85 protein-coding genes, 2 tRNA genes and 3 pseudogenes (1 of these 90 running past the window's edge) are annotated in these 115,343 nt (G+C 70.9%); 47 read left to right on the top strand and 43 right to left on the bottom strand.

The genetic code is table 11. The annotated features are described in order from the left end of the window. Positions 1-792, bottom strand: partial view of a mandelate racemase/muconate lactonizing enzyme family protein gene (locus tag ABZ622_RS27650; RefSeq protein WP_360547603.1) — the 5' portion only. Its footprint begins 351 nt before the window's first position; the window shows 792 of its 1,143 coding nt (coding positions 1-792); its start codon is at positions 790-792; its stop codon lies beyond the left edge, outside the window. Positions 793-1,028: 236 nt separating this feature from the next. Between ABZ622_RS27650 and ABZ622_RS27645 the strand changes: the two genes are divergently transcribed. From ABZ622_RS27645 to ABZ622_RS27605, 9 genes are all read left to right on the top strand, one after another. Continuing rightward, positions 1,029-2,030 carry a LacI family DNA-binding transcriptional regulator gene (locus tag ABZ622_RS27645; RefSeq protein WP_360547601.1) on the top strand — a complete coding sequence of 334 codons (1,002 nt, stop codon included), beginning with the start codon at positions 1,029-1,031 and terminating at the stop codon, positions 2,028-2,030. Between the two features lie 123 nt (positions 2,031-2,153). After that, a complete protein-coding gene (locus ABZ622_RS27640) occupies positions 2,154-3,494 on the top strand; it encodes an extracellular solute-binding protein (RefSeq protein WP_360547599.1) in 1,341 nt (446 codons plus the stop codon). A 7-nt stretch (positions 3,495-3,501) separates the two neighbouring features. Next, complete coding sequence (locus tag ABZ622_RS27635; protein WP_360547597.1) at positions 3,502-4,449, top strand: sugar ABC transporter permease; 948 nt, start codon at positions 3,502-3,504, stop codon at positions 4,447-4,449. Next, complete coding sequence (locus tag ABZ622_RS27630; protein WP_360547595.1) at positions 4,446-5,324, top strand: carbohydrate ABC transporter permease; 879 nt, start codon at positions 4,446-4,448, stop codon at positions 5,322-5,324. The genes ABZ622_RS27635 and ABZ622_RS27630 overlap by 4 nt, the downstream gene beginning before the upstream one ends. A 90-nt stretch (positions 5,325-5,414) precedes the next feature. Further along, positions 5,415-7,706, top strand: coding sequence for a hypothetical protein (locus tag ABZ622_RS27625; RefSeq protein ID WP_360547593.1), 2,292 nt, complete (start codon positions 5,415-5,417; stop codon positions 7,704-7,706). Positions 7,707-7,718: 12 nt separating this feature from the next. Then, positions 7,719-9,941, top strand: a complete 2,223-nt coding sequence (locus tag ABZ622_RS27620; protein WP_360547591.1) for an FAD-dependent oxidoreductase — start codon at positions 7,719-7,721, stop codon at positions 9,939-9,941. 26 nt (positions 9,942-9,967) lie between these two features. Further along, the gene (locus ABZ622_RS27615) at positions 9,968-10,831 is read left to right on the top strand and encodes an NAD(P)-dependent oxidoreductase (protein WP_360547589.1); all 864 of its coding nucleotides are present in this window, start codon (positions 9,968-9,970) and stop codon (positions 10,829-10,831) included. A 181-nt stretch (positions 10,832-11,012) separates the two neighbouring features. Then, positions 11,013-11,759, top strand: a complete 747-nt coding sequence (locus ABZ622_RS27610; RefSeq protein ID WP_360547587.1) for a DUF4118 domain-containing protein — start codon at positions 11,013-11,015, stop codon at positions 11,757-11,759. A gap of 155 nt (positions 11,760-11,914) precedes the next feature. Continuing rightward, the gene (locus ABZ622_RS27605) at positions 11,915-13,423 is read left to right on the top strand and encodes a carotenoid oxygenase family protein (RefSeq protein WP_360547585.1); all 1,509 of its coding nucleotides are present in this window, start codon (positions 11,915-11,917) and stop codon (positions 13,421-13,423) included. A gap of 21 nt (positions 13,424-13,444) precedes the next feature. Here ABZ622_RS27605 and ABZ622_RS27600 read toward each other — a convergent pair whose 3' ends face one another. Continuing rightward, complete coding sequence (locus tag ABZ622_RS27600; RefSeq protein ID WP_360547583.1) at positions 13,445-14,047, bottom strand: dienelactone hydrolase family protein; 603 nt, start codon at positions 14,045-14,047, stop codon at positions 13,445-13,447. Between the two features lie 447 nt (positions 14,048-14,494). On the opposite strand from ABZ622_RS27600, the gene ABZ622_RS27595 reads away from it, so the two are divergent. The 3 genes from ABZ622_RS27595 to ABZ622_RS27585 all read left to right on the top strand — a co-directional run bounded on the left by ABZ622_RS27595 (position 14,495) and on the right by ABZ622_RS27585 (position 18,943). Then, positions 14,495-15,409 carry a diiron oxygenase gene (locus tag ABZ622_RS27595; protein WP_360547581.1) on the top strand — a complete coding sequence of 305 codons (915 nt, stop codon included), beginning with the start codon at positions 14,495-14,497 and terminating at the stop codon, positions 15,407-15,409. A gap of 33 nt (positions 15,410-15,442) precedes the next feature. Beyond that, complete coding sequence (locus ABZ622_RS27590; RefSeq protein WP_360547579.1) at positions 15,443-17,092, top strand: FAD-dependent oxidoreductase; 1,650 nt, start codon at positions 15,443-15,445, stop codon at positions 17,090-17,092. 234 nt (positions 17,093-17,326) lie between these two features. Continuing rightward, positions 17,327-18,943 (top strand): chitobiase/beta-hexosaminidase C-terminal domain-containing protein, encoded by a 1,617-nt coding sequence (locus ABZ622_RS27585; RefSeq protein WP_360547577.1) that lies wholly within the window; start codon positions 17,327-17,329, stop codon positions 18,941-18,943. 66 nt (positions 18,944-19,009) lie between these two features. Here the strand turns inward: ABZ622_RS27585 and ABZ622_RS27580 are convergent, their stop codons facing one another. Next, the gene (locus ABZ622_RS27580; RefSeq protein ID WP_360547575.1) at positions 19,010-19,537 is read right to left on the bottom strand and encodes a DoxX family membrane protein; all 528 of its coding nucleotides are present in this window, start codon (positions 19,535-19,537) and stop codon (positions 19,010-19,012) included. Positions 19,538-19,787: 250 nt separating this feature from the next. Here ABZ622_RS27580 and ABZ622_RS27575 point away from each other — a divergent pair, with 250 nt between their 5' ends. Next, on the top strand, positions 19,788-21,803 hold the full coding sequence (locus tag ABZ622_RS27575) for an NADPH-dependent 2,4-dienoyl-CoA reductase (RefSeq protein ID WP_360547573.1): 2,016 nt from the start codon (positions 19,788-19,790) through the stop codon (positions 21,801-21,803). A gap of 107 nt (positions 21,804-21,910) precedes the next feature. Continuing rightward, complete coding sequence (locus tag ABZ622_RS27570) at positions 21,911-22,459, top strand: PadR family transcriptional regulator (protein WP_360547571.1); 549 nt, start codon at positions 21,911-21,913, stop codon at positions 22,457-22,459. A 105-nt stretch (positions 22,460-22,564) separates the two neighbouring features. Here ABZ622_RS27570 and ABZ622_RS27565 read toward each other — a convergent pair whose 3' ends face one another. Both ABZ622_RS27565 and ABZ622_RS27560 read right to left on the bottom strand, forming a co-directional pair. Continuing rightward, on the bottom strand, positions 22,565-23,527 hold the full coding sequence (locus ABZ622_RS27565) for a hypothetical protein (RefSeq protein ID WP_360547569.1): 963 nt from the start codon (positions 23,525-23,527) through the stop codon (positions 22,565-22,567). Next, entirely contained in the window at positions 23,524-24,414 is an 891-nt protein-coding gene (locus tag ABZ622_RS27560; protein ID WP_360547567.1) for a phosphatase PAP2 family protein, read from the bottom strand. The genes ABZ622_RS27565 and ABZ622_RS27560 overlap by 4 nt, the downstream gene beginning before the upstream one ends. 161 nt (positions 24,415-24,575) lie before the next feature. Between ABZ622_RS27560 and ABZ622_RS27555 the strand changes: the two genes are divergently transcribed. From ABZ622_RS27555 to ABZ622_RS27530, 6 genes are all read left to right on the top strand, one after another. Then, complete coding sequence (locus ABZ622_RS27555; protein ID WP_360547565.1) at positions 24,576-25,199, top strand: TetR/AcrR family transcriptional regulator; 624 nt, start codon at positions 24,576-24,578, stop codon at positions 25,197-25,199. Positions 25,200-25,466: 267 nt separating this feature from the next. Further along, entirely contained in the window at positions 25,467-26,303 is an 837-nt protein-coding gene (locus ABZ622_RS27550; RefSeq protein ID WP_360547563.1) for an SDR family oxidoreductase, read from the top strand. A 91-nt stretch (positions 26,304-26,394) separates the two neighbouring features. Next, positions 26,395-27,408, top strand: a complete 1,014-nt coding sequence (locus tag ABZ622_RS27545) for an SPFH domain-containing protein (RefSeq protein WP_266919456.1) — start codon at positions 26,395-26,397, stop codon at positions 27,406-27,408. Continuing rightward, positions 27,405-28,304 carry a hypothetical protein gene (locus tag ABZ622_RS27540; RefSeq protein WP_360547561.1) on the top strand — a complete coding sequence of 300 codons (900 nt, stop codon included), beginning with the start codon at positions 27,405-27,407 and terminating at the stop codon, positions 28,302-28,304. The genes ABZ622_RS27545 and ABZ622_RS27540 overlap by 4 nt, the downstream gene beginning before the upstream one ends. Positions 28,305-28,497: 193 nt before the next feature. Further along, positions 28,498-29,010, top strand: coding sequence for an NUDIX domain-containing protein (locus ABZ622_RS27535; protein ID WP_360547559.1), 513 nt, complete (start codon positions 28,498-28,500; stop codon positions 29,008-29,010). 55 nt (positions 29,011-29,065) lie between these two features. After that, entirely contained in the window at positions 29,066-29,560 is a 495-nt protein-coding gene (locus ABZ622_RS27530) for an FBP domain-containing protein (RefSeq protein ID WP_360547557.1), read from the top strand. 25 nt (positions 29,561-29,585) lie between these two features. Here the strand turns inward: ABZ622_RS27530 and ABZ622_RS27525 are convergent, their stop codons facing one another. From ABZ622_RS27525 to ABZ622_RS27510, 4 genes are all read right to left on the bottom strand, one after another. Next, entirely contained in the window at positions 29,586-30,812 is a 1,227-nt protein-coding gene (locus ABZ622_RS27525) for a cytochrome P450 (RefSeq protein ID WP_360547555.1), read from the bottom strand. A gap of 113 nt (positions 30,813-30,925) precedes the next feature. Beyond that, the gene (locus ABZ622_RS27520) at positions 30,926-31,492 is read right to left on the bottom strand and encodes a GNAT family N-acetyltransferase (RefSeq protein ID WP_360547553.1); all 567 of its coding nucleotides are present in this window, start codon (positions 31,490-31,492) and stop codon (positions 30,926-30,928) included. A gap of 256 nt (positions 31,493-31,748) precedes the next feature. Beyond that, positions 31,749-31,822 (bottom strand) — tRNA-Pro (locus tag ABZ622_RS27515). A 49-nt stretch (positions 31,823-31,871) separates the two neighbouring features. Beyond that, positions 31,872-34,505, bottom strand: a complete 2,634-nt coding sequence (locus ABZ622_RS27510) for an AAA family ATPase (protein ID WP_360547551.1) — start codon at positions 34,503-34,505, stop codon at positions 31,872-31,874. Positions 34,506-34,613: 108 nt separating this feature from the next. On the opposite strand from ABZ622_RS27510, the gene ABZ622_RS27505 reads away from it, so the two are divergent. Beyond that, a complete protein-coding gene (locus ABZ622_RS27505) occupies positions 34,614-35,156 on the top strand; it encodes a DUF309 domain-containing protein (protein ID WP_360547549.1) in 543 nt (180 codons plus the stop codon). Positions 35,157-35,276: 120 nt separating this feature from the next. After that, positions 35,277-35,726 carry a hypothetical protein gene (locus tag ABZ622_RS27500; RefSeq protein ID WP_360547547.1) on the top strand — a complete coding sequence of 150 codons (450 nt, stop codon included), beginning with the start codon at positions 35,277-35,279 and terminating at the stop codon, positions 35,724-35,726. A 7-nt stretch (positions 35,727-35,733) separates the two neighbouring features. On the opposite strand, the gene ABZ622_RS27495 is transcribed toward ABZ622_RS27500, so the two are convergent. Genes ABZ622_RS27495 through ABZ622_RS27485 form a run of 3 tightly spaced genes read right to left on the bottom strand, consistent with a single transcriptional unit; the run spans position 35,734 to position 39,843 of the window. After that, a complete protein-coding gene (locus tag ABZ622_RS27495; protein WP_360547545.1) occupies positions 35,734-36,969 on the bottom strand; it encodes an FAD-dependent oxidoreductase in 1,236 nt (411 codons plus the stop codon). Further along, on the bottom strand, positions 36,966-38,390 hold the full coding sequence (locus ABZ622_RS27490; protein WP_360547613.1) for an NAD(P)/FAD-dependent oxidoreductase: 1,425 nt from the start codon (positions 38,388-38,390) through the stop codon (positions 36,966-36,968). The genes ABZ622_RS27495 and ABZ622_RS27490 overlap by 4 nt, the downstream gene beginning before the upstream one ends. A 19-nt stretch (positions 38,391-38,409) precedes the next feature. Beyond that, positions 38,410-39,843 carry an FGGY family carbohydrate kinase gene (locus tag ABZ622_RS27485; protein WP_360547543.1) on the bottom strand — a complete coding sequence of 478 codons (1,434 nt, stop codon included), beginning with the start codon at positions 39,841-39,843 and terminating at the stop codon, positions 38,410-38,412. 442 nt (positions 39,844-40,285) lie between these two features. Here ABZ622_RS27485 and ABZ622_RS27480 point away from each other — a divergent pair, with 442 nt between their 5' ends. Beyond that, the gene (locus tag ABZ622_RS27480) at positions 40,286-41,293 is read left to right on the top strand and encodes a hypothetical protein (protein ID WP_360547541.1); all 1,008 of its coding nucleotides are present in this window, start codon (positions 40,286-40,288) and stop codon (positions 41,291-41,293) included. A gap of 87 nt (positions 41,294-41,380) precedes the next feature. Then, complete coding sequence (locus tag ABZ622_RS27475; protein ID WP_360547539.1) at positions 41,381-42,910, top strand: amino acid permease; 1,530 nt, start codon at positions 41,381-41,383, stop codon at positions 42,908-42,910. A 101-nt stretch (positions 42,911-43,011) separates the two neighbouring features. Here ABZ622_RS27475 and ABZ622_RS27470 read toward each other — a convergent pair whose 3' ends face one another. From ABZ622_RS27470 to ABZ622_RS27460, 3 genes are read right to left on the bottom strand one after another with little or no spacing between them, the layout of a single operon-like run. Further along, positions 43,012-44,292 (bottom strand): MFS transporter, encoded by a 1,281-nt coding sequence (locus tag ABZ622_RS27470; RefSeq protein ID WP_360547537.1) that lies wholly within the window; start codon positions 44,290-44,292, stop codon positions 43,012-43,014. A gap of 5 nt (positions 44,293-44,297) precedes the next feature. Further along, positions 44,298-44,903 (bottom strand): DUF5825 family protein, encoded by a 606-nt coding sequence (locus tag ABZ622_RS27465; protein ID WP_360547535.1) that lies wholly within the window; start codon positions 44,901-44,903, stop codon positions 44,298-44,300. Next, positions 44,900-47,002, bottom strand: coding sequence for a RiPP maturation radical SAM C-methyltransferase (locus ABZ622_RS27460; protein WP_360547533.1), 2,103 nt, complete (start codon positions 47,000-47,002; stop codon positions 44,900-44,902). Before ABZ622_RS27460 ends, ABZ622_RS27465 begins: the two co-directional genes overlap by 4 nt. 383 nt (positions 47,003-47,385) lie before the next feature. Between ABZ622_RS27460 and ABZ622_RS27455 the strand changes: the two genes are divergently transcribed. The 6 genes from ABZ622_RS27455 to ABZ622_RS27430 all read left to right on the top strand — a co-directional run bounded on the left by ABZ622_RS27455 (position 47,386) and on the right by ABZ622_RS27430 (position 54,956). Continuing rightward, positions 47,386-48,546, top strand: coding sequence for a substrate-binding domain-containing protein (locus ABZ622_RS27455; protein WP_360547531.1), 1,161 nt, complete (start codon positions 47,386-47,388; stop codon positions 48,544-48,546). 103 nt (positions 48,547-48,649) lie between these two features. Beyond that, a complete protein-coding gene (locus ABZ622_RS27450; protein ID WP_360547529.1) occupies positions 48,650-50,008 on the top strand; it encodes a sugar ABC transporter substrate-binding protein in 1,359 nt (452 codons plus the stop codon). A 73-nt stretch (positions 50,009-50,081) separates the two neighbouring features. Beyond that, the gene (locus ABZ622_RS27445) at positions 50,082-51,098 is read left to right on the top strand and encodes a sugar ABC transporter permease (RefSeq protein WP_360547527.1); all 1,017 of its coding nucleotides are present in this window, start codon (positions 50,082-50,084) and stop codon (positions 51,096-51,098) included. Further along, positions 51,095-51,967, top strand: coding sequence for a carbohydrate ABC transporter permease (locus ABZ622_RS27440; protein ID WP_360547525.1), 873 nt, complete (start codon positions 51,095-51,097; stop codon positions 51,965-51,967). The genes ABZ622_RS27445 and ABZ622_RS27440 overlap by 4 nt, the downstream gene beginning before the upstream one ends. A 41-nt stretch (positions 51,968-52,008) precedes the next feature. Continuing rightward, positions 52,009-53,058 carry a hydroxyacid dehydrogenase gene (locus ABZ622_RS27435; RefSeq protein ID WP_360547523.1) on the top strand — a complete coding sequence of 350 codons (1,050 nt, stop codon included), beginning with the start codon at positions 52,009-52,011 and terminating at the stop codon, positions 53,056-53,058. Next, a complete protein-coding gene (locus ABZ622_RS27430; RefSeq protein WP_360547521.1) occupies positions 53,055-54,956 on the top strand; it encodes a DUF2264 domain-containing protein in 1,902 nt (633 codons plus the stop codon). Before ABZ622_RS27435 ends, ABZ622_RS27430 begins: the two co-directional genes overlap by 4 nt. Before the next feature lie 65 nt (positions 54,957-55,021). On the opposite strand, the gene ABZ622_RS27425 is transcribed toward ABZ622_RS27430, so the two are convergent. Genes ABZ622_RS27425 through ABZ622_RS27415 form a run of 3 tightly spaced genes read right to left on the bottom strand, consistent with a single transcriptional unit; the run spans position 55,022 to position 57,980 of the window. Continuing rightward, the gene (locus tag ABZ622_RS27425) at positions 55,022-55,654 is read right to left on the bottom strand and encodes an LUD domain-containing protein (protein ID WP_360547519.1); all 633 of its coding nucleotides are present in this window, start codon (positions 55,652-55,654) and stop codon (positions 55,022-55,024) included. Further along, on the bottom strand, positions 55,651-57,216 hold the full coding sequence (locus tag ABZ622_RS27420) for a lactate utilization protein B (RefSeq protein WP_360547517.1): 1,566 nt from the start codon (positions 57,214-57,216) through the stop codon (positions 55,651-55,653). The genes ABZ622_RS27425 and ABZ622_RS27420 overlap by 4 nt, the downstream gene beginning before the upstream one ends. Further along, positions 57,213-57,980 (bottom strand): (Fe-S)-binding protein, encoded by a 768-nt coding sequence (locus ABZ622_RS27415; protein WP_360547515.1) that lies wholly within the window; start codon positions 57,978-57,980, stop codon positions 57,213-57,215. The genes ABZ622_RS27420 and ABZ622_RS27415 overlap by 4 nt, the downstream gene beginning before the upstream one ends. Positions 57,981-58,182: 202 nt before the next feature. Between ABZ622_RS27415 and ABZ622_RS27410 the strand changes: the two genes are divergently transcribed. After that, a complete protein-coding gene (locus ABZ622_RS27410) occupies positions 58,183-58,674 on the top strand; it encodes a DUF2975 domain-containing protein (protein WP_360547513.1) in 492 nt (163 codons plus the stop codon). Next, positions 58,674-58,895, top strand: a complete 222-nt coding sequence (locus tag ABZ622_RS27405) for a helix-turn-helix transcriptional regulator (protein ID WP_360547511.1) — start codon at positions 58,674-58,676, stop codon at positions 58,893-58,895. The genes ABZ622_RS27410 and ABZ622_RS27405 overlap by 1 nt, the downstream gene beginning before the upstream one ends. A 34-nt stretch (positions 58,896-58,929) precedes the next feature. On the opposite strand, the gene ABZ622_RS27400 is transcribed toward ABZ622_RS27405, so the two are convergent. The 3 genes and pseudogenes from ABZ622_RS27400 to ABZ622_RS27390 form a co-directional block, all read right to left on the bottom strand. Continuing rightward, positions 58,930-59,676, bottom strand: coding sequence for an FCD domain-containing protein (locus ABZ622_RS27400; RefSeq protein WP_360547509.1), 747 nt, complete (start codon positions 59,674-59,676; stop codon positions 58,930-58,932). Positions 59,677-59,824: 148 nt separating this feature from the next. After that, a pseudogene (locus tag ABZ622_RS27395) lies at positions 59,825-60,870 on the bottom strand (S66 peptidase family protein). 129 nt (positions 60,871-60,999) lie between these two features. Beyond that, a complete protein-coding gene (locus ABZ622_RS27390; RefSeq protein ID WP_360547507.1) occupies positions 61,000-61,779 on the bottom strand; it encodes a crotonase/enoyl-CoA hydratase family protein in 780 nt (259 codons plus the stop codon). Positions 61,780-61,899: 120 nt separating this feature from the next. Between ABZ622_RS27390 and ABZ622_RS27385 the strand changes: the two genes are divergently transcribed. Both ABZ622_RS27385 and ABZ622_RS27380 read left to right on the top strand, forming a co-directional pair. Beyond that, complete coding sequence (locus ABZ622_RS27385; RefSeq protein ID WP_360547611.1) at positions 61,900-62,778, top strand: DUF2510 domain-containing protein; 879 nt, start codon at positions 61,900-61,902, stop codon at positions 62,776-62,778. A 131-nt stretch (positions 62,779-62,909) separates the two neighbouring features. Then, a complete protein-coding gene (locus tag ABZ622_RS27380) occupies positions 62,910-63,236 on the top strand; it encodes a hypothetical protein (protein ID WP_360547505.1) in 327 nt (108 codons plus the stop codon). Between the two features lie 37 nt (positions 63,237-63,273). On the opposite strand, the gene ABZ622_RS27375 is transcribed toward ABZ622_RS27380, so the two are convergent. Continuing rightward, positions 63,274-63,906, bottom strand: a complete 633-nt coding sequence (locus ABZ622_RS27375; RefSeq protein WP_360547503.1) for a methyltransferase domain-containing protein — start codon at positions 63,904-63,906, stop codon at positions 63,274-63,276. A 470-nt stretch (positions 63,907-64,376) separates the two neighbouring features. Between ABZ622_RS27375 and fusA the strand changes: the two genes are divergently transcribed. Beyond that, positions 64,377-66,473: an elongation factor G gene (gene fusA / locus ABZ622_RS27370; RefSeq protein ID WP_360547501.1), complete on the top strand. Its 2,097-nt coding sequence runs from the start codon at positions 64,377-64,379 to the stop codon at positions 66,471-66,473. 124 nt (positions 66,474-66,597) lie between these two features. Here the strand turns inward: fusA and ABZ622_RS27365 are convergent, their stop codons facing one another. The 6 genes from ABZ622_RS27365 to ABZ622_RS27340 all read right to left on the bottom strand — a co-directional run bounded on the left by ABZ622_RS27365 (position 66,598) and on the right by ABZ622_RS27340 (position 74,642). Next, positions 66,598-69,243: an ABC transporter substrate-binding protein gene (locus ABZ622_RS27365; protein ID WP_360547499.1), complete on the bottom strand. Its 2,646-nt coding sequence runs from the start codon at positions 69,241-69,243 to the stop codon at positions 66,598-66,600. 177 nt (positions 69,244-69,420) lie between these two features. After that, positions 69,421-70,203, bottom strand: coding sequence for an ATP-binding cassette domain-containing protein (locus ABZ622_RS27360; protein ID WP_360547497.1), 783 nt, complete (start codon positions 70,201-70,203; stop codon positions 69,421-69,423). Next, the gene (locus ABZ622_RS27355; RefSeq protein ID WP_360547495.1) at positions 70,200-71,183 is read right to left on the bottom strand and encodes an ABC transporter ATP-binding protein; all 984 of its coding nucleotides are present in this window, start codon (positions 71,181-71,183) and stop codon (positions 70,200-70,202) included. The genes ABZ622_RS27360 and ABZ622_RS27355 overlap by 4 nt, the downstream gene beginning before the upstream one ends. A 5-nt stretch (positions 71,184-71,188) precedes the next feature. Next, a complete protein-coding gene (locus tag ABZ622_RS27350) occupies positions 71,189-72,058 on the bottom strand; it encodes an ABC transporter permease (RefSeq protein ID WP_360547493.1) in 870 nt (289 codons plus the stop codon). Next, complete coding sequence (locus ABZ622_RS27345; RefSeq protein ID WP_360547491.1) at positions 72,055-73,008, bottom strand: ABC transporter permease; 954 nt, start codon at positions 73,006-73,008, stop codon at positions 72,055-72,057. Before ABZ622_RS27345 ends, ABZ622_RS27350 begins: the two co-directional genes overlap by 4 nt. Further along, entirely contained in the window at positions 73,005-74,642 is a 1,638-nt protein-coding gene (locus ABZ622_RS27340) for an ABC transporter substrate-binding protein (protein WP_360547489.1), read from the bottom strand. The genes ABZ622_RS27345 and ABZ622_RS27340 overlap by 4 nt, the downstream gene beginning before the upstream one ends. A gap of 141 nt (positions 74,643-74,783) precedes the next feature. On the opposite strand from ABZ622_RS27340, the gene ABZ622_RS27335 reads away from it, so the two are divergent. After that, positions 74,784-75,905: a LacI family DNA-binding transcriptional regulator gene (locus ABZ622_RS27335; RefSeq protein ID WP_360547487.1), complete on the top strand. Its 1,122-nt coding sequence runs from the start codon at positions 74,784-74,786 to the stop codon at positions 75,903-75,905. Here the strand turns inward: ABZ622_RS27335 and ABZ622_RS27330 are convergent. Next, positions 75,872-77,506, bottom strand: a complete 1,635-nt coding sequence (locus ABZ622_RS27330) for an amidohydrolase (RefSeq protein WP_360547485.1) — start codon at positions 77,504-77,506, stop codon at positions 75,872-75,874. The genes ABZ622_RS27335 and ABZ622_RS27330 overlap by 34 nt on opposite strands. A gap of 108 nt (positions 77,507-77,614) precedes the next feature. On the opposite strand from ABZ622_RS27330, the gene ABZ622_RS27325 reads away from it, so the two are divergent. Together ABZ622_RS27325 and ABZ622_RS27320 are read left to right on the top strand one after the other, a co-directional pair. Beyond that, positions 77,615-78,319 (top strand): TetR/AcrR family transcriptional regulator, encoded by a 705-nt coding sequence (locus tag ABZ622_RS27325; RefSeq protein ID WP_360547483.1) that lies wholly within the window; start codon positions 77,615-77,617, stop codon positions 78,317-78,319. 143 nt (positions 78,320-78,462) lie between these two features. Continuing rightward, entirely contained in the window at positions 78,463-79,851 is a 1,389-nt protein-coding gene (locus tag ABZ622_RS27320; RefSeq protein ID WP_360547481.1) for an FAD-dependent oxidoreductase, read from the top strand. Positions 79,852-80,034: 183 nt separating this feature from the next. Here the strand turns inward: ABZ622_RS27320 and ABZ622_RS27315 are convergent, their stop codons facing one another. Genes ABZ622_RS27315 through ABZ622_RS27300 form a run of 4 tightly spaced genes read right to left on the bottom strand, consistent with a single transcriptional unit; the run spans position 80,035 to position 86,929 of the window. Further along, entirely contained in the window at positions 80,035-83,430 is a 3,396-nt protein-coding gene (locus ABZ622_RS27315; protein WP_360547479.1) for an SAV_2336 N-terminal domain-related protein, read from the bottom strand. Between the two features lie 16 nt (positions 83,431-83,446). Beyond that, positions 83,447-84,457 carry a MoxR family ATPase gene (locus ABZ622_RS27310; RefSeq protein ID WP_360547477.1) on the bottom strand — a complete coding sequence of 337 codons (1,011 nt, stop codon included), beginning with the start codon at positions 84,455-84,457 and terminating at the stop codon, positions 83,447-83,449. After that, a complete protein-coding gene (locus tag ABZ622_RS27305) occupies positions 84,454-86,613 on the bottom strand; it encodes a trypsin-like serine protease (RefSeq protein WP_360547475.1) in 2,160 nt (719 codons plus the stop codon). The genes ABZ622_RS27310 and ABZ622_RS27305 overlap by 4 nt, the downstream gene beginning before the upstream one ends. A 1-nt stretch (position 86,614) precedes the next feature. Next, positions 86,615-86,929, bottom strand: coding sequence for a trypco2 family protein (locus tag ABZ622_RS27300; protein ID WP_360547473.1), 315 nt, complete (start codon positions 86,927-86,929; stop codon positions 86,615-86,617). Between the two features lie 122 nt (positions 86,930-87,051). Between ABZ622_RS27300 and ABZ622_RS27295 the strand changes: the two genes are divergently transcribed. The 4 genes from ABZ622_RS27295 to ABZ622_RS27280 all read left to right on the top strand — a co-directional run bounded on the left by ABZ622_RS27295 (position 87,052) and on the right by ABZ622_RS27280 (position 96,931). Continuing rightward, positions 87,052-88,617, top strand: a complete 1,566-nt coding sequence (locus tag ABZ622_RS27295; RefSeq protein ID WP_360547470.1) for an N-6 DNA methylase — start codon at positions 87,052-87,054, stop codon at positions 88,615-88,617. Positions 88,618-88,853: 236 nt separating this feature from the next. Beyond that, entirely contained in the window at positions 88,854-96,002 is a 7,149-nt protein-coding gene (locus ABZ622_RS27290) for a polymorphic toxin-type HINT domain-containing protein (RefSeq protein WP_360547468.1), read from the top strand. Next, positions 95,996-96,391, top strand: coding sequence for a hypothetical protein (locus ABZ622_RS27285; RefSeq protein WP_360547466.1), 396 nt, complete (start codon positions 95,996-95,998; stop codon positions 96,389-96,391). Before ABZ622_RS27290 ends, ABZ622_RS27285 begins: the two co-directional genes overlap by 7 nt. 261 nt (positions 96,392-96,652) lie before the next feature. After that, positions 96,653-96,931: a hypothetical protein gene (locus ABZ622_RS27280; protein WP_360547464.1), complete on the top strand. Its 279-nt coding sequence runs from the start codon at positions 96,653-96,655 to the stop codon at positions 96,929-96,931. Positions 96,932-97,408: 477 nt separating this feature from the next. Here the strand turns inward: ABZ622_RS27280 and ABZ622_RS27275 are convergent, their stop codons facing one another. The 4 genes and pseudogenes from ABZ622_RS27275 to ABZ622_RS27260 form a co-directional block, all read right to left on the bottom strand. Then, complete coding sequence (locus ABZ622_RS27275) at positions 97,409-98,494, bottom strand: Dyp-type peroxidase (protein WP_360547462.1); 1,086 nt, start codon at positions 98,492-98,494, stop codon at positions 97,409-97,411. 136 nt (positions 98,495-98,630) lie between these two features. Next, positions 98,631-99,096: pseudogene (locus ABZ622_RS27270) on the bottom strand (ArsI/CadI family heavy metal resistance metalloenzyme). A gap of 62 nt (positions 99,097-99,158) precedes the next feature. Beyond that, positions 99,159-100,136: pseudogene (locus tag ABZ622_RS27265) on the bottom strand (flavoprotein); the annotation flags it as partial. A 97-nt stretch (positions 100,137-100,233) separates the two neighbouring features. After that, on the bottom strand, positions 100,234-100,980 hold the full coding sequence (locus ABZ622_RS27260; RefSeq protein ID WP_360547460.1) for a site-specific DNA-methyltransferase: 747 nt from the start codon (positions 100,978-100,980) through the stop codon (positions 100,234-100,236). 305 nt (positions 100,981-101,285) lie between these two features. On the opposite strand from ABZ622_RS27260, the gene ABZ622_RS27255 reads away from it, so the two are divergent. Further along, positions 101,286-102,905, top strand: coding sequence for an IS1182 family transposase (locus ABZ622_RS27255; protein ID WP_360547458.1), 1,620 nt, complete (start codon positions 101,286-101,288; stop codon positions 102,903-102,905). Between the two features lie 249 nt (positions 102,906-103,154). Then, a complete protein-coding gene (locus ABZ622_RS27250) occupies positions 103,155-104,486 on the top strand; it encodes a site-specific integrase (protein ID WP_360547456.1) in 1,332 nt (443 codons plus the stop codon). Positions 104,487-104,517: 31 nt separating this feature from the next. Here the strand turns inward: ABZ622_RS27250 and ABZ622_RS27245 are convergent. Further along, positions 104,518-104,591: transfer RNA gene (locus tag ABZ622_RS27245), tRNA-Pro, on the bottom strand. Positions 104,592-104,717: 126 nt separating this feature from the next. Here ABZ622_RS27245 and ABZ622_RS27240 point away from each other — a divergent pair. Together ABZ622_RS27240 and ABZ622_RS27235 are read left to right on the top strand one after the other, a co-directional pair. Then, positions 104,718-105,419: a transketolase gene (locus ABZ622_RS27240; RefSeq protein WP_360547454.1), complete on the top strand. Its 702-nt coding sequence runs from the start codon at positions 104,718-104,720 to the stop codon at positions 105,417-105,419. 54 nt (positions 105,420-105,473) lie between these two features. Continuing rightward, entirely contained in the window at positions 105,474-106,376 is a 903-nt protein-coding gene (locus ABZ622_RS27235) for a transketolase C-terminal domain-containing protein (RefSeq protein ID WP_360547452.1), read from the top strand. A 117-nt stretch (positions 106,377-106,493) separates the two neighbouring features. Here ABZ622_RS27235 and ABZ622_RS27230 read toward each other — a convergent pair whose 3' ends face one another. From ABZ622_RS27230 to ABZ622_RS27210, 5 genes are all read right to left on the bottom strand, one after another. Continuing rightward, positions 106,494-108,710: a right-handed parallel beta-helix repeat-containing protein gene (locus ABZ622_RS27230; protein ID WP_360547450.1), complete on the bottom strand. Its 2,217-nt coding sequence runs from the start codon at positions 108,708-108,710 to the stop codon at positions 106,494-106,496. Continuing rightward, a complete protein-coding gene (locus ABZ622_RS27225; RefSeq protein ID WP_360547448.1) occupies positions 108,707-110,173 on the bottom strand; it encodes a M1 family metallopeptidase in 1,467 nt (488 codons plus the stop codon). Before ABZ622_RS27225 ends, ABZ622_RS27230 begins: the two co-directional genes overlap by 4 nt. Next, positions 110,170-111,843 (bottom strand): extracellular solute-binding protein, encoded by a 1,674-nt coding sequence (locus ABZ622_RS27220; protein WP_360547446.1) that lies wholly within the window; start codon positions 111,841-111,843, stop codon positions 110,170-110,172. Before ABZ622_RS27220 ends, ABZ622_RS27225 begins: the two co-directional genes overlap by 4 nt. Before the next feature lie 59 nt (positions 111,844-111,902). Further along, entirely contained in the window at positions 111,903-112,763 is an 861-nt protein-coding gene (locus tag ABZ622_RS27215; RefSeq protein WP_360547609.1) for a carbohydrate ABC transporter permease, read from the bottom strand. Between the two features lie 82 nt (positions 112,764-112,845). After that, complete coding sequence (locus ABZ622_RS27210; RefSeq protein ID WP_360547444.1) at positions 112,846-113,859, bottom strand: ABC transporter permease subunit; 1,014 nt, start codon at positions 113,857-113,859, stop codon at positions 112,846-112,848. Positions 113,860-114,198: 339 nt separating this feature from the next. Here ABZ622_RS27210 and ABZ622_RS27205 point away from each other — a divergent pair, with 339 nt between their 5' ends. Next, positions 114,199-115,185 carry a hydroxyacid dehydrogenase gene (locus tag ABZ622_RS27205; protein ID WP_360547442.1) on the top strand — a complete coding sequence of 329 codons (987 nt, stop codon included), beginning with the start codon at positions 114,199-114,201 and terminating at the stop codon, positions 115,183-115,185. Positions 115,186-115,343: the final 158 nt, after the last annotated feature.

The following is a 115,343-nucleotide window of genomic DNA, read 5'->3' as shown; positions in this document are numbered from 1 at the left end:
GTCCACTCGCGCATAGTCGATGAGGTCGTCCTCGATGAGTGTCCTGAACTCCCACTTGGATCCGTACTGCTCACCCGCGGCCAGCGGCACACCGGTGCGGGCCCGCAGCATGCGATAGCTGTCCGGGTTCTCACAGCGCAGTGGATCCTCGACGAAGTACGGGCGGGCCGCCTCGATCTCCCGGCACAGGGTCAGCGCCTCCGGCGGATCCAGCCGTGTATGGACGTCGAGGATCAGCTCCACCTCGTCGCCGACCGCGTCCCGGACCTCATGGAAGATGCCGACCGAGTCACGCAGGCAGCGGCGGGCGTCGAGTGTGCCGTCGGCGTCGTGCGGCGAGGCGAACCGCAGATGGCGCCAGCCCTCGGCGACCAGGCCGCGGCAGCGGTCCAGGAACCACGCGCGGTCGTGGTAGCCGTCGCCGACATGCACGTAGGCGGGTACGTGATCACGCACCCGGCCGCCGAGGAGTTCGTGCACCGGTACGCCGAGTGCCTTGCCGCGGATGTCCCAGAGAGCCACGTCCACCGCCGCGATGGCGGCCCCCAGTATGCGGTCCGCGGGGAAGAACCCGCGCCGGAACATCACCTGCCAGAGGTGCTCGATGCGTCGTGGGTCCTCGCCGACGATCAGCTCCGCGAGGTGGTCGAGACCGCCCGCGACCGCGCGTTGACGCGACCTGATGCCGACCTCACCCAGGCCGTGGATGCCCTCGTCGGTGTCGACCACGACCAGCATCATGCTGTCGCCGTGGTCCGGGAGAGTCAGCACTTCCAGGCCGGTGATCTTCATGCCACTCCTCTATGAAAACGTTCCCGCAATTTCAGTGCCGTTCTTGGGAACACATCATTGGCAGCAGATCGGGCTCAGGGCAAGACCCGTGCACCCAGAAGGTTTTTCTCGGAGAAATACTCCTGACACACGTCTTGACACGCCCCGGGAACGTTCGCAAACATCAACCGCATTCGCAGGATCCAGATGCGAGAGGACCGGGATCCCCCGGCTCAGGACAACGAGGAGGCCCACCCGTGGCAGTAACGATCCGGGAGGTGGCGAGCGCCGCGGGCGTCTCGGTGTCGACGGTGTCCCGTGCGTTCACCGCACCCGACCAGGTGCAGCCGACGACCCGGCAGCGCATCCTCGACGCCGCGGCCGAGCTCGGTTACTCCCCCAACCCGGCGGCCCGTTCACTGCGCGGCAGCGGCACCGGTACGCTCGGCCTGATCGTCCCGGACATCGCCAACCCGTTCTTCCCGCCGATCATCAAGGCGATGCAGGCCCGCGCCCGGCACCTGGGCTACACGGTTCTGGTCGCCGACAGCGACGAGCGCGAAGCCGACGAACTGGCGGCCATCGCGGCCGTGTCGAAGCGGGTCGACGGCCTGATCCTGTGGGCCTCCACCCTCACCGAGGACCGGCTTCACGAACTCGCGGACCGGATGCCACTGGTGGTGGTGAACCGTCACGTACCGGGCATTCCCGAGGTCCGGATCTCGCTGGCCGCCGGCATCGCGCAGGCCGCCGAGCAGTTGAAGGCGTACGGCCATCGGCGCTGCGTCTTCATCAACGCGTCCCGTGCCGAGCTGAGCCGCGGCAAGTCCATCCAGGAGTCCTTCGAGGCGCTCGACCTCTCCCTGTCCGAACTCGGTCCGTACGAGCCGCGGTTCGAGACGGGCGTGCACGCCGCCACCCTCGTCGCCGCCCACGAGGCGACGGCCGTGATCGCCCACAACGACCTGGTCGCGCTAGGCGTGCTGCACCAGATGGCCAACCTCGGCATAAACGTGCCGCGCGACGTCAGCGTCATCGGCATCGACGACACACTGCTCGCCTCCGTCTCCACCCCGAGCCTCACCACGATCCGGATCGACCCCGAAGAGATCGCCACGCGTGCGGGGGACCTCCTGATCGAGACGATCGCGAACTCAACAGGCCGCGCCGGACGGGGACCCGACGCAGCCTCCCCCATCGTGGAGATCGGCTCCCGCCTGATCCCCCGCGCCTCGACGGGCCCCGCACCCGCCCACTGACCGACCCGCGGCGCACACCACTACAACGAGCAAAACACCGCGCTACACCGCACCGAGCCCACTCCTGCCCTTCTTGGAGCCGTTATGCCCAGAAATTCCCGCTGTGCGGCCATACTTGGCTGTATGGCGCTGACCGCGACCCTCGCGGGCTGTTCCTCCCTCACCCCGAGCAGCGCCGGCGGGGACGGCGATCTCGTGCTGCGGGTGCAGGGCATGCCGCCGGCCACCGACAAGCCGGGGGTCGCCCTGTTCAAGAAGCAGGTGGCCGACTTCGAGAAGGCCAACCCGGGCATCAAGGTCAAGGGTTCGACCACGGTCTTCGACCCGCTGACGTTCTCCGCGAAGCTGTCCGGCGGCAATGTAGAGGACGTCATCAAGGTCCCGCTGACCGAGCCGCAGCGGCTCATCCAGCAGAAGCAGGTGCAGCCGATCACCGGGCAGCTCAAGGAGTGGAAGCACTTCAAGGAGTTCAACCCCCAGGTGCTCCAGCCACTGACCGACAGCGCCGGCGACGTGTACGGCGTACCGCAGAATCCGTACGCCCAGGGCCTGGTCTACAACCGCGAGCTCTTCGAGAAGGCCGGTCTCGACCCCGACAGGCCGCCGACGACCTGGGCGGAGGTCCGGACCGCCGCCAAGAGCATCGGCGACAGGACCGGCAAGGCGGGCTTCGTCCACGAGTCCAAGGACAACCAGGGCGGCTGGCAGCTGACGATGCTGTCGTACGCCTTCGGTGGCGAGCTGGAGAAGGAGGAGGGTGGCAAGTACACCGCCACGCTCACCGGCGAGCCGACGAAACAGGCGTTGCGCCTGCTCAAGGACATGCGCTGGAAGGACGATTCGCTCGGCAAGACCCTCCTCAACAATCAGAACGACGTGATCAAGCAGTTCGCGGCCGGGCAGGTCGGCATGTTCATGGGCAGCCCGGGAACGTACCGGCTGGCGAAGATGCAGTTCGGTATGGAGAACACCGACGCCTTCGGGGTGGCCCCGATGCCGCAGTCCGGCGGCGACGCGACACTCACCGGCGGCGACATCTACATGGTCCCGAAGTCCGCCGACAAGAAGCACGCGGCAGCGGCCGTCGAGTGGCTGACCTTCGCCTACGCCAAGCCGCAGTACAGCACCGACATCGCCGCCGAGCAGGCCAAGGCGCTCTCCGCCGACCCGAAGTCCGCGGTGGGCGTGCCGACGCTGCCGGTCTTCGACAGGAAGCGGCAGACCGAGATCGACGCCGCGATCAAGCCGTACGTCAATGTGAAACTTCAGAACTTCAAGCCGTACACCGACGGCCTGTCCGCACTGAAGCTGAAGTCGGAACCGCCGTACCAGGCGCAGAAGCTGTACACCGTGCTCGACCCGGTGGTCCAGGCAGTGCTCACCAAGCGCGACGCCGACATCGACGCCCTGCTGGCCTCGGCCGAGAAGGACGTCAATGCCAAGCTCGCCGCGGACCAGAAGTAGCCGGCCCATGGCTCTGCTCACTCCGTCCCGGCGCCCGGCCGCCGTGTCCAAGGAGCCCGTGCCGCGAACGCTGCCTCGGCGGCGTGGCACCGGCGCCCGCAAACAGTTCACCGCCTGGCTGTTCCTCGTCCCCGCGCTGCTGATCTTCGGGCTCTTCGCCTGGTGGCCGATCGCGCGCAGCCTGCTGCTCAGCTTCCAGAAGACCAACCTCGTCGAGCCCGCGGTCTGGATCGGCCTGGACAACTTCCGTGCCCTGTTCGACGATCCGCTGCTCGGGACCGCCGTCGGGAACACCCTGTTCTTCGTGGCCCTCGGCCTGCTGATCGGTTTCCCGGCGCCGCTGGTCCTGGCCGCGGTCATGTCGACGGTGCGGCGGGGCGCGGGCGTCTACCGCTTCCTGGTGTATCTGCCGGTGGTCATCCCGCCGGTCGTGGCGATCCTGCTCTGGAAGTGGTTCTACGATCCCGGGAGCGGGCTCTTCAACAACGCCCTCGGCAAGGTCGGGCTCGGCCCGTACTCGTGGCTGGAGTCCTCCGACAGCGCCATGCTCTCGCTGGTCCTGGAGGCCACCTGGGCGGGCATGGGCGGCGCCGTCCTGATCTACCTCGCGGCGATGGTCGGCATCCCCGGCGAACTCTATGAGGCCGCCGAGATGGACGGCGCCGGGATCTGGCGGCGGATCTGGCATGTGATGCTGCCTCAGCTGCGGTCCGTCATCGGGCTGTTGCTGCTCGTGCAGCTGATCAACACGGTGCAGGTCTTCACCGAGCCGTACGTCTTCACCGGCGGCGGGCCCGAGAACTCCACCCTCACGGTCCTGCTGCTGATCTTCCGGTACGCCTTCCAGGACGGCGAGTACGGCCAGGCCGCCGCGCTCTCCTTCCTGATGGTGCTCGCCCTCGCCCTGCTCTCCGCGGTGTATCTGCGGGCCACCCGCAGCTGGAGCACGTCATGACCACGCTCACCACCTTCGTCTCCACCAACGACCGCCAACGCCCCGGCGTACGCGCGGCAGTGCGCTCCGTCCAGGTGTTCACCCTGATCCTGCTGCTGCTCATCGGCATCGGACCGCTGTACTGGATGGTCAAGGGCGCGGTCTCCCCGCCCACCGAGCTCACGACTCAGCCCCTGGCCCTCTGGCCGGACCGGCCGGCCCTGGGCAATTTCTCGACGGCGTACACCGATCTGAGTGTCGGCCGCTATCTGATGAACACCTTCCTGGTGGTCGGCGGATCGTGGTTCGTGCAGCTCTTCGTCTCGGCCACGGCGGGCTTCGCCCTTTCGGTGCTCAGGCCGAAGTTCGGCAAGGTCGTCTACGGGGCGATCCTCGCCACGATGTTCGTGCCGTACACGGTGAACATGGTCAGCCTCTTCATGACCGTGATCGACCTGCCGCTCCTCCACCTCAACCTGGGCGACACCTACTGGGCAATCTGGCTGCCGGCCGGCACGAACGCGTTCACGGTGCTGCTCGCCAAGCAGTTCTTCGACGCCCTGCCGAAGGAGCTGTTCGACGCGGCGCGGGTCGACGGGGCAAGCACCCGGCAGCTGCTCACCAAGATCGTGCTGCCCATGAGCAAGCCGGTGCTCGCCGTGATCAGTCTGCTCGCGGTGATGCACTCCTGGAAGGACTTCATCTGGCCGCTGGTGGCCATCACCGACCCCGAGAGGCAGCCGATCAGTGTCGCGCTGGCCCAACTCGCCACGCAGGCTCCGCAGGACCAGCTGATCGCCACGATGGTGCTCGCCGTCGCCCCGCCGGTGCTCGTCTTCGTCGTCTGCCAGAAGTACATCGTCGCCGGGCTCGGCTTCACCGGAGTCAAGGGCTGAGTTCCACCGGAACCACGCCCCACCGCGACGCCTTCCGCTTCGAAACCTCCGGAGTATCCGGAACACCCCGACCAAGAGAAGGGCACCTCCATGTCAGTCGCCCGGCGCAGATTCATCCAGGGCACGGCCGTCGCCACCGGCGCCGCACTGTTGCCGACCGTTCCCGCGTACGCGGCGGAGCCGGTCACCATCGAGGCCGACGGCATCACCCTGGTCGGCCGTGTCGACGGCAGCGTCCTCGTGCGGGACGGTGCGGGCACCGACCGCATCCTGCTCAGCCACTTCATGATCAAGGACAGCTCGCTCGGCCAGCAGCGCACCTTCGGCGGGACCCCCGCCCGGATCACGCTCCCGGACGGGCGGCCCGCGATTCAGGTCACGTACACGATGGGGAGCGGCGCCCCCGGAGTCACGGTGCGCGGCACCTTCGACGTCACCCCCGGCAAGGCACATATGAAGTGGGAGGTCGGCGGCGCCGGCACACTCACACCGGCCGGCTTCATGTTCTCGCGCACGGTGTACGGAGCGAGCGCGGCGGAGTCGTACGAAGCACTGACCGTCTGGGAGAAGGACGCCCGGGGCGGCATTCCGTACGAGGTGAACGCGGGCGGCGCGTATGTGGAGACGTGGGCGGGATCGAAGGGTTTCTTCTGCCTTTCGTCCACCAACCCGGCGAACACAAACGCCACCTGGGTCCATTCCCCCGGCACCTCGGCCGGCGCGGGCACCGCGGTCACCGAGGCCGATCTGGTCCTGGGCGATCTGCGGCCGCGCGCGGCCGGTGCGCTCGCCGCCGAGCGCCCGCTCGGCGTGGAGGTGTGGACCGACCAGCCGTTCAACCTCTACAAGGCGGCCGGGCAGACGATGACGCTGAAGGCGCAGGTCGTCAACGGCTCCGCCACGGCCAGGAAGGTGACGCTCACCTGGTGGGCGCGGGACTTCGGCGGCAGGCGGATCGCCGGAGGAACGCTCTGCAGGAGTGTCGCGGCGGGCGGCGCCTGGAGCCCCTCCTTCTCTCTGACCGCGCCCTCGCAGAACATCGTGTTCACCGGGGTGGAGGCGGTCAGCGGCAGTGACCGGGCGCTGGCCCGCACGAATCTGAGCGTGCTCCCGGAGTTCGCGTACAAGGCGGGCAAGGAGTCGATGTTCGGCCTCGCCAACTATCCCTGGTTGCTCAAGCCCGGCAAGGACGCCGTGCTCGGGCTGGTCAGGACGCTCGGCATCAAGTGGATCCGCATCGCCTACGCGGGCGCCCCGGGCATCGACACCGCGACCCTGGACGCGAACGGCATCGGGCACAACGTGGAGCTGAGCGGCATTCCGGTGGGCGGCAGTCCGGAGCAGATCGCGGCCTGGGCCGACACGAATGTCGCGAAGGCCCTGGACGCCGAGGCCGCGTACTTCGAGGTGAGCAACGAGGTCAACCAGCCCTGGATGTCGGGCCGCGGCGCCGACGCCTACGTCCGGGACGGTCTGCGCCAGGTCACCACGCGCCTCGACGCGGCGGGCTCACGGATGAAGGTCATGAACGCCGGCCTCGGCGGCATGGACTACGTATGGACCGAGAACTTCCATGCCGCGGGCGGCTGGGACCTCATCGACGCCTTCGCCTTCCACCCCGGTCGTGGCAACTTCACGCCAGACTTCGCGCCGCCGCCCGAGGAGTGGACGCAGGGTCCGTCCGGCTCGTACTGGAACTTCCTCGGCGCGCTGCGCAAGGCGAACCAGGTCCTTCAGGAGTACGGCGGCGACAAGGAGCTGTGGCTCACCGAGGCGTACGCGCCGACCCGGCCCAACGCGTGGTGGAGCGACACCTACCGGCACGCCGCCGAGAACACACTGCTCACGCTCGCTCTCGCCAAGTCCGAGAACGTACGCGCCGTCAACTGGTACCAGCTGCACGACTCGGTGCTCTACCACCCGCAGGAGGCCGACCCGGCCAACCCCGAGTACCACTACGGCCTGATGAACCGCGACACCAGCGCCAAGCCCTCGCTCCTCGCGTTCGCAACCGCCGCCCGGGTCCTGGACGAGGCCGAGTTCGTCCGGCATCTCGCCTTCGCCGACCAGGACATCAAGGGGCTCCTCTTCACCACTCCCGACGGACCGGTGTCGGTCGTCTGGAGCCGCAAGGACGGATACGTCCTCAACCCCGAACACGGCGAGGACCCCTGGTACGCGTCGCCCGAGCCCTGGGTCGACACCTGGACGACCAGGACCCCGGTCGTGGCCCACGCGGGAACGGTCGACGGCACGGTGCGGGAGCTGAACTGCATCGGCCAGGAGCGCTCCCTGAAAGCCTCCAACGGCAAGGTCACCCTCACCCTCGACGGTGCCCCGCGCATCTACTACGGCCTCGCCGCCAATCCCGACTGGAAGTAAGTGACGTACGACATGAGGAATGAAACCGCACGGCACGACATCACCGTCGTCGGCGGCGGCCTGGCCGGGGTCTGCGCGGCGATAGCCGCCGCCCGGCTCGGCCGTACCGTGGCACTCGTCAACAACCGGCCGGTGCTCGGCGGCAACGCGAGCAGCGAGGTCCGGGTCTGGGTGTGCGGCGCGACCGGCCACGGCAAGAACCACAACGCCCGTGAGGGCGGCATCATGGGCGAGTTGCTCGTGGAGAACCAGTTCCGCAACCCGGACGGGAACCCCTACTACTGGGACGCCGTGGTCCTGGACGCGGTCCGGGCCGAACCCGGGATCACGCTCTACCTCAACACCGACGTGCGCGAGGTCGACGCCGAAGGTCCGGACGAGGCCCGGCGAGTCACCTCGGTCACCGGCTGGATGATGGGCTCGGAGCGGCGGATACGTTTCGAGAGCCCCCTCTTCCTCGACTGCACGGGAGACGGCCTGATCGGCCACCTGGCGGGTGCCCACCACCGCATCGGCCGGGAGTCGCGCGCCGAGTACGACGAGTCATGGGCGCCCGAGGAGGCCGACGGCATCACCCTGGGATCGACTCTCCTCTTCTATACGAAGGATGCCGGCCACCCGGTCAAGTTCGTGCCGCCGAACTTCGCCAAGGACATCACCCGGACCACTATCCCGCAACGCCGCATCATCAAGTCCGGTGACAACGGCTGCGCGTACTGGTGGATCGAGTTCGGCGGCGAGCTCGACACCGTCCACGACAACGAACGCATCCGCGACGAGCTCCAGTCCGTGATCATGGGCATCTGGGACCACATCAAGAACTCCGGTGAGTTCGACGCCGCGAACATGACGCTGGAGTGGGTGGGTTCGGTGCCCGGCAAGCGCGAGTACCGGCGCTTCCTCGGCGACTACGTCCTGCACCAGGGCGACATCCTCGGCCAGACCGAATTCGACGACCGGGTCGCGTTCGGCGGCTGGTCCATCGACCTGCATCCGCCCAAGGGCATGTACTCCGACGGGGACGGCGCCAAGCAGCGCTACGCGGACGGGATCTACCACATCCCCTACCGCAGCCTCTACTCGGTGAACACGACCAATCTGCTCTTCGCCGGGCGCAACATCTCCGCCAGCCACGTCGCCTTCGGCTCGACCCGCGTCATGGCGACCTGCGCCACGATCGGCCAGGCCGCCGGCACGGCGGCGGCACTCTGCGCCGCCGGGGATGTCACCCCGCGCGAACTCCCCGTGCCCGAGCTGCACAGGGCGCTGCTGCGCCAGGACGCCTCGCTCATCGGCCTCGCCTCGACGGACCCGGAGGACCTGGCCCTGCGGGCGACGGCCACCGCGTCGTCCACCTTGAGCGGCCTGGCGGTCGAGGAGTCCGACGAGCTGTGGCCGCTCGCGGCGGACGCCGGACTCGTCCTCCCCGCGGACCCGGACCTCTCCGGGGTGGAGCTGCTCGTCGACGCCGACCGCGACACCGAGATCGTGATCGAGCTGTACGACCCCGAACTCGGCCAGAACTACGTCCCGCGCCGCCTCGTCGCCTCCACCACCTTGCCCGTCGCCGCCGGTGCCCGGCAGTGGCTCAAGACGGGCCTGGACTGGTCTCCCGAAACCCCGCGCAACGCCTTCCTGGTCGTCCGCGCCAACGACGCCCTCGCCCTGCACCGCTCCGACCGTCCGACGCCCGGCGTCCTGTGCCTCACGCGCGTCCCGCTGCGCCCGTCGGACGAATCGCCGCAGCCGCTGCGCGAGTGGACGGACAAGGGTCTGCTGCGCCGCACATTCTGCTTCCGTACGGGAGAGACCGCGGCCTACTCCCCCGCCAAGGCCGTCGACGGCTATGCCCGCCCGTACGCGGGACCGCACATGTGGGTCTCCGCACCGCTGACGGACGCCCCTTCCCCCTGGCTGAAGCTGACCTGGCCCGAACCGGTCACCCTGGGCCGGATCGAGGTCATCGCCGACGACGACGTCAACGAGGACCTGATCAACCTGCACCACCACCGCACGCCCTTCGACACCCTCCCCACCCTCCTTCGCGACTACCGCGTCGAGGCACTGGATACTGACGGCACCTGGCGCGTCATCGCCCGTGCGGCGCAGAATCGGCGGCGGCGCGAGACGCACACGCCGGCGGAGCGGGTCACCACATCGGCGATCCGGGTCGTCGTCGAAGCCACCAACGGGGCGGCGTCGGCGCACATCGTCGCCGTGCGCGCCCACGAGTAGCAGCACCGACGCAGGAGAGTGACTGGATGGCCGCAAGAGCGATGGTCACCGGGGCCGCCGGACGGATCGGGCGAGCGGTCCTCGCGCTGCTCGCCGAGCGCGGGATCGAAGCGAACGCCCTGGTCCTCGACGATCCCGGTGATCTCGCGGCGCGCCTGGTCGTGACCGGGGACGCCGCCGATGCGAAGACCGTGCGGGCGGCGCTGGAGGGCGCCGACGCGGTCATCCATCTGGCGGCGATCCCGACTCCCGCACGCAACACCGCGTTCGAGGTCTTCGCGGGCAACAGCCTCTCCACCTTCACCGTCCTGGAGGAGGCCGGCCGGGCCGGGATCCGGCATGCGGCGGTGGCGAGCTCCTGGGGGGTCACGGGCCTGCCCTGGACGGACGTCGAGGATCCGCATCCGCCGTACGCACCGGTCGACGAGGCGATGACCTCCCAGGTGGCCGATCCCTACGGCCTGTCCAAACAGGTCGACGAGCTGACGGCGCAGATGATGGCGCGGCGGCACGGGATGAGCGTGGTGTGCCTGCGTTATCCGTACGTGGGCGGCTTCGAGGAACGGCTGCACGCGCACGCCGCCCGGCTCACGGCCGACCCGGCCGCGGGTGCCAGGGATCTGTGGACGTACCTGGAGGTCAATGACGCGGCGAGGGCCGCGCTGCTGGCCCTGGACGTTCCCGGCCGTGCGGCGCACACGGTGCACCTCTGCGCTCCGGAGATCATCGTGCCCCATCCGACGGAGGAACTGCTGCGCCGCTACCACCCCACCACCGTGCTGCGACGCCCGTTGCCGGGCCGCACGGCGCCGGTCGACACCTCGGCCGCGCGCAGGCTGCTCGGGTTCACGGCACGAAATCTCGTCGGTCGTACAGCCGTCACACCGTAGGGGGATCACGACGGCCGCCGAACCGTCACGGGAAGGGAGAGAGCGGGGCGTGCCCGGGGCCGGGCGACGTACCGAGCGGCATCAGCGAGTCGTCAAGTTCCCCGCCCGCCCGTGCCGCCCCGGCCGTGCCTGGCGCAAGCTGGAAGGCAGGGAGGCTCAGCCGAGCCCTGCGAGGTGCGTCATGAGGTCCGACCTGCGGGTCACCGCCGCCGCGCTGGCCGGGGTGCTGGCCCCGTTGCTCATCGCGCTGGCGCTGGTCCCCTTCCGTCCGAGCGTCACCCACACGAATGCCGCGCTGCTTCTGGTCGTCGCGGTCGTGGCCGTCGCGGCGCTCGGGAGCCGCCTCGCGGGCGCCGTCGCCGCGCTGTCCGCCGCCGCCTGGTTCGACTTCTTCCACACCGAGCCGTACCAGAGCTTCCACATCCAGGACCGGGCCGACATCGAGAGCGCCGTGCTGCTCCTGGCCGTCGGGCTGATCGTGTCCCAGCTGGCCGCACGGGCCCGGACTCTCGAATGGGTCGCGGTCACGGACGCCTCCCACCTGGAGCGGCTGCACGGTACGACGCGGATGGCCAGGTTCAGCAACTCCGCCGACGATGTCGTCCACCGCGTCAGGCAGGAACTGACAGAGGTCCTGGAGCTGCGCGAATGCCGCTTCGAGTACGGGGCACTCATCGGGCGTCCGCCGCGCCTCGACCCGGACGGCGGTGTGTACGTGCCGGGCTGGATCTGGGACGTGGACCGGCAGGGCTGGCCGGACGGCGAGATCGAACTGAGGGCCACCGCCCACGGCCACTACCAGGGACGCTTCATGATGACACCCGAGCCGGGTGCGGCCCCTCCCCCACTGGAGGCGCGTCTGGTCGCCGTGGACCTGGCGGCCCAGGCCGCCGCGGCACTGGATCTACCCGTGCCGCAGCGGTCCTGAGTCGGGCCGCATCCCTGGGGCCCCGGCCGGGGGTGTTGCCGGCAACACCCCTGGTCGGGGTCCCAGACCGACTGACCCGGCAACGACCGCGCGGCAGACTCTTTCCCGGCACCGGCGAGGACCCGCCGGGCACCGATCACGGACGGGGAAGAGCGATGAGCAGTCACACACGCCGAAGGATCCTCCAGGGAGCGGCGCTCGCGGCGGCCGGCAGCGTCGTCGGGGGCTACGGTCTCGGCCATTGCGCGACCGAGGCGCAGGCCGCCACTCGTGGTACGACGGCCGGGGGCAGCGAGTCGACCCCCTTCCTGGAAGGCGCGTTCGCGCCCGTCACCGAGGAACTCACCGCGTTCGGCCTCGAAGTCACCGGCCGGGTGCCGCACGACCTGGACGGCCGCTACCTGCGTACCGGCCCCAACGCACTGGGCCTTGAGGACCCGCGGGCCCACCACTGGATGCTCGGCGACGGCATGGTGCACGGGGTGCGGCTGCGTGGCGGGCGCGCCGAGTGGTACCGCAACCGGTGGGTGCGTTCCTCGCAGGTGGCGCGGAAGCTGGGCGAGCCGTACCCGGGCGAGGTGCCGCCGGACGACTTCCCCTGCAACACGCACGTCATCCCGTACAAGGGACGCATCCTGGCCCTCCAGGAGAGCGGGCCGCTGCCGTACGAGCTGGACGGCGAGCTGAACACAGTTCGCCCGTACGACTTCCGCTCCACGCTGGAGGGCGCGTTCACCGCGCACACCAAGTACGACGCGGCGGCGGACGAACTGCACGCGGTGGCGTACTACCCGACCTGGGACCACGTACGGCACATCATGATCGACCGGACCGGACGGGTGGCGCGGACGAGCAGGATCCCGGTGGCGGACGCGCCGATGATGCACGACTTCGCTCTCACCGGGAAGTACGTGGTGATCGTCGACGTGCCGATTACCTTCGACATGGCAGCCGCCGAGGCGGGCGCACTCGTGCCGTACGTCTGGAACCCGGAGCACCCGATGCGGGTGGGGGTGATGCCACGGGCCGGCGGCGCCACCCGCTGGTTCGAGATCGACCCGGTGTACTACTCGCACACGCTCAATGCCTACGACCAGGCCGACACCGTCGTCATGGAGCTCACCACCATGCCCGCCCCGTTCTACGCCGCGGGCCGGGGCAACGGCGGCCCCTCCACGACCGGCACCCCTGTACTCGACCGCTGGACCATCGACCTGCGCGCGGGCCGCGTCCGCAGCACCCGCGTCGACGACCTGCCGCAGGAGTTCCCCCGCGTCAACGAGTCCCTGGTGTCGCGGCGGCACCGCTTCGCGTACACGGCGAGCGCGGCGGAGATGTGGCGCGCCTACGAGACGGTCGACGGGGTGCCGCCGGACGAGAAGTTCACCAACTGCCTGGTCAAGCACGACATGTTGCGTGGCAGCCGCCAGGTGCACCGCTTCCCGAACGGCGCGGCGGCCGGCGAGCCGGTGTTCGTGCCGCGCCGCGGGGCGCGCGACGAGGACGACGGCTACCTGCTCTCCTATGTGCACAATCCCGACCGCGGCGCGAGCGACCTGGTGATCCTCTCCGCCCAGGACTTCACCGCCCGGCCCCTGGCCCGTATCCACCTGCCGGGGCGCGTGCCCCTCGGCTTCCACGGGAGCTGGGTGCCGGACGCGTGAGGGACGGGTCGTTCCCCGACGTCAGGTGTCCCTCCCGTGGCTGTCGTCGGCGTCCCGGGAGCGGAGGAACGTCAGTGTGCGGTCGAGGAGAAGTGCGGTGGCCTCGGCGTCGTAGGACGGCAGGGAGTTGTCGGCGAACAGGTGCCGGTCGCCGGGGTAGAGGTGCAGCTCGGCGTCGGCGGCCTCGTCGACGAGGGCGTGGGCCGCGTCCGCGTCGCCCTCGTCGGTGAACAGGCGGTCCGCCGCCATGGCGTGGATGCGTACCGGGAGCCGTGCCGGCCACGTCCCGAAGGCCGAGCTGGGGACGCAGGAGTGGACGAGCACGGCGCCGCGTGCGCCCGGTCGGGTCTGCGCCAGTTTCTGGGCCGGCAGCACGCCGAGGGAGAACCCGATGCAGACCAGCTCCGCGGGCGCGTCGGTCACCGTGCGGACGCCTCGGTCGAGCAGCTCGTCGAAGCCGGTCTTCTCCGCGTACGCCAGTCCCTCGTCCAGGGTGTCGAAGGTGTGGCCGTCGTACAGGTCGGGGGTGTGCACGGTGTGCCCGTCGCCGCGCAGGGCGTCGGCGAAGGCGGTCACACCGGGGGTCAGGCCCTGGGCGTGATGAAACAGGAATACTTCGGCCACCGTGATCCTCCAACAGCCTTCTGAAAATGATCGGTTCACGAATCTAGAAGGTCCGCCGGCCATTGTTCAACAGCGGCTTCCCGGGCCCACGGAGGTGCCCGTCGGGGTTGGCGCCGGTACGGATGTGGAGCCGTACCACGGGCGGCCTCCGGTGACGGGTGGGGCGGACGGTGGGAGCAGTACAGCACGGTGGCCCCGGGATGCGGGCCGGTGGCCGCATCCCGGGGCCCGGCGGCACGTAGGGCTCCGATGATCGATCGCGCGGATTCGTCACGAGGGGTAGGCCCGCACACCACTCTTGCTATACGTTCCGTCTAACAGCTTGCTAGACGTCACGTCTAACAAGCGATGGAGGCGCCCGGCAGCCAAGCACCCCATCGAGCGGGCACGGGATGGGGTCGCGGTCGGCCGGCGTCGAGTCGATCTGTCGAATCGAGGAGCCGCACCATGGCAAGCAGCACCCTTCGGCCGGAGGACCAGGACCGGCTCGACGAGCAGGACGTCGCCCGGCGGCTGCTCGACTCGTCGGCGAAGCTGTCGTACGACCCGGTCACCGAGGTGGACTGGGACACGCCGCTGGACAGGGACTTCCACGGCGCGAGCCCCGAGTGGAGCACGCTCTACGGCACGGCGTACTGGAACGAGCTGACCGACGCGCAGCGCAAGGAGCTGACGCGGCAGGAGGCCGCCTCGGTGGCCAGCACCGGCATCTGGTTCGAGATGATTCTCCAGCAGATGGTGCTGCGCGACATCTACACGACCGACGCGACCGACCCGCGCTTCCAGTGGGCCCTCACGGAGATAGCCGACGAGTGCCGGCACTCCATCATGTTCGCCCGCGGGGCGGCGAAGCTGGGCGCTCCCGCCTACCGGCCGCGCCGTGCGGTGGTCGAGCTCGGCCGGGCGTTCAAGACGCTCGCGTTCGGCGAGGCCGCGTACGCCGCGATCCTGGTCGCCGAGGAAGTCCTCGACGTCATGCAGCGGGACTGGATGCGGGACGAACGGGTCGCACCGTTCGTACGCACCATCAACAACATCCATGTCGTCGAGGAATCACGGCACATGAAGTTCGCCCGCGACGAGACCCGCAAGCGGCTGAGGCACGCGGGCCCGCTGCGCCGGCAGCTCAACGCGTTCGTGATCGCGGTCGCGTCCTACTTCATCGTCACCAGCATGGTGAACCGCGGGGTCTACGAGAACGCCGGGCTCGACACCCGGCGCGCCCTCGCCGAGGCCGGGGCGAACGAGCACCACAAGTCCCTGATGCGGTCCAGCTGTTCGGGACTCATGGAGTTCCTGGCCTCGGCGCGCCTGCTCACCAGGCCCGCGCTGGTTCTCTACCAGCGCGCCAACCTGATCTGATCCGAGCCGAACCGAGCGACCCGAGCTGACGAGATGACCTACGCCATCACCCAGACCTGCTGCAGCGACGCCACCTGCGCCGCCGTGTGCCCCGTCAACTGCATCCATCCGACACCGCAGGAGCGGGCCTTCGGCAGCACGGAGATGCTGTACGTCGACCCGAAAACCTGTATCGACTGCGGTGCCTGCGCGGACGCCTGCCCGGTCGACGCCATTTTCCCGGTGGACAGCCTGCCCGCCTCGCAGGCCGGGTACGCCGCGATCAACGAGGCGTACTTCGCCGGGCGGGAGCCCGGTCCGGACAGCACGGGACCGAACTTCCACCACTGGAACGCGCCGTCCTTCGAGCGCAGTCTGCCGTCCGGCTTCGCGCCGATCCGCGTCGCGGTCGTCGGTACCGGTCCGGCCGGGATGTACGCCGCCGAGGACCTCCTCCTGCACACCAACGCCGAGGTGACCCTGGTCGACCGGCTGCCCGTGGCCGGCGGGCTGGTCCGGTACGGCGTGGCGCCCGACCACCCCGCGACGAAGAAGGTGGGCGACACCTTCGCGCGCTTCCACGACCACCCGCGGGTACGGATGCAGCTGGGGGTAGAGATCGGCAAGAACATCACCGCGGCGGAGCTCGCCGCCCACCACGACGCGGTGATCTACGCGGTGGGCGCCTCCACCGACCGCCGCATCGGTGTCCCGGGCGAGGAATTGCCCGGCAGCATCTCGGCGACCGCGTTCGTGGCCTGGTACAACTCGCACCCCGAGGTCGCACCGGACGCCGTCAGCCTGTCCTCGCAGCGGGTGGTCGTGGCCGGCAACGGCAATGTCGCGCTCGACGTCGCCCGTATCCTCGTCGCGGATCCGGCGGCCCTGGCCGGTACGGACATCGCGGACCACGCGCTCGCGGCGCTGCGCGCCTCGAAGGTGCGCGAGGTGGTCCTGCTCGGCCGACGCGGACCGGAGCACGCGGCGTACAGCGCCTCCGAGTTGCTCGCCCTCAAGCACCTGCCGGGCGTGGAACTCGTGGTCGACGACCACGATCCGCGGACCGCCGCCACGATCGACGACGCCGCGGCGGGCGAGAAGGCCGAGCTGCTGCGCGGCGTGCCCCGCGAGACGGTGGACTGGTCGCGTGCGCCCGGATCGGGGCGGCGCATCGTCCTGCGGTTCCATTCCGCCCCCGTCCAGGTGCTCGGCGACGACGCCGTACGGGCCGTGCGCGTGACGGGTGGTCCGGGCGAGCTGGACATTCCGGCCGGCACACTGCTGCGGGCGGTCGGCTACCGAGGCGTACCCGTCGCGGGGCTGCCCTTCGACGAGGCGACCGGCACCGTCCCGCACGAGGGCGGCCGGGTGACGGGAATGACGGGGGCGTACGTCGTCGGCTGGATCAAGCGCGGGCCCTCGGGCGGCATCGGGGCCAACCGTTCCTGCGCCGCCGAGACCGTCGGCACGCTCCTGGACGACGCCGTGGCCGGCGCCCTGCCCGCACCGGCGCCCGCGCCCAAGGCGTTCCTCCGGCTGGCCCGGAGCCGCAGCCGTCATGTCGTCGACGCCAAGGGGCTGGCCGCGATCGACAGGGCCGAGCTGGCGCGTGGCCGCGACGACGGGCGCCCGCGGGTCAAGTTCTCCACGGTGCCGGAGCTGATCGCGGCGGCGAAGGGCAACCGCTGGAAGCTGTCGAACTGAGACAGGGAAGGGCGCGGGACGGGGCGGGGGCGGCGCCCGCGGGATCTCGTTCCCGCCCGGCCTCCGTCGTGCCCGGCCAGACATTCATGATCACTTCACCGGGAAGTCGACCGGGCCGCACCACCGCCTGTCTCACGACGCCTAACGTCTCTGGTTCAGACCGGTTATCCATCCGTTATGCAACCAGGCCGGGGATCCAGGACGGACTTCCCGGGCCGGAGAACAGGTACCCCCGTGAGACTCACCCCTCTCGTGATCGCCGCGACGTCCGTCGCGCTCGTCGCCCCGGCCGCCGCGCAGGCCGACTCCCCCGGTACGCACACCCCGGCCGCACCCGGCGTCAGCGTCCCGGGCGGGCGGTACGAGCACTCGGTCGAGCTGAAGTTCCGGGCCGAGCGCGGCACCACCGTCCGATACACGCTGGACGGCACCACCCCGACCCGGGACAGCCGCGCCTACTCCCCCGGCCGCCCGCTGCGGATCAAGAAGGACACCAATGTCACCGCGGCCGCCTTCCGGGGCAAGCGGAGCAGTGTCCCGGTGTCCTACGGCTACCTGATCAAGTCGCGGGAGAAGCCGCTCGCCCGGCTCGTCGTCATGTCCGACGTGCACGTCGGCAGCCACGCGACCGCCGACAAGAAGTACGAGAGCTTCTTCGACACCATCGGGTCGATCTTCCCCGAGCCCGACGCGATCCTGTCCAACGGCGACATGATCAACGACAACGGTGACGGCAAGGGCCCCGACCACAGAATCGTCTCCGAGATCTTCCAGGCCAATCTCGCCCGCAAGGGCATGACCGACACCCAACTGCTGATCTCCAACGGCAATCACGACGCGAGCCTCGCCGCGATCCGGGCCGGCTATCCCAAGGCCTGGTTCCCCGACTCCGGCGGCGGCTACTACGAGTCCGACGTGAAGGGGCTGCACGTCCTCACGGTCAACACCGAGACGTACAACTCCGACACCGCCCAGCGCACTTGGCTCAAGGGCCGGCTCGCCGCGATCACCGCCGACCCGGCCTACGCGGGCAAGCCGGTCCTGGTCCAGGGCCACCGGCCCACCACCGGGACGACGATGGACGGTCAGCAGGCCTCCAACCCGCGGCTCGCCGAGGACCTGAGCGCCTTCCCGCAGGCCATCCTCTTCTCCGGCCACTCGCATCTGAACATCAACGACGACCGGTCGATCCACCAGCGCGACTTCACCTCGGTCAACGACGGCTCGATGTCGTACATCGAGGTCGACCACGGCTACCAGATGGTCACCGACGACGGTCTCGCCGACCGCTTCGAGTCGCCCACCGCCCAGGCGCTCTTCGTCGAGATCTACAAGGACCGTACAGAGATGGCGCGGGTGAACATGGCCGCGGACAAGCACGACATCTACACCGGTGGCCAGTGGTCGGCGAACTGGCAGCCGCCGTACGCCAGCGCGGGCACCCTCGGCGGGCCCACCTGGACCGTGCGGCTCAAGGGTTCGACGAGCGGGGAGATCAAGGACAACTTCCGCTACACGGACGCCGAACGCAACACCGTGGCGCCGGAGTTCACCACCCGCAGGCCGCTGTCCCGGGTCCAGGACGCCAAGGGCGGCACCGCGCTGCGGATCGCGCAGGCCACGGACGACCAGATGGTCCACCACTACGACGTCGATGTCACCGATGCCGCGACCGGCGCCTCGGTCGTCTCGTCCAAGGTCCTCTCGGACTACTACTTCATGCCCCGCCCGAACAGCCTGGACATCCCGGTGCCGGGCACGGTCCGCGGCGGCCGGTACGTGGCCCGGGTCGTCGCCGTCGACGCGTACGGGAACGCCTCCCCGGCCGCCTCGCTGACCTTCCGCAAGTAGCCGGGCCGGGACCGGGCGGCTCCCTCCCGGGGCGCCGCCCGGTCCCCGTTCTCCGGCGTGGTCCGGTCAGGTCGTGTCGGGGTCCACCACGACGCGTCCCCTGGCACGCCTGCCGACCACGGCCGCCGCCGCGACGGCACTGCCCGCGAAGGCCAGGGCAACCATCCACGGCTGATTGAAGGCATGCCGGGTGACCTCGTCGACGGAGTAGCGGCCGGGGCCGATCAGGCCGATCGCCGCGGCGGTGAAGCCGAGGAACGCCGGGTACTCGTAGCCACCGCCCTGCGCGAAGAATCCGGCGGGTGCGTGGACGGACACGGCCCCCGCCATCGCCCCTGCCGCGGCCGCTCCGGCCGCCGGCGTGGCGAGGCCGAGTGCCAGCAGCGCTCCGCCGCCCGCCTCACCGAGCCCGGCGGCGACCGCGCTGTGCTTCGGCGGGTGGAAGCCCATCGCCTCCATCGCGGCCGTGGTTCCTTCGATGCCCCCGCCGCCGAACCACCCGGCCAGCTTCTGGGTGCCGTGCGCGGCCAGTACCGCGCCGGTGCCGACGCGCAGGACGAGCAGGCCGAGGTCACGCCGGTCGAGGCAGGCCATGAGGGTCTCCGCAGGGGTTCGGGGGCGGGTGGAGTACGGGCGGCGACCGCGCCGTGCCGGGCGGATGCCGCCATTCCACCTTCCGCGCCGCCGGGCACCGACGCGTCCCGGTGTTACGCCGTTCGAGGGATGCCCCGCCCATGCCGCCAAGGCGCACCGGGTGAGACCCATGCCATTGTGCAACTTGTTGCACAATGGCGTTCCGGTGGTCTACAACTGGCGCAGACGACACTGCGTGAGGAGCCGCCGCATGAGCCCGTACCCGAATCTGCTGAGCCCGCTCGACCTGGGGTTCACCACCCTGCCCAACCGGGTGCTGATGGGTTCGATGCACATCGGCCTCGAAGAGGTCGAGCGCGGCTTCGAGCGGATGGCCGCCTTCTACGCGGAGCGTGCCCGGGGCGGCGTCGGCCTGATGGTCACCGGCGGCATCGCCCCCAACGCCCGGGGCTGCTCCCTCCCCGGCGGGGCCAGGATGACCACCGAGGCGGAGGCCGAGCAGCACGCGCTGGTCGCCTCGGCCGTCCACGCGGCGGGCGGCCGGATCGCCATGCAGATCCTGCATTTCGGGCGGTACGCGCACCACCCCGACCTGGTGGCACCGAGCGCGATCCAGGCGCCGATCAGCGCCTTCACACCGCACGCCCTCGACGACGACGAGGTCGAGGAGACCATCGAGGACTTCGTCAGGGCGGCCGAGCTGGCGCGCCTTGCCGGGTACGACGGGGTCGAGATCATGGGCTCCGAGGGCTATCTGATCAATGAGTTCATCGCCGCCGCCACCAATCACCGGACCGACCGCTGGGGCGGCTCGTACGAGAACCGCATCCGGTTCCCCGTCGAGATCGTGCGCCGGGTCCGCGAGCGCGTCGGCAGCGACTTCATCCTGATCTACCGGCTGTCGATGCTGGACCTGGTTCCGGGGGGTTCCTCGCTGGAGGAGGTCGTGCGGCTCGGCCGCGAGATCGAGGCGGCGGGTGCGACGATCATCAACACCGGGATCGGCTGGCACGAGGCCCGTATCCCCACCATCGCCACCTCGGTGCCGCGCGGCGCCTACACCTGGGTCACCGAGAAGGTGCGCGGAGCCGTCTCCGTACCGCTGGTGACGAGCAACCGCATCAACACGCCCGAGGTCGCCGAGGAGGTCCTCGCCTCGGGGCGGGCGGACCTGGTGTCGATGGCCCGGCCGTTCCTCGCCGACCCCGACTTCGTCGCCAAGGCCGCCGCGGGCCGCGCCGACGCGATCAACACCTGCATCGGCTGCAACCAGGCCTGCCTGGACCACATCTTCAGCGGCAAGGTCACCTCCTGCCTGGTCAATCCGCGCGCCTGCCACGAGACCGAACTCACCCTGTCGCCGACCCGCACCGTGAAGCGGGTGGCGGTCGTGGGCGCCGGGCCCGCCGGGCTCGCGTGCGCCGTCTCGGCGTCCGAGCGCGGGCACGAGGTGACCCTGTTCGACGCGGCCGAGGAGATCGGCGGCCAGCTGAACGTGGCGCGCCAGGTCCCGGGCAAGGAGGAGTTCGACGAGACGCTGCGCTACTTTCGTACCCGGCTCGGGGAGGAGAAGGTCGGGCTCCGGCTCGGTACGCGGGTCACGGCCGGCACGCTCGACGGCTTCGACGAGATCGTCCTCGCCACCGGCGTCACCCCCCGCTCCCCCGCGATCCCGGGCCAGGACCACCCCAGCGTGGTCGGCTACCTCGATGTCCTGCGCGACCGGGCGCACGTCGGCGAACGGGTCGCGATCATCGGGGCGGGCGGCATCGGCTTCGACGTCGCCGAGTTCCTGACCGACCCGGGCGACGCGGCGAGCCGCGACCCCGAGGTGTTCTTCCGGCAGTGGGGCGTCGACACCGAGTACCGCGACCGGGGCGGGCTCCGCGCCCCGGAGCGTCCGAAGACGCCCCGGACCGTCCATCTGATCCAGCGCAGGAGCGGCAAGGTCGGCGCGGGGCTGGGAAAGACGACCGGCTGGATCCACCGCACCGAACTGCGGCACCGCGGCGTCACGACGATCGCGGGCGCCGCGTACGACCGGATCGACGACGAGGGCCTGCACCTCACGGTCGACGGCGAACAGCGTCTCCTGCCGGTCGACACGATCGTGCTCTGCGCCGGTCAGGAGCCGCGCCGCGACCTGTACGAGGAGCTGCTCGCCGCGGGCCGCCCGGCGCATCTCATCGGCGGCGCCGATGTGGCCGCCGAACTGGACGCCAAGCGGGCGATCCGCCAGGGCACGGAGCTCGCGGCCGCACTCTGACGCACGGACACCGTGGCCTCGTGGACCGGCCCGCACACCACGAGGTCGCGGTCTCCGTGAGGCCACTGCCGCGCCGGGTCACGGCCGGCCGTCCCTAGGATGCACCCATGTCACTCCCCCATGCGATTCTCACCGCCCTGCTGGAGAAGCCGTCGTCCGGGCTGGAGCTGACCCGCAGGTTCGACCGGTCGATCGGCTACTTCTGGTCCGCCACGCATCAGCAGATCTACCGGGAACTGGGGAAGCTGGAGCAGGCCGGCCAGATCCGGGCACTGCCCTCGGAGCAGCCCGCCCGCGGTCGGAAGAAGGAGTACGAGGTGCTGCCGGCCGGCAGCGAGGCGCTCCGTGCCTGGGTGGCCCGCCCGGAGGACCCCAAGCAGGTCCGGGATCCGCTGCTGCTGCGGATGCGGGCGGCGGCGGTCGTCGGAGCCCCCGGTCTGGACGCCGAACTCCGGCGCCACCTGGACCTGCACCGCCGGCAGCTGGCGGAGTATCTGAAGATCGAGGAACGGGACTTCCCGCCCGAACGCGACTCCGAGGAGGACCGGCTGCGGCACCTGGTGCTGCGCGGCGGCATCGACCTGGAGAACTTCTGGATCGGCTGGCTCACCCGGGCGCTGGACGAGGACGGGGAGCCGGGTCGGTCGGACGATTGAGGTGGGGAGCCGGGTCGGTCGGACGGTGGAGGACGGGGCGACGGGGCCCGGTCGACGCCGCGTACCGCTGTCCCGGGAGCCGAGCCGTCCACCACTCCCGCCCGGCTACGCCCCGCCCACCGACACCGGATCGGGTTCGAGCTCCGGCCGCAGCACCTGGCCGCCCACCGGCCCCCGGCTCCCGATCACCACGCGTGACGGTGGTCCGGCCGGCGACGCCGCGGCCCGGTCTCCGGTGGCCGGGGTCCGGGCCTGGGCACGGCTGAGCAGAATGACGCCCCGCACCGCCGCCGCCGTCCCGAGCAGTGCCAGCAGGAGGCTGGTCGCGCCGCCCTGGAGGCGTTCGCCGAGCAGGGCGAGGCCGATGGCCGCGGCGGCCACCGGGTTGGCGAGGGTGACGACCGCCAGCGGTGCGCCGAGGCCGCCCCGGTAGGCGGTCTGGGAGAGCAGCAGCCCGCTCATCGCGAACGCGGAGACCAGCAGCGCGACGACGACCAGGCGCCAGCTGAACAACGGACCGGTGTGGTCGGTGACCGAGACGGTCAGGGTCTGGGTGAGCGCGGAGGCGACCCCGGACGTGATGCCGGAGGCCGCCGCGTGCCGCAGGCCCGGACGCGTACCCGGGCGGCTGAGGCCGGCGACCACCGCCATCGTCCCGGCACCGACGGCCAGCGCCTCGGGCAGGCTGAGCGTCTCGTGCGGGGCGGTGCCGCCCGCGGTCGTCAGCAGGGCGCCGAGGCCGAGCAGGGTGAGGATCGTGCCGCGCCACTCGGTCCTGGTGACCCTGCGTCCGGCGGACCTGGCGCCCAGCGGGACCGCGGCGACCAGAGTGAGGGCGCCGAGCGGCTGGACGAGGGTGAGCGGGCCGTACTTGAGCGCCGCGACGTGCAGCAGCGCGCCCCCGGCGTTCAGCGCGACCGCCGACCACCAGGCGCCTCGCCCCAGCAGCCGCAGCAGCCCGCCACCCGGTTCGGTCCGCCCGGCGAGCCGGGCCTGCGCCACCGCGGCCGACGCGTAGGCGGCGGCGGAGACCAGGGACAGCGCGACCGCGATCACGGTGGCGTTCATCGCCGCGCTCCGGTCGGGCCCGTCGGGGCGTACGAGGACGCGGAGTACGTCCGCGAACCGGCGTACCCGGTGGAGACCGCGGGCTCGGCGGTCCCGGGCAGCGCCGACGGCACGGGTTCACCCGGCGCGGTCAGCCACGGGAGGGGTGCCGGGACCGGGTCCGTGCGCGGCAGCCGCAGCGCCGCGCACGCCACCGCGAGCAGCGCGGAGACCATGATCGAGTCGAGCCAGTAGTGGTTGGCCGTGCCGACTATCACCAGGAGGGTGACGAGCGGGTGCAGCAGCCACAGCCAGCGCCACCGCGACCGGGTCGCGACGATCAGCCCGACGGCGACCATCACCGCCCAGCCGAAGTGCAGCGAGGGCATCGCGGCGAACTGGTTCGCCATCGAGTCGGTCGCGGGCGTCGCCCCGTACACCGACGGTCCGTACACCTGGGCGGTGTCGACCAGTCCGGTGGCAGCCAGCAGTCGCGGCGGGGCGAGCGGGAAGAGCAGGTGGAGGGCGAGCGCGGCGCCGGTGAGTGCGGCGAGGATCCGGCGCGACCATATGTAGTGGCGCGGGCGGCGCCAGTAGAGCCACACCAGGAAGAGCAGCGTGGCCGGGAAGTGCACGGTCGCGTAGTAGGTGTTCGCGAGGTGGATCAGCGTCTCGTCGTGCAGCAGCAGGCTCTGCACCGCGCCCTCGCCCGGCAGGTGCACGGAACGCTCGAAGTCCCAGACGTTCCCGGCGTTTCGATAGGCCTCGTCGACGTGACCGTTCGCGGCCTGCCGGCCGATTTTGTAGATCACGAAGAGTCCCACGACCAGAAGAAGTTCGCGGACGAGGGGCGGTCGGGCAGAACTGTCCGGCTCCCGATCTGCTGGCTCGCTACCGGCGTACATCACCCGGTGCCCCTTTGCTGACGAAGCGCTGTTACGGCGGCATGGTCCAGTCCATGCCGTATCGATACGCCAGTGTACCGATACGCGAACGTATCGGTACACGCGCGTATCGGTACACTGGCGTATCGAAGGCCTCGTCGCAGATTCGCCGAGAGGGAAAACACATGTCGCCGCAGGAGACCGCACCGGGACCGGCACAGACGCCACGCCGCTCGAAGATCACACCGGAGCGGGCGCAGGAGTTCTACGCGGCGGTGCTCGACATGCTGAGAGAGTCCGGCTACGAGGCACTCACCATGGAGGGGGTCGCCTCCCGGACCCGTTGCGGCAAGTCCACGCTCTACCGGCAGTGGGGCTCCAAGCCCGAACTGGTCGTGGCCGCGCTGCACGGCACCCGGCAGGCACTGCTCCCGCACATCGACACCGGCTCGCTCGCGGGGGATCTGCACGAGGCGGCACGGGCGATCGGTGCGGGCTCGGGCCGCGACACCCCTCTCATGCACGCGCTCAGTCATGCCGCGCTGCAGAGCCCCGAGCTGCTGTGCGCGCTGCGCGAGGCGCTGATCCTGCCCGGACTCGCGACGATCGACGACATGGTTCGGCGCGGTGCGGAGCGCGGCGAGATCCCGGCGGACAATCCGGCGGCGGAGTTCGTCTCCGCGCAGCTTCTCGGTGCGATGCGCGCCCGGCCGCTGCTGGAGGGGAAGTACGCGGACGAGGCCTATCTCACCCGCTTCGTGGACAACGCGATCCTCCCCTCGCTCGGACTGGGCGCGTCCTCGGCCTGAGGACCGCCCCTACAGACGTGGGCCGTTGTCCGAGCGGATGACGACGGCCCGCCGGCGCCGCACCGTGGGGACGGGGGCGGCGCGCCATCCGGGCGGCCGGTGACCCCTCGGGGAGTCACCGGCCGCCCGCGGTCGCACCCCGCGCACCGCCATCGCACCCGGCCGGACCGACGGCTGTTCCACCAAACAAACAGTTGGTAGATTCCCTCGACCGGCCGGCGCGGGCCTCGACCGCGCACGCATTCCGGAGAACGGCGGGGCAGACCCATGGACATCGGCAATCCCATCGACTTCACAGGGCGAGCGGTGCTCGTCACCGGCGGCACGAAGGGCATCGGCGCCGCGATCGCCGAGGCGTTCCTCGCCGCCGGCGCGGAGGTACTGGTCTGCGGCCGCGGCGAACCGCCACAACTGCCCGGTCGCGGCGCACGCCGGGCGCACTTCCGGTCGGCCGACGTCCGCGACCCGGCGGCCGCCGCCGGGCTGGCCGACGCGGCGGTGCAGCGGTTCGGACGGCTGGACGTGCTCGTCAACAATGCGGGCGGCTCCCCCGACGCGGACGCGGCCACCGTGTCACCCCGCTTCGTCGAGAAGATCGTCGCGCTGAATCTGCTGGCCCCGTTCTATGTGTCACAGGCGGCCAACCGGATCATGCAGGGGCAGCCCGACGGGGGCTCGATCATCAACATAGGCAGCGTCTCCGCGCACACCCCGCAGCCGGGCACGGCCGCGTACACGGCGGCGAAGGCCGGCCTGCTGGGGCTGACCCGGGCCCTGGCCCTGGAGTGGGCACCGAAGGTGCGGGTCAACCACATCACGACCGGGCTCGTCCGCACGCAGAGCGCGGCGTCGGTCTACGGCGAGGACGACGGCGCCGCGGTGGCCGAGGTCGTCCCGATGCGGCGGATGGCGGCGCCGGACGACGTGGCGCGCGCCTGCCTGTACCTGGCGGGCGATCTGGCCGGGTACGTCAACGGCGCCGACCTGGCGGTGCACGGCGGGGGCGAGGTGCCGGCGAGGTTCCTGGCGGCGAAGGGCGGACCGGGCGACCGGGGTGGACCGGGCGAACGGTCCCGGGGACCCCGACCACAGGAGCCGCGCTGACAGCAGCAGAGAAAGAAACCTTTTCTCGTCCCCTTGACGATAATCACCACCTCCCCTTATCGTCCCCACGACGAGAAAAAGGGGTCCCGACATGGCCGACATCACCAGGCGCTTCGGCTGGCGCCATCTGCGCTCCGCACCCACCGCGCACATCCGCCACCACAAGCGCGGCCGGCTGGCCCACGACGGGCCCGGGCTGAGCTTCTGGTACCGGTCACTGAGCGCCGCACTCTCGGAAGTCCCGGTCAACGACCGGGAGTTGGCGATGGCGTTCCACGCCCGCACCTCCGACTTCCAGGACGTGACCGTGCAGGCCACCGTGACGTACCGGATCAGTGACCCGGCCGAGGCGGCCGCCCGGCTGGACTTCTCGGTCGACCCGGACACCGGGGTCTGGCGCGGTGCGCCACTGGAGCAGATCGCCACCCTGCTGACCGAGACCGCCCAGCAGCACACCCTGGACGTGCTGGCCAGGACCGCGCTGGCCGAGGCACTGGTCGACGGTGTCGCGTCGGTACGCGACCGGGTCGCGGCAGGGCTCGCCGCCGAACCGCGGCTGCCCGCCACCGGGATCGATGTGGTCGCGGTGCGGGTGGTGGCGATCCGCCCCGAGGCCGAGGTGGAGCGCGCCCTGCGCACCCCTGCCCGCGAGCAGATCCAGCAGGAGGCCGACCGGGCCACCTACGAGCGCCGTGCGGTGGCCGTGGAACGGGAACGGGCCATCGCCGAGAACGAGCTCGCCAGCCAGATCGAACTGGCCCGCAGAGAAGAGCAGTTGGTCGAACAGCGCGGTACCAACACCCGCCGCGAGGCCGAGGAGAACGCGGCGGCCGACGGGGTGCGCGCCGAGGCCGAGGCGGCACGCAGGGTGCGGCTGGCCCGCGCCGAGGCCGAGGCGGCCCGCGAGGTCGGCGCCGCACAGGCGGAGTCCCAGGCGGCCTGGCTGCGGGTGCACGGCGAAGTGGAGGCCGCGACCCTGCACGCCCTGGCGGCGACCAGGCTCGCCGAGAACCTGCCGCACATCGACAACCTCACCCTCTCCCCCGACGTGCTCACCGGACTGCTCAGCAAGCTCGGCGGCGCCGGCCCGGACACCCGGGCATGAGCCTCGCGCCGCGCGCGGTACTGGTCCACCGCACCACCGAGTACGAGGAGTTGCTGGCCCGGCACGGCACACACGGGCAGGCCGCCTTCTTCCTGTCCAGCCGCGGCCGCACCATCGACGAGGTGGCACGGCGGCACCGGCAGACCGGGCAGGCGCTGGCCGATGTGGCGGCGGCCGTACCGCTGCAGTGGCGTCAGTCGCGGGTGGAGCGCGCGGATCTCGACCGTTTCCTCTTCGGGCCGGAGGACGTGGTGGTAGTCGTCGGACAGGACGGGCTGGTCGCCAACGCGGCCAAGTACCTCTCCGGCCAGCCCGTGGTGGGCATCGACACCGACCCCGGGCGCAATCCGGGCGTGCTCGTCCGTCACCGGCCCCGCGACGCGGCCGCTCTGCTCCGGGCGGCCGTGTCCCCCGGCGGCACGGCGGAGGAACTCACCATGGTCGAGGCGGTGTCCGACGACACCCAGCGGCTCCTCGCCCTCAACGAGATCTACCTCGGTCCGCCCGGCCATCAGACCGCCCGCTACCGGCTCGGCCCGGACGCCCCCGACGCGCGCGTGGAGCCGCAGGCCTCCTCCGGCGTACTCGTCGGCACGGGCACCGGCGCCACCGGCTGGATCCGCTCGCTGTGGCAGGAACGCCACAGCGAACTCCGCCTCCCGGCACCCACCGACCCGCACCTGATCTGGTTCGTCCGCGAGGCCTGGCCGTCGCCCGCGACCGGCACCTCGCAGGTCGCCGGCGAGCTGGGGCGCGAAGAAGGACTGAGGCTCACCGTCGAGTCCGACCGGCTGGTGGTCTTCGGCGACGGGATGGAGACGGACGCCCTGGAGCTGACGTGGGGTCAGACGGTGCGGCTGGGCATCTCGGCGACCTCACTGCGCCTGACCGTCTGATCTCTCGACCGGATGATCCCTCGGCCGGCCGCTCGGCCGACTGTCCGCCGACCGTCGGCCACCCGGCCGCTGCTCCGTGGTGCGGCCCACGCGGAGGGCGGCGTCGCGGTTGTCCGTAGGCTGCCTCGTACGACGGGAGTGCCGGGCCCCGCGCCCGCGACCCTCCCCACCTGCGAGGAACACAGGGAGCACCATGACGACCACGCCCGCGGACACCTCTTCCCGCAACACCCGCCCGCCGAAGGCACAGGCGGCGCTCGGGGTGGGCGTCGTCGTGCAGGACGGCCAGGGACGGATCCTCCTCGGCAGGCACCACGGCGGAACCTGGGAGCTGCCCGGCGGCAAGGTCGACCCGACGCACGAGTCGATCGCCGAGGCGGCCGTCCGTGAGCTGCGCGAGGAGACGGGGCTTGAGGCCGACGCGGCGGGCGTACGCGTCTTCGCCATGCTCCACGACGTGGTCGGGGGCATCAACCGGGTCTCGATGGGCGCCGAGGTGACCGTACGGTCGGGAGCCCCTCGGGTGACCGAACCGCATCTGATCAGCGCCTGGCAGTGGACGGGGCTCGACGCCCTGCCCGGGCCGCTGTTCGCCCCCTCCGCGCAGGTGCTCGCGGCCTGGCGCCCGGACCTCTCGATCGAGCACCCGCCCGCGCACCGGCTGATGATCGCGGACGGCACGGACATCGCCGGGACCGACACATAACCTTGCCCCATTAATCATTTGCCTAGTGGTCGTAGGCAGGGTTAGCGTCCCTCGCATGAAGGCCCTGAATGAGCAGGACATCCGCGCATCGTTCGTCAACTGCTCCAAGGGGGAGGCCAAACGCCTGCCGCTCCCCCGCGATCTGGAGGAGCAGCCCTGGGACGATCTGGACTTCCTGGGGTGGCGGGATCTCTCCGCCCCCGGGCGCAGTTACATCGTCACCGAACGCGAGGGCGAACTCATCGGCGTGACGCTCCGCTTCCCCTCCCAGCAGCGCGGCTTCCTCCATCGGAGCATGTGCTCGCTGTGCCTCACCACGCACCCGGGGAGCGGCGTCTCGCTGATGACCGCCCGCAAGACCGGCGCGGCGGGGCGCGAGGGCAATTCGGTCGGGCTGTACATCTGCACCGACCTCGCCTGTTCGCTCTATGTCCGGGGCAGGAAGATCGCGGCGCCCGGTGCTCGCTTCAAGGAGACCCTGACAGTGGCGGAGCAGGTGGAGCGGACCAGGAGCAACCTCGACGCGTTCCTGGGCAAGCTCTTCGGCTGAGGCGGGGCAGGCCCGGTGAGCGTCTTCAGGCAGGGGCGCCGACGGTGAAGGTGACGGGCAGTCGCTCCGGGCCGCGCAGCCCTCCGGGTCGCCACCGCAGCTCGCCCGGCGGCACGGCCAGGGCGAGGCCGGGAAGGCGGCGCAGGACGGTACCGATGGCGATCCGGCCCTCCAGCCGGGCCAGCGGCGCCCCCAGGCAGTAGTGGATACCGTGCCCGAACGCGAGGTGGGCGTTGTCCTGCCGGGAGATGTCCAGGCGGTCGGGTTCGGGGAAGTGGTCCGGATCGCGGTCGGCGATCGCGGATGCCACGAGCACGGTCGCGCCGCGCGGGACGGCCACCCCCGCGATGGTGACGTCCTCGCGCGCGAACCGGGCGATGCCGGGGTTGACCGGTCCGTCGAAGCGCAGGAACTCCTCGATCGCCCCCGGCAGCAGCTCCGGGTCCTCCCGCAGCCGCCGGAGCTGGTCGGGGTGGGCGAGCAGCGCCGCGATCCCGCTGCCGATGAGGTTGACCGTGGTGATGTATCCGGCCGCCAGCAGCAGGAAGGCCATGGCGATCAGCTCGTCCTCGTCCAGCCTCCGCTCCTCGTCCCGGGCGGCCACCAGGGCGCTGAGCAGGTCGCCCCCGGGCCTGGCCCGCTTCGCCCCGATCAGCCCGGTCAGATACCCATGCATGTGCCGCCACGCCTCGTCCGTCCGGGCCGGGTCCGGCGGCTCGGCGCCCCGCAGGACCAGGTCGTCGGTCCACCGCTGGAAGTCGCCCCGGTCCGTCACGGGTACGCCGAGCAGCTCGCTGATCACGGTGACCGGGAGCGGCAGGGCGAAACTCTCCACGAGGTCGGCGCGGCCGTCGGGCGCGATCTCGTCGAGCAGCCGGTCGGCGATCTCCTGGACGCGGGGCCGCAGCTCGGCCACTCTGCGCGCGGTGAACGCCTTGGACACCAGGCGGCGCAGTCGGGTGTGGTCGGGGGGATCGGTGCGGAGCATGTTGCGCAGTACGGATCCGCGGTCCCTGGCGGGCAGCCGCTCGATGAGCCGGGGGTCCGCCGCATCGGCGACGTCACTGCTCAGCCGCGGGTCGGAGAGGGCCGCGAGGCCGTCCTCGTACCGTGTGACGAGCCATGCCTCCAGGCCGCCTGCGATGATGGCGCGCCGTACCGGGCCGTCCTCGCGCAGCTGCCGGTAGACCGGGAAGGGGTCGGCCACGAAGGCCGGATCGGTGTAGGGAAGAAGGACCGGCTGCTGACTCATCACGCCTCCCTGAGACCACTCCGCTCTGCCCCGTTCAGCCTGCTTCGTACCAGCGTAGTGGGCCCGGACGGCCCGGGGCGTCCGGGCCGCTCGGGGGGCGACGCCTTGGTGGGTCAGGGCGCCGGTTCGCCGTTCCCGTGACACCAGGTCCGCAGCAGCACGCCCCGCCCCTTCGCCTCCCGCGCAATGGGTTCGTCCGTGGCGGGCGCGAATCCCGCCGATCGTGCCACGGCGGCGCTCGGGGCGTTGTCGGCCTCTATCCGGAGCAGCACTCGCCGCGCTTCGCAGTGCTGAAGGGCGTACCCGGTGGCGACCGTGACAGCTGCGGACGCCAGCCCCCGACGCCGGAACCGGGACCCGCCGCCGTAGGCGAGTTCGATGTCCCGGTCGTCCAGGTCGTCCCACCAGATCAGCACCTCGCCCTGCGGCTGCCCGCCGTCGGCCGTGATGGCCAGTTGCACACGGCGGCCCTCGGCGCGGGCTTCACGGGCCTTCCCGAGGTACGCGCGAGCGGCGTCCGCGTCGAACGGCGAGGGTACGGGCGTCCAGCGGTCGATCTCCGGATCGTCGTACATCTCGGTCAGCGCGGGGATGTCCGCATCGTCCCACTCCCTGAGCACGATGTTCTGCCCAGCCAGGCGAACAGGGGTGGTGGGTAAGGTTCTCGACTGCTTCTCCATGCACTGATCGTGCCTTGCCCGGTGCCATCACGGCGGCTCCCTGACAGATTGTCGCCGGTCGGCCGGCGCGCGGACGGCGCGTCGAGCCGCCGGAAATCCGGCGCGGCACCGGGCAACTCGGTGCGCAGGAGCAGTGGTTGTACGCCTTCGGCACGCGGCAGGAAGTCGGGCGCCCGGTCCCCGACCGGCCCGGGAACGACCGAAGGGCCGCTCCAGATTCCTCTGGAGCGGCCCTTCGACCTGCGACTCTCACAAGTCGGGACGACAGGATTTGAACCTGCGACCCCTTGACCCCCAGTCAAGTGCGCTACCAAGCTGCGCCACGTCCCGATGCGGTTCCCCCGGTGTTCCCCGGCGGGCTCGCAGGACAAACATTACCTCACTCCGAGGACCGGATCGACGCCCGTGCCTGGTGGGCGCGGTTGGCCAGGGATTCCGCACCGCATGCGGTGGCCAGTTTGTGAGCCCGGGCGAGTTCGCGCGGTGAGCGGATCGCGATGCCGTAGTCGACGAGGGCCAACGCGTGTTCGTACGCGGACGGGGATGCCTCCAGGTGGCGGACCGCCTCGGCCAGCAGGTGGGTGGCGTCCTCGGGGGCGGCGAACAGGGCGACGCAGCGCAGGGCCTCGCCGATCGCGGTGTCCGTGCCGAAGCGCTCGGCGTGCACCCGGGCCGTGGTGGCGAGTTGGGCGGCGCGGGCCGGGTCCTCCTCGGCCAGTGCGCGGGCCAGGTCACCGGCCCAGGGTGCCCACACCCCGTTGAACCTGCCTCGGGGTTCGAGAGCCTGGCCGGCCGCTTCGAGTTCGACGACGGCCTCCTTCGTACGGCCTTCGGCCAGCAGCAGCCGACCGCGTACGCACGGGCCGTCGGGCAGCACCATCGCGCTCGGGTAGGGCGCGCCGAAGGCGTAGCGGTCGGCGATCTCGCGGGCCTCGGTGACCCGGCCGCGGGCAACCAGGGTGTCGATGAGCAGGCAGGCCGCGTCCCAGTGGACCGGAAGTCCGCTGCCGACGCGGTCGGCGAGGCGCAGTCCTTCGCGCAGGAAGCCCTCGGCCTCGGCGAGACGTCCGCGTCGGCGGTGGACCAGTCCGAGCAGGGTGTGCGCGAACGCGAGGTGCGCGCCGCTCCAGCCGGAGATCTCGAAGGCGCGGACGGCCTCGCCGAAGAGCTGCTCGGCCCGGTCGAGCTGGTCGGTGAAGGCGTAGGTGATGCCGACGAGGGTCGGCAGTTCGAAGCCCCACTCCGAGTCGGTCCAGCCGAGGCCCCGGGCGGGGTGGCCGTCGACCAGGGCGCGTTCGCAGAGGTCGACGATCAGCTGGGAGTTCTCGCCTCGCAGCATGGCGTCGAAGGCTCGGAGCGTGAGCAGGGCGCGCTCGGCGTTGTCACGGCCCTGCAGATGGTCGGCGTTCCGGGCCAGGCGGCCGGATCGGCCGGGCCCGTCCTCCTCGCCCGCCTGCATGCCCTCCCAGAGGAAGTGGGCCGCCTGGAGCCGCATCAGGCCGGGGCCCGGGGCGGTGCGGGCGACCTCCGCTGCCAGGGCGCTCGCCGCTTCCTTGAGCTGGTTGTTGTGCGAGTGCGCGGCCGCGAGCCGGTAGGTGGCGTCGACCCGCTGGTCGACGTCGAGTCCGGGCATGTCGAGGGCGTCGCGCAGGTGCTGGACGGTGGTGGCCGGGGAGCTGAGCAGGGTCGCGCAGCCCAGTTCGTACAGCAGGGTGGCCTTCACCCGTTGGCGCGGCGGTTCCTGCAGGGCGCGTTCGAGACAGCGGCGGGCGGCTTCCGGGGCACCGACGGCGAGGTGCTGTTTGGCCGCTTCGCGGAGCTGCTCGACCAGTTCCTGGTCGTCGTCCGGGTGCACTTCGAGCAGGTGCCGGGAGGCCGCAGCGGGACCGAGTCCCGCACGGGTGATCGCCCAGGCGGCGCGGCCGTGCATGGCGGTGCGGGTGGCCGGCGGGATGGAGCGGTACACCGCGCTCGCGATGAGCGGGTGGACGAACTCCAACGGGTCGAAGCCGGTGACGATACGGGCCTCGCGCAACCGCGCCGTGCAGTCGGCGGCCTCGGCGGAGCTCATGCCGGCCAGGGTGGCGGCGAGGTCCTGGGAGATGTCGGTGCCGAGGACGGCGGCAGCCCAGGCGAACCGGTTCGCGTTGGTGCCGAGTCGTTCGAGCCTGGCCACGAGGCCGCTGCCGCGGGCCGAGGCGCCGAGCTCGCGCAGCAGTCCGGCCGACTCCTCCAGCGGTGCCAGTTCGCGGTCCTGGACCTTGGCGACGAGTTCGACCGCCTCGTAGGGATTGCCGCCGGTGACGGCCCACACCTCGCGGCAGAACGGGTCGTCGGCGTGTTCGCCGAGGGCCGCGCGGACCAGCTCCGCGGTGGCGTCGGGGGTGAGTGCGCGCAGCGCGACCCGGACCTGGGAGGGGTGGGCGCTGCCCGGTCCGCTCTCCTTCTGCCGCGCGGCCAGCTCTTCCGGCCGGTGTGCCTGTACGACCAGGACGGGCAGTTCACCGAGACGGGCGGTGAACGAGGCGAGCCAGGCGAGGGATTCGCCGTCCGCCCAGTGCGCGTCGTCGATGATGAGCAGCAGCGGACGGTGGCTCAGCCGGGACGCGAGCCGGGCCACGACGAAGTCGAGTCCGTCCCGCACACCTTGCGGGTCGGGCTGCGGGCCGGTCGGCTCGGCCAGTCCGAGGGCGGGTGCGGCGATCTCGTACCAGGATCCGAACAGGGCCCGCACCTCGTCGGGCGGGAACCGGTCGAGTGCGGGCTGCAGCAGTTGGCGCACGACGTGGAACGGAACGGAGGTGACCGTTTCGCCGCCTCTCGCGGACCAGACGGTGCAGCGGTCGGCGGCGATCGTCCGGATCTCGCCGAGCAGGGCTGTCTTGCCGATGCCTGCCTCGCCGCTGAAGATCAACAGCCCGCCGACGGCCTGGGCGCCACAAAGGGCGTCCACGGCTTGTGTGGCGGCAGCGAGTTCCGGTTCGCGCTCGTACAGCGGCCGGGACGGCTTCATGCCTACCCTCCCCAGGGTGGTACGGATGGCTTTCGACACTAGTCGTGTTCGGGGGTCCACGGACAGTGGTTCGGACAGTTCGCCGCAGGTGCGGGGCACAATCGTGGCGTGGAAGAGACTGGCAGGGACCGCGACACCGAGGGCCGGGCGCGCAGCGCCCGCCCGCGCGACGGGCTGGGACGCCCCCTTCCCTACGGGGCTCCGGGGGTCGAACGGCAGCCGGAAGGGGTGGTCCGTACCCCCGAGGAGACGGTGCGCGAGGCTCAGCGGCTGCTGGACGCGGGAATGCCGTTCCATGCGCACGAGGTGTTCGAGGACGCGTGGAAGTCGGGCCCGGTGGCGGAGCGGGAGTTGTGGCGCGGTCTCGCGCAACTGGCGGTGGGGCTGACCCATGCGGCCCGGGGCAATGCGACGGGCGGGGCCCGGCTGTTGCGGCGCGGGGCGGCGGCGCTCACGGAGTTCGCCGGGGTCCGGCCGTACGGGATCGGCGTCGACGGGCTGATCGGCTGGGCCGGCGAGCTGGCGGGGCGGGTGGAGGCGACCGGCGGTGGCGGGGCGGCCGGTGGCGGGGCGGCCGGCGAAGGGGTGGTGCGTGGCGGGCCGGTCGACGCGATCGCCGAGGCGCCGTGTCTGCGGCCCCCGGCACGGTAGCCGGGTCGTGGCGTCGAGGGGCGGGATGTGGCCGGGCACACACCGGAGCCGCGTCATATTGCGCCGCCCGTCGCCCGGAGCGGTGAACGGGGCCGCCCGTACCCATTACGATCGCGCGTCATGAGCACTTCTGACCAGGACCAGGCCGTGGACACCCCGATACCCGTCCCCGAGGCCGGTCCCCAGGCCGGTCCCGAGGCCGGGACCGCGACTGAGAAAAGCGAGACCGAGACCGAGACTGTCGCGGAGGCGGAGACGGAGACGGGGGCAGTTCCGGAGCCGGAGCCGGGGGCGGACGAGGAGACCGGGGCCCGGAAGCTGACGCCGCGCCAGGCGAGACGGCTGCGGATGGTTCTCTCCTCGGTCGGCATGGCCGCGATGGCGGTGGTCCTCGCGCTGCGGATCGCCAGCCGGTCGTCCGTCCTGGTGGTCGGGGTGTACGGGCTCGCGCTGATCCTGTGCGGGATCGTGATCGAGCTGAGCCGCAACGGCCGTACCCGGCTCGGCAGTTGGCTGCTGGCCTTCGGACTGGTCGCGGCGATCGGCTCGGACTGGCTGCTGATTCCCTGACGTACGGTCAGCGCACCGAGATCCGTACGGTCCCGCCGCGCGGATCGGCCCGGTCCAGCCAGTCGCCCCGCAGGTGGAACGGACGGTCCGGTACGGCGGGCAGCAGCAGCCGCTGCCGGTGGAGCTCCCGGCCGTCCTGGCGGACGACGAGCAGCGGCACGGTGAGTCGCCGGTCCGTGCGCAGGGTGAGGCGGCCGCGGAGCGGGAGGTCGCCGGCCGGGCCGACCAGGTTCGGGGCGATCCACCGCAGCGGGGCTTCGACCGCGATGGACGGCCGTCCGGTGGGCCACTCGCCGGCCGTCAGATGACGCAGTACGGGCGCGGCGACGGCCCGGCCCTCGGCGAGGGCGACGCCCGCGCTCTCCACGCCGTGCAGCAGGTTGCCGACGGCGAAGACTCCGGTGCGGTTCGTACGGTGGGATGCGTCGTACGCCGGGCCGCGGGTGCCGGGGTCGAGGGTGATCCCGCCGCGCCGGGCCAGTTCGTGGTCGGGGATCCAGTCGCCGGTGAAGACGACGGTGTCGCAGCGCAGGGTCGCGGTCCGGCCGTCGTGGTGACGCACCAGGACTCCGGTGAGACGTTCCCGGCCGGTCAGGGCGGTGACGGTGGTGCGGCCGAGGACCGGGGTCCGGTCGCCGGTCCGGGTCGGGGCGGTGAGCCGGGAAACCGGCCGGTCGCTGACCATGGCGACGACGTCCACGCCCGCGATGCGCAGAGTGTCGGCCGCGACACGGCCGATGGGCCCGTCGCCGACGACGACGGCCCGGGTGCCGATGCGTTGCCGGTACAGGTGGACGGCCTGCTGGAGTTCGCCGGTGGTGTAGACGCCGGGCGGGCGGCTGCCGGGGACCAGTCGGGCGCTGCGGGGGCGTTCGCGGGCGCCGGTGGCGAGGACCACCGCGCGGGCGGTGATCCGTTCGAGGCCGGTGGGTGCGGTGGTGTCCAGGGTCAGCGGTCCGGCCCAGCCGGTGGCGGTGACACCGGTACGCAGGGTGGCTCCGGCGCGTTCGGCGGCGGCCACGCAGCTCCGGGCGTACGCGGGCCCTGTCGTGCCTCCCCGGCCGATGGTGTGGCCGCCGAATCCGCCGTGGTGGCAGTGGCGGGGGATGCCGCCCGTGGTCTGTTCGCGTTCCAGGATCTCGACCCGGCCCGCGCCGGACGCGGCGAGTTCGGCCCCGGCGCCGAGGCCCGCCGGGCCGCCCCCGACGATCAGCACGTCGACGGTCCGCTCGCGCCGGGTCATGACCGGGTCTCCTCGAAGAGTGCGCGGACCGCGGCCCCGCAGTAGAACCCCTGGCAGCGCCCGTTGCCGGCCCTCGTCCTGCGCCGCAGGCCGTCCGGGGAGTGCGGCGGCACCGGGCCGGCCAGGGCGTCCCTGATCTCGCCCGCGGAGACCCGTTCGCAGTGGCAGACCAGCGTGCCGTAGGCGGGGTCCGCCGCGATGCGTTCGGCGTCCTGGTAGGGGCGGGGGAATGCCTCGCCGAGGTTGGGCATGGTGACGGGCGGCAGTTCGGACGGGGTGCCGAGAGCGAGGCCCGAGTCGCCGAGCAGTTCGACGACGTGTGCGGCGATGGCCATCGAGGCGGTGAGTCCGGTGGAGCGGATGCCGCCGACGGTGATCCGGCGCCGCTCCGGCCGGGACCGGATGCGGTAGTCCTCCTGGCCGGTCGCGGCGCGGAGTCCAGCGTAGACGGCGGTGACTTCCTCGTCGAGCAGTCCGGGCAGGATGCGGCGGCCCTTCTCGCGGAGCAGGGCGATGGCGTCGGCGGTCGATCCGGTGGCGGTCTTGTCGTCGAGGTCCTCGGCGGTGGGGCCGAGCAGCACGTTGCCGAAGACGGTCGGTGCGACCAGTACGCCCTTCCCGGCGGCGGTGGGCACCGGCAGCAGGATGTGGTGGACGAGATCGCGGGCGAGCTTGTCGAAGACGATGAGCTGGCCGCGGCGCGGGGTGACGGTGAAGTCGTCGTGGCCGAGTTCCCGGTCGAGTTCGTCGGCGTGGAGTCCGGCGGCGTTGATCAGGTGGCGGGTGCGCAGCGGTCCCCGGGTGGTGGTGAGGGTGTGGACCTCGTCGTCGCTGTCGATGTGCCGCACGCGGCAGTTGAGGTGCAGATGGACTCCGGCGCGCACGGCCTGGGTGGTGTAGGCGAGCGGGGTGGTCCAGGGGCAGATGATGCTCTCGTCGGGGACTTCGAGCGCGCCGAGGGCGCCCGGTCCCAGACGGGGCTCGCGGGCCCGCAGTTCCTCCGCGTTCAGGAGGCGTGCCGCGTGGTAGTCGTTGCGCTCGGCCTTGGCCAACAGGGCCGGCAGTGCGGCCAGTTGTTCCTCGTCCCAGGCGACGAGCAGGGCTCCGACGCGTTCGACGGGGATGCCGGTCTCGGCCGCGTACGCGCGGAGGCTGTGCTGTCCCTCGCGTACGAGCCGGGCTTCCAGGGAGCCGGGTACGGCGTCGAAACCGGTGTGCAGGATGGCGGTGTTGGCCTTCGAGGTGCCGTTGCCGATGTCGTCGGAGGCGTCCAGGAGTGCGGTGCGCAGCCGGTAACGGGCGAGTTCGCGGGCGATGGCGGCGCCGACGACGCCCGCGCCGACGACGGTCACGTCGTAGGGCGGGGTGCCGGGCGGCTCGTCGGCGGTGAGTTCGCCGGCTGTGGTGATCGTGAGGGGCATCGGGTGGCTCTCGTACGTCTCAGGCATGGTCCAGCAGGGTCTGTACGGCGGTCCGGAACCCGGCGAGCCGTTCGGCCGCCTCGTCGGCGCCGATCCGGGGTTCGTACACGGCGGCGGGCTTCCAGTCGGGCAGGGCCTGCCGGACGGGGAGTCGCGGGTCGAGGCCGAGCCGGGCGACGGCTCCGACGCCGAGTGCGGTGACATCGGGCAGTGCGGACACCTCGACGGGCCGTTGCAGCAGGTCGGCCTGGGTCTGCATGAGGAGTCCGGAGCGGGTCAGGCCGCCGTCGACCCGGAGCGCGGTCAGTGGCGAGCCGAGGTCGGTGGCGACCGCCTCGGTGAGTTCGACGACCTGGGCCGCGATGCCTTCGCACAGGGCGCGCACGAGATGGCCGCGGGTGGTGCCGAGGCCGAGGCCGGTCAGCGATCCGCGCAGGTCGCTGCGCCACCAGGGGGCGGCGAGTCCGGCGAGTGCCGGTACGAAGGTGACGCCGCCGGAGTCGGAGACGGACGCGCCGACCGGGTCGAGGTCGGCCGCGCCGGAGACCACCCCGAGGCCGGTGAGCCAGTCGACGGCGGACGCGGCGGTGTAGACCTGCCCGTCGAGGCAGTAGCTCGTACGGCCGCCGAGCCGCCAGGCGACACAGCTGACCAGTCCGGTGGAACCTCGGCGCGGGACCGGCCCGGTCTGGGCGAGCAGGAAGGCACCCGTTCCGTAGGTGCATTTGGCGTTGCCCGGGTCCAGGGCGTTCTGGGCGAGCAGGGCGGCCTGCTGGTCGACGAGCAGTCCGGTCAGCGGGAGTTCGCCGCCGAAGGCGGTCGTCGTGCCGACCGTGCTGTCGCAGTCGACGACGTCGGGCAGTGCCTCGTCGCCGAGGCCGAAGACTTCCAGGGCCCGGGGCGACCAGCCGGCCCGGTCGAGGTCGAGCAGCTGGGTGCGGCCCGCTGTGGCCACGTCGGTGACGAACGCGCCGGTCAGCTGGTGGACGAGCCAGGAGTCGCTGGTGGTGACGACGCCCTCGCGGGTGAGTTCCCGGCGGATCCAGGCCATCTTCGGGGCGGCGAAGTACGGGTCGAGGGGCAGTCCGGTGAGTTGGGTCAACTCTTCGTCGTATGGGGCGAGCTCGGTGCAGATCGAGGCGGCTCGCCGGTCCTGCCAGACGATCGCGTCGGTGAGCGGTCGCCCCGTGTCCGGATCCCAGGCGAGCACCGTCTCGCCCTGGTTGGCCAGGCCGACCGCGACCACGGGTTCGGCGGCCTCCCGCAACGCCCGGCGGCCCGCTTCGACGACCGAGCCGAGCAGTTCGGCCGGGTCCTCCTCGACCGCTCCCCCGGCGCCGTGCCGGGTTCGCACCGGAACGGAAGCGGAACCGATCACGCCGCGCTCGGGACAGATCACCAGGGCCTTCGTCCCCGACGTGCCCTGGTCCACGGCGAGTACCGGGCCTGTCATCGACTCTCCAGCGGTACGGAAGCTCTGCGGCTTGAACGGAATCGTGATCACTGAACTCGTCGCCCAGAGTGGTGCAGACCACCGCGTACGTCAAGAGCAGCCCGGGACACGACCGGAACAACCGGTACATCTTTCAACGTCCTGGCGAATCAGCCGGCTTGAGTAAGATCCGCGAATCGGTCCAGGGTTCGGAGTGACTGGCCTTACACTCACCGCCGGGCAACAACCGGACGCCTTAAGGCAGTTCGTTTTTCAACAGCTGCTTCACCCCCCACGTCCTTGAGGATTGATGACACCGACACCCTGTCCCGAGCCCCCGACCGCCGATTTCCCGGCTTTCCGCAGTTGCACGGGTTCCATGCCGCCAACGGGTTGCGTGACGTGCTGAGGAGAACTCCCGACCGTCGTACGCCGGCCTGTCGTTCAGGGGCAGGTCGAGTCCATGGCCAACAGTGATTTCCGGCCGGTCTATCACCCGGCCGGCCATGACAACGATCTGCGGGTCGCATTACAGGACTTGCGCACCGGACGCTGGATGTCCATGCGTAATCTGCTGGAGAGCACCCCGGACTGGACCCTGTGGACCCAGCGCACCCAGGTGCTCGGGGCGGTTGCCGCCGGTTCGGACGCGGTGCAGGCATGGCTGGCCGAGGACCCCAGGAGCATCGCCGCCACGGTGATGCAGGCGCGCGTCGTCGTCGAGCGGGCGGTGCGCGCCCACCGCGAGGGCCACCACCGGGCGCAGGAGTTGTGGCAGGAGGCCTGGCAGGCCTGCCGCACGGCCGCGAACGCCTCGCCCGCGGACCCGGTGCCCTGGGTGTGCCTGCTGGCCCTGTCCCAGCTGGACGAACACCAACAGCTGGAGGAACACCGGCTGCACCCGCCGGGGCCGATGCTCTTCCCCGGCCCGTGGGGACTGCTGGCCGAGGCCGACAAGCGCGACCCGTGCAACCGCGAGGCCTACCACCGGATGCTCCAGTTCGTGTACGCGCGCAAGGCCGGAGGATCGCTCTCGGAGGCGGTCAACTTCGTTCAGTGGGCGGCCTCTTCGGCGCCCGACGGCTCCGCGCTGCATGTGCTGCCGCTGTATGTGCGGGTCGAGCGCTACCGCCGCGAGCAGGGCCACGAGAAGGCCCTGGACCTGCACTGGGTCACCGAGGACGCGGAACGGGACGCGGCTCGCGCGCTGGAGCTCTGGTTCCGTCGCACACCACCGATCTCGCACTCCCTGCTCGACCTCAACCATCTGGCCCACGCCCTGTGGGGGGCGCTCCAGTTCGCCGAGGCCGCAACGGTGTTCGAGGAGCTCGGGCCCTATTTCACCTCGGTTCCATGGGTGTACCGCACACGTGGCCGCAAGAGCCCCAAGGACGCGGAGGACGTCTTCCTGCGTGCCCGCAGCCGCTGTCTCTCCGTCTCCCGCGACCCGGGACGGGGGCCGCAGCGCTGAGCGACGGCACCGCGATGCCGGGTGCCCGCCCCGTCCCGAACCGATCCTGTCCGCCCCTTTCATCACCCGCTCACGGAGGTTTTCCCGATGTCCATATCCACCCCGACCCAGTCGGGTGCGGAGGCAACCCCGCCGAAGGACGAGGAGGAGCGGCTGCGCGAACTCGGCTACCAGCCGGTGCTCGCCCGCCGCATGGGAGGCTTCGGCAACTTCGCCATCAGCTTCTCCGTCATCTCGATCCTGTCCGGCTGCATGACCCTGTACGGCTTCGGCATGTCGACCGGTGGTCCGGCCGTGATGCTCTGGGGCTGGGCCGGTGTCGGACTCTTCGTGCTCTGCGTCGGCATGGCGCTCGCCGAGGTCACCAGCGCGTACCCGACCTCGGGAGCGCTGTACTACATGGCCGACCGGCTCGGCGGCCGCAAGTGGGGCTGGTACACCGGCTGGCTGAATCTGCTGGGTCTGCTGGGCGCGATCGCGGGCATCGACTACGGTGCGGCGCTGTTCACCGGTGCGCTGATGAACCTCCAGTGGGGATTCACGCCCACACCGGGCAAGACAATGATCATTTTTGTCTGCATTCTGCTGCTGCACGCCGTACTGAACCTCTTCGGTGTCCGCCTCGTCAGCGTGCTCAACTCCATCAGTGTCTGGTGGCACCTCGCCGGTGTCGCGGTGATCGTCACCGTGCTGGCGATCGTCCCCTCGCACCACCAGTCGCCGTCGTTCGTCTTCACCGAGTTCGTCAATGACACGGGCTGGCACAACCCGTTGTACGTGGCGGCGATCGGCCTGCTCCTCGCGCAGTACACCTTCTGCGGCTACGACGCCTCCGCCCACCTGTCGGAGGAGACGTCGAACGCCTCCGTGACTGCGGCCAAGGGCATCGTCCGCGCGATCTGGGTCTCCTGGATCGCCGGCTTCGTGCTGCTCGCCGGGCTGACCTTCGCCATCCAGGACTACGCGGGCACCCAGAAGAGCGCCACCGGGGTGCCACCGGCGCAGATCCTGATCGACGCGCTGGGCACCTCCGGGGCCACCGCCATGCTGCTGATCGTGATCGCGGCGCAGCTGTTCTGCGGCAACGCCGAGGTCGCCGCCGCGAGCCGGATGGTGTTCGCCTTCAGCCGTGACAACGCCCTGCCGGGATCGGCGCTGTGGCACAAGGTGAGTGCCCGCACCCAGACGCCGGTCAACGCGGTGTGGCTGTCGGTCGTCGTGGCCGGGGTGCTCGCGCTGCCCTCGCTGTACTCCGCCACCGCGTACGGTGCGGTGACCGCGATCAACGTCATCGGCATCACGCCCGCCTACGCGATCCCGATCTTCCTGAAGCTGCGCTCCGGCAGCCGGTTCGAACGCGGGCCGTGGCACCTGGGACGCTGGAGCAGGCCGATCGGCTGGATCGCCGTGGTGTGGGTCGCGATCGTGACCGTGCTGTTCCTGCTCCCGCAGTCCTCCCCGGTGACGGTCGACTCGATGAACTACGCGTCGATCGCGCTGATCGCGGTGCTGGTCCTGGCCACCGTGTGGTGGTTCGTCGCCCGCCGTTCGTACAGCACGCCGTCGGCGTACGGGAACGCCCGCGAGCAGGCGGAGATCGAGGAAGGCATCGTCTGATCCGGCCCGATCTCCGCCGGCCCTTCCGGAGCCGCTCCGCCGACCGGCGGCGGCCCGGGAGGGCCGCGTGCTTGTCCGGCCCTCCCCGCGGCACCACGGCACTACGGCAGCCAGAGGCAGGCGGCGGCCAGGAGCGCCACCGTCGCCCCGCCGGTGAGCACCGGCACATTGCCCACCCAGGCGGCTAGCGCGCCACCGCCGAGCGCGCCGATCGGCACCGTGCCGATGAGCGCGGCCTGCAGGACCCCGGCGACCCGGCCCTGGAGCTCGGGCGGTGTGATCAGTTGCTGGGTGGTGGTCATGGAGATGGCCCAGACCGTGGCCGCGAGACCAAAGACGAACTGGTACGCCAGCAGCGCCGGGAAGCCCGGTCCCAGGGAGGCGCCCGGGATCAGGAAGATCGCGAGGGCGGCCACCACGGCGCAGATCCGGGTCGCCATGGCCAGCCCGATGGTGTCGGCGAACCGGCCCGCCAGCAGCACTCCGAGTACGGTGGCGACACTGAAGGCGGCGTAGACCGTCCCCAACTGCCAGGCCGGCAGCGCCAGATCGCGGGTGGCGTAGAGCACGAAGAGCGCGTCGGCGGCTCCGCTGCCGAGATTGAACCCGGCCCCCGCGAGCACCTGCCGGCGCAGCAACCGTTGGTCGCGCACCACTTCGAGTCCGGCGCGCAGCGCGGCCGTTCGGGACTCCTTCTCGCGACGGGCCCTCTGGGCCGATGAGTTGAGCGCGGTGGGGAGCCCGAGCAGCAGCAGTGCCTCGATGCCGTACGCCACGCAGGCGGCCAGCAGTGCGGTGGAGGCCCCGGTCAGGCCCACCAGGACACCGCCGAGGGCGGGGCCGCCGATCTGCCCGGTGGTACGGGCGCCGGTCAGCGCCGAGTTGGCGGAGAGCAGCTGCTCGGGGTGCACGACCCGGGGCAGGGCCGCCTGCAGGGCGACGGCCAGCATGGAGGTCAGCGCACCGGACGCGGTGGCAACCACGTACAGCTGGGGCAGCCCGAGCCGCCCGAGGACGTCCGCCAGGGGTACGGAGCCGACGACCAGCACCTGGAGAACGGTGAGCAGCACGGTCAGTCCGCGCAGCCGTGCCCGGTCGACCAGCACCCCTGCGAACGGGCTGAGCAGCGCAGCCGGGAGGTAGCTCAGCGCCATCAGCGCGGAGGCGCCGAAAGGCCCCGCGCCCAGCCGGGTGACGGCGAGCAGCGCGAGGGACAGGGTGGTGACCTGGCGTCCGACGGAGCTGGCGATCTGTTCCCCGCACAGCAGCGCGAACGGCCGGTGGCGCAGCAGCGCGCGCCCGCCTCGCCGCGGCTGTCCGGTCCCGGCACCGGGGGCGCGGGTACGGGCGGCGGAGGGCGGCGGGTCGGGCTGCTGCTCCATCCCGTTCAGATGTCGGTGCAGGGGACGGGCCACCGGCGGATGCGCGGTGGCAGGGCCACCACCCAGCCGTCGGTCACCCGGGCGAGGCGCTCGGCCGCCAGCAGCTCCACCGCTTCCCGGCCGATGGCGTCCAGCGTGGCCACGGCGGTGGGGGCCTGGACGGTGCGGAAGGTGGCGAGCAGATCGGGGTCGTCGATCGTGAAGCGGGCCGCGGCCGATGGCTCCCGGCGGTCCATGACGGTGACGAAGTCCGGTCCGCGCCGGTGGTAGAGCTGTCCGTAGGCGTGGCGCTCCCGCCAGGTGGTGAGCTCCGGCGGTTCGCCGGGCAGCGGCCCGGGGGCCGGCAGGTGGCGCAGCGGGCCCGCCGTCCCGGAGACTTCGTGCGCGGGCCCGGTGAACAGCGGGTCGTCGGTCGCCGGAAGCCAGCGCACGACGAGATCGTGGCTCTGGCACTCGCGCAGGAACCGGACCGCTTCCGCCGCCGGGCGGCCGCCCGCGCCGAGCCGCAGGGGTTCGTCGACGGTCACCAGCCGTCCGCGGATCCGGTGCGGCACCCACCCGGCCGGCAGGGTGGGCGCGGTGCGGGTCGGGGGTGCGGGCAGAGGGCTCATTCGGCGACGGCCTCTCCTCGGCGCGGCGTTCCGGCCGACTGCGACGGACCCGGCAGCGCGTGCACAGGGCCGTACCCCGGTTCGTGCCGCGGACCGTACGCCGGTTCGTACCCCGGACCGTACGCCGACTCGTACCCCGGTTCGTTCCCCGGACCGTACGCCGACTCGTACCCCGAGCCGTGCTCCGGCTCGTACACAGGGCTGCCCAGCGGATCGTCCGGTGGTCCGCCGGTCGTCCCGTCCGGTGCCTGGGCACGTTCGACGGACCGGACCGGTACGTGCCAGGTGGGCAGCGACACGCAGGAGCGGCCGTCGTCGAAGAGGAGCCCCAGGGCGACCGCGTCGCCGAGCCATGCTTCAAGCTCCTCGGCGGTCGGCGGGTTTCCGTCGGCCGTGAGCAGCCGGTGCAGCGCGCTCCGGGTGCGGCCCGCCTCCAAGTGGCGCAGGGCGGCGGCGTGCCAGCCGGTCAGCCGGTGGGTGCGGCGGGGCCAGCCGTGGCGCCGGTCGTGGACGAGGAGCGCCTCCTCGCCGGCGGGCTGTTCCAGGACCAGGGTCGAGGCGGGATGGCCGGTGTACCAGTCGCGGGCCGCGGCCTTCAGCCGCGCCTCGGTCTCGCCGCCGATCCCTGCCGGCGGGGTGTCGAAGAGGTAGACCAGATCGGCCAGTTGGTCCTCGGGCAGGTCGTAGACATGGCGGTACATCTCGGCGGGACGGCGTTGTGGAAAGCCGAGTGCGGGGTCGGCGAAGTTGGGGCTGAACCGCTCCAGTTGGATGCGGTGGGCGCCGCCGGGCGGCTGGAGGTGGACGAGCGCGGGCAGCTGGTCGATGACGGAGGCGTAGTCCTGGTCGGTCTCCCCCGGGAATCCGTACAGGTAGTTCCAGGAGCAGGTGAGCGAGTGGTTCTCGCACTCGCGCAGGGTCCGGACGTTGCGGGCCCCGCTGACGCCCTTGTCCATGAGCTCCAGGGCTCTGTTGCTGAGGCTCTCGATGCCGGGCTGGATGTGGACCGAGCCGGCGCGGGCGAGCAGTTCCAGCTGCTCGGCTGTGAGGTTGGACTTGACCTCGTAGTGCATGCGCAGGTCCCAGTCGCTGTCGGCGGCGAGCGGGAGGAAGTCCTTGAAGTACGCCATGTCGATGATGTTGTCGACGGTGACGATGTCCAGGATGCGGTGGCGCCGGACCAGCCGGTCGACCTCGTCCCAGAGCCGGTTTCCGGGCTTGGCGCGGAAGGTCATCGCCGAGCCGTTGAGCCCGCAGAAGGTGCAGTGGTGCTTCTCGCCCCACCAGCAGCCCCGGGCCCCCTCCACCACCAGTTTCGGATGGACGTACTCCGCGAGCGGGGAGGCGTCGATGGCCCGCTGCCAGAGGTCGTAGTCGGGCGAGGGGATGTCGGCGGGGGCGACGGTGCGCCGGGACTCCTCGTTGGCGCGCGAATCCTGCCCGTCCCACCAGCAGAGTCCGGGGACGTCGGCGGGTACGGTGCCCGCGTCGATGTGGGCGAGCAGGGCGGGCAGGGCGTACTCACCCTCGCCGCGCACCACATGGTCGACGAAGCGGTGGTTGCGGTGCAGTGCGTGGCCCATCGGGCCGTCGCAGTTGCTTCCGCCGAACACCACGGTCAGTCCGGGGCGGCGCCGTTTGAGCTCCGCCGCCAGCGCCAGCGAGGAGATGTTCTGCATGAATGTGGAGGTGAAGCCCACGACATCGGGGGCGTCGTCGAGTATGGCGCCCGCGCTCTCCTCGATGAACTCCGCCGCGTGGACCCGCATCGCGGTCGCGGTGGAGATGTCGGTCCCGCGCTGTGCGGCGTACTCCTTGAGCCGGGCCACACCCCATTCGGGGTCGTTGTACAGGACGCCGGAGAACACCCAGTCCCCGAGTCCGTCGAAGATCGATTCGCTGCCGACCGCGACATGGTCACCGGGGCGCAGCGCCCCCTTCGATCGTTCCAGCAGGAATTCCGCCCAGCGCAGGGAGCCGTGGAATTCGCGCACCTCGTCGTCCGGCCGGGTCCGGTCCAGCAGCGCGTGCAACAGTCCCACCTGGAGCGAGGGGAGTTCGATCGGCTGCCACGGCATGGTCACCAGATGTATTCGCACTGAGCCTCCCACGGCACGGTGGCGGACGCCGGGCCGCGCCCGGCGTCCGCCCTTCTCGTCGCTGTCCGGCCGAACCGCAGCACTCCGGTTCAGCGCGTCGGACGTTTCTCGATCGTCTGCCGTTCGCGGTTCTTCGCTTCTTCCTCGCGGACCACGACCTTCTTGATCTCCATGTGCGCCTCCCCTCGGCGTTCGGTCCCAAGTCCGTTGACGTTAGGTCGCGTTGTGACGCAGTGGCAAGGGTGCCTGCTGGGGCTGGTGGGGCGGATGGGGCGGTCCGTACCCGTAGCGGGCCGGAGACCGATCGCTATGCTGCGTGCCGAGCGCTCACCGGAAGCGCTCAAACGAACAGTGCGCGGCGGTACGGCGAGGGGGCCAGCAGCATGCGGGAGCCGGTTGAACTCAGGCGGCAGCGAATCCTGTCGGTGGTGGAGTCGCGCGGCGCAGTCAAGGTCAGCGCGCTCGCGGCCGAGCTCGATGTCTCGGTGGTCACGGTCCGGCGGGATGTGGAGGAGCTGGCCCGGGACGGGCGGCTGCGCCGCGGGCACGGGGTAGCCCGTCCGGTGCGGGAGCCGGTCCCGACCGCCGCGGTCCCGGCGGCCCGGGGAGAGGAGCCGGGCGGGGACGCCGGGGCGGTCGCCCTGGTCGTCCCGGAGCGGCACACGTACCTGTACGAGACCCTGCACGGCGCCCGCTCCGTCCTGGAGGAGTCCGGGATCCGGATCGCCCTGCACATCGCGCCGCCGTCGGCCGGTGCCGAACGTCCGCTGGTGGAGCGGGCGCTGGCGGACGGGGCGCGGGGGCTGCTGATCGCGCCGCGCTGGCTCAGTACCCGCTCGGAGGAGCTGGACTACGGCTGGCTCGCGAACGTGGGGGTGCCGACCGTGCTGATGGAGCGCCGGCCCCGGCCGGGCAGCGCGCTGCACGCCCTGGACTCCGTCTGTTCCGATCACTGGTACGGGATCCATCTCGCCGTGGACCATCTGGTGTCGCTGGGGCATCGCCGTATTGTGCTGGCCGCCCGGGACGACAGTCCGACGGCGCGCAGCATCCGTACCGCGTTCGCCGAGATCGCGGCGGCGCGCCCTGAGGTGGAGGACTGGTCGGTGGTGCTGAGCTCTCCGCGGGCCGCGCTCGGCCCGGACGCTCCCGCCGTGGCGGAACCCCGGTTCTCCGTTCCGGGGAGCGACGGCCGTGCCGTGCTCGACCTCGCCGCACTGCTGCGGGAGCGGGGCGTGACGGGGGCCGTGCTGCACGGCGACGTGGACGCGCTGATGCTGGTGCAGCGGCTGGCGGAGAGCGGTGTCGAGGTGCCCCGGGACTGTTCGGTGGTGGCGTACGACGATGTGGTCGCGGCCCTCGGCAGCCCGCCGCTGACAGCGGTGGCGCCGCCGAAGGCGGAGATCGGGCGGGCCGCCGCCGAGCTGCTGCTGCACCGGCTGTCGGGCGGAGCGGGCGCGAGCGGTCCGGTGCGCCGCACGGAGCTGCTGCCCACGCTGAAGGTGCGCGGATCGGCCCAGGAACCACCTCTTTCCGCCGAGTGATCGTTTGACCGCTTCATTTTTCTTCTGAGCGATCACTTGACCAGTACCGATCAGCCGATCAGGATTCCCCGTGAGCCGATTCAGTAGCCGCGGGAGGCGCCACATGCCCGGTCGACAGAGCCGTCGATCCGTGCTCGCCACGATCGCCGCCCTGCCGCTGGTGGGTGCGCTCGGCGGCTGCGGCGGCAGCGGCGGGCCATCGGTGCCGGGCGGCACCGGCGCCGCGGCAGGCGGGGGCGGCAGGCGCCCCACCCGCATCACCTTCTGGTCCGCGCTGCGCGGCAGCCAGGACGTGGTGGACGCGTTCAACCGCACCCACGACACCGTCCAGGTCGACTTCCAGCAGGTCCCGGCGGGCTCGATGGGCGGGTACGCCAAGCTCAGCAACGCCGCCCGGGCGGGCAACGCCCCGGACGTCGCGACGATCGAGTACCCCCAGATCCCCGGCTTCGCCATCGACGGAGTCGCCCGGGACATCACCGGCCTGGTCGGCGACGGGCTGCGTGCCGCGCTGCTGCCGCAGGCGCTCGGCCTGACCACCTTCGACCAGCGGGTCTTCGGCGTGCCGCTGGACGTCGAACCGATGGTGATGCACTACCGCACCGACCTGTTCGCCGAGTACGGCCTGCCGGTCCCGCGCACCTGGGCGGAGTTCGAGGAGGTGGCCCGGACGGTGCGTCGCAAGGCCCCCGGCCGCCGTCTGACGGCCTTCGCCACGGACGGCGCCCCGCAGTTCGCCTCGTTCGCCTGGCAGGCCGGTGCCCAGTGGTTCGACACCGGGGCGGGCGCCTGGAACGTGTCGTTCGCCGACGCGCCGACCCGCCGCGTCGCCGCCTACTGGCAGCGGCTGATCGACCAGGACCTGGTCGTCGTGAACCCGGTCGACGGCCGGCAGTACGACGCCCGGATCGGCAGCGGCCAGGTCCTCACCCGGCTGAGCGGCGCCTGGGACGCCGGAGCGCAGATGAACGCCCGGCCCGCGCAGAAGGGCAGGTGGGCCGTCGCACCGTTGCCCCAGTGGAGCCCGTCCGCCGCTGTGCTCGGCACCCACGGCGGGTCCACCTTCGCGGTCACCTCCGGCAGCGCGCACCCGGAGGCCGCCATGGAGTTCATCGAGTGGCAGGTCTCGCACCCCGACGCGCTGCGCGCCCGGCTCGCCGGCGGCACCAGCAGCCAGTACCCGGCCGCCCCCGGCCTCGTGGCCGTCGGCCGACGGGCCTTCGACCGCGGCTACTACAACGGGCAGGACATCTACGCGCTCTTCGAGCAGGAGGCGCACAAGATCCGGGACGGCTGGACATGGGGACCGCGGATGTCCGCCTCGCAGAAGGTGATGCAGGACGGCTTCGCCCGGCTGGGCGGCGGCCGGGGCTCAGTGATCGACGCCGTGCGCGCGACCCAGCGGGGCACCATGCCGGACCTCAGGGCCCTGGGCCTCGCCACCACCGAGCGCAGCACCTGACCGAGCCCCGTCCGCCAACCCGTCCCCGTACCGGCAGCAGACCCCTCCCAGCAGCAGAGAGGCAGGTGACACCATGACCAGCCCGATCACCACCCCCGCTTCCACCCCTTCGCGTCCGCCCGCACACCCGTCGGGGACCGCTCCGGAGCGACCGCCGGCCACCGGATCCGCACGCCGGGCCCGCAGGTACGCCAGGCGCCGGGAACTCGGCGCGTGCGGCGCCCTGATGGCCCCCTTCTTCATCCTTCTCGTGACGGTTTTCCTGATCCCCGTCGGGACTGCCGTCCGGCTCAGCTTCTTCGGCGCCGACCAGCCGGGGCTCGGCTTCGGCCCGGAGCGCACGGTCTTCGTCGGGCTGCGCAGCTACACCGCCGTGCTGACCGACCCGACGTTCATCGGCGGGCTGGGCACCGTCGTCCTGTACTGCCTGATCTACATCCCGCTGATGGTGACCGGCGCCCTCGCGCTCGCCCTGCTGCTGGACTCCGGGGTGGTACGGCTGCGGTCCTGGGCCCAGCTCGGGCTGTTCCTGCCGCACGCGGTGCCCGGCATCATCGCGGCCGTCATCTGGCTGTACCTGTACACCCCGGGACTCAGCCCGGTGATCGACCTGCTCGCCGGGGCCGACATCACCGTCGACTTCCTCGGTGTGCACACCGTCCTGCCGTCGATCGTGAACATCGCGCTGTGGAGCAATCTCGGCTACAACATGGTCGTCTTCTACGCTGCTCTCCAGGCCGTGCCGCGCGAGGTGATCGAGGCGTCGGTGGTCGACGGCGCGGGTCCGGTCCGTACCGCGCTCCAGGTGAAGGCACCGCTGGTGCGTTCGTCGATCGTGATGGTCGCGATGTTCACCCTGATCTTCGCCCTGCAACTGTTCACCGAGCCGATGCTGCTGAGCCAGGCCACGCCGGTGATCAGCTCCCGGTTCTCGCCCAGCATGTACATCTACGACGCGGCGTTCACCCGTAACAACTACGGCCTCGCCGCGGCCGCCTCGGTCGTCCTGCTCGTCTGCACGATCGCGCTCTCCTACGGCGTCACCCGCTGGTCCAACCGGACGGGGACCCCCGAGGAGGACGCCCGATGAGCACGGGCTCCGCCCTCGCCTCCGCCGCGCGGCGGCCCCGCCTCCTCGGCCGGGCAGTCGTCAACCTCGTCGTCGGCGTCTCGGTGCTGTACACACTGCTGCCCGTGCTGTGGCTGGTGCTCGCCGCCTCGAAGGACCGCGACGCGCTGTTCGGCAGCGATGTGCTGTCGCTGGACCACTTCTCCTTCGGACCGAACCTGAAGGACCTGTTCGCGATGGACGGCGGACTGTACGGGCGCTGGTACGGAAACAGTCTGCTGTACGCGGTACTCGGCGCCGCGCTCGGCGCGATGGTGAGCATCGCCTGCGGGTACGCCTTCGACAAGTACCGCTTCGCGCACAAGGAGAAGCTGTTCGGTCTGGTGCTGGCCGCGGTGATGGTGCCGCAGACCGTGCTCGCGCTTCCGCTCTACCTGATGGCGTCCGGCACCGGCCTGGTCAACACCTTCTGGTCGGTCTTCATCCCGGTGCTCTTCAACCCGTTCGGGGTCTACCTCGGCCGGATCTTCAGCCGGGGGTACGTGCCGGACGAGGTGCTGGAGGCGGCGCGGCTGGACGGCGCCGGCGAGCTCGCCGCCTACTTCCGGGTCGCCCTGCGGATGTTGGGGCCGGGCCTGGTCACCGTCTTCCTCTTCCAGCTCACGGCTATCTGGAACAACTTCTTCCTGCCGATGGTGATGCTCTCCGACCAGCACCTGTATCCGGTCAGCCTCGGTCTCTACACCTGGAACAGCGCCGCCACCGTCTCACCCGAGTACTACCCCGTCGTGATCATGGGTTCGCTCCTCGCGGTCCTGCCGTTGATCCTCGCCTTCGCCCTGCTCCAGCGTTTCTGGAAGTCGGGGCTCACCGCGGGTGCCGTGAAGTGACCGGGCCACCGCCACCGTCCCCTCCCTCTGCCAGGAGAAAGATGCCCAGGACCAGCCCTGACTCCCCCGTAGCTCCCCCCACCCGGAACCGGCCGCGCGCCGCCGTGGCCATGAAGCCGGGCGCCGCCACCGCGCTCCTCGATGCCCGGTCCCTGGCCGCGCTCGGCAAGGTCTGCGCTCTCGCGGACCTCCCCGTCCTCGACGACTTCGCCACCGACCGGGCCCGCGCCGTACTGGCGGACGTGGAGATCCTGGTCACCGGCTGGGGCTGCCCACCGCTCGACGGGGCCGCACTGGCCGCCGCCCCGCGGCTGCGCGCGGTCGTCCACACCGCGGGCAGCGTCCACGGGCACATCACCGAGGCCTGCTGGGACCGCGGCATCGAGGTGTCGTCGGCGGCCGCCGCCAACGCCCTGCCGGTGGCCGAGTACACCGTCGCGATGATCCTGCTCTCCGGCAAACGGGTCCTGGAGCGGGCCCGCGAGTACCGCGCGGAGCGCCGCCGCGACAACTGGCTCGCCACGCCCGCCCGGGTCGGGAACCATGGCCGCACCGTGGGCATCCTGTCCGCCTCGCTGATCGGCCGGCGCGTCATCGAGCTGCTGCGCCCCTACGACCTGCCCGTCCTGCTGCACGATCCGTACGTCACCGACGAGGAGGCCGCGGCGCTCGGTGCGCGGCCGGTCGGCCTGGCGGAACTCTTCGCGCAGAGCGATGTGGTGAGCGTCCACACTCCGCTGCTGCCGGCCACCCGCGGGCTCGTCGACCGTGAGCTGCTCACCTCGATGCGCCCGGACGCCGTGCTGATCAACACCGCGCGGGGCGCCGTCGTCGACCAGGACGCGCTCACCGACGTACTCCGGCAGGACCGGATCCGGGCGATCCTCGACGTCACGGATCCCGATCCACTGCCCACCGCACATCCCCTCTGGGACTGCGACAACGCTCTGATCACCCCGCACCTCGCAGGTTCGCAGGGCAATGAATGGCAACGACTGGTCGACCTCGCGGTCGGCGAGATCGACCGCTGGGCCGCGGGCGACGGTTTCGCCCATCCCGTACGACGCGAAAGGCTGGCATTCCTCGCATGACCGCTCCGCATCCGATCTCACCCATCGAACTCCCGGCGGACGACCGGGAGTCGAGCCCGTACACCGGCTACACCCGCGCACACTGGGAGGCCGCCGCCGACGGACTGCTCCGGGCCGCCTGGCAGTGGGCCACCCCGGGCGGCGCCCTGCTGGACCTGCCGGGCCGGCCGTCCGCGTCCGGTGTGCGCTCCGACGGCCTGGAGGGTTACGCGCGCACCTTCCTCGCCGCCGCCTTCCGGGTGGCGGGCGCGGAGGGCAAGGATCCGCACGGCTGGCTGGACCGGTACGCCGACGGGCTCGCGGCGGGTACCCGTACCCCCGGCCGTGACGACGCCGAGTCCTGGCCGCTGATCCGCGACCACACCGTCTTCGGCCAGCCCATGGTCGAGTCCGCCTCGGTGGCGATAGGTCTGCGGCTGACCCGGCCGTGGCTCTGGGACCGGCTGGACGCCGGGGTCCAGGACCGTACCGAGGAGTGGCTGCGCGACGCGCTGCGGCACGTCCCCTCCCCCAACAACTGGTACCTCTTCCCCTACTCCGTGGCCGGGTTCCTGGAGTCCGTGGGCCGTGGCGACGCGGAAACGGCACGGGCCAAGCAGCGGGCCCTCGATCTGCTGGAGGGCTGGTACCGGGGCGATGGCTGGTACGCGGACGGCGACGGCCGGGCCTTCGACCACTACAACGGCTGGGCGCTGCACCTCTACCCGGTGCTGGACGCGCATCTGGCGGGCGACGCCGAACTGTCCGCGCACTACGGCGCCCGGCTGCGCGAGCACCTGGAGGGCTTCTCGCTGCTGTTCGGCGGCGACGGTGCGCCGATCCACTTCGGCCGCTCGCTCACCTACCGTTTCGCGGCGGCCTCGTCGGTGGCACTCGGCGCCGTCAGCGGGCACACCCCGCTCACGCCCGGCGCCTCGCGGCGGGTGATCAACGGATCGCTGCGCTACTTCCTGGAGAGGGGCGCGACCGGTACGGACGGGCTGCTGAACCTGGGCTGGCACGGCCCGCACGAGGCGTCGCTGCAGAACTACTCGGCGCCTGCGTCGCCGTACTGGGCGTCCAAGGCCTTCGTGTCGCTGCTCGCCCCGGAGAGTCACCCGCTGTGGACGGCGACCGAGGAGCCCGCGCCGAGCGAGGGCCCCGACCGGGTGCTCGCGCTGCCCGCGCCGGGGCTGCTCGTCCAGACCACCCGCGCGGACGGGATCGTACGGCTGCACAACCACGGCAGTGACCATGTGCGCCCGCACGAGGGCGAGTCGGGTGTGCCGGACGAGCCGCTGTACAGCCGCCAGTCGTACTCCACGGTGACCGGCCCCACGTCGGGGGCGAACGCTGCGGACAACCACCTGGCCGTGGTCGTCGCCGGGGCCCGCAGCGGCCGCCGGGTCATCCGTGCGCTGGGCGCCGGCGGGGGCGACGGCTGGGGCTGGGCCGGCTCCTGGCACCGCCCGGTGTTCACCTCGGGCTCGCCGATGGTGCCGGGGCTGCGGGTGGAGAGCGTCACCGTGGTGCGCGGGCGGTACGAGCTGCGGGTGCACCGGGTGCTCGGCGCGCCGGACGGGGCACGGGTGGAGCAGACGGGCTGGGCGACCGGCCGCGACGACGCCCTGGTCTCCGAGCTGCACGGCCTGCACGGCTGGGAGTCCCGGGACGAGGTACGGGCTCCGCAGGGCACCGCGTACACGCCCTGGGCGGTGGTGCCCCGGCTGTCCGCGTCCGCGACGGGCTCGGTGGTGCTGGTGGCGCTGGCCTCGCTGACCGCGGAGCCCGGCGCGGCACCGCTCGGCCCGGTGGTCGACGCGGTGACCGTGGACGGGGACGTCGTGGAGGTCCGCTGGGCCGAGGACGGGACGACGACACGTATCGGCTTCGAGCCGGTGGCGGTCACGCACGGGTGAGCACCGGGGTGCGCGGCGCGGGAACCTCCCGTAACCGCCGCGCACCCCGCCCGCCGGAGGCGCCGCTACGCGTCCGTCCTGATCACCACGGCCAGGGTGCGCGGACCGTGCACGCCCTCCACCCGCTCCAACTCGATGTCGGAGGTGGCCGAGGGGCCGCTGATCAGCGTCGTCGGCCGCTGCGGCACCAACCGTGCCACCGCTTCCGGCACGCCGGCCTCGACCGTCGACAGATCGACGACGCAGACATGCAGATCGGGGACGAGGGAAAGCGCCCGCCGCCCCTGGTCCGGCGAGCCGTCCAGGAAGATGGTGCCGGTTTCGGCGCAGCTGACGGCCGAGGCGGTGACGACCCCGTCCAGCGCGTCGAGCCGGGGCGCCGGGATGTCGCCGGAGTCCCGCTGGACCTCGCCGTCGTACCCGTCGAGCCAGTCGGCGTCGAGCCCGGCCGGCACACCGATCCGCCGTGCCCCGCGCTCCCGCAGCACCTCGGCGACGACGTGTGCGGTGCGGTCGGCGGTGCAGGTGTGCACGGTGGCCCGGTAGTCGACGAGCCGGTCGGAGAAGAGGGCCAGGCGCTCGTCGTCGGGGAGGGTACGGCCGGTGCGGTAGCCGCGCGGTACGGCGATGTCGGGGGCGGGGGCGAGGGAGAGGGCGTCCTTGATCCGGCCCAGCACCGTTTCACGGGCGGTCGTCACTTCTCCTCCTCCGTCTTCTTGCGGTCCTGCTCGTACTTCTTGCGGTTCTGCTCGTACTCGCCCGCGGCGGCCCGCATCGTCGCGGCGCCCTCGGCCGATGCCAGCCAGGAGCGGAACGTCTGCTTCGGTGGCACTTCGGTGTCCCGGCTCTCGCTCCAGCCGTCGAACGGCGGCGGCAGATGCGAGATCTTGCCGTCCCGCCCGCCGATGACGCGGCCGATTCCCGCCCCCTTCTGCGCGGCGGTGAAGAGCTTCGGATGCTTCATCACGGAGGCCGCGGCCTTCATGGCCAGCTTCTCCGCAGTGGTGCCGGACTGCTCGGTGTGCTGGTGGCGCAGTTCGACCAGGAGCGACGGAATGTCGATCTTGACCGGGCAGGCGTCGAAACAGGCGCCGCAGAGGCTGGAGGCGTACGGCAGCGAGCTGTTGGGGTCGTCCTTGGCCGCGTGCATCCCGGCGAGCTGCGGGGTGAGGACCGCGCCGATCGGCCCGGGGTACGTCGATCCGTAGGCGTGGCCGCCGGCCCGTTCGTACACCGGGCAGACGTTGAGGCAGGCCGAGCAGCGGATGCAGTTGAGCGCCTCGCGTCCGATCCGGTCGGCGAGCGCCGCGGTGCGGCCGTTGTCGAGCAGGACCAGATGGAAGTCCTGCGGTCCGTCGCCCGGCGTCACGCCGGTCCACATCGAGGTGTACGGGTTCATCCGCTCGCCGGTGGAGGAGCGGGGCAGCAGCTGCAGGAACACTTCGAGGTCCTGATGGCGCGGCAGCACCTTCTCGATGCCCATGACGGTGATCAGGGTGTCGGGCATGGTCAGGCACATGCGGCCGTTGCCCTCGGACTCCACGACGGCGAGGGTTCCGGTCTCGGCGATGCCGAAGTTCGCCCCGGAGACCGCCACCTTGGTCGTCATGAACTTCTCGCGCAGGTAGGCGCGGGCGGCGGCGGCGAGATGCGCGGGCACGTTGTCCAGGCCCGGGTCGACGCCCGGGATCTCCTTGAGGAAGATCTGCCGGATCTCGTCGCGGTTGCGGTGGATCGCGGGCACCAGGATGTGTGACGGCTTGTCGTGCGCGAGCTGGACGATCAGTTCGGCGAGGTCCGTCTCGTACGGGGTGATGCCGACCGATTCGAGGTGCTCGTTGAGGCCGATCTCCTGGGTGGCCATCGACTTGACCTTGATGACGTCGCTGCTGCCCGTCGCCCTGACCAGCCGGGCGACGATCTCGTTGGCCTCGACGCCGTCCCGCGCCCAGTGGACGGTGCCGCCGCGCTCGGTGACCTTCCGCTCCAGTTGCTCCAGGAGTTCGGGGAGCCGGTTCATGGTGTCGGTCTTGATGGCCGAACCCGCCTCGCGCAGCGCTTCCCAGTCGGGCAGTTCGCCGGTGACGTCGAGGCGTTTGGCTCGGATGGTGCGGGTGGCCCGGCCGAGGTTGCGGCGCAGTTGTTCGTTGCGCAGCTCGTCGTGGGCGGCCTCGGGGAACTTCCGGTCGCCGCGCAGATTGCCCGTTCCGTACGGGGAGCGGGGCGGGGTCGCGGGCATGCCGAGGAAGGTGCTGCTCATCGGACGGCCTCCGTGGGGACGTACGGCGAGGTGCGGGTGGCGGAGAGGATCTGCGCGAGGTGCAGGGTGCGGGTGCCGGACCGGATGCGGGAGAGCCCGCCGCCGATGTGCATCAGACAGGACGAGTCGCCCGCGGTGCAGACATCGGCCCCGGTGGTGGCGATGCTGCGCATCTTGTCCTGGAGCATCGCGGTCGACGTCTCGGCGTTCTTGACGGCGAAGGTGCCGCCGAAGCCGCAGCAGGAGTCGGCCTCGGGGAGCTCGACGAGATCGATGGAGTCGACGGCACGGAGCAGCTTCAGGGGCTTGTCGCCGACGCGCAGCATGCGCAGGGAGTGACAGGTGGGGTGATACGTCACCCGGTGCGGGAAGTACGCGCCGACGTCGGCCACGTCCAGGACGTCCACGAGGAACTCCGACAGCTCGTACGTCTTGGCCTTGACGGTGGCGACGCCCGCGCGCAGCGCCGCGTCCCCGTACCGTTCGGCGACGATCTCGTGCTGGTGACGGACCGAGCCCGCGCACGATCCGGACGGCATCACGACGGCGTCGATCGAGGCGTCGCCGAACTGGTCGGCGAAGTTCCGGACCAGGGGGACGGGTTCGCGCTGATAGCCGGTGTTGACGTGCATCTGACCGCAGCAGGTCTGCCCCGGCGGGAACACCACGTCGTGGCCCAGTCGGGCGAGCAGGACCGCGGTCGATTTCACCGCCTCGGGGAAGAGCGTGTCTCCCAGACAGGTGGCGAAGAGTCCGATGCGCATGGGGGTCTCTCCGATCGCTTCTCCATTTTTATGGTCCGACCATACTAGCCTCGGTCCGGAACATGAAGGATGCGGCGCCACGATCGGCCTGGGCGGCGACCTCTCGCCACGGCGCGAACCGCCGTCCATCCTCCGGCCCAACTCTTGCTCAACCTATCGAGATTCGATAGATTTCCATCGTAGGTCGATGGAAGGATGGGCCATGGGAAAGCTGACAGTGCGCGCGCTGCGCGCCGTGCTCGTGGTGGTGCTCACCGGCACCGTGTTCGTACAGGCATTGATGGTGTGGGCGTTGGTCAGCGGGAGCGACCCGGAGGACGGGTCGCTCCCGCTGACCCCGCTGCGCGTGGTCACGGTCCTGGGCATCGGGACGGCCCAGGTCGCCCTGGTCTCTGTGTGGCGACTGGTGACGATGGTGCGGCGCGGAACCGTGTTCTCCCACACCGCCTTCCGGTACGTGGACGTCATCATCGGCGCGATCGTCGCGGCTGCCCTCGTGTGGTTCGCGGTCACGGCCCTGAATGCGCCCGGCCAGCGGGACGACCCGGGCGTCACCCTCATCATGGGAGGGATCGGCGTGGCCATCCTGGGAGTCGCGCTCGTCGTGCTCGTGCTGCGGATGCTGCTCGCCCAGGCCGTCGCACGCGACGTCGAAGCGGCGCAGATGCAGGCCGAGTTGGACGAGGTGATCTGATGCCGATCGCCGTCGACATCGACGTGATGCTGGCCAGGCGGAAGATGTCCGTGGGCGAACTCGCAGACCGCGTAGGGATCACACCCGCCAACCTGGCGGTACTCAAGAACGGCCGCGCCAAGGCGGTGCGCTTTGCGACGCTCGCCGCGCTCTGCGAGGTGCTCAAGTGCCAGCCGGGCGACCTGCTTCGCTGGGAGGACGAGGACACCCCGGGCGAATGAGCCGTGCCTGCCGACTCGTCATCGCCGCCCAGGCTCAGGAATCCCCCGGTTCCCGGTCGGAGTTCTCGTCGACCAGCGTGCCGTGGAGGCTGCGGATGTGCTTCTCGACCAGGTCGGCGGCGCTCGCGCCCTCGCCCGCGCGCACCAGCCCCAGCAGCTCGGTGTGCTCGGCGTTGAGCGCGGCGGCCGTGGCCGGCCAGTCCTCGGCCGCCTCCAGCGCCCGCAGGATGAGCGGTCGCACCGACTCGCGGACGGCGGAGGTGAGCGTGGAGGTCAGTTCGTTGCCGGAGCTGCGGGCGATGTGCACATGGAACCGGGTGTCCAGATCGTTGAACTCCAGGACCGGAACCCCCGGCTCCGCCATGCGTGCGACCAGCTCCTCCGCCTCGTCGAGATCCTCCGGGGAGGCGTTGCGCGCGGCCGCCTCGAAGCTGGACCGCTCCAGCACGACGCGTGCCTCAAGGACGTCCTCCAGGCTGTAGCTGCCCAGCGCGAAGTGCAGTCGCAGCAGCCGCCCGAGCGCGTCGTCGGGGTGGCGCACGATACGTGCCCCGGCGTCCGGTCCCCGGCCCGGCTGCGCGACCAGCACACCGATGGTCTCCAGCACCCGCAGCGCCTCGCGCAGCGCGGACCGGCTCACCCCGAGCACCGGCGCGAGCTCGCGCTCGGGCGGCAGCCGGTCACCCGCCCGCAGCTCACCGGCGAAGACCCGCTGCTCGATGCTCTGGAGCACCAGCTCATGCGTACGGGACTGCCGTACGGGTTGCCATTCGACGGGCATCCGTCACCCCTTGCCTCGGCCGGAATCGTCCGGTTGCCGTCGCCTCTGCCGCCGGATCTTCAACTATGTCACACACCGCATATGGTCGGACCAAAGAGGCGATTCCCGCCCGGCGGCCGTGCGCCGGCCCGGTCCGGGCGGCGCCCGCTCAGTAGGTGACGACGATGCGGCGCCCCACCCCGTCCACCTCGATCCGGCCGCCGAACGGAATGACCTGCTGGGGGTCGGTGTGACCGAGATCGACGTCGAGGACGGCCATGGTCTGGGGGCGTACTCGCCCAGTGCCCGCAGCACCGCCTTCCGCTGCTCCGCGCGGTACCGCTCCCCCTCCTCGACGCCGAGCGGCTTCTCGAACGACCAGTTCTTGGCCCGTCCCATGAGGAGGGCGGGGAACTGCCGGAGCAGCCCGCGCTCCCCCATGCTCCGCAGAATCCAGTAGACCTCGTCGGCCGACGGCATCTCCTCGCTCGTTTCGAGGAACAGCACCCGTCCCGCGTAGCTGTCCACCGGCCGGATCTCGCGATCGGCCATCAGCAGCCAGGAAAGGATCTCCAGATTTCCGCCCCAGCTCTCGCCCTTCACGTTCCGGCCGTCGGCGTTGTGCCAGATCCAGCCCCCGCAGGGCCGCATCTCCGGTTCGGAGTCGAAGGTGCGCGGATCCTCCCATCGGCCGTTCTCCCCGTTGGACTCCTTGGACGGGGTGAGTTCGAAGTCGCCCCGGGTGAAGAGGGCGGCGCGCATGGAGTCCGCGGTCAGTGGGTGCATCGCGCCGGGACGCCCCAGTTCGACCATGACCGTTCCGCCGTGGTAGCCGACGATGCCCAGACTCTCCAGGTACACCAGCAGGTTCGTGCAGTCGCTGTACCCGAAGAACGGCTTGGGGTTGGCGCGCAGGAGGTCGCGGTCCAGGTGCGACAGCACGGTGATCTGGTCGTCGCCGCCGATGCTGGAGATCACGGCCTTGATGTCGGGGTCGGCGAACGCCGCGTGGATGTCGGCGGCGCGTTCAAGCGGGGTGGAGCCCATCTTCCGCGTCGTCGGGTACTCCACCGGTTCGAGGCCGAAGTCCTCCCGGAGCCTGCGCAGCCCCAGTTCATGGGGCAGCGGCAGGATGCCGGGGAGGCCGGAGGAGGGGGACAGCACGGCGACGCGGTCGCCGGGACGGGGCTTGTCGGGGTACGTATGGGTCGACATCCGCCGAGCCTAGGGGCCGGGCGCGGCGGCGTCGCCGAGTTTTCCGGGCCCGGCCGCCGGAGGGCCTGACGGCGGAGGGGCGGGCGCCGGAGTGCCTGGCGGCGGACACCCCGGCAAGGACTCCGGCCGTCACCCGTCGAAGGATCCGTGGCGGCCGGCGCCGCCTGCGAACCGTTCGGCCCCGGCCTGCGTCTCCCCCGCCGTCAGCGGTGCCAGGCCGTGCCGGTACTCCTGGGCCAGCGCCTCCGGTTCGCTCAGGCCGTGCTGCTCGCGCACCGAGAGCCGGTCGTGGCGCAGACACAACTGCGGGAACGCGGCGATCTCGTGGGCGAGCCGCTCCGCCGCCCCGCGTGCCTCGCCGGGTGGCACGATCCGGTTGGCGAGCCCGATGGCGTACGCCTCGGCGGCCGGGACGGGCCGCCCGGTGAGGATCAGGTCCATGGCCCGGCTCTCGCCGATCAGCCTCGGCAGCCGCACCGTTCCCCCGTCCACCAGCGGGACACCCCAGCGGCGGCAGAACACCCCGAACACCGCGTCGTCCTCGGCCACCCGGAGATCGCACCAGAGGGCGAGCTCCAGCCCGCCGGCCACGGCGTGACCGGCGACCGCCGCGATGACGGGCTTGCTCAGGCGCATCCGGGTCGGCCCCATCGGCCCGTCGCCGTCGGCCCGGACCTCGTTGCCCCGCTCCGTACCGATGCCCTTCAGGTCGGCGCCCGAGCAGAACGTGCCGCCCTCGCCCCACAGCACCGCGACCGAAGCGTCCGGATCGGCCTCGAACTCCCGGAAGGCGTCGGCCAGTTGTCGGGCGGTGGGCCCGTCCACGGCGTTACGGACCCCGGGCCGTGCGAGGATCACGGTGAACACCGGCCCGTCGCGCTCGATCCGCACGGCTGCTTCTTCACTCATCGTTCGGCCTCTCACAGGGACGGCGGACGGCACCGCCGACCTCATCGATCCGGATCGATCCGGCACAGCTGATTCATGCGATTCTCACGCAATCGTTCTACGGTGGGGCGCGTGACCCAGATGAGCCCGCCCGGCTGGCACCCAGACCCCGGGTATACAGGAATCGGCCCCGTCCACGAGCGCTGGTGGGACGGCACCCGCTGGACCGATCAGCTCCGCGTGCCGCCCGCCACGATCCGGCGCCGCCGGACGCGCGTCGCCCTGGGCATCACCGCCGCAGTGGTGGTCCTCGCCGTAGTCGGAGGCGGCGTCTTCCTGCTGTCGGGCAAGTCCGGCGACGACAACGAGCGCGCGGCCACGTCCCCGTCCGCCCCGCCCTCGGACTCGCCCCGTCGTGGTCCGGGCGCACCGGGAGGCGGCGGCGGGAACGGCGCCCCCGAGCAGCAGCTGCCCGGGACCGAGGACGGCTACGCCACGGACCTGACCAGCGGGATCAGCCTCCCGGTGCCGGACGGCTGGAAGGGCAGCTCCGGGGTCGCGGGCGCGGGAGTGACGACGGGTGAGTACCCGTGTCCCGGCGACACGTCCCAGCAGTGTGTGCGCGGCGGGGTGTTCTCGATGCCCGCGAAGGGCCTGAAGCTCGACACCACGACGGCGAAGGCCACGGCGGAGAAGGACATCTCCGCCAACGCCACGGAGTCGTACGGCGAGAAGATCTACGGTGGCATCACCTCGCACGAGGAACTCAAGTCCGGTCCGGTGACCGTGGCCGGTGAGCAGGGCTACCTGGTGCGCTGGAAGGTGGTGACGAAGAACGGTGACGACGGGTACGTCCAGTCGCTGGCCTTCCCGTCGCCCCGCTCGAAGGAGCTGCTGATCGTGGTGCGGTCCGGCTTCGACGTCAATTCCGAGGCGCCCGCGCTCTCCGTCATGGACGACATCACCAAGGGCATCAAGGCCGCCTCGGGCGCGGGCTCCGGCCCCGGCACCACCGCCTAGGGGCACGGCCAGGTCCGGACGAAGGGCCCCGGGCGGCCCGCCTTCATACACCCGGGTGTGAGTACGAAGGCGGGCCGGGCTGAGTACGCCGACCGATCCACCGGCGGGCGGTCGCTGGTCGAATGACAATCATGCTTCCTGACGCACCGTCCCGCCCCCGCATCCAGCACGTCGCCGGCGTCGGCACGACGCTGGCGCTGTCACTGGCCCCGCTGGTGATCGGCGTGCTGCTCGCCAAGTCCATGGCGGCGGATCCGATGACTCCGGTGAACGCGCTGGTCACCCGGGGCGGGCAGCCCGTACCCATCTCGCCCGCGCAGTGGCGCGGCTGCGGCAGGCAGGCGCTGCGCAAGTGGAAGGGCCCTCTGAAGGCGGGCCGGCGTCCCGTCGCTCTGGTGCGGCGGTGCCCCGGGGTCCGGCGTGCGCGCCGCCCGGGAGAGCTGCCGGTCGAGCACTGAGCGAGCGACCGGCCCGGCGCCCGGGCGCTGCCGGGTGTCAGGCCCGTCGGCAGTGCAGGAACAACTGGGGCTCGGCCACCGCCGCTTCGTACTCCGGGGTGAACAGGGTGCTCTGCTCCCACAGCACCGAGAGGCCGGCCGCGGTGACCAGCTCGGTGAACTCCTCCGGGCCGAAGCTCGTCGCCCGCACGTCGTGCCCCATGAACACGACGTCGAAGTCCTCCACGTCCAACGGCACCGTGGCCACGACCAGATGACCGCCGGGAACCAGCAGCCGGCCGAGCTTCCGCAGGAGCCGGAACTGGTCGTCGCGGGACATCTGGAGCAGTGAGAAGTACGCGCAGACCGCTTCGAAACTCCCCTCGTCGAGGGGAAGTCCAAGAATGTCGGCGCATTCGAACCTCGCGTCGGGAACCTGCCGGGCCGCCAGTTCGACCATGCCGGGCGAGACGTCCACCCCCAGCACCTCATGGCCTGCTCCGGTGAGGGTCTGCGCGGTCGGCCGCCCCGTTCCGCTGCCGACGTCCAGGATCCGGCTGTGCGGTGCGAGATCGCCCAGCAGCCGCTGCAACGAGGCGTGGTGGGCGGCGGAACCGGCGAACGCCCGCTCGTAGTCGGCGCCCAGCGCGTCGAACACCGTGGCGGCTGCGAGGCCGTGGTCTCCGTCCATCGATGTGGTCCCTTCCCCAAGCGCCGTCCCGTCCGGTTCCCCGAGGATGGTTTCATCATTCGTCGGCGCCCACAACGCCCGCCTCCGGGCACGGGGGCCGCGAAATCCGGTTTCCCGCCGCCCGCGCGTTTCCTACACTCACCACGAAACGCGCGCCACAGCGGCATGGTGACGCGCACCGTGACCAGTGGGGGGAGACCGGCCGTGCACCACCGCACCGCTGTTGTCGTTCCCTCGTCGCGGTACGAGGTGATCCTGGTGTCTTCGTGCGCCCGGTGCAGGCTGCGCGGCCCGCACCGGTCCCCCGCGACGGACAACTGACCTCGCGGCGCCCGGCGTCGATACGGCCGGGCGGTCGCCCACCGGTGTGCCACACCGTTCCGGAGGTCTGTGCCCGGCCCGGTCACGGGCCGGTCCGTCCGGGAATCGCGCCCTCCCGTTCCGGAAAAATTTCCGAAAGGCCATGGGCCGTGCGTACCGAACTGCACCGTCGACCCACCAGTCCGCCGACCGACGTCCGCAACCTGGGCATCCTCGCCCACGTCGACGCCGGCAAGACCACCGTCACCGAGCGGATCCTCTATCTCACCGGCGCCGTCCACAAGCAGGGCGAGGTCCACGACGGGACGACCGTCACCGACTTCGACTCCCAGGAACGCGACCGCGGGATCACCATCTTCGCCGCCGCGGTGAGCTGTTCGTGGGACGGTCACCGGATCAATCTGATCGACACCCCGGGCCATGTCGACTTCTCCGACGAGGTGGAGCGCTCGCTGCGGGTGCTCGACGGCGCGATCGCGGTGTTCGACGCCGTCGCAGGCGTCGAGCCGCAGAGCGAGTCGGTGTGGCGGCAGGCCGACCGGCACGGGGTGCCCCGGATCGCCTTCGTCAACAAGCTGGACCGTGCCGGGGCCGACCTCGACACGGCGGTCGCGTCGATCAGGGACAGGCTGCACACCGTCCCGCTGGTGGTCCAGCTGCCGATCGGCAGCGAGGACCGGTTCGGCGGAGTGGTGGATCTGCTGCGCATGCGGGCGCTGCTCTGGGCCGACGACGGCACGTTCGAGGAGGGGCTGGTGCCCGATGCGCTGCGCGAAGAGGCGCTGCGGCGCAGGCGGCTGCTGGAGGAGACGGTGGCGGAGCTCCATCCGGTGGCGCTGGAGGAGTTCTGCGCGGAGTCGTCGGTCTCCGAGCAGACGCTGCGGGCCGCGCTGCGCGACCTGACCCGTACCGGCGAAGGTGTTGTGGTGCTGTGCGGTTCGGCCTACCGCAACCGCGGTGTCGAGCCGCTCCTGGAGGCCGTCGTGGCCTACCTGCCCTCGCCGCTGGACGTGCCGCCGGTGCGCGGCACCCTGGACGGCGCGGTGCAGGAGCGGCCCGCCGATCCGGCGGCGCCGTTCGCCGCGCTGGTGTTCAAGGTGAACTCGACGGCCACCGGCCGGCTGACCTGTCTGCGGGTGTATTCGGGAACGATCCGGAAGGGGGACACGGTGCTGGACGCGGGCGCGCGGCGCCACGAACGCGTCGGGCGGATCCTGCGTGTGCAGGCCGGCCGGCACACGGACGTCGACGCGGCGGTGGCCGGGGACATCGTCGCGGTGATCGGGCTGAAGGCGGCCCGCGCCGGGGCCACCCTGTGCGCACCTGCGGCGCCGCTGGTCCTCGAACCGCCCACCGCGGCCGACCCGGTCGTCTCGGTGGCGGTCGAGGCCCGGAGGCGCACCGACACCGAACGCCTGGTGACGGCGCTGGCGCGGCTGGTCGAGGAGGATCCCTCGCTGACGGTCCGCACCGACCCCGAGACCGGGCAGACAGTGCTGTCGGGACTGGGAGAACTGCATCTGGAGGTCGCGGTGGAGAAGATCCGGCGTGCGCACGAGCTGGCGATCGGTGTCGGCAGGCCGCAGGTGGCGTACCGGGAGACGGTCGCCCGCGGGGTGTCCGGGCTGGTGTACCGGCATGTGAAACAGGACGGCGGTGCCGGGCAGTTCGCCCATGTCGTCCTCGACACGGAACCGTTGGGGTCCACCGGTGACGACGGCGCGGACGGCGGGCCCGGCTTCGTGTTCCGGTCGACCGTCGTCGGTGGCCGGGTGCCGCAGGAGTATGTGCGGGCGGTGGAGGCCGGCTGCCGGGACGCACTGGCCGAGGGTCCGCTCGGCGGGCACCCGGTGACCGGGCTGCGGGTCACACTGACCGACGGAGCCACCCACTCCAAGGACTCCTCGGAGATGGCGTTCCGCACGGCCGGCCGGTTCGCGCTCCGTGAGGCGTTGCGGGCGGGCGCGATGGTGCTGCTGGAGCCGGTGGCCGAGGTCACCGTCACCGTGCCCGACGACGCGGTGGGCGGGGTCCTCGGCGATCTGGCCGCGAGGCGCGGCCGGGTCTCCGGCTCGACCGCGCGGGCCGGCACCGCGGTGATCACGGCGACCGTGCCGCTGGCCGAGCTGTTCGGCTACGCGACCCGGCTGCGCAGCCGGACCCAGGGCCGGGGGACCTTCACCACCCGTCCCACCGGCTACGCCCCGGCGCCGAACCCGGTCTCCCCCGGCACCGCGTCCGGGTAACGAGCATGCCGGCCCCTCCCGTTCGCGGGCGGGGCCGGTCCGGCTGCACCGCGGCGAACGGGCGGGGCCGGTCCGTCCGTATCGCGGCGATCGGGCGGGGCCGGTCCGGTCACACCGCGGCGGTCTACGGATGCGCCGGGATCACACAGTCGTCCTCCCGCGCGGGGGCGCGCCCGGTCGGCCAGGCCACTCCCTCGAACGTCAGCCGTTTCGAACCCGGTTCGAGATGGACCACGGACAGGGCCTTGTTGTACGGGTTGCCCGCGTTGGTGAGGCAGATCCAGCCGCCGGCTCCGCGCACCCTCAGATCGGCGTTGAGCTTCCCGAGGTCCTTGCGGATCCGGTCGGCCGAGGGCACTTCCTGCCCACTGGTGTGGACCGCTCGCGCCAGTGCCCTGGAGGCGGTGAGGACGACGTCGTACGTCACGATGGTGCGCCCGTCGTCGAGGTACACGTCACCGATGGTCCCGGCCTGGTCCGTGATGCTCTGCCGCAGTGTGTCCATCGCGTCGTGGGCCTCCCTGAGGTACAGCGGCGGCTGCTGTCCCTTGTGCTTCGGGTCCTGCTGCCACTTCCGCAGCTCTATGGACCATGCGTCGGGGTGCGCCGGGGCGGCGTAGCGGATGGTGACGGACGGTTTGCCGGATCCGGGGTCGCCCTGGAGCAGGGCGCGGTGCCGGTCGTCGAGGCGCTGGTCGAGAGTGGTGGCGTCGGAGCCGGTGATCACCGTGTACGACTTCTTCTCGCGGCAGTAGGTGGTGGCCAGCTTGTTGACGAAGAGTTTCAGATGGAGGGCGCGGCCCGCGAAGTAGATGACATGGGCGTTGGAGCGGCAGATGTTTCCCGCGAAGTCCTCGAACTCGTTGGGGGTGACGCCCGCCTCCTCGACGCCCGGGGACTCGAAGCGCATGTCCTGGACCCCGCCCTGTGCCTTGCCCGCCCTGGCCTCGGCGAAGGCGTCCCGCAGCGAGCGGTTGTAGTCGTCGCCGGGCCGGTCGTCGGTGACCAGGGCGGTCTCCGCCCCGGCGAGTTGGGGGTCGAAGGCGAGCAGCGCGCGGGCCTGGTCCTTGGTGGTGGAGACGGCGCGGGCGAGCCCGGGGAAGGGAACCGTTTCCTTCCCTTCGGGGTTGGAGAAGTCGTCGGCCGTCACCACACTGGCGACCGCCGGGAGTTTCAGTGTGTTGGTGACGTACGCGAGGGCTTCCTTGGTCTTCGTCACACTGAGGTTGAATCCGACGACGGCCCGCAGGTCGGGTTCCTGACGCTGGAGTTGATCGACCGCGCTGCGCCATTGGCCGTAGGCCTTCCCCGGGTTGGCGAGGACGAGGCGGATGGGCGGCTTCGCGGAATCCACGCCGTTCGCTCCGGCCTGGGCCAGATAGGCGCCCTGGATCTCGCTGAGGATCTGGCGCTGGACCGCCGGGTTGTCCGACTCCATGGGGATGAGCAGGGCGACGGTGGCGTGCTTCGCTGCGGCGACCGCCTTGTTCTGTTCCGCGATCCGCGCGAAGACCTCGGGCATCCCGTCGTAGGCGGGCATGAACACGCCTCTGCCGTCGGAGACGCCCAGGCACTCCTCGCCGTGCACCTGAAGTCCATTGCCGCAGCTCTCCGGCTCGCGGAAGAAGCCGTAGTAGGTGCCCAGTCCGGCCGCGGCGAGTGCCAGGGCCGTGACCACGGCGGTCACCGGCCCCAGGATCCGGCGACCGGGCCGGCGGCCGGGCCGCGGGTCGGGCGCGTCGTCCAGGGTGACCTGGACCAGTCGGCTGGGCAGCGGGGTACGGCCGCCCCGGCTCCGTTCCTCCGCTACCCGCACCCGCTCGCCGAAGCGCTCCTCGATCGCCTCCGCGAGGGCGGCCGACGCCGCGGCGGGCTTGGCGCCCTCCGCGGGCGTGGCCCCGCCGGGCTGTGAGGTGGTGACGACCACGGGGTACACGCGAAGCGCGCGGGACTCCCCGTCGTACGCCTCCATGAGCCTGTCCCGGATGACCCGCCGCGCGTCCACGGTGTCCACGTCCGGGAGGAGGAGCACGGGGCGGCGGGCCCGGTTGAGACGGCGGACGACACCGTAGTGTGCGTCGATGTCGGCGAGCAGGGCCTCGACGAGCAGCAGCTGTTTCGCCGCCGCGGGCTCGCTGCGCAGCCGTTCCAGCTCTTCGCAGACCGCTTCGAAGGTGCGCTGCCGGGGAAATCGCCGGGTGCCGTACCAGCGGACGGTCCGGTGGTGCGGGAACCTGAGTGCGTTGACGGCCTTCAGTAGCAGGCCGACCAGTCCCCCGCCCATGCGCTCGCTGACGTACGGATCGTCCAGGAGGGGGTTCAGCCGGGGGCGCAGCTCGGGCAGGGTCTGCCGGCGTTCCTCGGTGATCGCCTCCCTGATCTGCCTCTTCAGGTCGCCGATCTGGCGCGGGTGGGACTGGGTCGCGACGGGCTGCCACTCGTAGAGCGCCGTACGGGCTGCCGCGAAGCGCGGGAACACTATGGGCAGACCGTGCGCCACCCGGCCGCCGTATCCGCACCCCTCGGTCATCGCCTGCAACTGCTCGACGACCAGGCCCTCCTCGTCCTGCCCGGCCGGGACGTCGCTCGGATTGTTGACCGGCACGACGCCCCGGTAGTTCCTGAGCAGCGCGCCGAGCCACTGCCTGGCGGGGGCGGGCGCACCCTCGACCTGAACAACGAGCGCACCGTATCTGCGCTCGAAGCGCACCCGCTTGCGGGTGAAACGCTCTCTGAAGGTCAACTGCGCCAGGACATCGTCCAGCCCCATCCGTACTCCCGTTGTCGGACGGCGAATCGGCGATCACTATAGTGTCAAGTGGGCGTAGGAAAACGGAAGTTGGAGATTCGCCACCTTCCACTGCCGCGGTTGCGCGGGCCGGCCGGCGGGACCGCGCGCAGGACGGTCCCGCACAGCGGGCTCGACGGCCCTTCGCCGGGCCCGCCCTCAGCGCTCCCCGTCCGACGGACCGCCGCGCCTCGGCACCGAGCTCAACAGCAGCCGGGTGTACGGGTGCTGCGGCGCACCGAGTACCCGGTCCACGGGGCCCGCCTCCATCACCGCGCCCGACCTGAGCACGAGCACCTCGTCCGCGATGTGCCGGACGACCGCCAGGTCGTGGGTCACGAAGAGGTAGCCGATCCCTGCCTCGCTGCGGATCTCGCGCAGCAGTTCGAGGATCTGGGCCTGGATCGACACGTCGAGTGCGGCGACCGCCTCGTCCAGGATCAGCACCCGGGGCGCCACCGCGAGCGCCCGCGCGATGGCGACGCGCTGACGCTGCCCGCCGGACAGCCCGCCTGGCAGGGCCGCCGACTCGCGGGTCCCCAGCCCGACCCGGTCGAGGAGTTCGGCGACCCGGGCCCGGCGCGCGGTCCCGTCCAGACCGGTGTGGAGTCTCAGCACCTCGTCCAGGCAGCCGCTCACCGTCACCCGCGGGTCGAGGGACAGATAGGGGTCCTGGAAGACCATCTGGATCGACCGGGCCCGGGCGAGCCGTTCGGCGCGGCCGCGGGCGCGGGCCGAACGGTCCCGGCCGTCCAGCCGGACCGTACCGCCGCCCGGGCGCTCCAGGCCCACGAGCATGCGGACCGTCGTCGTCTTGCCGCTGCCGGACTCGCCGACGATCGCGAGCGAACCGCCCGGCGGGAGTGTGAACGACACTCCGTCGACCGCGGTGTGCTGCCCGTACCGCTTGCGCAGCCCCTCGACCACCAGTCCTTTCGTCACAGTGTGATTCCTTCCTCGGCGCGGAGGCACGCGGCCAGACCCTCGCCGTGCGTTGCCAGTTCGGGCCGCTCCTCGGTGCAGCGCGGCGCCGCGTGCGGGCAGCGGGCGGCGAAGGCGCAGCCGGGCGGGTCCTCGGCCAGCGAGACCGGCCGGCCCGGGATGGCCCGGGGCGCGGGGGCCCCGGCCTCGATGCGTGGGGTGGAGGCGAGGAGTCCCGCCGTGTAGGGGTGGCGGGGCCGGTCGAAGAGCTCGTCGGTGGCGCGGGTCTCGACGATCCGGCCCGCGTACATCACGTACACCCGGTCGCAGATCGCCGAGGCAAGTTCCAGGTCATGGGTGACGAAGAGCATGCCGGTGCCGCGCTCGGCCCGTAGCCGGGCCAGGATCGCGATCACCTCGGCCTGCGTGGTGACGTCCAGCGCGGTGGTGGGTTCGTCGGCGAGGAGCAGGGCCGGCTCGGCGGCGAGGGCCGCGGCGATGACGACCCGCTGGAGCATGCCGCCGGAGAACTGGTGCGGGAAGCGGCGCAGGGCGCCTCGCGGATCGCGGATGCCGACGGCTTCGAGGAGCTCCACGGCGCGGGCGGTGGCCAGGCGGGCGGGGGTGCCGGCGGCCCGCAGCCCCTCGGTGAGGAAGTCGCCCACCCTGCGCAGCGGGTTGACGGAGGCGCGCGGGTCCTGGAAGACCATGGCGACCTCGCGGGCCCGCAGCGTGGCCAGCTCCTTCGGGCGCATGCTCAGCACGTCGCGTCCGGAGACCCGGACCTGCCCGCTGGTGCGGGCGCCCCGGGGCAGCAGTCCGAGGACGCTGCGGCAGGCGACCGACTTGCCGGAGCCGGACTCGCCGACCAGGCCGACGGTCTCCCCGGGCCGTACGGTCAGGCTCACCCCGTCCAGGAGGGGCCGGGCGGCCCTTTCGTCCGGGAGTTCTACCCCGAGTCCGTCGATCTCCAGGACGGGCGTGGTCGAAGTCGTGGTCATGGCGTTCACTTCTCCCGTCGCGCGATGCGGTCGGCGAGTCCCTCGCCGACGATTCCGAACGCGACGACCGCGAGCACGATGCACGTGGACGGCGCGAGCGTCGGGAGCATCGCGCCCTGCAGGACGGCCCCCTGGCCCTCGTTGATCATGGCGCCCCAGTCGGCGGTCGGCGGCTGGACGCCGAAGCCGAGGAAGGACAGTGCCGCGAGGTCCATCAGCGCGTACCCGAAGTTCATCGCGGACTGGGCGAAGACGGTCGGTGCGATGTTCGGCAGGAGGTGGCGGACGCAGACCGTCCAGCCGGACCAGCCCTGCACCACGTACGCCTCGATGTACGGCCGTTCCTTCTCCTGCCGGGCGATGCCGCGTACCAGCCGCCCCACGTACGGCGTGTAGGCGACGGCCATGGCGATGACCGGTGCGGTCATGCCGGAGCCGACGACGGAGACGAGGAGGATGGCGAGCAGCAGTCCCGGGATCGCGAAGACGAGGTCCATCGAGCGGGACAGGATCGCGTCCGCCCAGCCGCCCCGCCAGGCGGCCACCACGCCGAGCAGCATGCCGAGCAGGGTGGAGACGGCGACCACCAGCAGCGGTCCGAGCAGCCCGGTGCGGGCGCCGTGGATCACCCGGGAGAGGATGTCCCGCCCCGACTGGTCGGTGCCCAGGAGGTGGTCGCCGGTGGTGCCGACGAGGCTCGCGGAGAGGTCGAGCGCCTCGGGGTCGTACGGGGCGAGGACGGGTGCGAGCACGGCGACCAGGACGAGCACGGCGAGCACCGCGCCCGAGACGGCGAACAGTGGTCCCTGGCCGAGGAGGCGCAGGCCGCGCAGGCCCGGCCTGCGGTACGGCGCCGTGGTGAGGGTGGTGGTCATGAGGAGCCTTCCCCGGGAGAGAGACGGGGGTCCATGAGCGGGGCGAGCAGGTCGACCGCGAGGTTGACGAGTACGAAGGCCGCCACGCTGAGCAGGGTGATCGCCTGGACCACCGCGAAGTCCTGGGCGGTGACCGACTGCACCAGCAGCGATCCGAGCCCCGGCACGTCGAAGGCGGTCTCGACGATCGAGGTGCTGATGAGCAGTCCGGCGAGCATGGTGCCGCCGACGGTGACGACCGGAGCCAGCGCGTTGCGGAGCACGTGCCGGCGGACCACCGTCCGGCCGGCCACGCCCCGGGCACGCGCCACCTCGACGTGCTCGCGGCCGAGTTCGTCGAGCATCGCGGAGCGGGTGACCCGGGCCAGCAGGCCCGCGAAGGTCAGGGCGAGGGCGAAGGCCGGAAGGGTGAGCTGGTGGAGCCGGGCCCCCGGACCCGCCGCGGCGCCGCCGCCCGGCCCGGGGAACCAGCCGAGCTGGACCGAGAAGAGGGAGACGAGCACGATCGCGGTGACGAAGGACGGGGTGGCGGTGGCCACACCGGTGCCGATCAGCACCGCCCGGTCGAGGAGGCCGGGGCGCAGCGCCGCGAGAATTCCGGCGCTCACCCCGAGGGCCGCCACGAGCAGGGCCGCGTAGCCGACGAGGAGCGCGGTGCCGGGCAGCCGGGAGCCGAGGAGCGCGGTGACGTCCTGGTGGTACAGGGCGGAGCGGCCGAGGTCGCCGGTCAGGACGTCGCCGAGCCACTTGCCGTACTGCGTCACGAGGGGGTCGTCGAGGTGGTGCTCGGCGCGCAGGGCCGCCACGGCCTCGGGGGTCGCGGGGCGGCCGTGGAGCAGGAAGGTCACGGGGTCGCCGGGGGCCAGGTGGATCGTGCCGAAGACCACGGCGGAGGTCACGAACAGCACCGCGACCATGCCCAGGAGCCGTCCGGCGAGGAAGCGGGTCATTTCTGTGCGGCCCCGATCGTCGCGGCCCACGGGTAGTAGAGCTGGGCGATGCCGGTGGGGGCGCCGGTGACCCGCTTGCCGAGGAAGACCGAGTACGGCGCCTCGTACACGGGGATGATGGGCAGCTCGCGCAGGGCGATCTCCTGGAGCTTCGCGGTGAGTCCGGCGCGCTCGGCCGGGTCCGGCTCGGAGTTGGCCCGGTCGAACGCGGCGTCGAACCCGGCGTCGGACCAGTTTCCGTAGTTCCCGAAGTCGCCGGTGCGCAGGTACTGGTAGAACTCCAGCGGGTCCGGCGTGTTGTCATAACCGTTGGTGATGACCAGGTCGAGCCCCTGGCGGGCCTTCGGGTCGACGAAGATGCTGCTGTACGCGTCGGGGGCGACGGTCTTCAGCTCGACGTCCAGGCCGATCTGCCGGCCGGCCGCCTGCACCGCGTTGGCCACCACGCTGATCTCGGGCGCGAGCGAGCTGGTCACGACGGTGATCGAGCGGCCTTCGGCACCGGCCTCCTGGACCAGCTTCCTGGCGCCCTCGATGTCGTGGACGGGCTCGGGCAGCGTGTCGTACAGGGTGGCGGTCTGCTCGGGGACGAGCGCCCAGGCACCGCGCGCGGCGGGGGCCTTGGCGGGCACGCCGACGCCGCCGGCCGCCGCCTTGATGATGTTCTTCCGGTCGAGCGCCATGGACAGGGCCCTGCGGACCTTGAGGTCGCCGAGCGGGCCGTGGAAGTCGAGGACGGCGAGGTCCGCGGCCGCGGTGTTGGGGCCGAAGAGGACCGAGCCCTTGCCGCTGGTCCGCAATTGGGCGAGGGAGGTGGAGGGAATCATGTAGCCGCCGTCGGCGGTTCCGGACAGGAAGGCGTTGGAGCGGGCGGACGCGTCCTCGATGAAGGTGAACTTCACGGACCGGGACTTCGGGGCGAGCTTCTTGTCCCAGTACGCCGGGTTCCTGCGCAGTGTGATGCTGTCGCCCTGGGCCCACTTCTCCAGGGCGAAGGGGCCGGTGCAGTTCAGTCCGCCCTTCGGAGTGCCGTAGTCCTTGCCCTCTTTGGAGAGCGAGGCGGCGCTCACGACGGTGCCGGGAGAGGCGGCCATGAGCTCGTGGAAGAGGATGTCGGGCCTGTCCAGGCGGATCGTCACCTCCAGGGGGCCGGTCCTCTCGACGGAGTCGACGTTCTTGAAGGACGAACCCCAGGGGGAGCCGGTGGCCGGATCCATCTGGCGCTTGAGGGAGGCGACGACGTCGTCCGCGGTCATCGTGGTGCCGTCGTGGAACTTCACGCCCGGCCGCAGGGTGTAGACGAGGGTGCGCGGATCGGGCCGCGCCCACTTGACCGCGAGGCCGGGCTCGGTCTTCAGGTCGGGGGTGACCCGCAGCAGTTGCTCGCAGACGTTGGCGAGCACGGTGTTCGGCGGGTAGTCGTACGCGAGGGCGTAGTCGAGCGTGTACGGCTCGGCGTACAGCGACCAGGTGAAGGAGTCCAGGGCTCCCCGGGCGGGCGGCGAGGTCGGGGTGACCTCGTAGCCGGCACCGCCTCCGGCGCCGGCCTGGGGCCGGGTGGCGCCGGAGCAGGCGGTGAGGGAGGCCGCGAGCACAGCGGTACAGGCGAATGTGATGAATCTGGGCATGCGCATGCAGACCCACCCCTTTACGGGTGTAGTGACGGGCACTGGGGGATGGAGCGAGTATTGATGCGGGAACGTTCCCGCACAAGAGTTCGGCGAAGTTTGCGGGAACGGTTTTGCAGAGGTCGGGGGGATGGCAGCATCGCTCCCATGACTGAAGCTCCGGGGCTCGGCGGGCTGCCCTCGCCCCAGACATGGCAACCGCTCGCGCGACAAGGGCGGACCCCGCCACCCGCCCCGCGCGTCCGTCTCGTGGACGTGGCCCGCGAGGCGGGCCTGTCCAAGACCACCGTCTCGGCGGCCCTCAACGGCACCGGCAGGCTCTCCCCCGAGGTCCGGGAGCGGGCCCGCGAGACCGCGCGCGCGATGGGCTACCGGCCCAACGCCACCGCACGCCAGCTGCGCGCGGGACGGGCCCGGCTGATCGGGTACGTGGTCGGTGAACTGGCCGACGCCCCCTGGACGTTCCTGGAGTCGCCGTACTTCGCCCGGCTCACCGGCGCCACCGCCGCCACCGCGCTCGGGCGCGGCTACGCGGTGGTGCTGCTGCCGGCCGGCTCCCTGCAGAGCGAGTGGTCCGCGCTGCCGCTGGACGCCGTGATCGTCGCCGATCCCGTCGCCGACGACCGGATCGTGGAGGACCTGCTCGCCGCCCGCATCCCGGTCTTCAGCGACCGGTCCGTGGAAGACCGGCCGGAAGCCCACTGGGTCGACGTCGACGCGGCCGCTGCCGTCCAGCAGGCCCTGGACCACTTCCTGACCCAGGGCACCCGGCGTCCCGCTCTGGTCGTTCCCGACAGCACCACCCGCTTCCACCGCGAGGTGTTCGCCGCGCACCACGACTGGTGTACGGCACACGGGCTGCCGGAACTGGCCGTACGCGCCGCGGAACTGGGCAACGGACCGGTCGTCCGGGCCGTCGAGACCGCCCTGACGGCCGGCCCGGAGCGCCCCGACGCCCTGTTGGTGGTCGCCGAGGCAAGCCCGCCCCTCGTCCTGGACGCGGCCCGCCGCCTCGGTTACGACGTCCCCGGCGACCTGCTCCTCGTCTGCGTCAGCGAGGACGAGGCCGCCGTGCACACCGAACCGCCGGTGACCACCCTCAGCCTGCGCCCCGACGCGGTCGCCGAGGCCGGGATCGAACTCCTGGTGGCCGTTCTGGAGCACGGGCAGAGGGAGACCGGCGGGGTGCTCGTACCGGTCCGCCTCGACGTACGCGCCTCCTCGGTACGGCAACCTCAGCCGCCGTGCACCAGTGCGCCGCCCACATAGGTGCGCTCCACCCGGGCCTCGGCGATCTCTTCCGGGGGCGCCGCCAGGATGTCCCGGTCGAGCACCACGAGGTCGGCCAGGTTGCCGGGGAGGAGACTGCCGGCGTCGTCGAGCCGGTTCACGTGCGAGGAACCGGCGGTGTAGGCGGCGATGGCCGAGAGGAGGTCGATGCGCTGTTCGGGCAGGAACACCCGGCCGTCATCGGTCCCCGGCTCGCGGCGGTTCACGGCGACATGGATGCCCGCGAGCGGATCCGGACTGGAGACCGGCCAGTCGCTGCCCGCCGCCAGCGTCGCCCCGGACCGCAGCAGACCGCCGAAGGGGTACTGCCAGGCGGCGCGCTCGGGGCCCAGGAACGGGATGGTCAGCTCGTCCATCTGCGGCTCGTGCGCCGCCCAGAGCGGCTGGATGTTCGCGATGGCGCCGAGCGCCGCGAACCTGGGCAGGTCGTCGGGGTGGACGACCTGGAGGTGGGCCAGGTGGTGCCGGTTGCCGCGCCGCCCGTTGGCGGCCACCGCGGCCCCGATCGCGTCGAGCGCCTCGCGTACCGCACGGTCACCGAGCGCGTGGAAGTGGACCTGGAAGTCCAGGGCGTCCAGCGCGGTCACATGGCCGCGCAGCGCCTGCGGATCGACGAAACTCAGTCCGCTGTTCGCCGTGGCGCAGCCGCAGCCGTCCAGGTACGGGGCGGTCAGCGCGGCCGTGAAGTTCTCCGCGATCCCGTCCTGCATGATCTTCACCGAACCGGCCCGGAACCGTCCGTACGTCAACTCCTCGCGGCGGCCGACCAGTTCGGGGATCTGTTCGGCACCGCGCTCACGGTCCCACCACAGCGCACCCGACACCCGGGCGGTCAGTGAACCGTCCCGCGCCGCGGCCAGATAGGCCTGTGAGGGGTCCGCCATGCCGTTGAAGCGGCCGAGCAGCGCGTCCTGCCAGCCGGTGATGCCCAGCGAGTGCAGCAGCTTCTGCGCCCGCAGCAGCCCCGCGAGCCGGTCCTTCGGGGTGCTCGGCGGCACCAGCCGCGACACCAGGGCCGTCGCGCCCTCCTGGAGCATGCCGCTCGGGAAGCCGTCCGCCTCGCGCTCGATCCGCCCGTCGGCCGGATCCGGGGTGGCGGCGGACAGGCCCGCCAGTTCGAGGGCCCGGGTGTTGGCCCATGCCCCGTGGTGGTCCCGGTTCGCGAGCAGCACCGGCCGGTCCGGCACCACCGAGTCCAGCAGTTGACGGGTCGGCAGCCCGCCCGCGAAGCTCTCCATCGACCAGCCGCCGCCGGTGATCCACTCCCGCTCGGGGTGCGTGTCCGCGTAGGCCCGGATCCGCTCCAGGCAGGCGCCTACGTCGACGATCTCGGCCAGATCGCACTCGGCCAACTCGCTTCCCCCGCCCACCGCGTGGATGTGGGAGTCCTGGAAGCCGGGCAGCAGCAGCTTCCCCGTGAGGTCCACCACCTCCGTACCGGGCCCGATCAGCTCCCGTACCTCGTCATGACCGACGGCCGTGATCCGCTCCCCGCCGACCGCGAGGGAACTCGCCCGGGTTCGGGCCGGATCCATGGTGAGGACGGGTCCTTCGGTGAAGACCAGATCGGCGTGCGGCATGCGTCGGCTCCCTTGCGTTCGGATGCGCTGGACGGGTGGCGGGTGACCGGCGTCATGGAAGCCCGTGAGCCGTTTACACGTCAATGGTGTTGACGTAAGGTCCCGGCCATGTCCGAACGTGTGGTGCCCGAAGGCCGTCGACAGCGCAGCCGCCCGACCAAACAGGGCGCCGTCCTCTCCGAACGGCTCATCGTCGAGACCGCGTTGCGCCTCGTCGAGCAGCACGGCGCCGACGCCCTCTCGGTGCGGAGACTCGGCGCGGCGCTCGGCGCCGACCCCACCGCGCTCTACCGTTACTTCCGCAACACCGACGCGCTGCTCCTCGCCCTCGCCGACGAGCTCGTCGGCCGCGCCCAGGAGGACTGGACGGCCACCGGCGACTGGCAGACAGACCTGCGCTCGATGGGACTGCGCATCCACGCTTCGTATCTCACCCAACCCCAGGCGGCGCTGCTCGCCGCGCACCGGACCACCGGCCGCCCGTACGAGACCCGGGCCGTCGAGACCATCCTCGGGATCCTTCGCGACGGCGGTTTCCCCGACGCCCTGGCCGTGCGGATCTACCACTCCTTCGTCGACCAGGCGCTCGCCTTCGCCGCGCAGGACGCCGCCGCGACGGCCCGGCCCCCACTGGCGGCGGCGGACGCCGAGGTCTGGCACGCGGTCTACGGCCGCCTCCCCGCCGACACCCACCCGAACATCGCGGCGACCTATCCCCTCCTGGCCGCCGACATGCGCGACAGCGGCTACCCCTTCGCCCTGGAGCTGATGCTGATGGCCGCGGCGGCGCTGCACCCGGACGCGGGGCGTTAGCGGCCGGGCGGGACCGGCCCGCCGGGCTCATGGGGGCCCTTATGTCAACGGCATTGACCTTGGTCCGCACGCCAGGTTCTCATGGGCGGCACCTCGGAAGGAGCCCCCGCGCCCGGGCTTCTCCACCACCCGAAGGAAGCCCCATGGACCCCCTGCTCTCACTCCAGGACGCCGTTGCGACCCCGTTCTGGCTCGACGATCCGCGCCGCCCCCGGGCCACCCCGTCCCTCGTCGGCTCCACCACCTGTGACCTGCTGGTCGTCGGCGGCGGATACACCGGCCTGTGGACCGCCCTCGTCGCCAAGGAGCGCGATCCCTCCGCCGATGTCGTCCTCGTCGAGGCCGATGTGGCCGGTGGCGCCGCCTCGGGTCGCAACGGCGGCTTCTGCGAGTCGAGCCTCACGCACGGCCTCGCCAATGGACTCGCCCGCTGGCCCGGCCAGATCGGCACCCTCGAACGCCTCGGCCGCGCGAACCTCCAGGCCATGGAGGACACCCTCGCGCGTCACTCCATCGACTGCGACTGGGAGCGCACCGGCTCCCTCGTCGTCGCCACCGAACCCCACCAGGTCGAATGGCTCGCTGAGGAGGCCGGGACGGCCGCCCGGTACGGCGCCACGACCACCGTCCTGGACGCCGACGCCGCCCGCGCCGAGATCGACTCCCCGACCTTCCTCGGCGCCGTCTGGAACAAGAGCGACGTCGCCATGGTCAACCCGGCGCGGCTGGCCTGGGGCCTGAAGCGCGCCTGCCTCGACCTCGGCGTCCGGATCCACGAGCACACCCCGGCCCTCTCCCTGGACGAGCACGGCGCCGTCGTCTCCGTACGCACCCCCTTCGGCCGGGTCACCACCCACCGGGTCGCCCTCGCCACCAACGCGTACCCCTCCCTGGTCCGCCGCCACCGCCTGTACACCGTCCCCGTGTACGACTACGCGCTGATGACCGAGCCGCTCGGCGAACAGCAGCTCGCATCGTTGGGCTGGCGCAACCGGCAGGGCTGGGCCGACCCCGCCAACAACTTCCACTACGTGCGGATCTCCGCCGACAACCGGATCCTGTGGGGCGGTTACGACGTCGTGCACCGCAGCCGGGTCCGCGCCGAGCACGACCGGCGCCCCGAGACGTACGCCACCCTGGCGCGCCACTTCTTCCGCACCTTCCCGCAGTTGGAGGGCGTCCGCTTCAGCCACGCGTGGGGCGGCGCCATCGACACCAGTACGCGCTTCTGCGTCTTCTTCGACACCAGCCACCACGGCAAGGTCGCCTACGCCGCCGGCTTCACCGGACTCGGAGTGGGCGCCACCCGCTTCGGCGCCGAGGTGATGCTGGACCTGCTGGCCGGCGAGTACACCGAGCGCACCGCCCTCGACCTCGTACGCCGCAAGCCGCTGCCCTTCCCGCCCGAGCCGGTCCGCTCGCTCGGCATCGGCCTCACCCAGCGCTCCCTCGCCCGCGCCGACCGCAACGAGGGCCGCCGCGACCTGTGGCTGCGCACCCTGGACCGCCTCGGCCTCGGCTTCGGCAGCTGACGCCCGCCTCCTCCAGTTGTCCGGGTCGAGCCATCGGCCTTCCTGCGCGTTCCGGATGAGCGGCGCCCGTTCCTTCGGGACGTGTCACTGTGCGTCCGAGCGGGATACTCCTCGTCGTGCATCGAGACCTCCTCCTCGATCGACGACCCGCGCCTCGTAATCCGTCCCCGCGACCGCCACGGCCTACCGCTCGGGGGCTTCCGCGCGGAGGTCCTCGAGCCACAGCCTGACGCGCTCGGACTGCTCGAAGACCTCGGAGGCCGCTCCCGACGGTTCACCTCCGAACCGGTGCACCACGGCGGCGCACTCGTCGAGCGTGGTCAGGGCCTCTTCATGACGTCCCAGATCGCCTAGGAGCACGGCGAGGTTGTTCAGGCTCACCGCGAAGTTCCTCCAGACCCGCCGGGCCTGGGCGGAGGGCAGGGAACGATGGATGTGAATGGCCTCGGTGACGGCCCGCAGCGCCTCGTGGCTTCGTCCCAGGTCGCCAAGTCGGCTCCCGAGGTTCGTCAGGCTCATCGCGAGACCGTCCTCGTGCCCCGTCGGGCCCCGCGCGACCACCCTCCGGTCGATCGTGACGGCCTCCTCGACGGCCTGGAGCGCCTCCTGCATCCGTACCGCCTCGGCCAGGCGATGGGAGAGGTTGTTCAGGACCATCGAATGGCCGGAACCGAAGAGGTCGAAATTCTGCCGCGTCAACTCCCGGTACAGGGACTCTGCTTCGGAGACCGCGACGAGTCCGTCGCTCTGCCTGCCGGCTTCGCCCAGTCCCACGGACAGGTTGCTGAGGGAAGCGGCAAGGCCGGGGACGTGGTACTCGCCCTCCGCCAAGACCAGCTCCCGGTACAGGCGTACGCCCTCCTCCGCGGCGGCGAGCGACTCCTGTCGGCGCCCGACGGAGGCCAGCCGGTTCGCGTACGTCGTGAGAAGGCGGGCGAACTCGCGGCCGTGGCCCCTCAGGTCCTCCCTGGCGAGCAGGCGCATCTGGTGGACGTCCTCGGTGATCGCCACGAGGGACTCCTCCGAGGCGCCGCCGGACGCCGGGGCGCCGGACGCGGCGGCGAACGCCTCGGCCAGGTCGGCGGCGGACGGCCTGAAGGCGGGCTCGCGCCGCAGGCAGCGCCAGAGCATCCGGACGAGCGCCGGATCGATACCGGGCGTCGCCAGCGGGCCCCATTCCTCGTCCTCGGCCCTCGGGTCGCTCCACTGTCCCGCCAGGAAGGCGAGGAGCAGGGCGCCGACCGCGTAGACATCGCTCCCGGGAGCGAGCGACGGGCCGCCGTCATCCGCGTCGAGGTACCCCTGGTTCGTGGGGAGCTCGTCGCGGTGCGCACTGTCGGTGCCGTCCAGGGTCGCCGTCGCCCAGCCGACCAGCCGGACGTCGTGGTCGGAGACGAGCACGGACCGGGGGGCGAGCGAGCCGTGCACGATGCCGAGCCGGTGGGCCCGGGCGAGGGCTTCGCACAGAGCGAAGCCGATCCGCAGGAAGAGCTCCTCCGGGACCGTTCCCCCGTACTCGTCGAGGACGGCCCACAGGTTGGGCGCGGGGCCCGACGACACATCGCCCGCCCTGCGGTGGACGCATGTCGCCGCGAGCCAGGGCGGCTCCTCGTCGGTGTTCGCCCGCAAGTCGACGAGGGAGGGCGCGTACACGCCCGCCATCCTGAGCAGGCACTCGGCTTCCGTGCGGACGAGGGACAGCGCGGCCGCCGGATCGTCGGCGTGCAGCTCGGAGGTCCCCCGGATCGTGACGAGCGTGTCGTCCTCGTCCCTGGCCAGGAACATCACCACGTGCTGCCAGCCCCAGGCACTCCGTGCCTGGAGCCGGAACCGGCCGAGCCGCACCGGGTCCTCCGGCAGGAGTTCCACCCAGCCGGCCGGCAGCATCTCCCCCAGCTCGTCGTCGTGCGGCGATGGTTCCTCGGCCCAGCTCCGGGGCGTGCGGTCGCGGTCCGCCACGGGCTTCACCGGTCCGGCGGCCGCGGGCGGGATACCGAGCCGCGCCAGCAGCTGGTCCCGGAGCCAGCCGAAGGAGCGTCCCGTGTCGCCGACCAGGGCCGTGCCGTCCGGGTGTCCGACCCAGGCGGGGAAGAGCGGGGCGCGGCCGACGGCGGCCTCGATCCGCCGCGTGACGGCATCGGTGGTGCGCAGCAGTTCCTTTGGGGGGACGGCGCTGAGCAGCACGCGGCGGGCCTCGCCGGAGAAGTCAAAGCGCCGGTGGTGCGGCAGCCGGTCGGGCCCGTCGGTCCCCTCCTCGTGCATCAGACCTCCCAGGAACACCTCCATGAGGTGTCCGGGGTCCGTGGGAGGTCCGAGGGCGGACTGCACCAGGCGCATGACCGGTGGTGTGACGGGCGAGACGGCGGCCACGTGGGCCGCGAGCCGGTACGCCTCGGAGGTCGCGGCCTCCCGGAAGCGCAGGACGGCTCCGGCGTCGTCGCTCCGGCGGGTGGCTGCGGCGTCGGGCGGGCGGGTGACGGGCGGGACGGCGTCCCACAGCGGGAGGAGCGCGGTGCCGCCCGGCGAGGCGATGAGCCGCGCCCAGTCAGCGACGGCCACGGGGGTCGGTTCGAGGACCGGGACGGGCACGGGGTCGTAGCGGACGAGGTCGGGCGGCAGGTCCGGGTCGGTGACGTGCCAGGCGTGCGTCGGGCCGCCGCGGCGATGGGTGGTGACCTGCCAGCGCCGGGCGGCGATCCCGGTGCTCGCCCAGAGTCGGGAGGGCAGGGCCTGGATGATCGCGGTGGGACCCCACCGCGCCCAGCGCTCGGTCACCCGTCGCATCCCGCCGTCCCACCAGGCGTCGCCGACGCCGTCGCTGACGACGAGGACAAGGGTGTTCCCGGTCGGGTCGCACAGTGTCCTCGGCGACTGGGGGCGTCCTCGGCGACGGTACGGGCTGGTGCGCAGGCTCGGCGTGGCGGCGCGTGTGTCGAGTCCGTACACGCGTACGTCGCGGAAGGCGCCCGCGCGCTCCATGAGTTCCCTGATCTCGGCGGCGAGCCGCTGCCAGAGGACCATGGAGACGCCGTCATCGACGACGAGGGCGAGGGACAGCCAGCGGGTCCGCGCCGGGCGGTTGACGGTCTCGGGCAGGCCGGTGTCGGCCATGGCCGCTACGGTCCGCGCGAGGTCGAGTTCGTGGCGGCTGGGGTCGGGGAAGCGCTGCCGCAGCGGGCGGAGGGCCTTGCCGAGCCGGAGCTGCCCGGCTCCGAAGAGGCGGGTGTCGGGGGCTCGGACGGCGCTCGCGGGGGACGGGGCGGCGCCCGTGTCCGCCTCCGCGTCCTCGTGTGCGGGGCGCCGTTCGGCGGCCAGGAGCGGGCGGGCGGGCGCGGAGTCTGTGGGGGTGGTGTCCGACGGTTCGGCGGCCGTCCCGGCGGACTCCATGTCGTCCGCCGTCGCCGAGGGCTGCCCGTCGTGGTGCGGTGTGCCGGAGGACGACGGGGGCGCGTCGGACACGCCGACGGCGCGGGCCAGCGGTGCGGCGGCGGCCCGGGAGAGCTTCCCGGCGAGCCACAGGGCGTCGAGGAGTTCCTCCTGGGATAGTTCGGCGCCGCTCTCGGCCAGGACCTTCGTCACGCGCTCTATCACGGGGTCACACGGCTCCGCCGAGCTGGTGCAGGACGGCCTTGAGGAGGGAGCCCGCGTCGAGGTCGACGCCGCCCTTGCGGAGGAAGACGGCGTTGAGCAGCTGGTCGGTGGCGAGTTCGCCGGTGGCGCGGCGGCCGAGGAACTCGCGCAGCAGGTCGTCCATATCGTCCAGGGCGGTGGGGCCGAGGTGGGCGGCGACGATCTCGCGCAGGCGCCGCTCGTCGGGCTCGGGGAGGTCGAGGCGGACGCAGCGGCGGAGGAAGGCGGGCGGGAAGTCCCGTTCGCCGTTGCTGGTGATGATCACGACCGGGAACTCGCGGCAGCGCACCCGGCCGCGCGTGATCGGGGCGGGGTCGTCCGGTTCGTCGGTCTGGACACGGACCGGGGCGTGGTCTTCGGGAAGCCGAGTGAGTTCGGGGATGGTGAACTCGCCCTCCTCGAAGACGGTCAGCAGGTCGTTGGGCAGGTCGATGTCGCCCTTGTCCAGCTCGTCGACGAGCAGCACGCGGGGGCGTTCCCGGGACACGAGTGCGTTGCCGAGCGGGCCGAGCCTGATGTACTGGCCGATGTCGGGTTCTGTGCCGTCCGCGTCGCGGCGGAGGGTGGCCTCGCGCAGCCGGCCGACGGCGTCGTACTGGTAGAGGGCGTCCTGCAGGGTCGATCGGCTGTTCACCGGCCACTGCAGGACGGCGCCGAGTGCGAGTTCGTGGGCGACGGCGTGGGCCAGCGAGGACTTGCCGGTGCCGGGCTGGCCGGTGACCAGGAGGGGGCGGCGGAGGTGGAGCGCCGCGTTCACGACGTCGGCCTCCTCGGGGCCGATGAGGTACGGCCTCGGGTGGGGGGCCTCGGCTCCGGTCGGCGACTCCTGTCGGTCGAACCGGCGCCACGGCGGTGCGGCGGGGAACGGGACCTCACGGCGTTCGCCGTCTCCCTGGAACAGCCGCCAGTCGTCGGGGCCGTCGGCGGAGGGCAGGCGTCGGGGGCCCGTGCCGGCCAGGGGCTCTGAGGTCGTCATGACGCGTGCGTTCCTCTCCAGGGGTCTCTCAGGTGCAGCGACTCGGTCTTGGGGTGGCGGTCGTCCGGCTCCCAGACGAGGGAGGGACGGGCCCGCCGCTCCCCCGGGTGGGCAGCGGAGTGGCTCCGGAATTCCCGGACCCGCTCGGGGAGCGCGTCGAGCCCGCCGCCGGGTGCGAGACTCCCGAGCCTGTCGGCGTCCTCGTAGCCGGCGGCGTCACGGTCCCAGAGCACGACGGGGACGCCCAGGGCGAGACAGATCATGAGCCAGGACTTCCGCTGGTCGGCGGGGCCGTGGAGGACGACCTGCGCGGTGTCGCGGTGCTCGGTCTCCAGCAGGTGCCGCAGTTGCCTCCTGTCGCCGCACGTCCGGCTGGTGGTGAGCGCCGCCGAACGGCCGCGCTTCCAGCGGCGTTCCTGGTCGAGCTCGCGGACCGTCTTGTCGACGGGGAGGTCGGGGCAGCTGAGGGAGACGCGGTACTCGGCGCCGATGGGCCATGCGAGCAGGATGTCGTCCGGTTCTCCGGGCTCCCACTCGTCGACGGCCAGGTCGAGTCCCGAGCGGTCGACCACGACGGTCACCCAGGGCACGTGGTCGCCCTGGCCGGGCTCCTGGCGGGCGGTGGCGACCGCTTCGCCGAGGGAGCGCGCCGCCTCCTGCGGGGTCTTCGATGCCGACTCCGCCTCCTTGAGGACGCTGTGCGAGCCGTCCTCGCGGGCGAGCAGGATCCGGCACCGGTACCGTTCCTCCGCCGTCGCGGTGTCGCGTTCCAGTTCCATCACCACCCGTGTCACCGGCGAGATCCGGCGCTTGGCCCAGTGGGCGGCGTCCGCGCGCCGCTCGCTCAGGGCTCCGGCGTGGACGCCGAGCCGGTCGGCGGTCGCGCTCGACCACGCGCGCAGTTCGTCGCCGAGCCGGTCCACGGCGGAGGAGGCCACGTACTCGACGAGCCGCAGCAGCGCCGGGACCGGTGGGGTGCCCTCAGGGACGCTCTCGCTGTCGGACAGCTCCTCCAGCCCGTGGATCGCGGCGCGCAGGTCATCCTCGCCGAGGTGCGGACGGGTGAGGCTCTCGGGCAGGACGGCGTACGGAAGTGCCTCGGGGGCCGCCCCGGGCAGGAGCCTCGGCTGCTCCTCGCGGACCCGGGTCAGCAGGCCGAGCAGGGACTCGTACTCGTCGGCGGAGAGCAGGGAACCGTGTGCGATTGCGCGGGCCCGTGCGAAAAGGTGGGTCCACGCGGCCCGGACCGACCCCGTCGCGCTCCTCGCCGGGGCTTCGCCGAGCGAGGCGAGGGCGCGGGGGTGGGCCTTCAGGAGGGCCACGAGGTCGGCGGTGGTGGGCTCGTAGCCGTCGGTCTCGTAGTCCAGCTCACGTGCCAGATCCCGCGCGTGGTCGATGCGGGAGGCGCGGTCCGGGAACAACGGGTCCAGCAGCCGTTCGAGTTCGCGCTCGGCGGGTGTGCGTTCGGCGGCGGGTGCCGCCTCCGGCGGGGGTGCCCCGACCGTGCCCAGTTCGGGGGGCGTACCGGCGTGCTCGACGAGGTGGGACACGAAGTCGTCGTCCTGGGCGAAGGCACGCGCCGGCAGGGCGATCAGGCGGCGGGCTCCATAGGAGTGCACTTCCTGGGTCACGACGCCGACGAGACGGTCGCCGCAGAAGATCGCGGCTCCGGAGGCGCCGCCCCAGGAATTCTTGTCGTCGGTGCGGGGTACGGGCGAGGGTCCCTGGTCCAGGACGTAGCGGTCCGTGGCACCGGAGAGGGGCGGCAGTTCCCCGCGCAGGTTCTCCGGGTCGCGGGTGTCGCCCTTGGCCGACAGGGGGTAGCCGAGCCCCTGGTAGGGCAGCGGGGCGGTGCCGGTGGGGCGGCCCCAGCGGACGGCCCCGGACAGGTCTAGGTCCCGGTGGATGCGGAGCAGCGCGACGTCCCGTCCGTCCGGGTGCTGCCAGAGCAGTTCCGCCGCCACGAGGGTCGTCTCGCCGTAATTGTGATGGCCGATGCGTACGGTGATCGCCGGCCAGGGCAGTCCGGTGGCACGGTCCTCCAGGACATGACGGGCCGTCAGGACCAGTCGGGGGGTGATCAGATAGCCGGAGCCCACGCGGCGGGGCCGTTCGTCGGTTCCGCTTCGGATCAGCGCCAGTCTGCGCGGATCCACGTCACTCCTCGTCCCACGACCCGGTCTCGTCGTCGCCGATCTCGGGACCGGCACCGCCGGTGGCGCGGTCCTTGACCGAGAGCCTGAGCGTCAGCTTGTGGGTGCGGACCGTGGAGCGCTCGCCGCTCCCGCCGACGGTGACCACGCCGAAGGAGAGTTTGCCGTCCCCCTTGACGGACTTGCGCAATTCGAGCTCGAGCTCCAGCTCCGCCTCCTCGACACCGAAGGCGAACTGCTCGCCGACGCCGAGGCGCTGCGCCTCGTACAGCTCCTGCCGCAGCTCGTCGATGGCCGCGGCCAGACCGATCGTCGACATCTTCGCCCGCCCCCGGATCAAGAAAAACAGTTGGTCACCGCTACGTTACAGCGCTCCTGGGACAGCTCCCACCCCAGTCGTGGACAATCGGACGATCGGTCACGGAAGGAGGCGGCAACCTCGTGCCACCGCGTGAGAAGAGGCCCACCGGGCAACGGGAGCGCATCGGCGCGGCCGCCGTCGAGGCGGTCCACGACGTCATGTGGAAGGCGGCGGACGCGCTTCGCGGTCCCGTCGACGCGGCCGAGCACAAGGAGTTCGTCCTCGGGCTGCTCTTCGTCAGGTACCTCTCCGACGCCTTCGAGGAGCGCCGGGCGGAGCTCGCCGCGGAGCTCGCAGCGGAAGGTGTCTCCGGAGAACGGCGAAGCGCCTTCCTGGAAGACCGCGACGCGTACCTCGCCCATGGGGTCTTCTGGATCCCGGAAGCGGCCCGCTGGTCCCGTATCACAGCCGACATGAGGCACGCGAACGCGGGCGACCGCCTCGCCTTCGCGATGGAAGCGATCATGCGGGAGAACGTCGCGCTCAGGGGCGTCCTCCCGCCGGTCTTCCACCGCGGTGACCTCGGCGCACGGCACCTGGCCGCACTCGTCGACCTCATCGGGGACCCTCGCTTCACCCGCAGCGGACGTATGACCGCGCAGGACGCGCTGAGCGAGGTGTACGCGTACTTCCTCGCCTACTTCGCGCGTGCCGAGGGCAAGCGAGGCGGCGAGTTCCACACCCCGCAGCCGCTGGCGCAGTTGATCGTGGACATCCTGGAGCCGTACAGCGGTCGCCTGTACGACCCCGCGTGCGGTGCGGGCGGCATGCTCGTCGAGGCGGCCAAGTTCGCCGAGACGCATGCCTCGCTGGAACGCCCCAACTTCCTCACGGTCTACGGCCAGGAGACGAACGAGCGGACCTGGCGCCTTGCCAGGATGAACCTCGCGATCCATGGGATCGATACCGGCGACCTCGGGGCCGGGCCCGCCGACACCTTCGGCGACGACCAGCACCCAGCCCTCAGGGCCGACTTCGTGATGGCCCACCCGCCCTTCAACGTCAAGGACTGGGCCAGGGACGAGGACGATGCCCGCTGGAGGTACGGGGTTCCTCCGAGGCACAACGCCAACTACGCGTGGCTCCAGCACGCGCTGTCGAAGCTGGCCGACGGGGGGACGGCCGGGGTCGTCCTCGCCAACGGCTCGATGAGCTCGGCGCCGAGCGTCGGGGGGGACGTCCGTCGGGGGCTGGTGGAGGCGGATCACGTCGCCTGCCTCGTCGCGCTGCCGGGCCAGCTGTTCCGTACGACATCGATCCCAGCCTGCCTGTGGCTCCTGACCAAGGACAAGTCCTCACAGGGTTCGAAGCACCTGACCGATCGCCGGGGGCAGATTCTGTTCGTCGACGCCCGCGAGATGGGCACGATGGCGGATCGCACGGAACGCGTGCTCACCTTGGACGACATCGCCAGGATCGCCGAGAGCTACCACGTGTGGCGGGGCACGCCCTCGGCGCGGGCCGCCGGCCTCTCGTACGAGGACGAGCCCGGCTTCCGCCACTCTGCGGACCTGGCGACGGTGCGCGAGCACGGTTACACCCTCACCCCGGGGCGGTACGTCGGAACCGCCCGGCAGGAGCCGCCGCCGGTGCTGCGGGAGAGGCCGGCGTCCCTGATGAGGAACCTGTACGCGATCTTCGACTGACCGGCCGGAGCGGCTGATCGTGGCCTCGGCGGCCGCTGCCGGCGGGCGGAAGAAGCCCGGTGCGGCAGTCGCAAGCTGGTCAACACTGCTGCGGGTCTGCCGCGTTGGCGCGATCTTGCCTCGTCCGGATCAATGGCGACAGTTTGTGTGTACCTTGTGACCGCTCGCATAGTGAGTGTGGGTGTCGTGAGCCATTTGTGGTTCATGAGGGGGTTCTGGGGAGGAGCGGCGTGCGCATGCGCGGCGAACGGTTCAGAACGGGTGTGTCCGCACGCCTGCGGGCACTCACGGTCGGGGTGCTGGGGTTAGCCTTATCGGTGGGGCTGGTGCCTGCAGAGGCGGCTCCATCTGCCGCCTCGTCGGGAATGCCCACCCGGGCTCAGGGCAGCACCCTCGGCGACTCGACGCCCGTTGGAAGCCCGGCGGGTCCGACTGCACCCGCGGCCGCCGAACCGACCACGAACAACGCGGTGTATGCCTACGATGCGGCATCCCGCCTCGTCGGTGTCACGGACCCGGCGGGCCAGACCGCTCGATACCGCTACGACGCGGCGGGCAACCGCCTCGGCGTGGACCGTTTCACATCGAGTGCCCTGTCGGTTCTCTCATTGGTTCCGGTTCGCGCTGCGGCGGGTGAGAGCGTCACTCTTTCCGGCACAGGGTTCTCTACAACAGCGGCCTCCAACACGGTCTCGTTCGGGACGAAGACGGCTGCGGTCACGTCGGCGTCGGCCACCCGGCTGGTGGTGACTGTTCCCGAAGGCGCGGCCAAGGAGCCGGTGTCAGTAGCAGTCGGCGGTGCCAGCGCCAAGTCGGCAGAGACCTTCACTCCGTCCCCGGGAAAGCCCAGCGTCACCTCGTATGCGCCGCCCTCCGGACCGCCGGGAACAGAAGTAGTGCTCTCCGGGGCCGGTTTCGCGTCTGCGGCGACGGACAATGTCGTCCGGTTCAACGGCGGCAGGATTGCAGAGGTCGTCAAGCGCGCTGATACAGCCCTGACAGTGAAGGTCCCCGCAGGTGCTACGACAGGCCGGATCACGATCGAGACCCCTGACGGCCGGGGATCGGCTCCCGGCGACTTCAGCGTTCCCCTGGAGGGAAATGAGTTCGAGACAACTGTTCGCACATCGCCGACCGATGAAGATCCGCCTTCAGTCTCGATCTCGGCCTCCGACAAGAGAGCCCGGGTTCTGATCGATGCCGACGCGGGTGACGCCCTGAGCTTCCACCTCTCCGGCTCGACGTTCAAAGGCGCCCTGCAGCTAAGGATGGTCTCTCCCCAGGACATCGAGCTCGATCAGGTCCGGGTGAACCCTGGCAAGCTCTTCGACTGGGATCTCACCGACCTGCCGGTCTCCGGAACATACTCCTTGGTCATCGAGCCATACAGCTCCAGTACCGGCGCGGGCGCCGTCACGGTCACCGCGTCTCAACCCCTGGCGCTCGGCCAGCTCTCACCGACCGATGCGACGCCTGCCAGCATCACCCTGAACAGGCCAGGGCGACAGGCGCGAGCCACCTTCGAGGCGGAGAAGGGCGACGACTTCTCGATTGGCGCGCTCGACAGCACCTTTGCCGGCGCGGCCTACATCACGGTGCAGACACCGTCCGGTGAGACTGTCGGCTGGGGAGGGACCTACATCCCTGCCGGGGCCTCCGTAACGGTCGGGCTGGGGGACTTGCCGGAGACGGGAACCTACACGGTCACCGCCAACCCCGACCCCGGGGTCACAGGAACGCTGGGACTTCTCCTGTCAACAGACGTCAAGGTATCTCCTTCGCCAGACGCTGCGTCCGTGCCAGTGGCGGTGGCTAGGCGTGGGCAGCTGGCGCGAGTGGAGTTCACCGCTCCGCCCGGCGGAATTGCAGGGATCGGCGTCACTGACGTAACCATCCCGATGAATTCGACCCTTCAGGCGTGGGACGCCGACGGAAATATCGTCGAGGGCGTCGGAAACGTCTTCGCGAACAGCGACGGTACTCTGCACCTGAACGACCTGACTCCTGGAGACAAGTACTCAGCGGTGCTCCAGACTTATGCAGCCTCCACCGGGTCGATGAAGTTCTGGCTTTCGACTCCGGTGACAACCGCGCCGCTCACAGTCGCCAGCCCCAGCACACAGGCGGAACTGACCCGACCTGGCCGGCAGTTGATCGTTCCCGTCCTCGCCGCGGACAACAGCGGGATCTCGGCCATCGTGTCCGGACCGGTTGCACTGAAGGGCACGGCCGCAGTCACAAGGGTCACACCCGACGGTCAAGTCATTAAGCACGGCACGATTGGGACACTGGGGGAGACAGGGGTGACCCTTCCCACGCCCCTGCAAGAGGGAACACACCGGATCCTGATCCAGCCCTCGCGTACAGCCATAGGCACCGTGACCGCCTCACGGATGGCCGGGGTAAACGCCGGCACGCTGACGCTGGGTGGTCCCAAGTCAACGGCCGTGATTTCTCATCCGTACCAGCATGCCTACTTCACCTTCACTGTCGATTCGGAGGACGGGACCAGTACCGACCTTGAGGTCGAGTCACCGTCACCATTCGACTGGATCGCGAAACTGGTTAATTCAGAAGGTGAGCAACGAGGCTCGGCGTACTTGCCCAAGTCGACCCTCTCCGCATCTTTCGACTTCCTCGATCCGGACACATACACGTTGGTGGTCGAGCCGATAGGCCCGTCGACCGGTCAGATCACTCTCGGTCTCAAGGACGGATCCGCCGCCGCGGCGAGCAGCGGTGACGGCGCGAGCGGTGCGGCGGGGATCGTTCCTGAGGGGGCGGATGCCTGGCAGCCGGGCAAGCAGCAGAAAGCCGGCCGGGACTGGGTGACAGGCCGCGGCGACGGGCCGAAAGCTCCCCGGAAACTTCGTTCGCCCCCGGGCAGAACGGCGTTGACCGGTCATGTGCTGAAGCTGGACGGGAAGCCCATGGCAAAGGTCACCGTCTCCGTCGGCGACAAGACGGCCAGAACCGACTCCCGCGGCAGATTCCTGCTGGCCAGCATCAGTCCCGACGCGAAGACCCTGGTTGTCGACGGTTCGACAGCCAACACGAGGAAGCGGCAGTACGGACGCTTCGACATACACATCAGCCCGAAGCGTGGTCGGAGCGTCGATCTCGGGTTCCCGGTCTGGATGACGCCCCTCGACACCAGGAACACGGTGAGCTTCGCCGCCCCGGCGAAGTCCGACGTGGTGCTGAAGACCCCGAAGATCCCTGGGCTCGAAGTCCGCATCCCCAAGGGGTCGGTGGTCCGGGACGAGAAGGGCAAGCCGGTCACGGAGCTGGGGATCACCGCCATACCCATTGACCGGCCACCGTTCCCACTGCCCGAGAACAGCGTCGTGCCCGTGTACTTCACCGTGCAGCCTGGCGGCACATACATCTTCCCCAAGGGCGCGCAGGTCATCTACCCGAACTACACACGCGAATCCCCCGGCACGCGCGTGGAGTTCATGGACTACGACCCGAAGAAAAAGGGCTGGTACGTCTACGGGCACGGGAAGGTGTCTGAGGACGGCCGCCAGGTCGTGCCCGATGCCAAGACACGAGTCTGGGCGTTTCACGGCGCGATGTTCAACATCCCCGACTGGCTGCCCTGGGACCTGTCGTGGGTGAAGGACGCTTTTGACTGGCTGTCCGGTGACCCTGTCGACCTGTCCACCGGAATGCTCACCGACTCACGTACCGACCTGGCCGTGTCCGACTCCCGCGGCTCGGCGGAAATCACCCGGACCTACTGGCAGGGCGACACGCGATCCCGTGCCTTCGGTATCGGACGCGACCTCTCCTACAACGTCTTCCTGCACTCGAAGAAACAGTACGAACAGGTCGACCTGTACTTGCCTGGCGGCCAGTCAGTCCCCTTCGTGCGCACGTCAGCCGGCACGGGCTACGCCGATGCCGTCTTCGAACCCTCCGGGACCCCGTCCGGATTCCACGGCTCGAAGATCGTGTGGGACGACGGGGCGTGGCACATGAAGTTCCGTGACGGCACCACCTGGATCTTCCCCCAGTACGCGCCCCTGAAGGAGATACGGGACCGGCACGGCAACGCCGTGCAGCTGACCCGAGCCGGCAACAAGGGCGAGATCACGCAGATCTCCACCCCCGGTGGCCGCTGGATCTCCCTCGCCTACGACACCAAGAAACGCGTTTCATCGATCCGGGACAACGCAGGCCGCACGACCGAGTACACCTACGACACCACCGGCCGCCTGGCCACCGTCAAGGACCCAGCCAACAGGATCAGCCGCTACACATACGACGGCACGTCCAACCGCATCAAGACAGCAGTGGATGCCCGCGGCATCACCTACATGTCCAATGTCTATGAGGGCGGGCGGGTCCGTGAGCAGACGCTCACCGAAGGCGCCAAGTACACGTTCGAGTACACGCTGACCGGCGCGGGCAAGGTGACCTCCACAACGGTCACGCAGCCCGGAGGATCCCTGAGGCGGGTCGAATTCGACGCCGACGGCTTCGGAGTCAAGGACACCCAGGCCCTCGGCACCGCCCTGGCCCGCACCACCCAGTACCACCGGGGGCCACACCACCGCGTGGACGCGGTCACCGACCCGTACGGCCGCCGCACCGAACTCACCTACGACACCAACGGATACATCACCCGCACCACCGAGCTCGCAGGCACGCCACAGGCACGCCAGTCCGGCGCCGCGGTCTACGACGGTCCGTACGACCAGCCCACCACCATCACTGATCCGTTGAACAGCACCACCATCCTCGGCTACGACGCCGTGGGCGACCTGCGTAAGATCACCGACCCCGAAAAGAGGGAAACCGCTCTCACCTACACCCCTGACGGGCAGGTGAAGACGGTGACCGACGCCTCCAACGCGGTGACCGAATACAGCTACCTGAACGGTGAGGTGACGTCGGTCAAGGACGCGGAAGGCCGCACCAGTAGCCAGTTCCTCGACTCGGCAGGACGGCCGTCCGCTCTGACCGACGCGGCGGGATCCCTCACGACTCTCACGTACGACTCTCTCAACCAGACCCGCAAGATCACCGATCCGCTCGGCCAGACCACTGCCCTGGATTACGACGAAAACGGCAACCTGACCACCCTCACCGATGCCCGCCAGAACCCCACCGTCTGGGAGTACGACAACGCCGACCGGGCCAAGTCGGCGAAGGACCCGCTGGGAGCACAGGCACTGTTCGCCTACGACGCCGCAGGCAACCTGGCGAAGGTGACCAGCCGCTCGAACCAGGTCGCCACAGCCGAGTACGACCTTCTGGGACGGGCGAAAAACACCAAATACGGCGTGAACCTGGCCGGCACGGCCGAGTCCACCGTCACCTACGCCTACGACGCGGTCGACCTGCCGAAGACGATCACAGACACCCAGGCAGGGACAGAAACCTTCGAGTACGACGCGTACGACCGGCCGAAGACAGTCACCGGACCCACCGGAACGGTCGCCTACGTCTACGACGCGGCAGATCGACGCAAAGAGATGACCGCAGCCGGGAAAACCACCCTCTACGACTACGACACCTCAAGCATCCTCAAATCCGTCGCCTCCGGCGACCAAACGGTCACCTTCGGCCTGGACGCGGTCGGCCGCGAGAAGACCGCCGCACTGCCGGGCGGAATCACCCGCACCACCACCCTTGACAAGACAGGCACCATCAAGAACATCAGCTACGCCAAGGGCGCAGCCGACATCGGTGACCTCTCCTACACAAGGGACGTACGCGGCCTCCAGACCGGCCTGTCCGGCACTCTCGCCTCGGTGGCGCTGCCGGCGGCAGAGACAGGCGCGGTGTTCGGGAAAGACAACCGGCTCACCACCTTCAACGGCCGCTCCTTCACCTACGACGCGGACGGCCAGCTCAAGACCGACGGCATCCGCGACTACACCTGGAACGCACGCGGCCAGCTCACCGGCCTGACCAAGGCCGGACAGAACAGCAGCTTCGGATACGACGCCCTGGGCACCCGCAGCACCAGGACCGTCGGCGGGACGACCAACAAGTTCCTCACCGACGGCAGCAACCCGCTGGTCGAACAGAACGGCACGGGCGACACCACCGCGACCGTAACCACCTCCGGCCTGGACGAATTCCTCACCCGCACCGAGAACGGCACCACCCAGACCTACCTGACCGACGCACTCGGCTCAGTGATCGGCCTCGCCAACAGCGACGGCACCATAGCCACCAGATACACCTACGACCCCAACGGCCAGACCACCACCACCGGCGCAGCCACCTCCAACCCGTACACCTTCACCGGCCGCGAGAACGACGGCACCGGCCTGCTCTACTACCGCAACCGCTACTACGACCCCGAAACCGGCCGCTTCATCTCCCAGGACCCCATCGGCCAAGCTGGCGGCACCAACCTCTACCAGTACGCCCTGTCCTCACCCACCACCTACACCGACCCCACCGGCAACAACCCCATGATCGCCGCCTGCGCCGTCGGCGGCCTCATGGACGGCGGCATGGACTGGGCGTTCCAGCGCCTCTCCGGCCGCAAGGTCAACTGGGGACAAGTCGGCAACGCCGCCCTGACAGGCTGCATGATGGGCATGGCCGGCGAAGCCCTGAGCGCCTTCATGGCCGCCAGGCGCACCATGCGCTTCACCGGCTGCTCGCCGCGCAACAGCTTCACCCCCGACACCCCCGTGCTCATGGCGGACGGCACCAGCAAGCCGATCAAGGACATCAAGACCGGCGACAAGGTCCTCGCCACCGACCCGCAGACCGGCGAAACCGGCCCCCGCGCCATAACCGCACTCATCGAGGGCAACGGGCAGAAACAACTCGTCGACCTCACCATCGACACCGGCCAGGCGCAGAACACAAAGACCGACAACATCACCGCCACCGAAGGCCACCCCTTCTGGATCCCCGCACTCCACCAGTGGATAGAGGCAGGAAACCTCAAAGCCGGCCAATGGCTCCAGACGAGCACCGGCACCTGGGTCCAGATCACCGCCACCACGCACCGAACCCAGTCAACAAAGGTCTACAACCTCACCGTTGATGACCTGCACACGTACTACGTACTGGCCGGAGGCGCTCCGGTCCTCGTCCACAATGACGGTGGCGCTCCGCATGTCACCCGTATCCAAAACCTCCTGGGAATGCGGCTGGACGACGCTCACGACTACCTGGAGAGAAATGGATTCACCCTGAAGAGCTGGTCCGACGGCAAGGGCGGCAAGGGCGGATACATGACCTATCAGAGCGGCGATGGTAGCAAGATCACCATCCGAGACAGCGACGGCAGGGTCACTCGCACCACCGTGATCGATAACGGCCCCAACAAGAAGAACGGGATCCAGCGCTGGGATGAGAGTGGAAATAAGACGCTATCCCACGACCACGGAGAATTTGTCAAGTGCTGAACGACGAGATGCGGGCGGAATGTGCTCGCCTCAATGACTACCTGTCGGCATACGAAGGAAACTTCGTCGACGGCGTTTCCTTCTTTGCCTCCGGAGACAGAGACATGTTGGAAGTGCGACTCCTCGGAGAGGCAGAACGACCCTCAATAGTTCTTCATCTCGAAGGAGTGCACGCCTACTCCCTGCAGAAGCCAACGGACTTGGACGGGGCGTTTGCCGACTCTCTATCCGTGACTGAGCTGCCTGCTGGCGACGCACCCTGGCCGGCTGGTGCGGAGGAGTTACTGAAAAGGCACTCCGGGCTTCCTGATCTGTACCTCGTCGAGCTCAGCGGACCTTTCTGGCTTGTCGCTGCAGCCAGCGTCCTGACCGTGTCGGCAGCGATTTAGGCAACCCCGCTTCCGGTATACTGGAATGAACGCAGGTCTCGCCCGGGTTCCCGGGCGAGACCCGACGAGTGGACAAGCACACGAAGTTCCTGGTAACTGCGGGCGATCTTGGTCGAGAACCCATCCACCAGGAGCTTCGCCGTTCCGCAGAACCGTCCAACACGCGGCCATCAGTGTCAGGTTGGAAAAGCTCACTGAGGGAAACGCATAGGCGTTTTCCCGAGGGGGGCTCCGCTTGGCTCCGTAAAGGCCTTCTGTAGGGTGTTTGACGGCAACGCAGCCGAACGCCGACGTTCCCACGAGGCCTCTCGTGGGAACGTCGGCGTTCTGGAGGGAGCGGAGAGCGATACCAACTGGCGGCCGTGCCGTCTGGGTCGGTATCCGGAGTTGAGAGCTGCGGATGAGGCTGTTGATGGCCTGGTGCTGGAGGCGGAGCCTTACGTGTGCGGTGACGCCGATGTGGATGTGACCGAGGTACTTCTGGATGACGACGAGTTCGACGACCTGTTCCAGGAGCAGCGTGGCGGTCGAGTGGTGTAGGTCGTGGAAGCGGATACGTCGGAGTTTGGCTCGAACACCATCTGTGGCGGCCCGACGTCGATCGTCGCCGAAGTTCACAACCTCATGGCCAAAGAGGCTGCCATTGCGGGTGCGCTGGAGTGAGCAACGGGCGGTGGCGGTGCCTGTGCTGAGGTCGCAGTCTTCCCAGTGGAGGGCAAGGAGTTCGGCTTTGCGGAGGCTGGCATGCACGGCGAGTTCGTACGTTGCGTGGAGCCGGTCGGTGCGGGGGCATCAAGGTATTGGCGGGCTGTGGCCGGGTGAGGGGCTGGAAGCACCCGGGCCTGGGTGCGGTGGTCTTGACGCTGAGGGACAGCTCATCTTTCCGGACGGCACGTAGGTCCTGGTTACGGAAGGCGGTTTGCTCCGCCAACGGTGGCCGAAGGTGGACCGCGGCTCGTCAGAAGTAATTCCCCTAGCGGGCCGCCCGCCTGCACCCAGATACGAGGTACACGCTCGCTATCTGAGCGCACCAATCCAGCCGTCGCCGCTCGGAGGAACGAAGAAGTAGCCGCCGCCTACGGTCAGCAAGTACTTTGCCATGGATTCTCCTTCCAAACGTTTCAGGGTCGCCTCGAATCCTTGAGACAAGTCTCGCTGGAAACAGGAGAAAATGATCCCCGTATCGCCGTTACCCCGGTCATAGCTGTAACTGCGCCGCACGATCGGTGGGGGGTTGCGGCGGTCAGGAACCGCGAGACGTACATGCGAATCAAGCGGCGTAAACCTGCCCGTTGGATCGGCCGCAAAGCTGGGCTGCTCGTCGGCCGGTGTACCGTCAAGCCATCCCCCATCGCGTCGACGCCCGACGATCCGTTCCTGTTCTCGTACCGAGTCTTTGTCCCATAGGTCGGTCGCAAACCGGATGATGCGTACAACCTGATAGCTGCCGCCCACAGCCCACTGCGGCTCGTCCTGATCAGTAGAAGTGAGCGCGCGGTCGAGGGATTCCCTCTCGGTGTCCGGATTACCGAAGCCCTCAGTGAAGTGGAACGGGTTACGAGCCAGACCCCTGCCGCCCTCGACCCGGTTAGCGGGACGAGAGCCATCAATGTGCCACCGAATTGCCCAGTGCGCCGAGGTAGTGTTCTTGACGCGTTCGACGGTCTTCCGTATCGCCGCAGCTCTTTCGCTCGCGATGTGCACAAGAACATCTCCATGTGACATGACGGGGTCAAGGAGGTCGCTCGCGAAGTGCGGCATTGCCTTGAGTTGGCGAGGGGCAGAATCCTCCGGCCCGAAGAAAGTCGCTCCCAGGGCGAACCCCACAGATGTGCCTGGCTCGGCGGCAGCGCGAACTCGTTTCGCCAGTTCTCTCAGCGCACCACGAGGCCGTCCAATATCGAGGGCAATCAATGCCACATGTCCTGCTGGCAAAAGTCCACGCAACTGAACGGGAACGCCAGCCAAGTCGTTGGAACCGGCACCGTCCCCTGCAACGCCCCTGCCTGCCAACCCGTAAGCAGCCGCACCACCACCCGCTAGAGCAACCGCCACGCCCGAAGCCACCAGGTTCCTACGCCGCACCACTTCGACCTCGCTCACTCCGATGAGCCCGTTGCGTCATCCGCTAGCCATCTTGTCAACCGAAGCACGCCCGCAACAGCGCTTCTAGAAACAGACTGCGCGGGGCCGCGACCGCCCTCTGTTCCGGTCGCGGCCCTGTGGGCGTCGAGCTCGGTCACGGGCAGGAGCCACCGGCCTCGGCCGGTGCGCCAGAGCCTGCTTCGGCAACGGGCGTGTCCGCGCAGCAGGCGCTGGTCTTCTGTTTGGCCAGGGAGTCGGCGTCGGCCTTGACGACGTACACCTCCCATGGTTCCTGGCCGGGGCCGCGGCCCCAGACCTTGTCCTGGAGTGCGTAGCAGCAGGTGTGTCGTTCTCGACGTCGGTCGCCAGCCCCTGGTCGGCGAGGCGGGTGGCGGCGGCGTGGACGGCTTCGGTGGTGTCGACTTCGATGCCGAGGTGGTCCATGCGCGTGTCCGCGCCCGGTGTGCCCTGGATGAGGACGAGTTTGAGCGGGGAGCGGCGATGGCGAAGTTGGCGTAGCCGTCGCGCAGTTTGGCCGGCTCGGTGCCGAAGAGCTTGCTGTAGAAGGCGATCGAGGCGGGAAGGTCGGGGAAGCGCAGTGCGAGCTGTACTCGGGGCATTGACGATCCTCCTGACACAGGGATGGAAGCGCCCCGGCCGTCATGGGCCGGGGCGCTGGGGCTCAGGCTCCGCAGCAGCCGCCGGACGACGGGGTTTCCTCAGCGGCTGCGACAGGCAGAGTGGTGCCGACGCCAATCTGTACGAGTGCGGGCGCCGGAGCGGCACAGCATCGTCCGCCGTCGGTCTGTTCGGCTGCCGGGTCGTCGAAGAGTCCGGCGCCGCCGCAGACTCCGGTTTCGGGGAGGGTGAGTTCGACGCGGTCGGCGGATTCGGTGTCGCCGACGATCGCGGCGGTGACGGAGCGGACCTGCTCGTAGCCGGTCTTTGCGAGGAAGGTGGGGGCGCGGCCGTAGGACTTCATGCCGACCAGATAGATGCCGGGTTCGGGGTGGGAGAGTTCGCGGTGGCCGTGGGGGTAGAAGGTGCCGCAGGAGTGCTGATTAGGGTCGATCAGCGGGGCCGGCTCGACAGGTGCCTGGAGGTGTTCGTCGAGGCCGAGGCGGATCTCGGAGAGGAAGGACAGGTCGGGGCGGAAGCCGGTCAGGACGATGGCCTCGTCGACCGGGTCGAGGCGGTGCCCGTCCTCACCGGCCAGGATCAGGCGGCCGTCCTCGTCACGTTCGATGGCCTCGGTGCGGAATCCGGTGACCGCGTCGGCGTGGCCGTTGTCGACGGCGGCCTTCGCGGCCAGGCCGAGGGCGCCGCGGGCGGGGAGCTGATCGGCGGTGCCGCCGCCGAAGGTGGATCCGCTGATGCTACGGCGCAGGATCCACACTGCGTGTGTGCTGGGCTCGTCCTTCGCCAGGTCGGCGAGGGTGGCCAGGGTGGTGAACGCGGAGGCTCCGGAGCCGATGACGGCGGTGCGCTTGCCCGCGTAGCGGTCGCGGACGGCCGGGTTCTTGAGGTCGGGGACGCGGTACGTGATGCGGTCGGCTGCCGTCTTTTCGCCAAGGGCGGGCAGGCCGCTGGCCCCGGCCGGGCCGGGGGTGGTCCAGGTGCCGGAGGCGTCGATGACCGCGCGGGCGAAGACACCCTCCTCCCCGCACGAAGGGCGGCTGGAGCATCGGTTTCTCGATGCACCAGCCGCCCATTTGGCGTCTGCGGTCCGTCGGCCCCGGCCTGATCGGTCTTCATGCTCATGCCTCCGGTCCGGCCAGGACGAGGTCGTCCTGGGTCAGCTCCGCCTGAAGCCTTCGCTCGGCGGCGTCGGCATAAAGTGCCGACAGCTCGACACCAACGAACTGCCGGCCCTCACGCAGGGCTGCGACTCCCGTGGAGCCGCTGCCAGTGAAGGGGTCGAGGACGGTGCCGCCCTCGGGGCAGATCTGCACGAGTTGCTGCATGATCTCGACCGGCTTCTGAGTGATGTGCACCCGGTCCCTGCGCGGCTGGGAGGCAGTGAAGTGGCCGGGCAGGTAAAGCTCGCGGTCCTTCGCGAGGCTGCCCTTGATGCCCCAGGTGATGAACTCGGCCGACTGTTTGAACCCACTCTTGCGGGGCCGGCTGGCGGGCTTGATCCATGGGATCGTGCCGCTCCAGGTCCAGCCCGCCATCTGCAGGGCGTCGGACGTGGTCGGCTCCTGGCGCCAGTCCGAGAAGACGATGGCGACCGAGTGCTCGGTGGAGGCCCGGTACGCCTCGGTGAGCAGGGCGGTCAGCCAGCTTCGATAGCTTCTCTGGTCCCGGTTCTCTCCGGGGAAGTTCTGCAGGTCGTGCGCGGATCCACTCGTGACGTACTTGGCTCGCGCGGTGCGACCGGTGCGGTCCGAGTTGGTACGTCCGCTGCTGTTGTACGGCGGGTCGGTGATGACGGCGTTGACGCTCTCGTCCGGGAGGGTCTTCAGCACGGTGAGGGCGTCGCCTCGGTGCAGCGTGTAGCTCATGCGCGGGGCCTCTTTCAGGAACACAGCGGGACTGGGCCCGGTCCGGATGGCGCACAACAGCGTTCGTTCCGTGCGGGGTTGCGCCGGAGGTTAGCCGTGTATTCCGGCCGGGCCTAAGCTTGACTCTGTCGGGGATCTTGAAGTTTCTCGGTGCGCCGGTGTGATCGGCGGGCATGCTCGGGATGTTCCGAGAGCCCATGCAGTTGCCGAGGTGTCCGTTGTCGCTCCGTCCTCGTTCCGGTGAGCAAGTCCCGCCTCTGACCGCGCAGATCGCGCGGGCGAGCAACCCGGATGGTACGGCGGCGATGTGGGTGAGAGACCGCCTGGACGGGCTGTGGCGTGACGAGGACTTCACCGACTGGTATCCGCGTGACGGGCGTCCGGGCCTCTCGCCCGCCCAGCTGGCCACCGTCTGTGTGCTGCAGTTCGTGCTTGGTCTGTCGGACCGGCAGGCCGCCGAGGCGGTGCGCTGCCGCATCGACTTCAAGTACGCCCTGGCCATGGAGCTGGACGATCCCGGCTTCCACCACAGCGTGCTGGCCGACTTCCGTGAACGTCTCACCGAAGGCGACCGCGCCGACCGCCTCCTCGACCTCGCGCTGGCCCGCCTGAAGGAGGCCGGCCTGGTGCGCGAGCGCACCACCCAGCGCACTGACTCCACCCATGTCCTGGCCGCGGTCCGCGACCTGACCCGGCTGGAGATGGTCACCGAGGCGGTACGTGCCTCGCTGGAGGAAGTCGCCGGTACCGCCCCGCACCTGCTGGACGAGCTGGTCGACGAGGAATGGGGTAGCCGTTATGGCCGTCCGGTCCGCCTGGGCAAGAACCCCACCAAGCCCAAGACCAGGATCCTCGCCACCGGCAACGACGCCGTCCGGCTCCTGGAACACCTCTACCAGCACGGGGGCGACCGCGCGTTTGGCCCTCGAGTCCAGGCCCTGCGCCAAATCGTGGTGCAGAACTATCACCACGACGTTTCGGGACACCTGCGCTGGCGCACCGCCGAGACGGAAGACGGGCCCGGGCTGCCGCCCTCGTCCCGGGCGATCGTCTCCCCGTATGACACCTCGGCCCGCTATGCCCGGCACGGGCACATCATCAGCTGGAAGGGGTTCTCCGCCCATCTGACCGAGACGTGTGCTCCCGACGGCCCCAACGTGATCACGGACGTGGCCACCACCGCATCCACCACCCACGACAGCCAGGTCCTGCCCGGCATCCACACCCGCCTGCACCGCCGCGGCCTGCTACCCGCCGAGCACCTGGTCGACAGCGGCTACACCTCCCTGCCCCACCTGGAACAAGCCGCACGTGATCACCAGGTCACCGTCTCCGGGCCGCTCCGGGGCAATCCCACCCGACAACACCGCCGAGGCGAGGGCTTCGCCCGGGACGACTTCCACATCGACTACGACCGCCAGCAGGTCACCTGCCCCCAGGGGCAGGTCAGCCAGGGCTGGCACCGCCCCTACCCGACCACCTCGCCCACCGCAGCCCCGCTGATCGTGGCACGGTTCACCAAAAGCCAGTGTCAGCCGTGCCCGGCCCGCGCGCAGTGCACCACCTCCCGCGCAAGCCACCGAACCGTGGGCCTTCCTCCGCGAGAACTCCGCGACCTGCAACTCCGCATCCGTGCTGAGCAACAGACACCCGAGTGGAAGACCCGCTGCGCGGTCCGCTCCGGAGTGGAGGGAACGGTCAACGAGTTCGCCCACGGCCACGGCATGCGCCGCTGCCGCTACCGAGGGCAGGGCAAGGTCCACCTCCAGCACGTCCTGACCGCCATCGCCATCAACATCGAGCGCCTCAGCGGTCTCCCGGCGACCGAGGAGGCACCCCCTGCCCGCCGACCGACCGCCTTCCAGACCTACCTCGATCAGCACGAGATCCCCCGGCCGAAGTCCTGGCGCACCCTGGGCACCTGACCTCGGCAACTCCAAGATCCCCGACAGAGTCAAGCTTAGTGGCGCGCCACCCCCGACAACCATCTGCCAAGGCACAGCAAGGGAAATCTGCTGGTCACGACCTCTCTGGCGGGCGTGGTGGTCGCGTGTGGTCGCAGGATGAGAGTGTCGGACCTTCCCCGCCTCGTGGAGGCGATCGCCATGCGCTCCAGCACCGGCCGCGGCCGCACCTACCGTCGCTGCGGCTGCAGAGACACCCAACGTCACCAGATGGGTGCCCACTGTCCTCATCTGCTCGTCGACAGCACCCACGGGACCTGGACCTTCGCCGTCGACGTCCCCGCCCCGGGCCGCTGTCGGACGACGGTGCGCCGGGGCGGCTTCGCCAGCCAGGATGCGGCCGAAGAGGCACTACGCCGGTTCCTCGAGGGTCAGGCCGGCGGGTTCGACGCGGATCCGAACCAGACCGTCGCCACCTACCTAGACGCGTGGCTGACGGCGAAGGCGCTGGTGCTGAAGCCGACGACGATGGCCCGCTACCGCGACTACGTCCGCAACGACCTCATCCCCGCGTTCGGCACCCTCAAGCTCGACCAGCTCGCCCACCGCCACATCGCGGCCTTCGTCACCGGCCAGCTCGCCGCCGGCCGCGGCCGCACCACCCTCTACCGGTGCCTCGCCGCCCTCTCCAGCGCCCTCGGCGACGCCGTCCGCCAGCACCGCCTCCCCCACAACCCGGCCTCTCCCCCGGTCCTGCGCCGGCCGCCGTCGCCAGAGCGGCGGATCTGGACGGCGCAGGAGGCGGCCCGCTTCCTCGGCCACTGCCACCAGGCCGACCCGGAGATGGCCCACCTGTTCGAGGTCCTCATCGGCACCGGCATGCGCAAAGGCGAAGCCCTCGGCCTGCACTGGGACGACGTCCACCTCGACCAGGGCATGCTCTACGTGCGCTGCACACTCTCCGCAGTCGACAACAACCGCCTGGCCATCACCACACCGAAGACCCGGTCGAGCAGAGGCTGGGTCGCCATCTCACCCCGCGTCGCCACAGCCCTCCGCCGCCGGGCACACTCGGCACCCCGAACCCGCGGAGACCCCAACGACCCGTTCACCGGGCTGGTCTTCTGCCGACCCAACGGCCGCCCGCTCGGGCCGCATCTGGTGCTCGACCGACTCCACCGACTGTCCGAGGAGGCCGGGGTCCCCCGGGTCACGGTCCACGACCTACGACATCTCGCCGCCACCATCACCATCTCCGCCGGCGTCCCGCTCACCGTGGTCTCCAAGACGCTGCGACACTCCACCCTGTCGACCACCGCGAACCTCTACAGCCACCTCACCCAACAAGCCGCGCACCAAGCCGTCGACACCATCGACCACACCCTCACCACGGCCGCACGAGCCGCCGACTACCCGACTCGGCCGGGATGGCTGCGACCACCACGCGACCACATCCACCGCCTCCGCGCAGCCGTCCACCAGCTCCGCTCCCTCGCACCGCACGCCGCCACCGGCACCACTTGCAAACCGGCCCCGGCCCGTGCGACCACACTGCGACCACCACGCCCCCGGACGCACGAAAGGCCGCCCTCCCATGGATGAGAGAACGGCCTCCGACCTGCTAAAAGCAGAGTCGGGACGACAGGATTTGAACCTGCGACCCCTTGACCCCCAGTCAAGTGCGCTACCAAGCTGCGCCACGTCCCGATGCCCGCCTGACCTGGGGTTTCCCCCCGGCTGAACGCGCATGAGAACAATACCGCACTCGGGCGGGTGGTCACGAACGCCTTTGCCGCTTGACCTCAACCATGCTTGATGTTCAACGCTGGTCCCATGACGAACTCCACCGCCGCGCCGACGCGCGACCACCATGACATGTACCGCCTGATGAGCCTGATGACCGGGGCCGAGAAGCACGGCCCCGCCGCGACCTCCACCCTCGACGTCCTCTGGGTGCTGTACGACCGGGTGCTGCGGGTGACGCCCGACACCGTCGACGCGCCCGACCGCGACCGGTTCCTGCTGTCCAAGGGGCACGGGCCGATGGCGTACTACGCGGTGCTGGCCGCGCACGGGTTCTTCGACGAGGAGCTGCTGCCGGGGTTCGGGTCGTACGGATCGCCGCTCGGGCACCATCCGGACCGGACGCTGGTGCCGGGGGCCGAGATCGGCAGCGGGTCGCTGGGGCACGGGTTGCCGCTGGCCGTGGGGAGTGTGCTCGGGCTGCGGGCGCAGGGGCTCACCGATCCCCGGGTGTGGGTGCTGATCGGCGATGCCGAGCTGGACGAGGGCAGCAATCACGAGGCGCTCGCCTACGCGGGCCCGGCCGGGCTGGAGCAGCTGCACACCGTGGTGATCGACAACGCTTCGGCCTCGTACGCCCGGCCGGGCGGGATCGCGGCCCGGTTCGAGGCGGCGGGCTGGTCGGTCGCCTCCGTCGACGGGCGGGACCACGAGGCGCTGTACGCGGCCTTCACCGCTCCGCATCCCGGGCGGCCCCGGGCCGTGGTCGCGCAGGTCGACCCCAAGCCCTGAACACACCGGGTGAAGGACCGAGACACCGTACGCAACACGAGAGGGACACTTCAGATGGACACGATGCGTGACCGCTTCATCGCCACCACGTCGCAGCTGCTGGACGAGGACCCGCGCCTCGCCCTGGTCCTGGCCGAGATCAGCCGGGACGGCTTCGGCCCCGCCGCGCGGGCCCATCCGGACCGGGTCGTCAATGTGGGAATCAGGGAGCAGCTGCTGATCGGGGCGGGTGCCGGGATGGCGCTGACCGGTCTGCGGCCGATCGTGCACACCTTCGCCGGCTTTCTGGTGGAGCGGCCGTTCGAGCAGGTGAAGCTGGACTTCGGCCACCAGGGAGTGGGCGGGGTGCTGGTGAGCGCCGGAGGCTCGTACGACTGGCCGGCCGGTGGATTCACCCATATGTCGCCGGGCGATGTGGCGCTGCTGGACACCCTCGACGGCTGGACGGTCCATGTGCCGGGCCACCCGGACGAGGCGGAGGAGCTGCTGCGGGAGGCCGCGGCCGGGGACGGCCGGGTGTACGTACGGCTGTCGGTGCAGTCCAACGTGCGGGCGCGGCCGGTCGGCGCGGGGGCCGGGTTCACCGTGGTGCGGGAGGGGACGGGCGGGGTGGTGATCGCGGTCGGGCCGATGCTCGACAACGTGCTCGCCGCGACCGAGGGGCTCGATGTGACGGTGCTGTACGCGACGACGGTGCGTCCGTTCGACGCGGCCGGGCTGCGGCGGGCGGTGGGTGATCGCGGGGCCGCCGATGTGGTGATCGTCGAGCCGTATCTGGCGGGCACCTCGACCGCTGCCGCCAATGACGCGCTCGCCGAGCTGCCGCACCGCGTGCTGGGGCTGGGTGTGGGGCGGGCCGAGCTGCGCAAGTACGGGGAGATGGACGAGCACCTCGCCGCGCACGGGCTGGACGCGCGGGGGCTGCGGGAGCGGATCGGCGGATTCCTCCGCCGCTGACCGGGGCGGAGCGGGGCGAAGTGGCCCGGGGCCGTGTCCGCGGTGCCGTACTGGTCGGCGAACGGCGGCTCCGCGTCGCCGGGCGGCTCGGGGCGGCCCGGCGACACGGAGGAACCGCTACGGGTGGACGAGCACCTGGGACAGTGCCACGCGTCCGGTGCCCGACGTCACGATCCGCACGGTGCGGGTGCGGCTGTCCAGGTCCAGGACCGACGGGCGCAGTGCCTTTCCGCTGACGTGGATCGTTCCGTCGTCCGTGACCACGTCGAAGTCGGCGGTCGTGGAGGAGGAGTTGTTCCAGATCTCGATCTGCCGGATCCGCCGCTGGGCGCCCAGGTCGACCTGCCACCAGGCGCCCGCCTCGGACAGGGTGCGGGTGTCGGTGTTGGTGTCGCCGTCCAGGGCGAGTGCCGCGTCAGCCGTGCCCTCGGTGGAGGACTGGGTGGCGGTGCCGGTGCGGGCCAGGTCGGTGCGCAACTGTTCGACGGGGCCGCCGTGGGCGCCTGCCCGGCTCGCGACGGCGAGCGCCTCGGCCGGCAGCCGGTCCAGGCCGGTGAGGTTGTCCGTCATGACCGAGCCCTTGCCCCCGAGTGCGGGCGCGGCGGTGTCGGTCCAGTTGCCCCGGGCGGTGTTCTCGATGCCGTAGTCCGCCCAGTTGGAGACCCACTTGTACCCGATCCGGGTGATGACATTGCGTTCGACGCGGATGTGCGAGGACTGTTCGTCGAGGTAGATGCCGTTGCCGTCGCGCTCGGTGTTGCCGAAGGCGGAGCGGTTGATGTAGTTGCCGGAGAGGACCGTGCCCGGCTGGGCGCCCTGGGTGTAGATGGCCCCGCCGTCGTGCTGCTCCTGGGCGACCTCCATGACGTCGGTGATCCGGTTGTCGGTCACCTTGTTGTCGCGCAGGACGGACTTCTGGGACTCGGGCTGGTTCCAGCCCCAGCCGACCGAGATCCCGGAGTACGGGAGGTGGTCCAGGCTGTTGTGATCGATGGTCAGCCCGGCCTCGTACCCGGCCCAGATGCCCACCGAGTCGGTGTACTCGACGCCGGAGCGGGTGATGGTGTTGTACGCGACGGTGTTCCGCTCCCCCGCGAGCGCCGCCGACGGCATCGGCTCGGTGTCGCCCACGTAGACGGCGCCCGAGGACAGGTCGGTGAAGGACGAGCGGGTCACGGAACTGTCCTTGGTGCCCGCTTCGAGGATCGCGCCCGCTCCGCCGAGCCGGCCGAACCGGCCGTTCTCGATGCTGATGTGCCGTCCGCCGCGGACGGTCACCGCCGCGGAGGGCTTGGTGTAGAAGCGGCCCGCGTGGTCGACGGGGCCGGTGGCTCCGGTCAGGGTGAGACCGGCCTGCATGCCCGCGTAGCCCTCGTCGGTGCCCGGCTGACGGTACGCCGCGTATGCGAAGCCGATCCCTTTGACGGTGACGTCATGGGCGCCGTCGACGACGAGCAGCTGTTCGGTGTGCGGGGTGACGGTCTGTGCGCGGCGCATGTTCTCGCCCTTGCGCGGCAGGTAGGTGACGGTGCGGTTCTTCGAGTTCCAGACGAACTCGCCCGGTTGGTCGAGGAGTTCGGGGGCGTTCTCGAAGAAGGCGACGCCGCTGTAGCGGGCGGAGTCGACCGTCGTGGAGTCCCAGGAGGGGCCGGTGCGATCGGTGCCGCTCGCCGAGTTGGTCCAGCAGGGCTGGGCGAAGGTCATGACATCGCCGTTCACGGCCGTGATCCGGCAGTGGTAGTTGCGCCAGCGGACCCGGATGACGGCTTCGGCGTCGGTGGGTCGCTGCCACTTGGCGATGCCGGTCGCGACCGCACCGGTCATGCCGGTCTTCGTGGCGTCGCAGGTGCTCGCCGCGCAGGCCTCGCCGCGGGCGGGGGTGGCGCGCCTGCCGTCGACGAAGAGCTGGCGGGGGGTGACGCCGGCCGGGACCCCGGCGGACCAGGTGCCGTCGGTGTTCTGCCGCCAGCCGGTGATGTCCCGTCCGCCGGAGAGGACGGGGCGGGCGCCGGGGGCCGCGCTCCAGGTGACGGTGTGGCCGTTCTTCCCGGAGTCGGCGGCGCCGAGCCTGAGCGGTTCGTCGAGCTGGTACGTGCCGTTCTTCAGCAGGACGCGGATGTCGCGCCCGGTCTCGGTGCGGGCCCGGTCGCGGGCGCCCTCGGGGGTGCAGGGGCGGGCGATTGTGCAGGAACTGCCGTGTCCGTCCGGGGCCGCGTACAGGGTGCGGGGGCCGGGTGCGGCCTGGGCGGTGGGGGCGGCGAGGAGTGCGGCCAGGAAGGCGGCGGTGGCGGCAGCGGCGGTTCCTCGTACGGTGTTCAGGGGGCGGCGGTTCACGCGGAGGCCTTCCAGTCGGGGTGGCCGGGCATGGGCGGGTTCACGGCTCCGAAGAGCCAGTCGCGCAGGAACGGGTCGAGGGAGGGGTCGCGGGTGACGTCGACGGTGTGCCGGATGAACGCCTCGCTGGTGTAGGTAGAGTCCTTGAAGCGCTTCACCCACTCGCGCATGACCTTGTCGAACTTCCGCTGACCGATCCGGAGGCTGAGGGCGTACAGGACCAGGGCGCCGCCGTCGTAGATGTTGGTGCCGCCGAGCGCCTTGGGCAGTCCGGGCGGGCCGTCGGCGGCGCGGACCGCGTCGAGCTTCTCGTACGTCGCCTTCATCTTGTCCTCGAAGACCGACCAGCCGCGCTCCTCGCCGTACAGACCGGCGTAGTACACGGCGGGGCCCTCGTTGAGCCAGGCCTGCTGCCAGTCGTTCGGGGTGACGGAGTCGCCGAACCACTGGTGGACCAGCTCGTGGACCATGGTGGTCTCGTAGCCCGGCTGCCCGTTGGCATTGAGCTTGAACCAGTTGGTGGAGAACAGGGAGAGGGTCTGGTTCTCCAGGGCGTCGGTGTAGCCGTCGTAGATGTGGACGCCGTAGACGGAGAACGGGTACCGGCCGAACTTCGCCTCCAGCCAGGCCAGATGGTCCGCGGTACGGGCGACGATCGGGCCGTACTTGTCCTCCTGGCCCTGCGGGACGATGTGGCGCAGCGGAAGTCCGCGGTGGCTGGTGCCGTACAGGTAGGTGCCCTTGACGACGGCGATGCCGATGAGCTCGGTCGCCATGCGCTCGCGGAGGGCGAAGTGCCAGACGGTGGAGCCGTCGCCGCGCGGGGTCATGTGCAGGAGTTCGCCGTTGGCAGTGGCGACATAGCCCTGCGGGGCGCTGATGTGGAAGGTCCAGGTCGCCTTGTCGGACGGGGTGTCGTTGCAGGGCAGGAAGGTGTCGGCGCGGGAGGACTGGGCGGCCGACGCGAAGCCGCCGTCGGTGCCGAACTTCCAGCCGGTCAGGCCGAGTCGGGGCGACTTGCCGTTGCCCCGGTAGCGCACCTCGGTGCTGAACGCCTGGCCGTTGTGGAGCGGCCGGGCGGGCGTGACGGTGAATTCCTGGCCGCTCTTGCCGGGCGCGAGCGCCCAGGTGGCGGGGCGGCCTCCGACGGTGACGGAGTCGATGGTGTGGCCGTCGGTGTCCAGGTTGAACGCGGAGAGGTCCTGGGTGGCCTTGGCGTTGATCCGCACCACGGCGGTGAAGTCGTAGGTGACGGGGGTGAAGTCGAAGGTGAGGTCGTAGTGGACGACCTGGTAGCCGCCGTTGCCGAGGGTCGGGAAGAGCGGGTCGCCGACGCCGTCCGAGCCGGGCTTCGGGTCGAAGCCGTGCGACCGGGCGGAGGCGGGCGAACCGAGGGACGGTACGGCGACGGCCGCGGCCACTGCCGCGCCGCCGAGCTTCAGGGCCGAGCGTCGGGTCGTCACTTCTTCCCCTTCTGGAAGGCTTCCTCGAACTCGCCGCGGGCCTGCTCGCCGCCCTTGGCCAGGTAGTCCTTGACGAGCTGGTCGTAGGCGGACATAGGCTTGCGGCCGGAGATGATGTCCTTCAGCGCGTCTCCCTTCAGCGTGTTGAGGCTGCCGGAGCCCTTGGAGTCCCAGGTGGGCGAGGAGTACTGGAGCGTCGGGTCCGGCTCCATCATCGGGATCATCTTGGTGAAGGTGTCGTGCACGTGGCGGACACCCTGCTCGGAGTCGGCGCTGAAGATGGCCGGGACCGCGGAGGCCATGAACTTCCAGGGCACGGTGACGTCCTGGGTGCCCTGCTTGGTGAGCGCCGGGTTGCCCTTGGCGTCCCGGGTGAAGTCCTTGCCCTCGACCCCGTAGTTGATGAGGGTGTACTCCTGACTGCCGAACGGGGACGCGGCGAAGTCGGCGAGGGCCAGGATCTGCTTGACGCGGTCCCCGGACGCCTTCTTGATGTGGGTGTTCTGGAGCGAGATGTTGTCCATCCAGGCGACGGCGTCCTTGCCGACCGGCACGAACGGGCGCGGGTCGTACTTCTTGTCGATCGCCCTCATCGAGGCGATGTAGCCGACGCCGGGCGCCAGGTAGGTGGGCATGCCGTCGTAGACGTAGGCGCCCTTGCCGTTCTTGAACATGTCCGTGTACTGGGCCTTCTGCGCCCCGGACATCTGGAGGGTGCCCGGGTAGTAACAACCGGCCTTGTACAGCAGCCGGGCGGTCTCCACCGCCTTGCGGTACTCCGGGGTCTCCAGGTCGACGGTGAACTTGCCGGTCTTCTCGTCCAGCCGCCAGAAGTTGGGCGCGCCCGCGGACATGGCGAGCATGCTGGTGGCGCCCGCGATGATGGCGTACTGGTCCTTCTTGGGCCGGGTCAGCTCCTTACAGACCTCGACGAACCGGTCGAGGTCGGTGATCTGGTCGAGGCTGCTGACGCCGACCTCCTCGAACAGGTCGTGGCGGTACACGCCGGCACCGCCGGTGCCGGTGCGGGCGATCGGGATGCCGTAGAGCTTCCCGCCGAAGATGGCGGACTGCCAGGCGCCCTTCGGGATCGCGGCCAGGTTCGGGTAGTCCTTGACCTTGTCACCGGCGAGGTACGGGGTCAGGTCGGCGCACTTGGCCTGGAGAAAAGCGGCCTTGTTGTCGACGCCGCCGCTCTCCGGGTACATGAAGAGGTCCGGCAGGCTGTCACTGGCGACCATGGTGGAGAACTTGGTGCCGTAGTCGTCGGCGGGCACGGCGGTGATGTTCACCTGACCGCCGAGGAGCTTCTCGATCTCCTGCCAGGCGGCGTTCTTGCCACGGGCGGGCGGCGGCGGGGAGAAGGTCTCCATCGTCGCGCTGATCGGCTTCGCCCCCTTGAGTGGGGTGCTTTTCGTGGCGCGCAGCGGCTTGGCCGGGTAGCTGAAGAAGCCCTGCGGAACACCGGCCGCGGTGCCCGCCAGGTCGGGGTTGAGGCCGATGTTGCGGACCGCGGTCTGCGGGAGCAGCGAGGCGCTCTTGGCCTCCGCCTTCGCGGTCGTGCCGCCGTCGCCGCAGGCGGCGAGCAGCGGGGCGGCGGCCAGTCCCAGACCGACGCCCGCACCCATGCGGAACAGTGCTCTGCGGTTGATGGGGGTGGAGCTCGACACCTGAATCTCCTTGGGAGAGGGGAAGGAAGGAGTGGGGGGCGGTGTGGCGGTGGCCGTGCTCAGCCCTTGACGGCGCCTGTGAGCACGCCCTTGGTGAAGTAGCGCTGGAGGAACGGGTAGACGCACAGGATCGGTACGACGGCGATCACCAGGACCGCCATCTGCACGGCCTGCTGCGGGGCGAGCACCTCGCCCGCCGAGGCGGCGTTCAGGCTCTGGCCCTGGAGCACATAGGTGCGCAGCACCATCGGCAACGGCCACTTGTCGGAGTCGTTGAGGTACAGGAGCGAGTTGAAGAAGGCGTTCCAGTACGTCACCGCGTAGAAGAGGCTGATCACGGCGAGGACGGCCTTGGACAGCGGCAGCACGATCCGCACCAGGATGCGGAAGTCGCCCGCCCCGTCGACCTTCGCGGCGTCGTACAGCTCGTCCGGCAGGTTCATGAAGAAGGACCGCAGGACAACCAGGTTGAACGCGCTGACCAGGGTGGGCATGACGAGCGCCGCGTAGGTGTCGTACAGGCCGAGGCCCTTGACCAGCAGGAAGTTCGGGATGATGCCCGCGTTGAAGAGCATCGTGAACAGGGCCGTCATCAGGATGAAGCGGGAGCCGGTGACGTCGCGGCGGGAGAGACCGTACGCCATGCCCACGGTGACCAGGAGGCTGGCGAGGGTGCCGAGGACCGTGATGCCGACGGAGACGATCAGCGCGCGGGTGACGACTCCGCCGGTGAAGATGGTGCGGTAGGCGTCCAGGGTGGGGTGGTCGGGCCACAGGACGAGGCCGGAGCTCTTGATGATGTCGGTCTGCGAGGCGAAGCTCGTGCCGATGACGCCGACCAGTGGGTAGGCGACGGCGAGGACGACCACGACGATGGCCATCGCCTTGGCGGTCTGTCCGATGCGGGTGGGCCGTTCCATCCACGGGGGCCGGCCGTCGGACTTCCGTACGGGAGCGGGCGGGGGCGCCGGTGCGGTGGATTCCGTAGTGGCGCGCGTCTTCTCAGCGGTCAGCACCGCGGTACACCCCTTCGTGGCCGAGTCGGTGGGCGAACTTGTTCGCGCCCAGGACGAGTGCGGTGCCGATGACCGCCTTGACGAGTCCGACGGCGGCGGCTACGCCCCAGTCGTTGTCCTTGATGCCGTGGTAGTAGACGTAGGTGTCGAGGACCTCACCGGCGTCCGGACCGACCGCGTCGCGCTGGAGCAGAATCTGCTCGAAGCCGACGGAGAGGATCTGTCCGAGGTTGAGGATCAGCAGCAGGATGAGCACGGGGGCGATGCCCGGCAGGGTCACGTGCCACAGGCGGCGTCGTGGTCCGGCGCCGTCGATGGCGGCGGCCTCGTACTGCTGCTTGTCGATGTTCAGCAGCGCGGCGAGGATGATGATCGTGCCCCAGCCGGCGTCCTTCCAGGCCACCTGGAGGGTCAGCAGCCAGGGGAAGGCGTCGGGGTCGCTCATCATGTCGTAGCGCGGCAGCCCCATTCCCCCGAGGACGTCGGGCAGGAGCCCGGCACCGCCCAGGATCTGCTGGAAGATCGAGACGATGATGACCCAGCCGATGAAGTGCGGCAGATAGACGACGCTCTGCACGAACCGTCTGATCCGGTCGCTGGCGATGCTGTTGAGCAGCAGGGCCAGGGCGATCGGGATCGGGAAGAAGAACACCAGCTGGACGAGGGCGATCTCCAGGGTGTTGAACGTCGCGGACCAGAAGGCCGGCTCACCGAACGCCGCGGAGAAGTTGGCGAACCCCACCCAGACGCTGTGCATGTAGCCGAGGTACGGCTGGTAGTCCTGGAACGCCACGACGTAGCCGAGCAGCGGTACGTAGTGGAATACGACGAAGTACAGCAGTCCGGGCAGGGTGAGCAGCAACATCACCCGGTCCCGCTTGATCCGCTGCCAGAGGCTCGGCCGGTGCTGTGCGTCGACGGCCCCGGCAGCGGGCGGGGAGGGTGTTTCAGCCTTCTGCCGCCGCTTCTCCCGCGGCAACGGGGGTGCTGTTTCAGCCATGGTGCGTCCTGTTCGGCTGGGTGGCGCGTGGTGGGCCTTCTGGGGCCGCAAGTTAGTAAGCGGTTAACCCAAGCGTCAAGAGATCCGGGCAAAAGTAGTTGAGTCGCGATGTCCCGGCGGCCGAATCCAGCACCTCGAAACCATAAATATGCTGCAAAATTGGACAGTTGAAGCGGTCGAGAGCTTGACGGTCGGCCATCACGCTCCCTAGCGTGCCGGTCATCCCATAGAACGCGATTACTGTCCGGAGGCAGGGTGCGAACCACCGAAGAGGCACCGGCACATTCCGGTAGCGATGCCACGACACCGTCCCCGCGACGGCCGCGCACGCTCCTGGTCATGAGCCCCGGGCTGCTCGACGATGTCTTTCCGCCGCCGGTCCGGGCTCGCCTGGAGGAGACCGCCGACCTGCTGAATCCGTCCGTGATCAGCGAGTTCGACTCTCCGGAGGCCTCGGCGGCACTGAGCTCCGCGGAGGTGCTGCTCACCGGCTGGGGCTGCCCGCCCGTCGATGCCGGGCTGCTGGACCGGGCGCCCGCGCTGCGTGCCGTGATCCATGCGGCCGGCACGGTGAAAACGTTTCTGTCCCCGGTTGCGTTCGATCGCGGGATCGTCGTCTCGTCGGCCGCCGCCGCCAACGCGGTGCCGGTCGCCGAGTTCACCCTGGCGGCGATCATCATGGGCGCCAAGCGGGTGTTCCCGCTGGCAGGGCTCTTCCGCACCCGGCGCACCCACCGCACCGGCGCCGACCTCGACCAGCAGCACTGGCTCGGCACGCACGGGCTGACCATCGGTGTGGTCGGGGCCTCCCGGATCGGCCGCCGGGTCATCGAACTGCTCCGGGTGCTCGACGCCGAGGTGCTGCTCCACGACCCCTACGTCAGCGCGGCCGAGGCGGAGCTGCTCGGCGTCACCCCGGCCGACCTCGACACCCTGGTGGCGACCAGCGACGTGGTGACCGTGCACGCCCCGGACACCGCGGAGACCCGCGGGATGATCGACGCCCGGCGGATCGGCCTGATGCGGCCCGGCACTCTGCTCGTCAACACCGCGCGCGGCCCGCTGGTGGACACCGAGGCGCTGACCGGGCACCTGGTCAGCGGGCGGCTGGACGCGGTCCTCGACGTCACGTCGCCCGAGCCGCTGCCGGACGGCCACCCCCTGTGGGACCTGCCCAACGTCTTCCTCACCCCGCATCTGGCGGGCGCCCAGGGCAACGAGGTGGGACGGCTGGGGGCGCTCGCGGTCGACGAGCTGGTCCGGTACGCGCACGGCGCACCGTTCGACCACCCGGTGCACCGGGACGACCTGGGGAGGATCGCGTGAGGCCGGTCGCCCACTCGGGCGCGGGGCCGGTCGCCCCCTCGGGCGCGAGGTCCGTTGCCCGCGCGGGCGGGGGTGGCGGCCTCCGCGCGGGCGGGGGTGGCGGCCTCCGCGCAGGCGCGGGTGGCGGCCTCCGCGCAGGCGCGGGTGGCGGCCTCCGC

Origin of the sequence: Streptomyces sp. NPDC007164 (assembly GCF_040634135.1) — a bacterium.
GTDB classification, from domain to species: Bacteria; Actinomycetota; Actinomycetes; order Streptomycetales; family Streptomycetaceae; genus Streptomyces; species Streptomyces sanglieri.
Note: the sequence above shows the minus strand (reverse complement) of the source record. Positions and strands in the feature narration are given on the sequence as shown.

Excerpts from the sequence above, each read along its gene's own strand:
- ABZ622_RS27640 (WP_360547599.1), top strand. The coding sequence starts at position 2,154 with ATGGCGCTGACCGCGACCCTCGCGGGCTGTTCCTCCCTCACCCCGAGC.
- ABZ622_RS27635 (WP_360547597.1), top strand. The coding sequence starts at position 3,502 with ATGGCTCTGCTCACTCCGTCCCGGCGCCCGGCCGCCGTGTCCAAGGAG.
- ABZ622_RS27630 (WP_360547595.1), top strand. The coding sequence starts at position 4,446 with ATGACCACGCTCACCACCTTCGTCTCCACCAACGACCGCCAACGCCCC.
- ABZ622_RS27625 (WP_360547593.1), top strand. The coding sequence starts at position 5,415 with ATGTCAGTCGCCCGGCGCAGATTCATCCAGGGCACGGCCGTCGCCACC.
- ABZ622_RS27620 (WP_360547591.1), top strand. The coding sequence starts at position 7,719 with ATGAGGAATGAAACCGCACGGCACGACATCACCGTCGTCGGCGGCGGC.
- ABZ622_RS27615 (WP_360547589.1), top strand. The coding sequence starts at position 9,968 with ATGGCCGCAAGAGCGATGGTCACCGGGGCCGCCGGACGGATCGGGCGA.
- ABZ622_RS27610 (WP_360547587.1), top strand. The coding sequence starts at position 11,013 with ATGAGGTCCGACCTGCGGGTCACCGCCGCCGCGCTGGCCGGGGTGCTG.
- ABZ622_RS27605 (WP_360547585.1), top strand. The coding sequence starts at position 11,915 with ATGAGCAGTCACACACGCCGAAGGATCCTCCAGGGAGCGGCGCTCGCG.
- ABZ622_RS27595 (WP_360547581.1), top strand. The coding sequence starts at position 14,495 with ATGGCAAGCAGCACCCTTCGGCCGGAGGACCAGGACCGGCTCGACGAG.
- ABZ622_RS27590 (WP_360547579.1), top strand. The coding sequence starts at position 15,443 with ATGACCTACGCCATCACCCAGACCTGCTGCAGCGACGCCACCTGCGCC.
- ABZ622_RS27580 (WP_360547575.1), bottom strand. The coding sequence starts at position 19,537 with ATGGCCTGCCTCGACCGGCGTGACCTCGGCCTGCTCGTCCTGCGCGTC.
- ABZ622_RS27575 (WP_360547573.1), top strand. The coding sequence starts at position 19,788 with ATGAGCCCGTACCCGAATCTGCTGAGCCCGCTCGACCTGGGGTTCACC.
- ABZ622_RS27570 (WP_360547571.1), top strand. The coding sequence starts at position 21,911 with ATGTCACTCCCCCATGCGATTCTCACCGCCCTGCTGGAGAAGCCGTCG.
- ABZ622_RS27565 (WP_360547569.1), bottom strand. The coding sequence starts at position 23,527 with ATGAACGCCACCGTGATCGCGGTCGCGCTGTCCCTGGTCTCCGCCGCC.
- ABZ622_RS27555 (WP_360547565.1), top strand. The coding sequence starts at position 24,576 with ATGTCGCCGCAGGAGACCGCACCGGGACCGGCACAGACGCCACGCCGC.
- ABZ622_RS27550 (WP_360547563.1), top strand. The coding sequence starts at position 25,467 with ATGGACATCGGCAATCCCATCGACTTCACAGGGCGAGCGGTGCTCGTC.
- ABZ622_RS27545 (WP_266919456.1), top strand. The coding sequence starts at position 26,395 with ATGGCCGACATCACCAGGCGCTTCGGCTGGCGCCATCTGCGCTCCGCA.
- ABZ622_RS27540 (WP_360547561.1), top strand. The coding sequence starts at position 27,405 with ATGAGCCTCGCGCCGCGCGCGGTACTGGTCCACCGCACCACCGAGTAC.
- ABZ622_RS27535 (WP_360547559.1), top strand. The coding sequence starts at position 28,498 with ATGACGACCACGCCCGCGGACACCTCTTCCCGCAACACCCGCCCGCCG.
- ABZ622_RS27530 (WP_360547557.1), top strand. The coding sequence starts at position 29,066 with ATGAAGGCCCTGAATGAGCAGGACATCCGCGCATCGTTCGTCAACTGC.
- ABZ622_RS27525 (WP_360547555.1), bottom strand. The coding sequence starts at position 30,812 with ATGAGTCAGCAGCCGGTCCTTCTTCCCTACACCGATCCGGCCTTCGTG.
- ABZ622_RS27520 (WP_360547553.1), bottom strand. The coding sequence starts at position 31,492 with ATGGAGAAGCAGTCGAGAACCTTACCCACCACCCCTGTTCGCCTGGCT.
- ABZ622_RS27510 (WP_360547551.1), bottom strand. The coding sequence starts at position 34,505 with ATGAAGCCGTCCCGGCCGCTGTACGAGCGCGAACCGGAACTCGCTGCC.
- ABZ622_RS27500 (WP_360547547.1), top strand. The coding sequence starts at position 35,277 with ATGAGCACTTCTGACCAGGACCAGGCCGTGGACACCCCGATACCCGTC.
- ABZ622_RS27495 (WP_360547545.1), bottom strand. The coding sequence starts at position 36,969 with ATGACCCGGCGCGAGCGGACCGTCGACGTGCTGATCGTCGGGGGCGGC.
- ABZ622_RS27490 (WP_360547613.1), bottom strand. The coding sequence starts at position 38,390 with ATGCCCCTCACGATCACCACAGCCGGCGAACTCACCGCCGACGAGCCG.
- ABZ622_RS27485 (WP_360547543.1), bottom strand. The coding sequence starts at position 39,843 with ATGACAGGCCCGGTACTCGCCGTGGACCAGGGCACGTCGGGGACGAAG.
- ABZ622_RS27480 (WP_360547541.1), top strand. The coding sequence starts at position 40,286 with ATGGCCAACAGTGATTTCCGGCCGGTCTATCACCCGGCCGGCCATGAC.
- ABZ622_RS27475 (WP_360547539.1), top strand. The coding sequence starts at position 41,381 with ATGTCCATATCCACCCCGACCCAGTCGGGTGCGGAGGCAACCCCGCCG.
- ABZ622_RS27470 (WP_360547537.1), bottom strand. The coding sequence starts at position 44,292 with ATGGAGCAGCAGCCCGACCCGCCGCCCTCCGCCGCCCGTACCCGCGCC.
- ABZ622_RS27465 (WP_360547535.1), bottom strand. The coding sequence starts at position 44,903 with ATGAGCCCTCTGCCCGCACCCCCGACCCGCACCGCGCCCACCCTGCCG.
- ABZ622_RS27455 (WP_360547531.1), top strand. The coding sequence starts at position 47,386 with ATGCGGGAGCCGGTTGAACTCAGGCGGCAGCGAATCCTGTCGGTGGTG.
- ABZ622_RS27450 (WP_360547529.1), top strand. The coding sequence starts at position 48,650 with ATGCCCGGTCGACAGAGCCGTCGATCCGTGCTCGCCACGATCGCCGCC.
- ABZ622_RS27445 (WP_360547527.1), top strand. The coding sequence starts at position 50,082 with ATGACCAGCCCGATCACCACCCCCGCTTCCACCCCTTCGCGTCCGCCC.
- ABZ622_RS27440 (WP_360547525.1), top strand. The coding sequence starts at position 51,095 with ATGAGCACGGGCTCCGCCCTCGCCTCCGCCGCGCGGCGGCCCCGCCTC.
- ABZ622_RS27435 (WP_360547523.1), top strand. The coding sequence starts at position 52,009 with ATGCCCAGGACCAGCCCTGACTCCCCCGTAGCTCCCCCCACCCGGAAC.
- ABZ622_RS27430 (WP_360547521.1), top strand. The coding sequence starts at position 53,055 with ATGACCGCTCCGCATCCGATCTCACCCATCGAACTCCCGGCGGACGAC.
- ABZ622_RS27420 (WP_360547517.1), bottom strand. The coding sequence starts at position 57,216 with ATGAGCAGCACCTTCCTCGGCATGCCCGCGACCCCGCCCCGCTCCCCG.
- ABZ622_RS27415 (WP_360547515.1), bottom strand. The coding sequence starts at position 57,980 with ATGCGCATCGGACTCTTCGCCACCTGTCTGGGAGACACGCTCTTCCCC.
- ABZ622_RS27410 (WP_360547513.1), top strand. The coding sequence starts at position 58,183 with ATGGGAAAGCTGACAGTGCGCGCGCTGCGCGCCGTGCTCGTGGTGGTG.
- ABZ622_RS27405 (WP_360547511.1), top strand. The coding sequence starts at position 58,674 with ATGCCGATCGCCGTCGACATCGACGTGATGCTGGCCAGGCGGAAGATG.
- ABZ622_RS27400 (WP_360547509.1), bottom strand. The coding sequence starts at position 59,676 with ATGCCCGTCGAATGGCAACCCGTACGGCAGTCCCGTACGCATGAGCTG.
- ABZ622_RS27390 (WP_360547507.1), bottom strand. The coding sequence starts at position 61,779 with ATGAGTGAAGAAGCAGCCGTGCGGATCGAGCGCGACGGGCCGGTGTTC.
- ABZ622_RS27385 (WP_360547611.1), top strand. The coding sequence starts at position 61,900 with ATGAGCCCGCCCGGCTGGCACCCAGACCCCGGGTATACAGGAATCGGC.
- ABZ622_RS27380 (WP_360547505.1), top strand. The coding sequence starts at position 62,910 with ATGCTTCCTGACGCACCGTCCCGCCCCCGCATCCAGCACGTCGCCGGC.
- ABZ622_RS27375 (WP_360547503.1), bottom strand. The coding sequence starts at position 63,906 with ATGGACGGAGACCACGGCCTCGCAGCCGCCACGGTGTTCGACGCGCTG.
- ABZ622_RS27365 (WP_360547499.1), bottom strand. The coding sequence starts at position 69,243 with ATGGGGCTGGACGATGTCCTGGCGCAGTTGACCTTCAGAGAGCGTTTC.
- ABZ622_RS27355 (WP_360547495.1), bottom strand. The coding sequence starts at position 71,183 with ATGACCACGACTTCGACCACGCCCGTCCTGGAGATCGACGGACTCGGG.
- ABZ622_RS27350 (WP_360547493.1), bottom strand. The coding sequence starts at position 72,058 with ATGACCACCACCCTCACCACGGCGCCGTACCGCAGGCCGGGCCTGCGC.
- ABZ622_RS27345 (WP_360547491.1), bottom strand. The coding sequence starts at position 73,008 with ATGACCCGCTTCCTCGCCGGACGGCTCCTGGGCATGGTCGCGGTGCTG.
- ABZ622_RS27340 (WP_360547489.1), bottom strand. The coding sequence starts at position 74,642 with ATGCGCATGCCCAGATTCATCACATTCGCCTGTACCGCTGTGCTCGCG.
- ABZ622_RS27335 (WP_360547487.1), top strand. The coding sequence starts at position 74,784 with ATGACTGAAGCTCCGGGGCTCGGCGGGCTGCCCTCGCCCCAGACATGG.
- ABZ622_RS27330 (WP_360547485.1), bottom strand. The coding sequence starts at position 77,506 with ATGCCGCACGCCGATCTGGTCTTCACCGAAGGACCCGTCCTCACCATG.
- ABZ622_RS27325 (WP_360547483.1), top strand. The coding sequence starts at position 77,615 with ATGTCCGAACGTGTGGTGCCCGAAGGCCGTCGACAGCGCAGCCGCCCG.
- ABZ622_RS27320 (WP_360547481.1), top strand. The coding sequence starts at position 78,463 with ATGGACCCCCTGCTCTCACTCCAGGACGCCGTTGCGACCCCGTTCTGG.
- ABZ622_RS27310 (WP_360547477.1), bottom strand. The coding sequence starts at position 84,457 with ATGACGACCTCAGAGCCCCTGGCCGGCACGGGCCCCCGACGCCTGCCC.
- ABZ622_RS27300 (WP_360547473.1), bottom strand. The coding sequence starts at position 86,929 with ATGTCGACGATCGGTCTGGCCGCGGCCATCGACGAGCTGCGGCAGGAG.
- ABZ622_RS27290 (WP_360547468.1), top strand. The coding sequence starts at position 88,854 with ATGCGCGGCGAACGGTTCAGAACGGGTGTGTCCGCACGCCTGCGGGCA.
- ABZ622_RS27260 (WP_360547460.1), bottom strand. The coding sequence starts at position 100,980 with ATGAGCTACACGCTGCACCGAGGCGACGCCCTCACCGTGCTGAAGACC.
- ABZ622_RS27255 (WP_360547458.1), top strand. The coding sequence starts at position 101,286 with ATGTGGGTGAGAGACCGCCTGGACGGGCTGTGGCGTGACGAGGACTTC.
- ABZ622_RS27250 (WP_360547456.1), top strand. The coding sequence starts at position 103,155 with ATGGGTGCCCACTGTCCTCATCTGCTCGTCGACAGCACCCACGGGACC.
- ABZ622_RS27240 (WP_360547454.1), top strand. The coding sequence starts at position 104,718 with ATGACGAACTCCACCGCCGCGCCGACGCGCGACCACCATGACATGTAC.
- ABZ622_RS27235 (WP_360547452.1), top strand. The coding sequence starts at position 105,474 with ATGGACACGATGCGTGACCGCTTCATCGCCACCACGTCGCAGCTGCTG.
- ABZ622_RS27215 (WP_360547609.1), bottom strand. The coding sequence starts at position 112,763 with ATGGAACGGCCCACCCGCATCGGACAGACCGCCAAGGCGATGGCCATC.
- ABZ622_RS27210 (WP_360547444.1), bottom strand. The coding sequence starts at position 113,859 with ATGGCTGAAACAGCACCCCCGTTGCCGCGGGAGAAGCGGCGGCAGAAG.
- ABZ622_RS27205 (WP_360547442.1), top strand. The coding sequence starts at position 114,199 with ATGAGCCCCGGGCTGCTCGACGATGTCTTTCCGCCGCCGGTCCGGGCT.